Origin of the sequence: Sphingomonas carotinifaciens (genome assembly GCF_009789535.1) — a bacterium.
Taxonomy (GTDB): Bacteria; Pseudomonadota; Alphaproteobacteria; order Sphingomonadales; family Sphingomonadaceae; genus Sphingomonas; species Sphingomonas carotinifaciens.
Genome location: NZ_WSUT01000005.1, coordinates 1,655,436 through 1,768,289, shown reverse-complemented (window position 1 = coordinate 1,768,289; position 112,854 = coordinate 1,655,436). Strand labels below are relative to the sequence as shown.

The following is a 112,854-nucleotide window of genomic DNA, read 5'->3' as shown; positions in this document are numbered from 1 at the left end:
GATCGCCTGCGCCCGCTCGGTGGTCAGCGCCGCCAGATGATCCGCCACGTCCTGCCCGTCGCGCGCGACCAGCACTTCGCTGTCGGGGGTCAGGAACTGTTCGATCCCTTCCCACGCATCGGTGATCAGGCAGGCCGCCGCGCCCGCCGCCTCGAACACGCGGGTGGCGGGCGAGAAGCCGATATGCGCCATCGAGTCACGTGCGACGTTCAGCACCGCGCGCGGCGTGCAGTTGAAGGCGTTGTGCTCGGCGGTGTAGACATGGCCGCGGTGGCGGACATTGCCGGGCATCTGCTTCGTTTCCCAGCCATTGCCGCCGATCAGGAACCGGCGATCGGCGAGGCGGGCGGCGGGCTTCAGGAAGAATTCCTCCACCCGCGCCTCGCGGTCGGGCAGGCGATTGCCCAGAAAGGCGAGATCGCAGGCAAAGCGCGGATCGGGCGCGACCGGATGATGCGTCTCCGGGTCCAGCGCATTGTAGACGGGGATGCACCGTTTCGCGCCGAAGCCGGTATAGGCGTCCACCACCGGCGGCCCGCCGCCATAGGTCAGCACCATGTCCAGATCGGGGAGCGCGGCGAGCACGGGGTGCGACGCGTCGCCGCGCATCTCGTCCAGCGTCGCGGCGGCATCGACATCCCAGAAGATCTTGAGCGCGTGGGGCCCGGCATTGGCGATGATGCCTTCCAGCAGTTCGCGGTCGAACACGCCGACGCCGTTCGCCTTCACCACGATGTCGGCGCCCCGCGCCTCCGCCAGCACGTCGCGCAGCGCCTCCGGGGTGGCGGGATAGACGACCGATCGGGCGTAGGAGGGCGGATCGATATCGCGATGCTTCTGCCGGTCGAACGCGTCGGGCTCGTAAAAGGTGATGTCCCAGCCGTGGCGGGCGAGCGCGCTCAATATGCCGCGATAATAGGTGGCGGCACCGTTCCAGTAGGAGGAAACGAGGCTGGAGCCGTAAAAGGCGATCTTCATGCGGCGGTCCTCTGGGGCGCGGGCGCGTGCAACTGGCGCGCGATGGCAAGCAGTTCGTCGACGCGGTGCGCGCAGGTGTGGCGGGCGTGGATCGTCTCCAGCCCCGCGGCGACCAGCGCGGCGCGCAGATCGGCGTCTTCGGCCAGTGCCCGCAGCTGCCGGGTCATCGCGGCGCCATCGGCCGCGACCAGATAGTCGGTGCCGGGCCGGAACAGGCTTTCGGCATCCTCCCACGGTGCGGAGACGAGCGGGATGCCGCAGGCCAGCGCCTCGAACACGCGGATGGTGGGAATGCCGGGCAGGATCGTCGCATAATAACGGCGCGGCACGTGCACCGTGGCGAGCGCGCGGGCGAAGATGTCGGGCGCGCCGGCATTGGGCACCCAGCCATGATAGCGGGCACCATGCGCGGCCAGCATTGCCCTGGCTTCGTCAGGGTAGCGGACACCGTAGATATCGAGCGGCAGCCCGGCTTCGGCGGCGGGCCGGAACAGGAAGCTTTCCAGTTCGCGCGTCCGCTCGCCATCGCCCCAATTGCCGATCCAGACGAGTCCGGACCGTGCGCCTTCCTCGGCCGGCGGGTGGAAGCGGCGGGTGTCGGCCGCCTCATGCCAGGTCCATACCCGGCCCTCCCAGCCCCAGCCGCGATAAACCTCGGACAGCGTTTCGCCGAACGCCAGCACGCCGTCATAGCCCGACAGGTCGAAGGCGGTCATCTCGTCCGGGGCACTGACCGCGCGGTGATGGGTGTCGTGGAACAGCAGGCGGAACGAACCGCCCCGCCTGCGCACATCGCCGATCGCGGCGACCAGTGCCGGCTCGTTCCATTCATGGACGATGACCAGATCCGCCCCGTCGACCAGCGGCTCCAGCGCGATTTCGGGCGCGATGCTCTGGGAGGACAGTTCCGGATAATGGCGGCGATAGGGCTCCAGCCCCGCCTCGCCCGCATCGGCCAGCAGGTTGGTCAGGCTCCAGGGGTTGATCGGCTCATAGACGCGCACGTCATGCCCGCGCGCGATCAGGTCGCTCAGCACGCCGCGCAGGAAATGGGCGTTGCCGTGGTTCCAGCAGGATTGCAGGCTGTGGGTGAAATAGACGATCTTCATGCGGCGACCTTGGTGGAGGGCTTGGCCGCGCCGAGCAGGCCGGCATAGATGGAGGCCATGGCACCGGCCATCGCATCGGGGGTGTAGCGGGCGGCCCGGATGCGGGCGGCCTCCCCCATATGCTGGCGCAGCGCCTGGTCGGCGATGACGCGGCCGATCGCGGCGGCAAAGCCATCGGCGTCGTCCGGGTCGACGAACAGCGCAGCGCCCGTCCACAACTCGCGAAACGTGTCGATCCCCGACAGCACCAGCGCGCAGCCCGCCGCCGCCGCCTCCAGCACCGACAGGCCGAACGGTTCGAAGCTGGCCGACGAGACGAAGATCGGCCGGCGTGCCAGTTGCGCGGCCAGATCGGGGGTGGAAAGCGTACCGAGCGACCGGGCGTGCCGGAGCTCGATCGTCTCGCCATGCGGGGCGACCAGCGGGCCGGCGGCGAGCATCGGCCAGGCGATGCGCCCCGCCGCCTCGTCGAGCAGGCGGACACGCTTCACCTGATCCCATAGCCGCCCGGCGGTCAGCACATGATCGGCCTGGGCGAGCCCCGCAGGCACGGGCAGCGCGGCGCGGCCGTTATGCACGGTCAGCGGCGGCGTCGGCAGCCGGTGGCAGCGGGCGACGATCGCGGCATAGCTGGCGCTGGGCGCGACCACCGCATCGGCGCGCATCAGTCCGGCGCGCACCAGCCGCGCCTGCCAGGCAAAGGCGCGGTCGGGCTGGGTGCCGTGCGCGGCATCCCACCAGGTCGCGACGCAGCCATGGATGACCGCGACGACCGGCACGGGATAGCTGGTCTCGGCCGCAAGGCAGGGCTGGTTGAGGTGGACCAGGCCCACCCCCTCGCGCTCGGCCAGCGCGCGGATCGCCTCGCCCGCCGCCTGCACCGGGCCGGGTTCGTCGCACAGCCAGTCGAGCGGCAGGCCGGTTTCGACCAGCGTCAGTCCCGGCACGGCCGCCGCCTCGCCCCGCTGCGCCGCCGTCGCCGGCGGGCCCAGCGTCGCCAGCACCGTCTCGATCCCGTGCGGCACCAGCGAGGCGGCCAGATCGGTCGCATATTGCCAGACGCCACCGACCGCGTCGGCGGTCATCAGGATGCGCATGGTCACGACGCCAGCGCCGTCATGTCGCCGACCGGCAGGTTCAACCGGCGCTCGCTCGCCAGCCAGCGCGCCAGATTCGCCACGCCCTCGCGCCACGGCACCTTCGCGCCCAGCCCCAGGGCCGCTTCCGCCTTGCGCGTGTCGGCGACGAAATAACGCTGGTCGCCCGCGCGCCAGTCCGCATAGTCGATCGCCACGTCCTGCCCGATCAGCGTGCCGATATAGGCGAGCAGGGTACGCAGGCTGACCGCATTGTCCGCGCCGCCGCCAAGGTTAAACACCTGCCCCGACACCCGGTCGATATTGGCCCAGGCCCGCACATAGGCATCGACCGCATTCGACACGTCGAGGATGTCGCGCACCTGCTGCCCGTCGCCATAAAGCGTGATCGGCCGCCCTTCGAGCGCGCGGATCAGGAAATGGGCGACCCATCCCTGATCCTCTGTCCCCATCTGACGGTGGCCGTAGATGCAGCTCATCCGCAGCACCGCGGTCGGCACGCCGTAGCTGCGCGCGTAATCCAGCACATATTGGTCGGCCGCGCCCTTGGAGCAGCCATAGGGCGTGTGGAAGTCGAGCGGCCGGTCCTCGCCGATTCCATGGTCGCGGATCGCGGCGTCGACCGGCGCATAGCCATTGTCGCTCGCGGCGAAATCCAGGTCGGCCAGATCGCCGTAAACCTTGTTGGTCGACGCAAAGATCAGCGGCGTCGCATCGCCCCGCTTGCGCAGCATCTCCAGCAACGACAGCGTGGCCGCGATGTTGATCGTGAAGTCGTCCACCGGGTCGACCAGGCTGGTGGTCACCGCCACCTGCGCGGCCAGATGGAACACCGCCTTGGCGTCGGCAGCGGCATCGGCGAGCGCGTCCTGCTCGCGAATATCGGCGATCCGCGCCTCGATCCGGTCGCCGTGCCGGCTCTGCAACCAGTGCAGATTCTGCTCGACCCCGGCGCGGGCGAGCGCGTCATAGACGCGGATGCGGTGCCCCTCGCCCGCCAGCCGGTCCGCGAGGTTCGAACCGATAAAGCCAGCGCCGCCCGTGATCAGGATGGGCCGGTCGTCGCTCACGCCACCAGCCCCCGCTTCTCCAGTTCGGCGCGCATCGTCGCCACCTTGTCCTCGGCGGTCTGCTCGGCGACCCATTCGGCCAGCTCGGCCAGTCCTCGCGTGAAATCCTGCGTCGCGCGGAAATCCAGCTTCTCGGCGGCCAGACCGGTGTCGCAGAAACAGTGGCGGATGTCGCCGATCCGCGCCTTGCCCACGACCTCGGGGGTCAGGTCGTTCTTGCCCATCGCGCGGGCCAGTTCGGTCGCCACTTCGGTGACGGAGCGGTCATGCCCCGATCCGATGTTGAACGTGCCGCCGACCGCCTGGGGCAGCGTCAGCGAGTCGGCAAAGGCGCGCGCCACGTCCGACACATGGACGAAGTCGCGGCGCTGCTCGCCATCCTCGAAGATCATCGGCTGCTGGCCGTTGAGCAGGCGCGAGGCGAAGATCGCCAGCACGCCGGTATAGGGGTTCGACAGCGCTTGCCCTGGACCATAGACGTTGAACAGGCGCAGGCACACGCCCTCGATGCCATAGGGCGCGGCCATGATGTGGGTGGTGCGCTCCTGCACATATTTGTTGAGCGCGTAGATCGAGGCAAGGTTCGGACGCTTCCATTCGGGCGTCGCCACCGGCGATAGCGGCCGCCCCTGCCCATCGACCGGCTCCCAGTTGGACAAACCGTCGCGCAGGCCCCGGCGCTCGGCATCCTCAACCAGATTGCCGTCCGCATCGCGGTACAGCCCCTCGCCATAGATCGACATGGACGAGGCGGTGACGACGCGGCGCACCGGCTTGTCGATCAGCTTCTCGAACAGCACCGCGGTGCCAACATCGTTGGTCGAGGTATAGCGTTCCACCTCGTACATCGACTGGCCGACGCCCACTTCGGCGGCGAGGTGGACGACGCTGTCCACCCCGTCCAGCGCGCGCGACACCGCATCGCCGTCGCGCACGTCGCCGCGGATCAACTCGACCTCGTCGTTCAGCAGCGGGGGGCGATCCACCTGCCCGTGCACCTGCTCGATCAGGCTGTCGAGAACGCGGACCCGGTTGCCGCGGGCGAGCAGTTCATCGGCAACGAAACGGCCGATAAAGCCGGCGCCGCCGGTGATGAGAACCGTCTCGCTCATGCCGGAAACTTGATCTGTGTTGTTGACGAAAAGCGGATTGTCGCGGCCACTCGGGTCATTCGGTTCAACACCCCCTCATCACAATGCTTTCGGTAGTGGAACGAAGCTTCTTCTTCTTTGTTCCTAACCTATTGAGAAGCTATCTTCTTAACAATTGTTAAGTCGCTGCCATTCCTGGTGCGGCGATACAGGGGGCGGGGAAGCGTACATTTGACCGCAACGATCCTTTTCATCCGCCATGCGGCGCATGCTCATCTGGATGTACGTCTTTCGGGGCGCCTGCCGGGCGTACCCTTGAGCGAGGCCGGCTTGGCGCAGGCGGCCGCCTTGGGGGCGGCGCTGGTCGGTCAGGGGATCACCCGCATCGAATGCAGCCCCCTGACCCGCACCTGCCAGACGGCGCAGGCGATTGCGGACGCGTGCGGTCTTCCGGCGCCGACCATGGTCGATGCGCTGGTCGAGATCGACATGGGCGATTGGACGGGGGCTGCATTCGGCACGTTGCACGGCCCCGCCTGGGATGCATGGAACAACCGGCGCGGCACGGCGCGCATCCCCGGTGGCGAGACGATGGCGGAGGCGCAGGCCCGCATCGTCGGCCATATCGAACGGCTGGCGCGCGACGCCGATGGGCAGGTGATCGCGCTGGTCAGCCATAGCGACATGATCCGCGCCGGCGTCGCGCATGTGCTGGGCCTGTCGCTCGACAATCTCCTGCGCTTCGACATTGCCCCGGCCAGCGTCTCGCGCGCCGTGGTCGGCGACTGGGGTGCCAAATTGCTGAGCCTGAACGAGAGGATGTGCTGATGGCGACGATCGCCGACAAGGCTTTGCGTGAACAGGTGGCCGCGCTTGGGCCGTGGTTCCACAATATCGATCTGGGCGATGGGCTGTGGACCGCGCCCGATCATTTCCTGGGCAATTATCCGGGCTTCAAGTTCGACCGCTTCGCCCACGCCCTGCCTGCCGACCTGACCGGCAAGTCGGTGCTCGATATCGGCTGCAATGCCGGCTTTTATTCTGTCGAGATGAAGCGGCGCGGCGCCGACCGGGTGCTGGGGATCGACAGCGACGACCGCTATCTGGCGCAGGCGCGGCTGGCGAGCCGGGCGCTGGGGTTCGAGGGTGTCGAGTTCCGCAACCTGTCCGTCTACGATGTCGGTGCGCTTGGTGAACGGTTCGACCTCGTGATCTTCATGGGCGTGCTCTATCACCTGCGCCACCCGCTGCTCGCGCTGGACCTGATCCGGGAGCATGTCGCGGGCGACATGCTGCTGTTCCAGACGATGCAGCAGGGGTCGCGCGACGCCTATGACGCGCCGGCCGACCATCCCTTTCACAAGCCGGGCACGCACCAGCCGCCCGACTTTTTCGACGATGCCGCCTATCCGAAGATGCATTTCATCGAGCGTGCCTTCGCCAACGACTGGACCAACTGGTGGGCACCGAACCGCGCCTGTTCGGAGGCGATGCTGCGCGCCGCCGGGTTCCGGATCGAGGCGCATCCGGAGAACGAGGTCTATCTCTGCCGCGTCAGCGATATACCCTATGCCGAATACGGCCCTGCCGCCGTCTATCCGAACAAGGGGGAGGAAACACGATGATCGAAGCCGCGATGATCTGGAACGAGCCGAACAACAAGTCGCATTGGGACCCGGAACTCGATCCCGACTGGGCGATCTTCGCCGATACGGTCGCGCGTGCCGGCAACGCGATCCACGCGGTCAATCCGGCGATCACCCGCGTGCTGGGCGGCATGTCGCCCATCGATCCGGCCTGGGTGCGCCGCATGGAAGGGCACGGCGTGCTGGATGCGGTCGATGTCGTCGCGGTGCACGGCTTCCCGCTCGACTGGAACCTGTGGTCGATCCACGAATGGCCGGCCAAGGTCGCCGAGATCGAGGCGGTGACGCACAAGCCCGTCTGGGTGACCGAAGTCGGCGTCGGCTCCTTCGGGGCGGAGGAGGTGCAGGTGTTCGGCCTGCGTCGCACCGCCGAGCTGCTGCTCGGCCGCGTGCCGCGCGTCTTCTGGTATTCGCTGTTCGACCTGCCGATGGAATGGGGCGCCACCACCCGCCACCGCGAGGCGGAAGGGTCCAGCTATTACCGCCATTTCTACATGGGGCTCATCCGCCCGGACGGTACGCCGAAGCCCGCCTTGGAGGATTATGCCAAGGTGGCGGGCGAGATGGGGCTGATGCAGTGGTTCCATTTCGAGGACCCCCGGCTGGACGATGCCGTCGCCTGGATGAAGCGGCTGGGCACGAAGAAGCTGCGCACCGGGCTGAGCTGGGCGGACAGCTTCCGGCCCAATGCGACCGACTGGTTCGACCGCCAGATGGAGGCGCTGGCCGATCTCGACGTCACCGTCACCTTCTGCTTCACGCCCGAGCATCTGGGCGTCGCGCCGCATCATACCAGCCCGGCGCGCGAGCCGCAGGCCTTTGCCGATTTCTGCGCATGGATGATCGACCGCTACGCACCGGCATCGACCAGCGTCCCTGCGGTGGCGGCGGAATGAAGATCGGGCACGCGCCCGGTATCAAGCAATTGTGATCCGATGTTATTTTGCTTCGCATGGCACGGTGTCATCGCGCTGCTGCAACCGGTGCCGGCACCCGCCGGACCCGGTCATGCAGGAGCGACGATGACCCATGAAGCGAGGCGTGCCTGATGGCGCGCAATCCCCTGCGCGTGCTTGGCACCGGCATCATCACCGGGGCGGCGGACGACGATCCTTCCGCGATCGGCACCTATGCCACCGCCGGCGCACGGTTCGGCCTGGGCTTTCTGTGGATCGCCCCCGTGCTGCTGCCGATGATGTATGTCGTCGTCTATGTCTCGGCCAAGCTGGGGCGCGTTTATGGCAAGGGACTGTTCGCCGCGGTGCGCGACCGGTTTCCGCGCTGGGTGCTGTATCCGCTCGTCGCCTGCGCCTTTACCGGCAATGTCATCGAGGCGGCGGCCAATCTGGGCGGGATCGGCGCGGCGCTGGCGCTGCTCGTCCCCGTGCCCGTTCCCGCCATCGTCGTGGGCGCGGCGGCGATCATCGTCGCCTTTCAGATCTTCGGCAGCTACGATCTGCTGCGCACCATCTTCCGCTGGCTGGCGCTTGCCCTGTTCGCCTATGTCGCGGCCGCGATCATGGCCCGGCCCGACTGGGGGGCGGTGCTGCGCGCGACGGTGATGCCACGGGTGACGATGGATGCCGAGTTCCTGGCGATGGTCGTCGCGTGCATCGGCACCTCCCTGTCCGCCTATATCTACACCTGGCAGTCCAATCAGGAGGTGGAGGAGCAGATCGCCGAGGGCAGAACGCGCTGGCGCCAGCGTTTCGGCGCCAGCCGCGGGGAGCTGGAGCGCACCCGCCGCGACGTCATCGTCGGCATGCTCTTCTCCAACGTCATCCTCTACTTCATCATCCTGTCGACCGGTGCGACGCTCCACCCCGCCGGCCAGACCGAGATCGAAAGCGCCGCACAGGCCGCCTCCGCGCTGGAGCCGCTGGCGGGTCCGGCTGCCAAATGGCTGTTCGCCGCCGGCGTGGTCGGCGTCGGTTTCCTCGCGGTGCCCGTCATGTCGACCGGCGCCGCCTATGATCTGGTACAGGGGGTCGGGCGCGAGGGGCATCTGAACGCAAAGGTCGGCGAGGCGAAGCTGTTCTACGCGGTGATCGTGCTGGTCACGATCGTCGCGGTGGCGCTCAACTTTCTCGGCTTCAATCCGATGCGGGCTTTGGTGTGGTCGGGGATCGTGCAGGGCTTTTCGGTGCCGCCGCTGCTGTGTGCGATGATGATCATGACCGGCGACCGGCGGATGATGGGCGCACGGCGCAACGGCTGGCTGACCACCATGCTCGGCTGGATCACGGTGCTGGTCACCTTTGCCGCGGCGATCGCCCTGATCGTCGCCTGGGCTTCATGATAACGAACGACAAGGAACAGATGGTGAGCGAGACGATGCAGGCCGCGATACTGGCCGCACCCGAACGGTTCGAGATGGTGGAGGTGGCCCGCCCCGAACCCGGACCCGGCGAGGTGCGCATCCGGCTGGAGGGCTGCGGCGTCTGCGCCTCGAACGTCGAGCCATGGGCCGGACAGCCCTGGTCCAGCTTCCCCGGCGAGGCGGGCGGCATGGGGCATGAGGGCTGGGGCATCGTCGACGCGGTCGGCCCGGGCGTGTCGGACGTGCACCCCGGCGACCGCGTCGCCACCTTGTCCTGCCACAGCTTCGCCGCCTACGACATCGCCGCCGCCGACGCGCTCGTCGTCCTGCCCCCCGCCCTCCACCGCCGCCCCTTCCCCGGCGAGCCCCTCGGCTGCGCGATGAACATCTTCCGCCGCTCCGACATCCGCCCCGGCCACACCGTCGCCATCGTCGGCATCGGCTTCCTCGGCGCGATACTCACCCGCCTCGCCACGGACGCCGGCGCCCGCGTCATCGCGATCTCGCGCCGCGACGAGTCGCTGGCGCTTGCCCGGCATTATGGCGCAGCGGAGACGATCCCGATGCACGACCACTGGGCGATCATCGAGGAGGTGAAGCGCCTGACCGGGGAGACGCTGTGCGACCGGGTGATCGAGGCGGTGGGCAAGCAGTGGCCGCTCGATCTCGCCAGCGCGATCACCGGCTTCGGCGGCAAGCTGATCGTCGCCGGCTATCATCAGGACGGGCCGCGCCAAGTGAACATGCAGGACTGGAACTGGAAAGGCATCGACGTCATCAACGCGCATGAACGCGATCCCGCGGTGCAGATGCGGGGCCTGCGCGAAGCGGTGGACGCGGTGGCGAGCGGCCGGATCGATCCCGCTCCGCTCTACACCCACCGCTATCCGCTCACGCAACTGGACGAGGCGATCGCCGCGACCCGCGACAAGCCGCAAGGGTTCGTCAAAGCATTGATAACGTTCGGAGACGCCGCATGAACCGCCCGCGTATCGGCTTTCTGGGGGTCGGGTGGATCGGGCGGCACCGGATGCAGGCGATGCTGGAGACGGGGCTGGTGGAGGCGGCGGCGATCGCCGATCCCTCGGCGGACATGATCGCCGAGGCGGCGAAGCTGGCGCCGGACGCCAGGCACGTGAACGGGCTGGAGGCGATGCTGGCGACCGGCGTCGACGGCGTCGTCATCGCCACGCCCAGCGCGCTTCATGCCGAACAGTCGATCGCTGCGCTGAATGCCGGCGCGGCGGTGTTCTGCCAGAAGCCGCTCGGCCGCGATGCCGCCGAGGCGGCCCGCGTGGTGGAGGCCGCGCGCGCCGCCGACCGGCTGTTGTCGGTGGACTTTTCCTACCGCTTCACCGCCGGCATGCAGGCGATCCGCGCCCTGCTGGCGGAGGGCGCGCTCGGCCATGTCCAGGCAGTCGATCTCGTCTTTCACAACGCCTATGGCCCGGACAAGCCGTGGTTCTACGACCGTGCGCAATCGGGTGGCGGTTGCGTGATGGATCTGGGAGTGCATCTGGTCGATCTGGCGCTCTGGGCGCTGGGCTTTCCCGAGGGCGATCCCGCGGTCACCGCGCAACTGTTCGCTGACGGGCGCCTGCTTCCCCCCGCAGCGGAGGCCGTCGAAGACTTCGCCACCGCCAGCATCGTGCTGCCCACCGGCACCGTCGTGCGCCTCACCTGCTCCTGGCGGCTCCATGCCGGTCGCGATGCGGAGATCAGCGCCGCCTTCTACGGCACGCATGGCGGCGCGGCGCTGCGCAACGTCGATGGTTCCTTCTACGACTTCGTGGCGGAGCGCTATCGCGGCACCCAGCGCGAAACGCTCCGCCAGCCGCCGGAGGAATGGGGTGGCCGCGCCGGCGCCGACTGGGCACGGCGCCTCGCCGGCGGTGCACGCTTCGATCCCGCCGCCGCGCAACTGGTCACCGTGTCGCGCATGCTGGACCGGATGTACGGCCGGTAATCGCAATAAGGCCCTTCCTGCGGCGCGGGAGGGGCCATTCGGTCGATGCTGTCTGGTGAATGGCGCGCCCGGAACGATTCGAACGTCCGACCCTCAGATTCGTAGTCTGATGCTCTATCCAGCTGAGCTACGGGCGCGCATGGGTCGCTTGGGACCTGTTTTTCCACTGGCGCGCCCGGAACGATTCGAACGTCCGACCCTCAGATTCGTAGTCTGATGCTCTATCCAGCTGAGCTACGGGCGCGCTGTGGAGGTGGGCTCTTAGAAGCGGGCGGAAACGAACGCAAGAGTGTTGCTCGACTTTCTTCACTTTTCTACGGACAAGGGATGATGCCGTCGCTCCGCCCCCTCGCCCTGGCTTTATCGCTCAGCCTGTCGCTCGCCGCCTGCGCAAAGGACGACACCGTCTATCCCTCGCTGGGCGTGCGCCCGGTCGAGAAACTGGGTTTCGCCGAGCCCGAGGTGAAGCCGGTGGAAATCCGCCCCGATCCGGCGCTCGACGCGCGCATCGCCGAATGGAGCCGCCAGTTGGATACCCTGGCCCGCGACTTCGACAGCGAAGCACGGCAGGTCGAGACTCAGGCGCGTGCGGCGCGTGGCCAGGCGGTCGGCAGCGAGCCCTGGCTGAACGCGCAGGCGGGATTGGCCCAACTGGACGATCGCCGCGCGCAACTCTCCGCGCTGGTCACCACGATCGACGAGGCCGCGATCGACCGTGCCGCGCAACTGGCGCCCGACTATCCCGCGCTGACCGCGCTCAAGACCCGCGCCGCCGCCGAGGGCACGCGGCAGAGCGCGACGATCGACCGCCTGCAAGCCGGGCTGCCCGCCGCCTGATCCTAGAACCCCCGGATCAGCGGCAGGATGGTCGAATAATCATCGGTCCACACCGGCACATGCCCGGTGTTCGCGATCGGCGCCCAGCCCGGATTGCGGTCGGCCAGCGTGTCGATCACCGCCCGGTCCCGCGACAGGGCGATCCACAAGGACGCCGATGCATCGGTATCCAGCGTGGAAGGATTGTAGTTCAACTGCATGGCATGCCATCCCCCGCTCTGGGCGGCGGCAGCGACCACGGGTTCGAGGTCGAGAAAGCGGTTGGAGATGTGGACGAGCAGCATGCCGCGGTCGGACAGGACGCGCGCATAGGTTTCGAACGCCTCGCGCGTCATCAGATGCATCGGAATGGCGTCGGACGAGAAGGCGTCTAGCGCGAGCAGGTCCAGGCTGTCGGGTGCGGCCTGCGCCAGGCTGATCCGCGCATCGCCCAGCAGGATCGTCGGCCGCGGCAGGCAGCGTGACAGATAGCTGAACTGCCCGGTATCGCGCGCGATACGGATGACGGCGGGATCGATCTCGTAGAAGCGCCAGCTCTGCCCCGTCCGGGCGTAACAGGCGAGCGTTCCCGTCCCCAGCCCGACCACGCCTATACGCGCGCCGGCGCCGTACAGGGTCGGCGCCAGCAGCATCGCCTGCCCCACGCCGGAGCCGGGCGCGTAATAGGTCGTCGGCTGCCGCTCGCGCGCCGGCGATCCGCGAAGCTGCACCCCGTGCACGGTGGTGCCGTGATCCAGCTCGCGCCGGTCGGGGCGGATATTGACCGTGTAGACGCCGAAATAGCTGCGCGTCCGCGCGCCGGCATCCAGGCTGAGCGCGATGGCGCGGTAACCGCCGAACACGACCAGCGCACTGGCGAGCAGCAGGACATAGCCCGCACGCGCGCCGATCGTCAGCAGCCCGAGCGTTGCCAGCATCAGAAAGGCGATACCGTTCGCCGCCCCGGTCAACCCGTCGGCACGCAGCACCGCCACGTTGATGCCGACACCCAGGATCAAAGCCAGCCCGATCAGCATGGCACGGCCATGGCGTGCCCATAGCCGGTGGATCGGCACCGCCAGGAACTGTTGCGGCACCAGCATCCCCGCCGCCAGGATCAGCAGCGGATATTCATAGGTCCAGTCGAACAGCACGGGCGCCAGCAGCCCGGCGAACACCCCGCCCAGCGCCCCGCCCGCCGACATCGCCAGATAGAATCCGGTCAGCCGGTCCGGCGCCGGTCGCGCGCGGAACAATGCGGTGTGCAGCGCCACCGACACCATGAACAGCAACAGCAGTGCGATGCCCGCGTTGAAATAAGGTCGCTGGTGATAGCCCGCCATGATGACGCCGCCGAACAGCAGCAGCGTCACCGGCGCGATCCGCGTGACCATGTCGGCCGCGCCGCGCCGCGCGGCGAAGGCGATGGTGAAGCTGAGCAGGTAGAGCCCCAATGGCAGCACCCACAACAGCGGCATCGCGACGATGTCGGTGGTGATATAGGTGGAGGTCGCGAGCATCAGGCCCGAGGGGACCAGCGACAGCGCGATCCAGTAGGCGATACGGCGCGGCGTGGCCGGCGGCGTGACCGCATGTTGCGCCTCCGCCACCGCGCGCGGCGGCAGGCGCAGCGCACAGGCGGCGACAAGCAGCACCAGCGCGCCGTAGCCGATCGTCCAGACCAGACTCTGCCCCTTCAGCGCCAGCGAAGGTTCCACCAGCAGCGGATAGGCGATCAGCCCGCCGAAACTGCCGAGATTGGACGCGGCATAAAGCGCATAAGGGTCCCGCCCGCCGCTCGCCGCGGCGAACCAGCGCTGGATCAGCGGCGCCTGCGCCGACACGGCGAAGAACAGCGGCCCGATCGACAGGCCGAGCAGCCACGGCACCCACACGGCGGGATCGGCATCGGCCGGCGGATCGCCCGCGACCAGCCCGATCGGCAGCCACAAGGCCGCGATCGCCAGCAGTCCCAGATGGATGCTCGCCTGCACCCGCGGCCGGAACCGCGCCAGCCCGTGCGCATAGGCATAGCCGCCCAGCAACAGCGCCTGATAGACCAGCATCGCCGAGTTCCATACGGCGGGTGCCCCGCCCAGCCGGGGCAGCGCCATGCGCGCCACCATCGGCTGGACCAGGAACAGCAGGAACGATCCCGCCAGGATCGTCGCCACGAACAGCGCGTGCACCGGCCGCGACATGGCGGTGGTCATGGGGGCGGGATCTGCGGCGGCGTCCGCCACCGACACGCCCGCCACAGGCGTCTCGCTCACGCGCCGAGCAGCCGCGCGGCATGCGCCGCATGATAGGTCAGCACCCCCGAACACCCGGCACGCTTGAATGCCATCAGCGTCTCCAGCACCAGCGCGTCGCGGTCCATCGCGCCGACGGCGGCCGCCGCCTCGATCATCGCATATTCGCCAGACACCTGATAGGCGAAGACCGGCACCTGGAACTCGGACTTCACCCGCAGGATGATGTCCAGATAGGGCAGGCCCGGCTTCACCATCACGCTGTCCGCGCCCTCGCCCAGGTCCAGCGCCACCTCGCGCAGCGCCTCCTCGGCATTGGCGGGGTCCATCTGGTAGGTCTTCTTGTCGCCCTTCAACAGCCCGCGGCTGCCCACCGCATCGCGGAACGGACCATAGAAGACGCTGGCATATTTGGCGGCGTAGGACATGATCTGGACATTGTGGAAGCCCTCGGCCTCCAGCGCGCCGCGGATCAGGCCGATGCGGCCGTCCATCATGTCGGACGGCGCAATGATGTCGGACCCGGCGCGCGCCTGGGTCAGCGCCTGCTGCACCAGCGCGTCGGCCGTCCTGTCGTTCTCCACATAGCCCGCGGCATCGACCAGCCCGTCATGACCATGCGTGGTATAGGGATCGAGCGCGACATCGGTCAGCAGGCCGATCTCGGGCACCGCATCCTTGATCGCGCGGATGGCGCGGCACATCAGATTGTCGGGGTTCAGCGCCTCCTCGCCCGCATCCGAACGCAGCTCCGGCGGCGTGTTGGGAAACAGCGCCAGGCACGGAATGCCCAGGTCCCGCGCCTCACGCGCCCGCGCCACGATGCCGTCCAGCGACCAGCGGGACACGCCCGGCAGGCTGGCGACGGGCTCCTCCACCCCCTGCCCTTGCGTGATGAACAACGGCCAGATCAGATCGGCCGGGGTCAGGACGGTTTCGGCATGGAGCCGGCGGCTCCACCCCGAGGCGCGCGTACGGCGCAGGCGAAGCGCAGGATAGGCGGCGGTCATCGTCATGCTTTGCGGGATCGCGGAGCACTTGCCAAGCGTTGCGCGCCCGAAAGGAATTGGTCTTGAGGGAAATCCGGTCGGCCGCGATGGTCGTCAATGCCAAGTCCCGCAAGGGGCAGAAGCTGTTCAAGCGCGCCTGCGAGGCGATGTCCGGCCTGCCTTATCAGGTAGATGCCCGCGCGGTGGACGACCCCAAGAACCTGGAACGGGTGGTCAGGGACGTATTGTCGGCCAAGCCCGACCTGCTGATCCTGGGCGGCGGCGACGGGACGATCAGCGGGCTCGTCGACCTGATGGTCGGGCATGACGTGATCCTGGGCGTGCTGCCGCTCGGCACCGCGAACAGCTTTGCCCGTTCGCTGAACATCCCGCTGACGGTCGACGGCGCGATCGACGTGATCCGGAACGGCGCGCCCAGGCGGATCGATCTGGGCATGATCGACAAGGATTACTACGCCAATTGCGCGGCGATGGGCATCAGCCCCAAGATCGCCGAGACGGTGCCGCACAATCTGAAAAAGGTGTTCGGCCGCGTCGGCTATCTCGGCTGGGCGGCGTACCAGTTCATGCGGTTCCGGCCGTTCACCCTGATCGTCGGCGAAGGCGCGAGTGCGGAACGGCTGCGCGTGGTGGAGGTGCGCATCTCCAACGGGCCCTATCATGGCGGCACCGAACTGGTGGAATCGGCCTCGGTCGATTCGGGCGAGATCGTCGTGCAGGCGGTGTGCGGCCATGTAAAACGCCGCCTGATCGCCAACTGGACGGCCAGCATCTTCCGCAGCGAGGCGCGCAAGGAAGAGGTGCGCGAGTTCCGGGCCAAGTCCCTGCGCATCGATACCGAACCGCGCCTGCCGATCTCCATCGACGGCGAGGTGCTCGCTCGTACCCCCGTCACCGCCAAGGTCGCCCCCGGCATCATCGAGGTGATGGCACCGCGCGACTGACGGCGCGCGCAGGTCAGCCGACCGGCATCTTCTTGGCGGTCGGTTCCTCGCAGGCCATGGCCTGCTCCTCGGCCTCGGGCGGCGCGAGCGGCCTGCCCTTTTTCCAGTTGCCGTGCCGGTAATAGCCGATGGTCATCACCATCGACGCCAGCGAGCCCGCCGGAAAGCTCCACCAGATCGCATCCGCCCCCCAGGCGGGGGTCAGCGCATAGGCCAGGCCGAGGCGCACCGGGAACAACGCCACCGCCAGGATGACGAGCGGCGCCACCACTGCGCCGTTCGCACGCATCGTGGCGGACAAGACGATCGATACGCCGAACAGGATGAAGCTGGCCGATCCGATCAGGTTGATCCGCGTCGCCGCCCCCACCGCATCGCCGTCGCTGCCCAGGAACAGCCACAGCACGTGCCGGTCGGCGGCCGCGACCGCCGCGACCAGGCCGCCGGTCAGGATCAGGTTCAGGATCACGCCGGACCGGTTGACCCGCTCCACCCGGTCCCAGCGGCCGGCGCCGATATTCTGCGCCACCATCGCGCTGACCGCGCCGCCCACCGCCATCGCGGGCATCTGGATATAGGTCCATAGCTGGCTGGCCGCGCCGTAAGCGGCGGTGATCGTCGTTCCCTGGCGATTGACCAGCCCGATCATCGCCAGCGCCGATCCGGTCGCGACCAGCATCTGCAACCCCATGGGTATCCCCTTGGTGACGAGCGGCTTCAACAGCGCAGGGTCCGGCCGCAGGTAGCGCCATTCAGCCCCCCGCAGGCGCACGACCAGATCGCGGCGATAGACGAAGACCAGCATCGCCACGAAGGACAGCGTGTTGGCGATCACCGTGGCAAGCGCCGAGCCGGTGATGCCCAGTTCCGGGAACGGCCCGACCCCGACGATCAGCAACGGGTTCAACCCGGCATCCAGCACCGCGCCGAGCGCGAGGAACTTCAACGGGGTGATCGCATCGCCGGTGCCGCGCAGCGCCATGCTGACCAGCACCGACAGGAACCCGGTCGGCATCGAGACGAAGATGACCCGCAGATAGGCCAGCGCCAGCGGATAGGCCTCCGCCGGCGTGCCGAGCGTCGTCAGGATCGCAGGCGCCGCCAGCCACCCGGCGACCGCCACCAGCGTCGACAGCACCGCGAACAGCCCCAGCGTGGTGCCGAACACGCGGCGCACCCCCTCGATATCGCCGCGCCCGGCGGCCTGCCCGATCATGATCGTCGCCGCCATGCCGAAGCCGAACACCGCCGACACCAGCAGGAACAGCACCAGATTGGCGTTCGTCGTCGCCGCCAGCGCGCGTTCGCCCAGAAACTGGCCGATCCACACCGCATTGATCGATCCGTTGATCGACTGCAGGATGCTGGAGCCAAGCGTCGGCAGCGCGAAGAGCAGCAGCGAGCGGCCGATCGGCCCGCTCGTCAGGTCGCGCTGCCCCGGGCGGGCGCCGGGTCGGCCGGTTGCATTCAAGGGCCTGCGTCCTCCTTGATCATTTCCTCGCCGATCGCGCGCGCCATGCCCCCGATCTGGAATCCGGGGAGCTGATTGGGCGCCCCGCTATAGACGCCGCGCAGATAGCCGCGGTCGAAGGCGGTCATCTCGACCGGCGCCACCACGCCTTCGTCGAACAGCGACAGGATCGTTGCGGCATCCCCTTTGCGCCGCGGCTTCGTCTCGGCAAAGGCGCGCATCGCGGCATAGTCGGCGATCTGCGTCACCAGCTTGCCCGCCACCGCCTTGCGCTCGATGATGACGACGGAGGACAGCATGTCCTGCCGGATCGGCAGAGCGGTGCGCGTCGCGGTCGACACCTTCAGTTGCGGCACGTCGCCCGGAAAATCGACCGCCATCCGGTCCCCGTCGCGCGAGCGGGTTTCCACCGCGCTCCACGCATAGACCGGCCCCGGCTCCTTCAACAGCGCCTTGACCTCGTAATAGGACAGGCTGCGCATCAGGCCGGAGGTGCGCTTGGCGATCCGCTCCACCCCGGCATGGCTGTCGTCGATGAACAGCACCAGCACGTTGGGAGAGCACGTCGCCTTGCCGTTCATCGGCACGCGGGCCGCTTCGGCCACCTGCACCATCCGGTCCAGGATCGCGGCACCGGTATCGGCGCCAAGGCCCATCGTGCCCAGGCAGACGGGCTCGATGAACCGCGCCAGCGGCTTGTCGAAGCCGGGATGGCCGGCCACGCCATCGACCTGCCGGCGCAGTTCGGCCTTGTCCGGCGCACGCCGGCCGGTGACGACCAGTTCGTCGCTCTTCGGCGGTGCCGGCGCATTCGGGGGCGCGGCCGGGGGCGCGGTTTGCGCCACCGCTCCCGCCGCCCACAGGCCGATCAATCCCAACGTCCAGTGCCGCATCCCACCTTCTTCCCGAAAGGCGTCCGCGGACCTGCGGACGTCAGACCATCCTCACCCCGCCAGCGCCTCCCGCACGGCATCCAGCGCCTCGGTGGCCTTGGCGCCGTCCGGCCCGCCGCCCTGCGCCATGTCGGGCCGGCCACCGCCGCCCTGCCCGCCCAGCGCCGCCACGGCCCGGCGCAGCAGATCCACCGCGTTGAGGCGACCGACGACATCGTCGGTCACACCGACCGCCACCGAAGCGCGGCCATCGTTCACCGCGACCATCACCGCCACGCCGGAGCCTAGCCGCTGCTTGGCCTCGTCCACCGCGCCGCGCAGCCCCTTGGCCTCGAACCCGTCGAGCACCTGTCCGATGAACGCCACGTCGCCGATCTGCTCCGGGCCGACCGGGCCAGCGGCACCGCCGCCCATCGCCAGCACCTTCTTCGCCTCGGCCAGTTCGCGCTCCAGCCGGCGCCGCTCCTCGATCAGCGCGGCGACGCGCGCGGGCACATCGTCTGGCGCCGTCTTCAGCGCGGTCGCCGCCTCGCGCAGCTTCTCGTCGCGCGCCGAGAGATAGCTGCGCGCCGCCTCGCCGGTCAGCGCTTCGACACGGCGCACGCCGCTCGACACCGCGCCCTCCGACACGATCTTGAACAGCCCGATCTCGCCCAGCGCGCCGACATGCGTGCCGCCGCACAGTTCGATGGAATAGGTGCCGTCGGCATCCTCGCCCATCGACACGACGCGAACCTCGTCGCCATATTTCTCGCCGAACAGCGCCATCGCACCCATTGCGATCGCATCGTCCGGGGTCATCAGCCGGGTGGTCACCGATCCGTTGCCACGCACCTGCGCATTGACCGCCGCCTCGACGACCGCGATGTCCTCGGCGCCCACCGCGACCGGCTGCGAAAAGTCGAAGCGCAGCCGCTCGGGCGCGACCAGCGAGCCCTTTTGCGCGACATGGCTGCCCAGCCGCTCGCGCAGGGCTTCGTGCAACAGGTGCGTCGCGGAATGGTTGGCGCGGATCTGCGCGCGGCGTGCGACATCGATCGCCAGCTTGACGGGATCGCCGACCTTGATCTCGCCCGCCTCGACCTGGGCGTGATGCACGAACACCCGGCCAAGCTGCTTGGACGTATCGGTAACGGCGGCGCGCAGGCCGGCATCGTTGGAGATGGTGCCGGCATCGCCGACCTGACCGCCGCTCTCGCCGTAGAAGGGCGTCTGGTTGACGACGATCGCCACCGTATCGCCGGTGGTCGCACGATCGACGCGCGCACCGTCCTTGATCAGCGCCAGCACCTCGCCCTCGCCGGTGTCGGAGGCATAGCCCAGAAACTCGGTCGACCCGGTTTCCTCGGCGATGTCGAACCACAGGTCGTCCGACGCCTTGGCGCCCGATCCCTTCCATGCGGCGCGCGCGGCACGCTTCTGCTCGGCCATCGCCGCATCGAAGCCGGCGCGGTCGACCGACAGGCCTTGCGCGCGCAACGCATCCTCGGTCAGGTCATAGGGGAAGCCATAGGTGTCGTAGAGCTTGAACGCGGTCTCGCCGGCCAGCGTCGCGCCCTCGTCCATGCCCGCGGTCGCCTCGTCGAGCAGCTTCAGCCCCTTGTCCAGCGTCTGGCGGAACCGGGTCTCCTCCTGCCGCAGCGTCGCCTCGATCAGCGGCTGCGCACGGAACAGCTCCGGGTATGCCGCGCCCATTTCGGTGATGAGCGCGGGCACCAGCCGGTGCATGAGCGGCTCCTTGGCGCCCAGCAGGTGCGCATGGCGCATCGCGCGGCGCATGATCCGGCGCAGCACATAGCCGCGCCCCTCATTGGCGGGCAGCACGCCGTCCGCGACCAGGAAGCCCGCCGAGCGCAGATGGTCGGCGATGACGCGGTGACTCGCCATCTGCGCGCCTTCCGCCCTGGTGTGGGTCAGATCGCACGACGCCGCGATCAGCGCCTTGAACGTGTCCGTGTCGTAATTGTCGTGCACGCCCTGCAACACGGCCGCGACGCGCTCCAGCCCCATGCCCGTGTCGATCGACTTCTTGGGCAGTTCGCCGATGATCTCGTTGGCTTCCTGCTCATATTGCATGAAGACGAGGTTCCAGATCTCGACAAAGCGGTCGCCATCCTCCTCCGGGCTGCCGGGAGGGCCGCCATAGATATGCTCACCGTGATCGTAGAAGATTTCCGAGCACGGCCCGCACGGCCCGTTTTCCCCCATCACCCAGAAATTGTCCTTGGTGGGGATGCGGATGATCTTGTGGTCGGGAAGTCCCGCGATCTTCTTCCACAGGTCGAACGCCTCGTCGTCGGTGTGGTAGACGGTGGCGGTCAGCTTCTCGGCGGGAATGGCCCATACCTTGGTCAGCAGCGTCCAGGCATGGGTGATCGCCTGTTCCTTGAAATAATCACCGAACGAGAAATTGCCCAGCATCTCAAAGAAGGTGTGGTGCCGGGCGGTGTAGCCGACATTGTCCAGATCGTTATGCTTGCCACCGGCGCGGACGCATTTCTGCGAGCTGGTGGCGGTCGAATAAGGCCGCGATTCCAGGCCGGTGAACACGTTCTTGAACGGCACCATGCCCGCATTGACGAACATCAGCGTCGGGTCGTTCTGCGGCACGAGCGGCGCGGACGGCACGATCTGGTGCCCCTGTTCACCGAAATAGTCGAGAAAGCCGCGGCGGATGTCGTTGGTCGAGGTCATGGGACAGCGGCTTAGAGGCTGTTTGAAAACGTGCCAAGGCACGTTTTGCGGTGCCCGTCGGGACGCGCCCGTGCCCTTGGCGGCGGGCCCCTTCCCGCTCCCACCGGGAAAGGAAAGGAGCGGCAAATCCGCGCAAGGGTGAGGGCGATCAGCGCGGCGCGTTCGCCGGCGGCAAACGATGCCCGCCCAGCGGCTGGTCCAGGTCGTGTGGCGGCTGGCTGAACCAGCGCGGCCCCGCCTCGGTCATGTAGAAGCAATCCTCCAGCCGGACCCCGAACTTGCCCGGCAGGTACAGCCCCGGCTCGTCCGAAAAGCACATGCCGGGCGCCAGCGGCGTCGCCTCTCCGCGCACCAGATTGACCGGTTCGTGCCCGTCCATGCCAATGCCGTGCCCGGTCCGGTGCGACAGGCCCGGCAGCTTGTAATCCGGGCCATATCCCAGCTTTGCGTAAAAGCGCCGCACCGCATCGTCCACCTGCCCGGCGGCCAGGCCCACTTTGGCGGTCGCAAAGGCCAGTTGCTGCGCCTGTGCCACCTGTTCCCACACGGTGCGCTGCGCCTTGCTGGCGGTGCCGTGCACCCAGGTGCGCGACACGTCCGACTGATAACCCTGCACGGTGCAGCCGCAATCCATCAGCACCACCTGCCCCTCACCCACCCGGTGGACCTGTTTCGATCCGTGGGGATAGGCCGATGCCTCGCCGACCAGCACCAGGCTGAACTCCGGACTGCCGCCCAGCGCGCGCGTCGCGGCGTTCATCAGCGCGGCGATATCCGGCCCGGTCATTCCCGCCTCCACCCGCGGAAAGACGAAGCGATACGCCGCCATCGTCACGTCCGTCGCCATCTGCATCAGCGCGATCTCGGCCGGCGTCTTCACCATCCGGCACCCGCGCACCACCGGATTGGCGGACACCAGCTTCGCCTCCGGCAGCGCCCGCGCCAGCCCGTCGAACGCGAAGAAGCGCGCCGTTTCCTCGATCCCGATCGTGCCCGCCGCCAGCTTGCGGTCGCGCAAGTAACCGGCGACCATCGCCAGCGGGTCCTGATCCTCCTGCCACACCCGCACCTCCGCCGGCACGCCCAGCGTTTCGCGGACCGACGGCTCTTCGAAGAACGGCGTGACGATGCACGGCGGCCCCTCCACCGGCAGCACCGCCGCGGTCAGCCGCTCGCTCCGCCCCCAGCGGACGCCGGTGAAATAGACCAGCGACGATCCCGGCTCGATCAACACCGCGCCGATCCCGTTCGCGCGCATCAATCCTTGCGCCCGCGCCAGCCGACCGGCGCGCTCCGCCGCATCGATCGGCCTGGCCCTGCCCGTCATGTCGCGCAGCGTCGACAGGTCGGTGTCGGCCGCGCGCACCAGCCCCGGTCGGGCGAGCAGCGGCAGGGTGGCGGCACCGGCGATCAGCGTCCGGCGGGAAAGAACAGCGGGCATGGCCCAAGCGATACGGTTCTTGACCGCAGCCCCGCAATCCCCTTGGTAGCGGGCCTGTATTTCCGGGGAGCGTGTATCTTGGCGAAGCGGTTGACGCGGTTCATCCTTCTGGGGCTGGTTCTCGGCCTCGTCGTCGGCTGGGCGATCAATGCGGGACTGTCGGACGGGACACCGGCCTCGGCCGCGCGGCTGAAGGCGATCGCCGGCTGGTTCTCGGTGCTGACCACGATCTTCCTGCACCTTATCAAGATGATCATCGCGCCGCTCGTCTTCGGCACGCTGGTGGTCGGCATCGCGCATATGGGCGACACCGGCGCGCTCGGCCGCGTCGGGCTGAAGTCGCTCTTGTGGTTCGTCAGCGCCAGCCTGTTGTCGCTGACCCTGGGGCTCATCCTCGTCAACCTGCTGCAACCCGGCGTCGGGCTCAACCTGCCGCTTCCCCCCGCCGGCCAGGGCAGCGGTCTCGACAAGACCGCGTTCGATGCCGCCAAGGTCATCACCCACATCTTCCCGACCTCGATCATCGACGCGATGGCGACCAACGACATCCTCCAGATCGTCGTCTTCTCCGTCTTCGCCGGCGTCGCCATCACCGCGGTGGGCGAGCGTGCCGCGCCGCTGGTGAAGGCGGCCGAGGCGCTGGTCGCGGTCATGCTCCAGATCACCGACTATGTTATGCGCTTTGCCCCCGTTGCGGTGTTCGCGGCGGTGGCGGCGACCCTGGTGGAACAGGGGCCCGGCGTGATCGGCCGCCTCGCCTATTTCATGGGTTCGGTCTATGTCGGCCTTGCGGTGCTGTGGGCGGTGCTGATCGGCATCGCCTTCCTTCTCGTCGGCCCGCGCATCCGCCTGCTGCTGCGCTATGTCCGCGACCCGGCGCTTCTCGCCTTCTCCACCGCCTCCTCCGAGGCCGCCTTCCCCCGCACCCTGGAGGCGCTCGACCGGTTCGGTGTACCGCCGCGCATCGCCAGTTTCGTGCTGCCGCTCGGCTATTCGTTCAATCTCGACGGTTCGATGATGTACATGACCTTCGCGTCGCTGTTTATCGCGCAGGCCTACGGCATCGACCTGACGCTCGGCACGCAGATCGCGATGCTGCTGACATTGATGATCACGTCCAAGGGGATAGCGGGCGTGCCGCGTGCCAGCCTGGTGGTGATCGCCGCCACGCTGGCACAGTTCGACCTCCCCGAGGCCGGACTCCTCCTCGTCCTCGCCATCGACCACTTCCTCGACATGGGCCGCTCCGCCACCAACGTCCTCGGCAACGCCATTGCCGCCACCGTGGTGTCGAAATGGGAGGGCGGGCTCGATCCGCTGGAGCCCGCCGAGATCGAACCGCTGCACGCGCCATCCGGCCACGGCCCCGCCAAGGACGTCGACAGCTTCCGCGATATCGGTCGCTAGAGGCGGTCAGGCGAAGGTGTAGGGGCCGCCCTTCGCCAACGCCGCCTGATAGGCGGGCCGGGCATGGATCTTGTCCAGCCACGCCATCGTCGCCGGGCGGCTTTCGTTCAGGCCGCCACGCTTGCGCGCCGCTTCCAGCGGGAAGCTCATCATGATGTCCGCCGCCGTCATCTGGTCGCCGGCAAACCACGGGCGCCGCGCCAGCTCCGCCTCCACATAGTCCAGATGCCGGTCCAGCATCGGCTGCACCCGCTTGATCGCGGCCTTGCCCATCAGCGGGATGCGCCCGAGCACCAGCAGCAGGAGCAGCGGCGGCATCAGCGAGCCTTCCGCATAGTGCAGCCAGAAGCGATAGCGCAGCGCCGCCTCGCGGTGCGACGGCGCGCCCAGCCGCCCGTCCGCCTTTTCCACCAGATATTCGGCGATCGCCCCGGTTTCCGCCACGACCGCGCCATCATCCTGGATCACCGGCGACTTGCCCAGCGGATGCACCGCGCGCAATTCACGCGGCGCCAGCATCGTCTTGGGGTCCCGTTCGTACCGTTTCACCTCATAGGGCAGCCCCAGTTCCTCCAGCATCCACAGGATGCGTTGCGAGCGGCTGTTTTCCAGATGATGGACGACGATCATGCGGCCTCCCCTGCTGTCGCGGTCCAGATCCAGATGGCCGCAGTGAAATCGATCGCCCCGTCCACGACGCGCGGATGGAGCAGGGAGCGCAAACGCGCTTCCAGCGCATAACGCTCCGCCGGGGCCGCATTGGCAAGCGGCGTCGCCGCCGGCCCGATCCGCGCGAAGAAGCCGAGTGCGTCCTCCACCGCATCGTCTCCGCCGCCGACGCGGTAGGCGACGTCATGCGCCGCCGCGCGGATGTCGGCCCAACCGGCCTGGCCAAGCATGTCCTGCGTAAACGCGCGATCGGCCAACCCGAACGGGCCGGGCGCATAGCCAGTGGCCACAGCCGGCCCGCCGCCCACCGCCGCGTCGAGCGCCACCGCCCAGTCATTCTCCGCCCGCGCCCGGAAGCAGGAAAAGACCAGCGGCTTGCCTGGCCGCATCGCCGCGCGCATGCGGGTAAAGGCCGTAGCCGGATCGTCGAAGAACATCACGCCGTGACGCGACACGATCAGGTCGAGCGGCGCCAGCGTCGGCAGGACCGCCAGCGCGTCGCCCTCGGCAAAGGCGACATTGCCATGTCCTTCACCACGTTCCCGAGCCGTGCCGAGCAGATCGGGCGAAAGGTCGATCCCGGTGACCCGCAGATGCGGTCGTGCCGCGGCAAGCGCCAGCGTCGTGCTGCCCGCGCCGCAGCCGATATCGACGGCATGGCCGCTTTGTGGCGCAACCGCCGCGATCGCCGCATCCAGCCGCTCGGCCACGCTCGCCAGCGCGCGATCGGTCCGGCGCCATTCCTGTGCCCATACCCGACCCACACGGGACTGCCATTCGGATCGTCCGGTCATGCGCTGCATTCTCCTGTCAGGCGATAAAGGCCGCGGCCCCTCGTCTCCGAAACGACAAAGGGCCCGCCGGATCGGCAGGCCCTTCTCGTGTCGGCATCGGCATGATGCAAGATGACCTGCCGCGCCCCTTGTCGGAGGGCGCGGGCCGCCCTCAGGCGTCGTCCTCGGCATCCGGGCCGGTCATCATCTCCTCGGCGACCTTGTCGGTGCGCTGACGGATGGCGCGTTCCAGCCGGTCGGCCATTTCCGGGTTTTCCCGCAAGTACGTCTTGGCGTTCTCGCGCCCCTGCCCGATCCGCACCGAGTCGTAGGAGAACCAGCTACCCGACTTCTCGACCAGCCCGGCCTTCACACCCAGATCGAGGATCTCGCCGATCTTGGAGATACCCTCGCCATACATGATGTCGAACTCGACCTGCTTGAACGGTGGCGCGACCTTGTTCTTCACCACCTTCACGCGGGTCGCGTTGCCGGTCACTTCCTCGCGGTCCTTGATCGCGCCGGTGCGGCGGATGTCGAGACGAACGGACGCATAGAATTTCAGCGCGTTGCCGCCCGTCGTCGTTTCCGGGTTGCCGTACATCACGCCGATCTTCATGCGCAGCTGGTTGATGAAGATCACCATGCAGCGCGAACGGCTGATCGAACCGGTCAGCTTGCGCAGGGACTGCGACATCAGGCGCGCCTGCAGGCCGACATGGCTGTCGCCCATCTCGCCCTCGATTTCCGCGCGCGGCACCAGTGCCGCGACCGAGTCGACCACCAGCACGTCGATCGCGTTGGAGCGGACCAGCGTGTCGGTGATCTCCAGCGCCTGCTCGCCCGTGTCGGGCTGCGACACGATCAGCTCGTCGATGTTGACGCCCAGCTTCTTGGCATAGACCGGGTCGAGCGCATGTTCGGCGTCGACGAAGGCAGCGGTGCCGCCATTCTTCTGCGCCTCGGCGATGACGTGGAGGGCCAGCGTCGTCTTGCCCGACGATTCAGGGCCATAGACCTCGATCACGCGACCGCGCGGCAGGCCGCCGACGCCGAGTGCGATGTCGAGACCGAGCGAGCCGGTCGAGATCGCCTCGACCTGCATCGCCTCCTTCTGCCCCAGCTTCATCGCGGAGCCCTTGCCGAAGGCGCGGTCGATCTGTGCCAGCGCGGCGTCTAGCGCCTTTTGCCGGTCTGCATTGAGGGTTGCCATGCCGGTATCGATCACTTTCAGATTGGCGGCCATCAGAAGCTCCCTTCGCTAGAGCATGCTGTTTCTACGTTCAATTGCTGACCGCTATGTACGCTCTTTGTTCCTCCGGAACAAGGATGGAACATGACAATTTTTGTCGCTGTACGCCGCTTTCGCATGCCTGCTTCCCTGACGGCGCCGATGGGGCTAACGCGCCCCAGCATGACCCGCGACGACCTTCTCGACATCCTGCTCTCAACGCTCGTGAAACAGGTGGGCGGCACCCGCCGCCGCTGGCGGATCGTGCTGGGCGATGTACGCGTCTACAGTGCCGAGACGCATCCCCATTGCAACTGGTCGCTCGCCCCCGCCGGCACCGCGGGCGAGAATGCCGCGGTGGAACGCACGCTCGACGATCTGCGCGGTCGCCATCCGATCGTCACCTGACGATCCGCGATCAGCCTTCCCGCCGCTCGCCGTCCTGAAAGCGGTAGACCGTCAGCCCGGACCGGCCGGTGGCGATCTCGCCCGCATCCAGTTGCGCGATGACATGGTGCATGTCGCGCGCGCCGCGTGTCCACCGCTCGCCGATCGAGCGCGCGGAGAAGTCCAGCGCCTTGCCCGACACTTCCCGCTCCTCGCCGCCATAAGCCATGTGGATCAACGTCACCGTGCGCGGCGTCTCGCCGGGTATCCGCGCGCGCAGGTCATAGTCGCGCTGCCACCCGGTGATCGCCCGCCGCGCCTGACAGGCAAAGGCCAGGTCCTGCATCCGCTGCAACGAATCGCCCAATGTCCGCGCCGCACCGCCCTCCAGCGGCAACAGGTCGACCGCGATGCACAGCAACGCGCCCTCGCCCGGCTCCGCCAGCACCAGATCGACCGGCAGGTTCGACGCGGTACCCCCGTCGACCAGGTCGCGGCCATCGACGGTGACCGGCGGGAACAGCGGCAACAGCGCACCGCTTGCCCGCACATGATCGACGCCGACGCGGCCTCGCTGCGTGTCGAACACGCGCTCCGCCCCCGTCTCCAGGTCGACCGCCACCGTGGCGTAGCGCATCCCGCCGTCATTCAGCCGATCGATATCGACCAGCCGCGCGATACCCCGCCCCAGCGGTGACGAATCGTACAGCGCCTGCGTACCCATCGGCCACGTACCGGGGCCGCGTGGCGCGAACACGTCGCCGCGCCCCCATAACATGGCCTCCGCGACACTGGCGGTCCGCCGCGCCGTCTCTCCGGGCCCGGTCGGCGATATGGCGCCTTCCGCCGGCCGCCAGAAGTCGCGCAACCGGTCCAGCCGTGCCTCGGGTGCATTGCCGCAGATCAGCGCGCCGTTGACCGCCCCGATCGAGGTGCCCGCGATCCATTCCGGCACGATCCCTGCCGATTGCAGGGCCTCGAACACGCCGGCCTGATACGCACCCAGCGCATTGCCCCCACCCAGCACCAGCGCGACGCGGGGCCGCGCACCATGATCGTCGGTCCAACTGCCCATCGATGCTCCAGCCTTCCCTGCCATGCCGTCCACAACGCGCGACGCGCCGTTCGCCGCATCGCATGAACCAACGGCTCGCTGTCGAGTTGTGCCAGATAGTGACGTATTTTCAGTCGCTTAGGACAACATGCGTTAAGGGATTTGGTTCCGGAGGATGGGATTTATGTCATCGACGGTATTGGACATCGTCAAGCCCCCTGAGGACATTCCTGGCGTCAGCGCCTATGTGCTGGGCCTGCGCGAGGAGCTGATGGGCGGCGCGATGAAGCGGCTCGACCGGTTCGGCCTCGGCGACCTGTCGGTCGACATCTGCCAAGGCGCGGACTCGGTCTGGCTCATCATCCGCCGCCCGGACAAGGGCGGGCTGGCCCTGCGCGCCGCCTACACCCCCGATGGCGGGTTCAAGGTCCGCAAGCTCGCCCCCGAACAGCATGAGGTACTGCGGCTGGAGGCCGAAAGCGTCGTCGGGCGCCACGTCATCGCGCTGCGCACGTCGGAGGCCGATCTCCACCGCCTGCAGATGCAGGTGCGGCTGACCCCGCGCGCGCCGCTGCTGATCCCGTTCCACCCGCGCGACTGCTACGTGCTGGGCGCCGACGACGATCCGCTGGGCGCGCACGGCACGGTCGAGGCGGCCCAGCGCGGCGTGAACAGCGCGCTCATCTATTTCCGCTTCGAGGAACCCGCGTTCGGCAGCACGCTCTACTTCCAGAACCTGACCGCGCTGAACGACTATTTCCGTGCCACCGATACCGTGCCCGACGCCGCGATGGGCGGCGAGTGGCCCGAACTCGGCTATCTCCTGCCCACCCCGCCGCAAAGCGGCACGCCCCCCACCCACCCGCTGCCCGCCGGGCAGGAGGTGATGATCTCCGACGCCATCCTCGTCTTCCGCGACCATGCGGGCGACAACGAGCTGGAGATGGCGCGCCAGTTCCTCCAGATGCTCGGCATCGCGTACAAGGCGCTGCCGCTGCCGCGCACCGACTATCGCGACTGGGTGGGCCTGTCCGAGCGCACGCTGCGCGATCTGGCGGAGGCGCCGCAGGCGAGCAGGCGCCAATATGGCCACCGCTACATCATGCCCTATCCGGACGGCGAATATCCCGACGTCATGGTGCAGATGTCGGTGCTGGCCGCGGTGCATGATTATGGCCGCTGGCTGGGCGCGCCCTTGCCGCTGGAAGACGAACTGCGCGCCGGGCTGGCGCGCTTCTACGATCCCGATCTCCAGACGCTGCGCCGCTATCTGCCCAATGTCGGCAAGGACAAGGACGCCGACGCCGTCGACAGCTGGTATCTCTACCACCCGATGCTCAACATGGCGCGGCTGGCGCTGCAAGGCGACGAGGTGTGCCGCGAACTCCTGCTGAAGTCGGTCGGCTTCGGCATCCGCGCGGCGCATCATTTCGATTATGTCTGGCCGGTCATGTACGACATCCGCGACTTCACCGTGAAGACGAAGGCGCGCAACGACGACCGCTTCGGCCAGACCGATGTCGGCGGCATCTACGCCTATCTGATGCTGCAATGCCACGAACTGACCGACGACCCGACCTATCTGGCGGAGGCGCGCGCGGCGATCGATGCGGCGGTCGGCATGCGCTTCGACCTGGAATATCAGGCGAACCTGACCGCCTGGGGTGCCGCCGCCTGCATGCGGCTGTGGCGGATCACCAACGACGACCGTTATCTGTCGCAAAGCTACGTCTATCTCGCCAGCTTCTTCCACAATTGCGAGATCTGGGAATCCGAGATCGGCCACGCGGTGCATTACCGCACCTTCTTGGGCGCCACCTGCCTGCACGACTCGCCCTACATGGCGATCTACGAATGCTTCGACAGCTTCACCGCGTTCGAGGCCTATCTGGCGGACAGCGGCCCCGATCTGGAACCCGCGGTGCGCATGCTGATCGGCGAATATTGCAGATACGCCCTCGACCGCGCCTGGTTTTATTATCCCGAAGCGCTGCCCAAGGAGATACTGGCCGATCCTCCGCACCAAAGCGGCGTCATCAACCCGGATCTCGCCTTCCCGCTGGAGGATCTCTACGGCGACGGCCAGTCGCCCGGCCAGGTCGGGCAGGAAATCTATGGCAGCGGCGCCGCGCTGGTCTTCGCCGCCCGCTCCCACCACCGCATCGACGAGGCGCCGTTCCGCCTGTTCTGCAACCTGTTCATCCGCAGCATCGAGCGGACCGGCGACCGCGCGCTGACCCTGTCGCTGGACGGCGGCGAGACCTGTCAGGCCGATCTGTCGCTGGTCCGCCTGAAACGCCGCAAGCTGCCGCAGGCGACGCTGACCACGGCGGGGGGCGACATCGTCCGCGCCCACACCACCTCCGACGACCGCCTCGATTTTCACGTGCCGGCCAATGGCCGCCTGATCCTCACCTGGAGTGCATGACCGTGCAAGGGGAGCGCCTGACCGTGCAGGGAAAGAACGTCATCGTCACTGGCGGCACCACCGGCATCGGCCGCGCCATCGTCTGCAGCCTCGCCGACAAGGGCGCCCGCGTGCTGACGCTGGGCCGCAACGAGGCGGCACTGGCGGAGGCGCTGGAATCCTTCGCCGATGCGCGCGGCGAGGTCCATGGCATCAGCGCCGATCTGGGCACGCGCGAGGGCGTCGCGCGTCTTTTCCAGGAAGCGGATGAGCGGCTGGGGCATATCGACGCCTTCGTCTCCAACGCCGCACTCGGCGCCGATCCCATCGACGAGATGGAGGACGATGCCTGGCGCTATGTCGTCGATGTCAATCTGGTCGGCGCGCTCGCCTGTACCCGCGCCGCGCTGGAGCGGCTGGACGATGGCGGACAGATCGTCATCATCGGGTCGATCAGCGCCGCCATCCATGCGCCGGGCGAAAGCGTCTATTCCGCTACCAAGGCCGGCCTGGCCGCCTTTGCCGAGACGCTGCGCAAGGAGGTAAAGGATCGCGGCATCCGCGTCGGCCTGGTCGAGCCCGGCACGGTGGGCAGCGACATGCAGGAACCTTCTGCCGACGAACAGCGCGAGATGATCGCCCGGCACGAGATGCTCTATGCCGAGGACATCGCCGAGGCGGTCGATTTCATCCTCACCCGCCCGCCCCGCGTCGATGTCGTCACCCTGCGCGTCGAACCGCGGATGCAGGAACTGCCATGACCGCCACGTTCGTCGGCACCTATGCGGGCAAGGGCGGCACCGGACTGGTGCCGCTCGTCCATGACGGCCAGGGCGGCTGGACGGCGAGGCCGCCGATCCCGTCGATCCGCAACGCATCCTTCGCCGTCGCCTCCGCCCGCCACGGCCACCGCTATCTGGTGGACGAGGCGGCGGGCACGGTGGACGTCTATGCCGCCGACTGGCGCCCACTGGCGCAGGTCCGCTCGGGCGGCGAGGCGCCCTGCCACCTCGCGCTGTCCCGCGACGAACGCCACCTCGCCGTCGCCAACTATGCCAGCGGCAGCGTGACGCTGTTTCCCCTTGGCGACACTGGCCTGCCCGGCGCCGGCATCACGCTGGCCGATCGCGGTCACGGCCCCGACCCGGATCGCCAGCGCGGGCCGCACGCGCACTGGGTCGGCTTCACCCCGGCGGGTGCGCTGCTCACCGTCGATCTCGGCACCGACCGCATCCTGTCGCGCCCCCTGGACGATCTGCATGCGCCGCAGACGCTCTACACCGCCCCGCCCGGATCGGGTCCGCGCCATCTCGCCCCCCATCCGACGCTGCCGGTCGCCTATCTGGTCAGCGAACTCGCCGCCACGCTCACCGTCCTGCGCCCCGAGGGTGCGACATTGCACGCCGAATCGATCCGCGCGATCACGGTCGAACAGACGCTGGGCGGCGCCATCGCGCTCGATGCACCGCACGCCCGCCTTTACGTCACCACCCGCGGCGGCGACTGCATCGTCACCTACGCGCTCGACACCCATGGCACGCCCACCCGCATCGGCCACATCTCCAGCATCGGCCGCTCCCCCCGCCACCTGCTACTCCACCAAAACCACCTCCTCGCCGCCAACGAGGAAAGCGGCCAGGTCACGATTTTCCGCATCGGTGCAAATGGTTGCCCCATGCCGGAGGCCAAGGTCATCTCCATCCCCGGCGCCGCCTTCCTGATGACCGCCTGATCCGTACGTCTCGAAATTGGATGACACCTGCTTGTCCCACCCCCGCGCCCCAGTCGCCGAGTAGCGGCAAAGCCACGTATCGAGAGGCACGTCGACGCGAACGGATCAAGGCGATGTCATTCCGCTTCAGCGCGCGGCAGCGATCGTCGCCTGCCGCGCGATGAGTTGCCAGGTGCCGGCACGGTTCGTCCATATGTCGGTAAACGGACGCATGACCTGCTTGCCCGCACCCGGCCCCTTGGTCGGCACCATGGTGTCGTAGCCCATGACCACGGTCACTTCAGGCTTTTCGCCGACAAAGCTGATGTGCTTGCGAAAGTCCCTATAGTCGAGGAAATCGCGTTCCATCGCCGCGATCACCTCGTCGCGGTGCAGCACCATATTGTTGGGCGCATTCACCACGAAGTCCTCTGCCCAGACCGCACGAACGCCATTGGCATCATGCGCCATCATCGCTTTTCCCAATCGTGCATATGCAGCGCCGATCTCCGGTGGCACACGAACGGCGGGGGACGATTGGGCGACGGCCGGCACGGCAGTGATGAAAGCCGCCAGCATACCGATCTTCCTGAGCATCCTGCCCTCCCGGTCATTCGCTTCCAAGATAACTACAGCACGCCGTGCTTCATGGCGTTGTCTTCAGGGGCATTACCTATTCAGAGCGAACACATCGGAACCGAACCGCTCACCGGAACGACGTCGAAACAAAACGGCAGAGGCCCGCCCTGCAATACCCGTCGGCCAGCATCACGGCACCAACGATTCATGGGCCAGCACCACCCGCCACCCCTCGGGGAGCTTCTTCCAAACGGAGGTGATAACCAGCCGCGCCGGCTCCTGATCGCCCGCACGCGATACCCGCATCCATTGCAGGGACGTCACCACGCCGTCACCCTGCGACACGATTTCGGCCGGCCGCTGTTCATTAAAGCGGATGCCGGCGCTTTTGTCGGCCCACCACTTGCGCTGTTCGCGCGCAATGATGTCCCATCCGCGCATCGTCTCGCCGTCGAACGTGATCGTGAGTCGGGGTGACCGCCAGTAGCTGCGCATGAACGCGTCCGCATCCAGCCGCTGCGCCGCGCGGTTCATGTCCATGATGGCCCGGCGTACCTGATCCTCGCCGCTTTGCGCCTGTCCACTGTCGCACAAGCCGCCGCGACAAGCGCGGTCGCTGCCCATGAACACCGCATCACGGCCTCCCGGATCGAATATGGGGTAACGCGCCCGTTCCGCCGCATTCCCTCGCTTGCAGCATCTGCCTGAACTTGCAGAACTGCAACCAGGCGTATCCGCAATTTGGGATAAACGCCGCTCACCCCAACGGCGTTTCCAGCACCTCGCGCACCTTGGCGGCCAGTTCCTCGATGGTGAACGGCTTGCCGATCAATTCGACGCCGGGGTCCAGCACCCCGTTATGCACCACCGCGTTGCGGGTATACCCGGTGGTGAACAGCACCCGCAGATCGGGACGCCGCCGCCGTACTTCCTCGGCCAGCCTGGCGCCGTTCACCTCGGGCATCACCACATCGGTAAACAACAGCGCGATGTCGGGATTGGCATCCAGCAGGCGCAGCGCCGCCGCCGCCGAGTCCGCCTCGATCACGCGGTAGCCGAGCTCGGTCAGGGCCTCGACGCTGAACTGCCGGACGCTCGGCTCGTCCTCGACCACCAGGATCACCTCTTCCTGCTCGCCCAGCGGCAGGTCGCGGTCGTCGGCCAGCGAGGCGGGCTCGGCCTCTGCACCAATCAGCCGTGGCAGATAGACCTTGACGGTCGTCCCCTCGCCCGGCTCCGAATAGATCTTCACGTGCCCGCCGGATTGTTTGACGAAGCCATAGACCTGGCTCAGCCCAAGCCCCGTCCCCTTGCCCACGCCCTTGGTCGTGAAGAACGGGTCGAATGCCTTGGCGATCACCTCGGGCGGCATGCCGGTGCCGGTGTCCGATACCGCGATCAGCACGTAATGCCCCGCCGCCACGCCCATTTGCGATGCGACATAGCGGCTGTCCAGATGGGCATTCTGCGTCTCGATCGTCACGCGCCCGCCCTCCGGCATCGCGTCGCGTGCGTTGATCGCCAGGTTCAGGATCACGTTTTCCAACTGGTTCGGGTCGACATGGGTCGGCCAGATGCCACCCGCCAGCACCGTCTCCAGCCGCACGTCGCCGCCCAGCGAATGGCGCAACAGATCGGACATGCCGGAGACCAGCCGGTTGGGGTCCACCGCCTCGGGCCGCAGCGGCTGTTGCCGTGAAAAGGCGAGCAACCGCTGGGTCAGCGTTGCCGCGCGCCGCGCACCGTCGGTCGCTGCATCGATATAGCGTTTGGCACGCGCATCCGATGCGCCGATCCGCCGGTTCAGCAGATCGAGCGAGCCGATCGTCACCGCCAGCATATTGTTGAAATCATGCGCGATGCCGCCGGTCAACTGACCCACCGCTTCCATCTTCTGCGCCTGGCGCAACTGCTCCTCGGCCGCCGCCAGCCGCGCCTGATCGCGCAGCCGGTCGGTCACGTCCACGGCATATTGGAACGCGCCGACGAAATGACCTTCGCGGTCATGCAGCGCGTTGAAGCGCAACTCGTAATAAGGACGATCCAGGTCGCTCTCGCCGAACGGCTCGGTCACCGTGAACGCCTCGCCCGACAATGCGCGACGCCAGATCGCCAACGCTTCGTCACGATGCGCCGCGACCGGTGCCATCAATTCGCCCAAGCTGTCGCCCACCTTGGGGTGGATGCCGTAGATGCGCGCGAATTCCGCGGCATAGGCGGCATTGAGTGCGAGGAAACGATAGTCGGGCGAGACCACCGCGATCATCGCATTGGCGTTCTCGATCACGTCGGCCCACAGCTTGCGCTCGGCCAGCGCGTCCTCCACCCGGTGCTCCAGCGTCTCGTTCAGTGCACGCAGCGCCACGTCCGTGCGGCGGCGCTCGGTGATGTCGTTGAACAGGATCGCGACGCGACGCGCCTCCGCCGGCCCCAGTCGAAGCGCATGTACCTCGAACCAGCGGCCCATCGCCTCCGATCCGTTCTCGAACCGCACCGGCTCGCCGGACAGTGCCACACGGCCATAGCTTTCGAACCAGTGTGCCTCCAGTCCGGGCACCAGTTCGCGGGCGCTGCGTCCTTCCACATCCTTCAGGCCGGTCTGCCGCTCGAACGCCGGATTGGCCTCGACGAAGCGATAGTCGACCGGGTGGCCCTCGTCGTCGAACACCATGTCGATGATGCAGAATCCGGCCTCGATCGCCTCGAACAGCGTGCGATAGCGCTGCTCGCTGGCGCGCAGCGCATTTTCCGTTTCACGCCGTTCGTCGATGTCGATGACCGATCCGATATAGCCGAGGAACGCCCCGTCCGTGCCGAAACGCGGCGATGCGGCATCGATCGCCCAGCGATAGGTGCCGTCGTGGCGGCGCAGGCGATATTCCAGCCGGAACGGTGCCTGACGCGCATTGGCGTCCAGGAACACCTCGCCAGACCAGCCGCTGTCCTCGGGATGCACCGCGTTCAGCCAGCCCAGCCCTTCGGCCGTCTCCGCGGTCTGTCCGGTGAACTCGTACCATGCCTTGTTCAGATAGGTGCAGCGCCCGTCCGGGTCGGTCACCCACATCATCACCGGCGCATGATCGGCCATGTTGCGGAACCGTGCCTCGGACTCCACCAGCGCCTGTTCCCGCGCCTTCTGCTCCGACACGTCCCGCACCTCGATCACCGTACCCACCGGGCTGCCATGATCGTCCAGCACCGGGCTCGCGGTAAATGCGACGGGGTAGAAGGAGCCATCGGGGGCGACGAACAATTCCTCCCCATCCATCTGGGCACGCTCGGGAAATGCCCGGTCGATCGGACACTCCTCCAACGGGTAGTGCCGCCCGTCGGGATACGTATGGTGCACCACGTCGTGCAACGGCCGCCCCGCCATCTCCCCCAGACGATACCCCGTCAAAGCCTCCGCCGCCGCATTAACATAAACGCAATGCTGCCGCTCATCCATCAGGAACACAGCCATTCGCGTATTATCCAGCACGGCATTAAGCCGTCGATCGGTCTCGGCGAGTGCGCGGTCCACGCCACGTCGTCCCGCAATTTCCGCTTCCAGCTGGGCTGTCCGCCGGTCGCGCAGCGCGATTGCGCGACGCAGGTCCAGTTGCGTCATCACCTGTCGCGCAAGCAATTGCAGTGTCAATTGCTGACGCTCGGTAATGCCCTCCGGCCGCGCTTTGGTATCCAGCACGCACACCGTTCCGAGGGGGAGGCCGGTGGGGGTGGTTAGGGGGGTGGCGGCGTAGAAGCGGAGGTTGGGGGAGGAGGTGACCAGGGGGTTCTGGGCGAAGCGTGGATCCTGGGCGAGGTCGGGGACGATGAAGAGGCCGGGGTGGCGGATCGCGTGGGCGCAGATGGAGGCGTCGAGGGGGAGTTCGCAGGCGCCGATGCCGACCTCCGCCTTGAACCATTGCCGGTCGCCCGCCACGAGATTGACCACCGCCATCGGCGCTTCAAACACATCGGCGGCCAGCCGGGCGATATCGTCAAACTCCGCCTCCCGCGAAGTATCGAGAATCGCGTAGGATTCCAGTTCAGCGAGGCGATCGGCCTCGGTCCAGGCAGGGTTTGAGGCAGCGGTCACTTGGGGCGATTACCTGAGGGACGAGGGAAGCATCAACAAACATCGCCGCACGCTGGTTGCGCCCGCACCGAAAAGCTTCGCCGCGAACGGGGCCGCGAACAAGTTCGGCAGCCATTCGTTCGAACCCCGTGCAGACCGCCCCCTCCCCCACCCGCGCCGGCATCGGCACCTGGAAGCCGCGCCGCGTGGTCGTGACGCGTTCCGCACGCGATTTCGCGCATGGACGCGCCATTCTGGTGCGGGCCGAGCGTATGGGGATCGAGGTGGTGGAATTGTCGGGGGACCGGCTGACGCTAGGGTTCGAGGACGATCCGCGCCGCGCCTATGCCGAGGCCAAGGCGACGCTGGCGGTGGTGGTGGCGCCACCGTCGAAACGCCGGTTGCAGCCGATCGCGCCAAGCGCGGACTGGCGGGTCGACCTGGCGGAAGGATGTCCGGCACATTGCAGCTACTGCTATCTTGCAGGATCGCTGAAGGGGCCGCCGATCACCCGCGTCTATGCCAATCTGGACGAGATACTGGACGGCCTGCCCGCCTATCTGGGGCAAGGCACGATCACCTCGCGCAGCAGCGCGCGGGCGCATGAAGGGACGACGTTCGAGGCGTCGTGCTACACCGACCCCCTCGCGCTGGAGCCGCTGACGGGATCGCTGTCCGCGGCCATCGCATGGTTCGGGCGGTGGGACGTGGCCGCGCAACTACGCTTCACCAGCAAGTTCGCCGATGTGGCCCCGCTGCTGACGCTCGACCATGGCGGGCGCACGCGGATGCGCGCATCGATCAACCCGCGCGCCTTTGCCCGGTTCGAGGGGGGCACCGCGCCCGTCGCGCAGCGGTTGCACGCGCTGGGGCAGATGGCGGCGGCGGGCTATCCGGTCGGACTGACGATCGCGCCGATCATCGCGGCGGAGGGCTGGCAGACGGCCTACGGCGCGCTGATCGACGATGCCGCCGCCGCACTGGCGGGGGTGGCGGACCTGGACCTGACCGTCGAGTTGATAACCCACCGCTTCACCGCCGGATCGAAGGCGGTGCTGGACAGCTGGTATCCGGGATCGTCGCTGGACATGACGCCGCGCGACCGGGTGACGAAGCGCACCAAGTTCGGCACCGAGAAGCATGTCTATGACGCGGCCACGATGCGCGACCTGCGCCAGTTCTTCGAACGCCGCATCGCCGAGGCCTTGCCGATGGCGCGGGTGCTGTACTGGACATGACGGTCTTCTTCACCGCGGACACGCATTTCGGCGATCACCGCACGATCAACATCTCGCGCCGGCCCTTCGCCTCGACCGCGGAGATGAACGAAACGCTGATCGCCCGCTGGAACGCGGTCGTCGCACCTGGCGATACGGTGTGGCATCTGGGCGACGTCGCGCGGCGCCCCGCCGATGTCGCCGCCCTGCTGGCGCGGCTGAACGGCACCAAGCATCTGCTGCGCGGGAACAACGATCCGGAGGACACGCTGGCCGCACCCGGCTGGGCCAGTACCGGCGATTATGCCGAGCTGACGCTGGACGATCACCGGCTGGTGCTGTGCCATTATCCTTTCCGCAGTTGGAACGGACAGCATCGCCGCGCGATCAACCTACACGGCCACAGCCATGGCCGGTTGAAACCGATGCCGCGGCAATTCGATGTCGGCACCGACGTGCACGACTTCGCCCCCGTGACGCTATCCGACCTGTTGAGGACCTGACACATGACCGAGGAATCGAAGGGTCGGGCCGTGCCCGGCGGACGGATCGGGCGACTGGGCGGCATGGGCCGCATCGTCGGCGGCATCGCCGGGGGAATCGTGACCGAGGGCGCCCGGCGACTGGCGGCGGGCGAACGGCCGAAAATGAACGACCTGATCCTGACGCCCAAAAACGCGGCACGGGTGGCGGATCAGCTCGCCAATCTGCGCGGCGCGGCGATGAAGCTGGGCCAGATGATCTCGATGGATGCCGGCGACATCCTGCCGCCCGAGCTGACGCAGATCCTGGCCCGCCTGCGCGACAATGCGCATCACATGCCGCCCAAGCAACTGGACGGCGTACTCACGGCGGAATGGGGGCGCGACTGGCGCCGCAAGTTCCGGCATTTCCAGGCGCATCCGATCGCCGCCGCCTCGATCGGGCAGGTCCACCGCGCCGAGATGCCCGATGGCCGCACGCTGGCGATCAAGGTGCAATATCCGGGGATCGCGAACAGCATCGACGCCGATGTCGACAATGTCGCGACGTTGCTGCGCGTCTCGGGCCTGTTGCCGCGCGAGCTGGATATCGCGCCGCTGCTGGGCGAGGCCAAGCGGCAGTTGCACGAGGAAGCCGATTACGAGCGCGAGCGCGCGATGCTGGAGCGGTATCGCACGCTGGTCGGCGACGATCCCGCCTATGTGGTGCCGGGGTCCGACCCGGCGCTGAGTACCGGCCGGGTGCTGGCGATGGAATTCGTGGCCGGCGAGCGGGTGGAGGTGCTGGAGGCGGCCGATCAGGCGACGCGCGACAAGGCGGCCGAGGCGCTGGTGCGGCTGATGCTGCGCGAGCTGTTCGCCTGGGGGGTGATGCAGACCGATCCCAACTTCGCCAATTATCGTTGGCAGGCGGATACGGGCCGGCTGGTGCTGCTGGATTTCGGGGCGGCGCGGGTGATCCGGCCGGAGACGCAGGCCGCCTATCACCGGCTGATCCTGGCGGGACTGAGCGGCGACCGCGATGCGGTGCGCGTGGCGGCGGTGGAAACCGGCTTTCTGGGCGCGGCGGCGACCGAACGGCACCGGGCGACGGTGGACCGGATGATCGGGGTGATCCTGGCCAAGCTGGACCAGCCGGGCGCGTTCGACTTCGGCGACCGTGCCTTCGTCCCGGTGCTGCGGCAGGAGGCGGCGACGATGGCGGAGGACCGGGACACCTGGCACCTGCCGCCGGTGGATACGCTGTTCGTGCAGCGCAAGGTGAGCGGGACGGCCCTGCTGTGCGCGCGGTTGAAGGCGCGGGTGGATGTGCGGGGGATGGTCGAGGGGTACAGGCACGCTTCATTCGGTGCGACGGGAGGGTGAGGGGTAGCCAAGCAGTGCGGCGCTTGTGGCGGCCCCTCACCCTTCCCACTGCCTTGCGGCAGCGGGCCCCTTCCAGCATCAGGTCGTCCATGCCCCCGGCATGGACGACCTGATGCTCCCCGTAGGGGCGAGGGAGTCAGGGTGCGACCTGCGCCTCCACGATTCCCAGTCCCGTGACGAAGCGGTTCCATATCTCCACCGGCAGCGCGCCGCCGGTGGCCTGGGCGTGGCCGTTGCCGTAGCGGCCATCGGCGCCGTCGGGGCGGTGTTCGGCGAGAAAGGCGAGGAGATCGCGGCCGGTGGCCGAGCGGGTGGCGAAGTGGACCCAGCCGGGGCGGTAGCCGCTGTTCGCCGCGATCACGATCTTGTCGCGCAGCCGTCCGCGCCATTGCTGAGCGATCAGCGGATGGATCTGGCAGGGTGAGGAAAAGAGGAGCAACGCGACGTCGCCGGCGATCCGGGGAGGAACGCGGCGGGCGGCCTCCACCGCGTCACGCACCTCCGCCTTTGCCGCCGCGAGCGCCTGGACGTCCGGCCCCTCCCCCCTGGTGATCGCCTTGGGCCCATCGCCGGCGAGCAGCAGGCGGAGCGCGGGTCCCGCATCGGCGGCGGCGGTGCGGCGCGGTGCGTTGACCAGCGACACGGCATCGCGCAGCGCGGTCTTGCCCCAGCGGCTCTGCGCCTCGGCCAGTTCGGGAAAGCCCGCCGCCTCCGCCATGTCGCCGATCAGGCCGAGTGCGGCGAGCCAGAGCAGGTCGCTCTGGTCGCCGAGCGCCGTCGTCGCCCACCAGGCGATCAGGGCGCTGGTCGGTTCGGGATCGAGCGCGTGGCCGCTCAGCGTGACGGCGTCGGGGGGTGTGCCGGTCGGGCGGTGATGGTCGACGATCAGTGTCGGCGTGCCGGCAAGCACCGGTTCGGCGCGGGTGCCGAGATCGGCGAGGATCAGCCCGCCGGGGTTCAGGCCGCGCAACCGGCCTGCGAAATCCTCGTCCCACGGCGTCTGCGCCTTGCCGACGATCACCGGTTCGGCGGTGCGGCCGGCGGTGCGCAGCGCGCGCGTGAGGATGGCGGCGGCGGCAAGGCCGTCCGCGTCGAAATGCGCGGCGACCGCGATCGTCTCGTCGGGCGCGATGCGGCCAAGGAAGCGTGCCATGCCGCTGGCGGCGGCGGTTCGGGGATCGGCCGGGTTCAGGGTCATGCGGGCACAACGCGGGATGGGCGATGTGGATACCGGTGCGCGACGGGCGATGGCGGGATAGTGCGACGATCCGTTCGGCCTTGCGCGAAGTCGAAGGCCGAACGGAAAAGGAATCGGCGTGCTGCCTGTTACGCGATCGGCCGGGTCTTGTCGGTGGTGACGCGGTGGGTGGCGGTCACCCGGCGGGTAAAGGGTTTGGCGAGGATGGTGGACACCGCGATATGTTCGGCGGTGGCCGCATCGGGGGTGAGCGTCAGCAGCGTATAGCCCTTCGAATCCTGGTCGCAGAACACGACCTCGCGATTCTGGTCTGCCAGCACCTTGCCGAGGCCGGGGAGCAGCGAGCCATAGGACGGGCTGGTGATCGCGGTGGCCCCGAATTCGGCCGCGACCAGGTGGCCGGCATCGTCGTACAGGTCGTTCGACCATGCCGCATGGCTGTCCCCCGACAGGACGACCGGACGCGCGCCGGCACGCCGGAAGCTCTGGTAGAGCCGTTCGCGGGCCGCCGGATAGCCGTCCCACGAATCGAGGCTGAAGGGGATGCCGACGCGGTAGCTGGCGAGCGACCGGGCCAGCCGGTCGCGATATGCCGCCGGAATGCGGGCAAGCGTCGCGGCGTATTTCTCCGCGCCCAATGCCTTTTCCAGATCGGGGCCGGCGACGCGCGCCATTACCACCTGATTGCCGAGCAGCTGCCACGGCTTGTTCGCGCGGACCGAGCGGGCCAGCACGTCCTCCAGCCAGCGCTGCTGCTGCGCGCCGAGCATCTCGCGGTCGGGGCGGGCGGCTTCGGCCAGGGCGGCGGCATAATCGCCGGACGCGGGCGCCTGCCCCTTGGGCGCGACCTGTTCGCTGCGCGCGAGCAGCCGGGTTTCCACCATCGCCAGCGTTGCCAGATCGCCGAACTCGAAGCTGCGGAAGATGGCCTCGCGACCCAGCCCGCGACGCGATTCGCGGATCGGCATCCATTCGAAATAGGCCTGCATCGCCGCCGCCTTGCGCGCGGTCCAGTCGCCCTCGGTCGCGGGGTCGTGGTTCTCGGCGCCGCCGACCCAGCCGTCATTGGCGACCTCGTGATCGTCCCACACGCAGATAAAGGCGGCGCGGGCGTGGGCGGCCTGCATGTCCGCATCGCGCTTCACCTGTGCATGGCGGCGGCGATAGTCGGACAGCGAGACGATCTCGTGCGCCGGATCGGGCAGGCGGTTCAGCTTGCGGCCGATGTCCGCGCCGTACCCCCCGGCGCCATATTCATAGATATAGTCGCCGAGATGGAGAACCGCGTCGAGCCGGGGCAGCGCCGCCATGTCGGCATAGGCGTTGAACAGGCCGCCGGGATATAGCTGGCACGAGGCGACGGCGAGGACGAGGCGGTCGACCGCGCCCCTGGGCAGGGTGCGGAAGCGGCCGGTGGGCGAGCGGGTGCCGGCGGCGTCGGTGAACCAGAACCAGTAGTCGCGGCCGGGCGCGAGGCCGGTCACCTCCAGCTTGGCGGTATGGTCGGCGGCGGCGCGGGCGACGACCCGGCCGGTGTGGCGGGGCGCGGCGTCGGGGCCGTCGGCGACGTGCCATTCCAGCGCGACGTCGGCACTGGCGTCGGCGGGGGTGGCGCGGGTCCACAGCACGGCGCCGTCCGCGGCCGGGTCGCCGCTGGCGATGCCGTGCTCGAAGCGGGCGCTGGCCGGGCCACGTGCCACAGCCGGAATGGAAAGGCTGGCGCCGCTGCCGATCAGGGCGAGGGCGCCGCGCCGTCCGATGATGGTCATGGGTTGGTCTTTCGAAAAGGAGGGCATCAGAAGCGCGCGGTCGCCTGCGCGCCGTAGAAGCGCGGCTCGCCGGGGATGTAGGTGGGGATGCCGAAGCCGCCGCCGGTGTTGCCGGCGTCGAGGAGATAGTCGCGGTCGAAGGCGTTGCGGATGAAGCCGGTCAGCTCATAGGCGCCGTCCGCGAAGCTGATCCCGGCGCGCGCGTTGACCAGCGTGACGGGGCCTTGCGACGTGGCGGAGCTGTTGGGCAGTTCGAAGAAGATGCTGCTGCGATGCGTGATGCTGGGCGTGGCGAACAGGCGCATGCCACCGCCCAGCGGCGCATCGACGGTGAACCCGCCCGCCGCCTGCCATTTGGGCTGAAGCCGGAAGCGGGCGCCGGAGAAGGCGGGGGCGAAGCTGTTGTTCCGGTCGATGCCACCATCGATATAGCCGACATTGCCGAACACGTTCAGCCAGCGGACCGGGCGGATGCTGAGTTCGGCCTCGACCCCCAGATTGCCGGCGGATCCGGCGCTTTGCGTGATGGCGGTCCCGTTCGCCTGCTGCACGCTGACCTGGAAGCCGTCATATTTCTGGTAATAGACGCCGAGCGAGCCGGAGATGCCGCCATGGCTGGCCTTGATGCCGCCCTCGTAATTCCAGACGACCTCCTCGGGCACGCGTTGCACGTTGGGGATCGCGCCGGCGGCGGAGGCGCGGGCGTTGAGCTGCACCACCGGCGAGCGGCGGCCCTTGGAGATGGTGGCGTAGACGTTCACCGCCGGGCTCAGGCGATACAGCGCGTTGAAGCGCGGCAGGATCGCGGCATAGCTTTGCTGCGCGGTGAAGGTGCGGCCGCCGGTATCGACCTGGTTGGGCACCAGCGACGCGCCGACGCCGCGCGCCGCCAGCTGCGCGCGCAGCGCCACCGGCAGCAGCGCCGGCAGGATCGGACGCGGAACGCTGGCGATATAGCCGGACTTGCGCTGTTCGATCAGCACGCGCGCACCCGCGGTCAGCTCCAGCGCGGGCACCGGGATCCAGGTGGTGTCGGCAAAGACCGAGTAGCTGTCGTTCTGCCCCTGATTCTCGGTCACCGAGCTGTAGGGGATCTGCGTCAGCCGGCCGCCGGTGACCTGTGCGGTGGTGCCGGCGGCGACCACGGTGCCCGCGGCATTGACGCAGCCACCGGTCAGCGCACCCGCGAGGCAGCCGATGAACGTCCCCTCCTCGCCCGAAAAGGGCACGCGCTGGAAATTGTCCTCCACGAAGACGTTCCAGCCGAACGAAGCGCGCCAATGATCGTCGGCATAGTTGAAGCGGCCTTCATGGCTGGCCTGCCAGCCCTTGGCGATTTCGGCGAATTCCAGATACCAGGCGGCCGAACCGTCGGCATCGAACACCTCGGCACTGTCGAAGCGGCGATAGCCGTTGACGGTGGTGAAGTTCCAGCCATCGGCAAAGTCGTAGCTGGCGGTCAGATTGACGTCATAGACCTTGCGGTCGAGGCCGAGCTGGTCGTTGCCGAGCACTTGCGCCGACAAGGGCGAGCCGCCCAGGTTCGCACGACCGAACGGGTTGCCGGGGCCATCCTCGGTCGGCAGGGCGCGCGAGATAAAGGGGGTGCCGCCATTGTCCTGCCGGTCGAAGGTGCCGATCAGGTCCACGGTCAGCGTGTCGGTCGGGGTGTAGCGCAGCGAGGCGCGGATGCCGAGCTGGTCCTGCGCATAGAGGTCGCGCTTCTGGCGCGGCGACAGGTTCTCGACATAGCCGTCGCGCGTCTTCCATTCAAAGGCGACGCGCCCGGCGATGACGTCGTTGCCGGCATTGAGGAAGCCGGACAGCAATGTCTGGCCGAAATTGCCGTAGCCGCCGGTCAACGTGCCCGAGAAACCCTCGCGCGGGCGGGCCGAGGTCAGGCTGATCGCGCCGACCGCGGAGGCGGTGCCGAACAGGGTCGCCTGCGGCCCCTTGATCACCTCGACCCGTTCCAGATCGTAGATCGCCTGGTAGGAGCCGCGCGACCGGGAGATATCGACGCCGTTATAATAAAGGGTGACGCGTGGCCCCTGCTGCGACGATCCCGAGTCCGAGGTAATGCCGCGGATGACGATGCCGGGATTGTTGGCGCTCTGCTCCTGGATGTTGAGGCCGGGAATATAGCTGGACAGCTCGTCCAGATCGCCGACGCCGAGTTCGGCAATGCGCTGGCCGCTGAGCGCCGAGATGGTGATGGGCACGTCCTGCGCCCGTTGCTCGATCTTTTGCGCGGTGACGATGATGTCGTTGCCGCTCCGCTCGCCTGCGTCTTCGGGCTGTGCGGAGGCTTGGGCGAAAGCGGGCGTGGTGCAGAAGGATACGGACGCGAGCAGCGCCGCGGCAAAAGAAGGACGCGAGATCATGGTTACCCCTTTGGAAGTGGGCAAGCCATTGGCGGTACTAGATGAAATCGCCGCGACGGTCTCGTTACGCGGGTGTGACAAACCAGATAAGTCACACAAGCGGACGCGCGCCCGGGCAAGGCGCGTTCAGGCATCGGCGATGTGGGAGGTCCGCTGTGACAGCGGAAAAACCGTGGTGACCCCTACGAGAATCGAACTCGTGTTTTCGCCGTGAGAGGGCGACGTCCTAACCGCTAGACGAAGGGGCCGTTCGGTGGAGGCGCGCTGTTATCCGTAGAGGCCGTGGCCGTCAAGCGGATTTGCGCGCTTTGCTGTGGATAAGTGGGGAGCGCCCTCCCCACTTATCGATCGGTTCAGGCCGCGTCGCGGCGGCGTTCGGCCATTTCGGCGTTCAGCATTTCGGCGAGCAGGAAGGCCAGCTCGATGCTCTGGCTGGCGTTCAGGCGCGGGTCGCAATGCGTGTGGTAGCGGTCGGCCAGCGTCTGTTCGGTCACGTCGATCGCGCCGCCGGTGCATTCGGTGACGTTCTGCCCGGTCATTTCGGCGTGGATGCCGCCGGCATGCGTCCCCTCCGCCCGGTGCACCGCAAAGAAGCCGCGGACTTCGGCCAGGATACGGTCGAAGGGGCGCGTCTTGTAGCCGGTGGCGGCCTTTACGGTGTTGCCGTGCATCGGATCGCACGACCAGACGACCGGATGGCCTTCGCGCTTCACCGCGCGGACCAGTTTGGGGAGCGCCGCCTCGATCTTGTCATAGCCGTAGCGGGTGATGAGCGTCATGCGGCCGGGCACGCGGCCCGGATTGAGCGTGTCGAGCATGCGCAGAAGCGCGTCCGGCTCCAGCGAGGGGCCGCACTTCACGCCGATCGGGTTGCCGATGCCGCGCAGGAACTCGACATGCGCCGACCCCTCGAACCGGGTGCGATCGCCGATCCACAGGAAGTGGGCGGAGGTGTCGTACCAGTCGCCGGTCAGCGAATCCTGCCGGGTCAGCGCCTGCTCGAAGGGCAGCAGCAGCGCCTCGTGGCTGGTATAGAAATGCGTCTGCGACAGTTGCGGAACTGTCTCCGGATCGATCCCGCACGCCGCCATGAAATCGAGCGCCTCGCCGATCCGGTTCGCGGTTTCGGTATATTTCTGCGCCCAGGGGCTGCGGCCCATGAAGTCGTGCGTCCAGCGGTGCACCTGGTGGAGATTGGCATAGCCCCCTTGCGCAAAGGCGCGCAGCAGGTTCAGCGTCGCCGCCGACTGCGCATAGGCGCGCAGCATCCGCTGCGGATCGGGAATGCGCGACGCCGCGGTGAAGGCGATGTCGTTGACATTGTCGCCGCGGTAGCTGGGCAGTTCGACGCCGTCGATCGTCTCGGTGGGGGTGGAGCGCGGCTTGGCGAACTGCCCCGCCATACGGCCGAGCTTCACCACCGGCAGCTTCGACGCGAAGGTGAGCACCACCGCCATCTGGAGGATGACGCGGAAGGTGTCGCGAATGTTGTTCGCGCTATGCTCCGCAAAGCTTTCCGCGCAGTCGCCGCCCTGGAGCAGGAAGCCGCGCCCCTCCGCCACTTCGCCGAGCGACGCCGTGAGGTTGCGCGCCTCGCCGGCGAAAACGAGCGGCGGATAGCTGGCGAGCGCGTCGGTCGCCTGTGCCAGCGCGGCGGCATCGGGATAGTCGGGAAGCTGACGGGCTTCGGCGGTGGTCCAGCTATTGGGGGCCCAGTTCGCGGCCATGGCGATCACTTTCTTCACATTCGATTGTCGGCTCCCATGCGCCGATTTTCCGCTTCGCGCAACGAAGATGGCCTTTCACCCCCCTGCCCCGCGCGCAATGTTGCGCGAACGCGACGAGGCTTCCGGTCGCGGCGGCGGCGGGCTAGGCAGCGGGGCATGAGATCGATGCTTGCCGCCGCCGCACTGCTCGTGGCGCTGCCCGCACCCGCGCCCGCCCCCGCGCAGGAAACGCCCGAGCAATTCGCCGCGCTGCGCGAGGTGGACATGCGGCTGGCGGGGATCGCATGGCGGCTGGCGACCGCCAACCGTGCGCTGTGCCGCGATCTGGCACCGGTGCCGGGCATCGCGATTCATGCGATCGACCAATATGATCCGAAACTCCGCGCCGGCCTGCCCGCCATCTTCGGGTTCGAGGCGCCCGTGGCGGTGGAAGGCGTGGTGCCGAACAGCGCCGCGGCGCGCGCGGGCGTGCGGCCGAACGAGGGGATCAGCGCGGTGGGCGGTCAGGCGCTGGCGATCAGCCCCGCCGGGCGCGCGCAGGCGAGCAGCGCGACGCGCGATGCCGCCGCCGCCGTGATCGCCCGGCAACCGGCGGATGCGCCGCTGGCGCTGACGCTGGTACAGGGCGGGCGGACCCGCACGGTGACGGTGCCGCCCTCCCCCGGCTGTCGGTCGCGGTTCGAGGTGCTGGTCGGGCCGGGCCTGTCGGCATCGGCGGACGGGGATATCGTGCAGATCGGCGTGCGCTTCTTTGAACGGTTCGACGACGACATGATCGCGGTGGTCGTCGCACACGAATTTGCGCACAACATCCTGAAGCATCGCGAGCGGCTGGATGCGGCGGGGGTCAAGCGCGGGCTGCTGTCCGAGTTCGGGCGCAACGGGCGGCTGTTCCGTCAGACCGAGAACCAGGCGGACCTGCTGGGCATGCACCTGCTGCGCAATGCCGGGTGGGACCCGGCACTGGCGGTGCGTTTCTGGCGCGAGCATGGCGGCGAGGTGGACGGTGGCCTCTTCCGCAGCCGTACCCACCCCTCGTCCAAGGCGCGCGGCGATGCGGTCGCCGCGGAGATCGCGGCGATACCGGCGGGAAGTGCGCTCCCCTACCTGCCGCCGGTGCTGGCGGAGCGGGACAGGCCGCTCAACTAGCGCCCGATCGCGGTGTAGCGGAAGCCGGCCGCTTCGACCGCGTCGCGGCGATAGACGTTGCGCAGGTCGACCATAGTGCGCGTCGCCATGATCTGGCCGAGCCGCTTGATGTCGAGCGCGCGGAATGCGTCCCATTCGGTGACGATCACGACGGCGTCGGCGCCCTCCGCCGCCTCGTACGCGTCGCGGCAATAGACGAGGTCGGGCATCATCGCCCTGGCCGCCTCCATCCCCTCCGGATCATAGGCGCGGATGGTGATGCCTTCGTCCGCCAGGCACTGGGCGATGGCGATGGCGGGCGCGTCGCGCATGTCGTCGGTGTTGGGCTTGAAGGTCAGGCCGAGCAGCGCGATCGTCTTGCCGCGGTGATCGGGGCCCAGGGCGTGGATGATCTTGCGCCCCATCGCGCGCTTGCGCGTGTCGTTCACCTGCACCACCGCCTCGACGATGCGCATCGGGCTGGCGGCGTCCTCCGCGGTCTTGAGCAGGGCCAGCGTGTCCTTGGGGAAGCAGGAACCGCCATAGCCGGGGCCGGCGTGGAGGAACTTGCGGCCGATGCGGTTGTCCAGCCCGATGCCGCGGCTGACATCCTGCACGTCGGCGCCCACCGCCTCGCACAGGTCGGCGATCTCGTTGATAAAGGTGATCTTGGTCGCGAGGAACGCGTTGGCGGCGTATTTGGTCAGCTCCGAGGTGCGGCGGCCGACGAACAGGATGGGCGACTCGTTCAGGTAGAGCGGGCGATAGATTTCGTGCATCACGGCGCGGGCGCGTTCGTCGTCGGTGCCGATGACGATGCGGTCGGGCCGCTTGAAGTCGCCGATCGCGGCGCCCTCGCGCAGGAATTCGGGGTTGGAGACGACCTGCACGTCGTGACCTGGCGCCAGACGGCGCATGATCTCCTCCACCCGGTCGCCGGTGCCGACGGGAACGGTGGACTTGGTGACGACCACGGTCGCCCCCGTGACGGCGGCGGCGATCTCCTCGGCCGCGGCATAGACATAGGTCAGGTCGGCATGGCCATCACCATGGCGGCTGGGGGTGCCGACCGCGATGAACACGGCGTCCGCACCCGCGACGGCACCGGCCAGGTCGGTGGTGAAGGACAGGCGGCCGGCGTCCACATTGGTGGCGACGAGCTGGTCGAGACCGGGCTCGTAGATCGGCATGCGACCGGCCCTCAGCGCGTCGATCTTGCCCGCATCCTTGTCGACGCAGGTCACGTCATGGCCGAAATCCGACAGGCAGGCGCCCGAGACGAGGCCGACATAGCCCGAGCCGATCATCGTGATACGCATTGGCGAAACGTCCCTGTGGCGGGGGCCGAGGTGCCCCGGAAAAGCGGGTGTCTAACCGATCGGCCCGTCTTTTCCAGCAGGCTTGGTACGGTCGGCCGATTGTGCGGCGCGGCAGGATCGGCGATGGAGAGGCGATGAACATTCCTGCGCTCTACGCCGACCTGATCCAGTGGATCGCGGGCGGCACCGGCATGTCCGACAGCATCCTGCACGTCCATGCCGGGATGATCGTGCTGTTCCTCGCGCGGATCGTCACCCGCCGCTCGCTGTCGACGCCGATCCCGCTGGCCTTTGTCGCGCTGGCGGAGGCGGGGAACGAGATACTGGACCGGCTGCATTACGGGTCGTGGCGTTGGGAGGATACGTCGTCGGACATCGTCAACACGCTGTTCTGGCCGACGGTCCTGTTCATCGGCCTGCGGCTGCGCCGGCCGCGGGATCCGGCCGCGGTTCCGGCGCCGGAGACTGCCGAGTAAGCTGCGGCGATATCCGGGTTTTTCCCGGATAGAGGCGCATCCGCCTTTCGCACAAGGACGCCTTCGTGGCGGCTGGTGAGGGAGCGCTGGCCGTCACATGCTTCATGCGGCATGGGGGTGTCGCCGGTATCGGCCATGACGCCGGCCACACTTCCATGCTTGCAGGGCCCATGCTTCCGGGCCCCATGCCTCCGGGCCCCTCCTCAGGCGAGCGGACCGTTGGCCACCGGCGGGTTGAAGATCGGCACGCCCTTTCCATCGTAACGGATACGCTGCACGCGGGTGTGGCGGTTGGGATCGAACAGCGGATCGCCCTTGATCGCCTCGTAATCGCGCGCGTGGAAGACCAGCATGTCGCGACCGCGCTCGTCCACGGTGAAGCTGTTGTGGCCGGGGCCGAAGATCTTGTGTTCGGGCGAGGAGGTCATCACCGGGACCGGGCTCTTGGCCCAGGCGGCGGCATCCATGATGTTCGCGTCGTCGCGCGCGGTCAGCATGCCCATGCAGTAGCGCGCGTCGGTGGCGCTGGCCGAATAGGTCATGAACAGGCGGCCGTTGCGCGCCAGGACCGCCGGCGCCTCCGCCACCTTGAAGCCGCGGATTTCCCAGTCCAGCGTCGGCACGGTCAGGCGGACCGGCGAGGCGGCAAAGGTCAGCGGGGTGGCGAGCGGCGCCAGATACAGGTTCGAGTTGGTCTCGATCCCCGGCTCGCGCTGGGCCCAGGCCATGTAGCGGGTGCCGCGGTGCATGAAGACGGTGGAGTCGAGGTTGAAGCTGTCCCACGGCGTCTGGAGCTGGCCGAGCACGCTCCACTTGCCGGTCATCGGATCGGGGCCGTCGCAGACCACCGCATAGGTGCGGATGCGGAACACGTCCTCGCCGCCGCCGCTGGGGCCGGCAGCGAAATACATGATCCAGCGATTGTCGATCATGTGGAGCTCGGGCGCCCAGAGGAAGCCGGACATCGGCCCGGTCTTCTCATGCCGCCACAGCACCGCCTCCTTTGCGGTCGACAGGCCGGCGATGGTGCGCGAGCGGCGCAGCACCAGCCGGTCATATTCGGGCACCGATCCGGTCAGGTAATACCAGCCATCGGTGTGGCGGAAGACCTGCGCATCGGCGCGGTTGCGCACCAGCGGGTTGACGATCGTGGGGGTCTTCTTCTGCGCAAAGGCGGGCATGGCGGCCGTGGCGGCGGCGCCGGCCAGGAACAGGCGGCGGGTGGGGTCGGACATGTCGCTCTCCATCGATATCGTTCAGTTCAGCGCGGTCGGCCAGCCATCGGCACCCCAGCGCAGCGGCGCGATCCGCAGCGTCGGCGCACCCTTCGCCTCGCGGTCATAGGCATGATAGACGACATAATCGGTGCCGTCGGTATCGCGGAAATGGCCGGGATGGCCGGGGCCGCGAAAGCGCCCCTTTTCCTGCAGATCGGCGCGCAGCAGGATGGTACCGCCGCCCTTCAGCATGGCGCTGCCATCCTTGCCCAGATAGGGGCCGGTGATCGCCTTCGACCGCGCGACGACGGTGTAATAGGTGCTGGCATTGCCCTTGCAGCAATAATCATAGCTGGCGAGCAGCCAGTACCAGCCGCCATGTTCGAAGATATAGGGCGCCTCCACGGGGGCCGGCGCACCGGCGGGCGCGGGGCGGCTGGCGATCGCGATCGGCTTTGCCTTGGGGTCGGCGGGCTTGCCCGTCTTCCGGTCGAGCGCGAACAGCTTCAGCCCGCTCCAGAAGCTGCCGAGCGACAGCCAGTCGCGACCCTGTCTGTCGCGGATAAAGGCGGCGTCGATCGCGTTGAAATCGTCGGCTGGGGTCGACATCACCACCAGCCCCTCGTCCCGCCAGCCATAGCCGGGCTTGGCCGGATCGAGCGTCGGCGTGGTCAGCAGGCCGATCGCCGAGCGGTTCGATCCGAAGGTGGAGACGGCATAGTAAAGCCGGTAGCGCCCGTCGACGAACGAGATGTCGGGCGCCCAGGCATTGCCCGATCCGGGGATCGCGGTCTTTGCCCAGGCGGGCAGCGCGGCAAGCGGTGCGGGTGCGCGTTCCCAGTGGATCATGTCGCGCGAGACACGGTGGGCGATGATGCCGTCCGGCCCCTCGCCCAACCCGGTCGAGAAGACGTGCACCACCCCGCCCTCGCGGATGATGACGGGATCGTGGACGGGCGCGATATCACCGGTGATCCGGTCGTTCAGCGGGATCGCCTGCGGTGCGGCGGCCCCCAGCATCAGCGCCGCCGCCGCCAGTTTCAGCCCCATTTTCAACCGGCGCATGGCCTGTCCTCTCATAAATGGCCCCTCCCCGCGCTTCGGGGAGGGGCATCGCCCGCTTAACGCAGGTCGAGCATGACGACCGACTTGGCCGGCAGGGTCACGGTCAGCGTGTTGCCGCTCAGCTGCGCGCCGTTGAAGGCCGCGGGTACCAGATTGTTCGGCTGGTCAAAGGTGTTGAGCGCGTTGATCGTCGGCGCGGTCAGCACCTGACCGCTGACGCCCGATGCGTTCAGGCCGGCCAGCGTCGTGGTCACCGTGATCGCCTTGTTCGGATCGGCATTGGCGAGGCCGACATGCACCACCCCGGCCTTGTCGCGAACCGCCGACGCGCTGACCGCGGGCATCGTCCACTGCTCGTTATTGTACCAGGGCGACTTCAACTCGATCGGCAGCACCGTGGCATCGATGTACGGCTTGTACATCTTGAACACGTGATAGGTGGGGGTCAGCACCATCTTCGGCCCGTCGGTCAGGATCATCGCCTGAAGGACGTTCACCATCTGCGCGATCGCGCTCATCTTCACGCGGTCGGCATGCTTGGCAAAGACGTTGAGATGGATGGCGGCGACCAGTGCGTCGCGAAGCGAGTTCTGCTGGCGCAGGAAGCCCGGATGCGTGCCCGGGTCCTGCCCGTACCACGTGCCCCATTCGTCCACCGCCAGATAGACGCGCTTCTGCGGATCATATTTGTCCATGATCGCGCTGTGCTTGCTGATCAGCTCGTCGATCTTCCACGCGCCCGCCAGCGTCTCGGCCCATGCGGTCTCGTCGAAATCGATCGCCGACGCCTTGGGCGGCCAGCCACCGGGCGTGGTGTAGTAATGCAGCGACAGGGCATCGACCTTGTCGCCCGCCTCGCGCATCATCACCTCGGTCCAGTGATAATCGTCGACATTCGCGCCGGATGCGATCTTCTGGATGCGGGTGCCCGCCGGCGCCTTGATGAAGGTGGCGTAGCGGCGCGTGACGTCGGCGGCATATTCTGCCTTCATGTTGCCGCCACAGCCCCACAGCTCGTTGCCGATGCCGAAATAGGGCAGCTTCCACGGCGTCTTGCGACCATTCTTAGCACGCTCGTCGGCCAGCGTGCCGGCGGGCGAGGTCATGTATTCGACCCACTCCGCCATTTCCTGCGGCGTGCCGTTGCCGACATTGCCCGAGATATACACCTCGGCGCCGACCTGCTCGGTCACGTCCATGAACTCGTGCGTGCCGACGGTGTTCGGCTCGGTCACGCCGCCCCAGTGCGTGTTGATCTTCACCGGGCGCTTGTTCTTGGGGCCGATGCCTTCGCGCCAGTGATATTCGTCGGCGAAACAGCCGCCGGGCCAGCGGATCACCGGCACGCCCAAATCCTTCAGCGCACCGACCACGTCGTTGCGAAAGCCGCGCGTGTTGGGAATGCGCTTGTCGTTGCCGACCCACAGGCCGCCATAGATGCCATTGCCCAGATGCTCGGCGAACTGGGTGAAGATGCGCTTGTCATAGGTGGCGCCGGGCTGGTCTGCCCGGACCGTTGCGGTAGCGGTATCACGTGCGGGCGCAGCGGTTTGCGCCTGCACCAGCGCCGCGCTGCCCAGCAGCAGTGCGGCCGTCAGGCTCTTCCACGGTTTCATCATGTCCCTCTCCCTTGTCATGGCGACCGGCCGGTTCGGCCCGCCGGTTCGCCCGTTCAATCCTCGAATGCGTCGACCACCATCCGGTGGCCGCGCAGGAACGCATCGGCGACGAGGCGCATCGGTGCCACGTCAACATCGCTCTGCCCCGTCTGCACCAGTTCGGCGAAACGGGCGTAGAGGCCCGCATATTCGCGGTCCTCGCGCGCCTCGACGCCGTCCGGCAGGGTCAGCACCGCCCCGCCCTTCGACAAGGTGCAGGTGCCCGCATCGGTTTCGACCACGATGTCCCAGGTCTGCGGCCCCGTCTGGCGCCAGTCCAGATCCATCGTGATCGGGGTGCCGGCGCTGTCGCGGAACGACAGGTCGGCGGCGATCGGCGCGGCACGGTTGGCGGGCAGCGACAGCGTCCCTTCGGTCAGGAAGAAGGGGCGCGGCAATATGTGCGTGGCGATCGACAGCGCGTTGATGCCGGGATCGAACACGCCCAGGCCACCCGGCTCCCAGATCCAGGCCTGACCCGGATGCCAGACGCGCACATCCTCGCGCCAGGTGATCCGGGCGGAGCGGATCATCTTGTCCGCCAGCCACGCCCTGGCCGGCGCGACGCCGGCGGCATAGCGCGAATGCCAGCTTGCGAAGAGCGAGACACCGGCCGAGGCCGCCTCGCCTTCCAGTGCCACGACCTCGGCCAGCGTGGCGCCGGGCGGCTTTTCCAGAAAGACGTGCAGACCGCGGCCCAGCGCCTGCGCCGCGAGGTCGTAGCGGACCTGTGGCGGGGTGCAGAGCGCCACCGCATCGATCGCAGGCCCGTCCGCCAGCAGCGCGTCCAGGCTGCGGAAGTTCGGCACCTCCGCCAGCCCCTCGCCGCGCGGCGAAACGGTGGCCGCGAGCGTGAAGGCGTCGTTGCCGGCTATCGAGGGCAGATGCTGGTCGCGGGCGATCTTGCCGAGACCGACAATGGCGATGCGGATGGCGCCCATGCCGTTCAGAGCGCCTTGACCGTGGTCACCGCGTCCGCGGCCCCCTCGGCACGCGCCAGCGGGTTGCGCAGCGGCAGCGTGAAGGGCGCCGCCTCGATCTCGAACACGTCGCCTTCCTGCGTGCGCACGCCGTCGGTGAAGGACAGGGTCGCGGTACCAAAGAAGTGGACATGGATGTCGCCCGGCCGGCGGAACAAGGCATATTTGAAATGGTGATGCTCAAGGTTCGCCAGCGTGTGCGACATGTTCGCCTCACCCGACAGGAACGGCTTCTCCCACAGCGTCTTGCCGTCCCGCACGATGCGGCTGGCGCCCTCGACATGGTCGGGGATGTCCCCGACGTACAGTTCCGGGCCGAGCGAGGCCTGACGCAGCTTGGAATGGGCGAGCCACAGATAATTGTGCCGCTCGGTCACATGGTCGGAAAACTCGTTGGCGAGGCACAGTCCCAGGCGGAAGGGCGTGCCGTCCGGGCCGATCAGGTAGATGCCGGCCAGCTCGGGCTCCTCGCCGCCATCCTGCGTAAAGGCGGGCATGGTGAGCGCATCGCCGGGCGCGACCAGTTGCGAGCCGTCGCCCTTGTAGAACCATTCGGGCTGCTGGCCGACCTGGCCCTCGGCGGGCTTGCCGCCCTCGACGCCTTCCAGGAACATGCGCATCGAATCGGTCTGCTTCTCGACCGCCGCCGCCTCGCGGTGCATCTTGTCGCGGCCTTCCGCCGAGCCGAGATGGGTCAGGCCGGTGCCTGCCATCACCAGATGCGCCGGATCGGCATGATCGATCGGCGACAGGATATGGCCGGCCGCCAGTTCGGCGGCGAGGTCGACGCTATCCCCGGCGCCGCAGGCGCGCACCGCGTCCGCCAGGCTCTGCCCGGCTTCGATCGCGCGGGTGGCGAGCGCATGGACGCTTTCGACACCGGGCACGATGGTGGCGCGGTCGCCTTCTGCGACGATTACCGAGCGGGCGCCGTCGGGCGCACGGTGCTGCAACAGGCGGATGGCCATGGTCTTCCCCTCACTGGAATCGCGCGCCGCCGTTGCGGTCGCGATGAATGGTCATGAATGCATCGGCGGATCGCCCCCGCATGGGAGGCGATCCACCTTTGAAGCGTTACGCCGGCTGGCCGTCGATCAGACGCGGCGTCCCTTGCGCATCGTCGCGCAGTTCGGCGGGCAACAGCGCCGCGCTCAGATTCTGGTACGACACCGGGCGCAGGAAGCGATCGATCGCCATGCTGCCGACCGAGGTCGTGCGGCCGTCCGACGTTGCCGGGAACGGGCCGCCATGCACCATCGCATGCGCGACCTCGACGCCGGTCGGCCAGCCATTGGCGAGGATACGACCCGCCTTGCGCTCCAGGATCGGGATCAGGCGCGCGGCCAGATCGGTGTCGCCCTCGTCCATCTGGATCGTCGCGGTCAACTGGCCCTCGGCGGCGCTCAGCACCTGCGCCAGTTCCTCTGCACTCTGGCAGCGGACGAGCAGCGAGGATGCGCCGAACACTTCGTGGCCCAGCGTGTCGTCGGCCAGGAACTCGGCGGCGGTGGTGGCGAAGAATGCCGCCTGGCCCTGCGCCACGCCCTCGCCGACCTGGCCGCGGGCGATCGTCTCGACATGGTTGTGTCCGGCCAGTGCCTCGACGCCCTGGTCATAGGCCTGGTGGATGCCCTTGGTCAGCATGGTCTGCGCCGCGGCACCCGGCAAAGCCTCCCGCGCGGCGTTCACGAACGCGTCCAGCCCCTCGCCCTCGATCGCCAGCAACAGGCCGGGATTGGTGCAGAACTGGCCGGCGCCCATGGTCAGCGAGGCGACGAACGCCGTGCCGAGCGCCGCACCGCGCGCCTTCAGCGCCTCGGGCATCAGCACGACCGGGTTGATGCTCGACATCTCGGCATAGACCGGGATCGGCACCTTGCGGCCTTGTGCGATCTGCACCAGCGCGAGGCCACCGCCGCGCGATCCGGTGAAGCCGACGGCCTGGATGCGGGGATCGCGGACCAGGGCCGCGCCCAGTTCGTTGCTCGGGCCGGTCAGGTGGCCGAACACGCCCTCGGGCAGGCCACTGGCGGCAACCGCACGGCGGATCGCGCCGGCGACCAGCTCACCGGTCTGCGGATGGGCGGGGTGGCCCTTCACCACCACCGGGCAACCGGCGGCGAGCGCGGAGGCGGTGTCGCCGCCCGCGGTCGAGAAGGCGAGCGGGAAGTTGGACGCGCCGAACACCGCTACGGGTCCGAGCGGGATCATGCGCAGGCGCAGGTCGGGGCGCGGCAGCGGCTGGCGATCGGGCATGGCAGGGTCGATCCGCAGGCCGAGATAGGCGCCGCGACGGACGACGCCGGCGAACAGCTTCAACTGGCCGACGGTGCGGCCGCGCTCACCCTCCAGACGCGCGCGCGGCAGGCCGCTTTCGCGCATCGCCGCCTCGATCAGCGGCTCGCCGATCGCCATGATCTCCTCGCCGATCTTCTCCAGGAAAGCGGCGCGCGCCTCGCGGTCGATCGCGCGATAGGTGTCGAACGCAGCCTCGGCCGCGGCGCAGGCGGCATCGACATCGGCGGGGCCATGAACGGCGAAAGGCTCGCCCACCGGCTGTCCGGTGGCGGAGTCGATCGAGCGGAAAGCGGTCGCCTCGGAACGATCGAGCGTGGCGGCGGCGGTGTCTGTCATGTCCTGCTCCTTGATTACTCTGACATAAAAGATCGACAGCGGTCTGGCAATCTTTATCGTTCCCCCCTTAGCCTGCAATTGATAGGCAAAGCCACGACGGGAGGATAAACAGCATGGGTGACGCGGAACGCAGTGCGGCGGACAGCGGGGTGCCGGACGCGACCAGACGAGTGCCGCGCGGGACGGGACGTCGCCTGCACGGCGCCATCGCGCACAAGCTGGGCGTGGCGATCTTGTCCGGGGAATATGTGCCCGGCGACACGCTGTCGGGCGAGGTCGCCTTTTCGGAAGCGCTGGACGTATCGCGCAGTGCCTATCGCGAGGCGGTACAGGTACTTAGCGCCAAGGGACTGGTGGAAAGCCGGCCTAAGACGGGCACCCGCGTGCTGCCGCGCAATCGCTGGAACCTGCTCGACCCCGACGTCCTCGCCTGGGCGTTTTCGGGCGAGCCCGACATCCAGTTCGTCCGCTCACTGTTCGAATTGCGCGCGATCGTCGAGCCGGCCGCGGCACGGCTGGCGGCGGAGCGGCGTGACAAGGCGGAGCTGAAGGCGATGAAGGAAGCGCTGGCCGCGATGCGCCGCCACACGCTGGCGACCGAGGCCGGCCGCGCCGCCGACCGCGACTTTCACGACACCATCCTGCGCGCGACGCGCAATGATGCGCTGGTGGTACTGTCCGCGAGCATCGGGGCGGCGGTGAACTGGACGACGCAGTTCAAGCAGCGGGCGCGCGCGTTGCCGCGCAATCCGGTGCCGGACCATGTGCGCGTGTACGAGGCAATCGCGGCGGGCGATGCGGTGGCGGCGAGCGAGGCGATGCGCGTGCTGGTCGACCTGGCGCTGGAGGATACGCGCAGCGCGATGGAGGAGTGAGCGGCAAACCCCTTCCCTTCCCCCTCTCCCGCGCATGAAGAAAGGGCCGCCCAGTTTTCCCGGACGGCCCTTTTTTCATGTACCCTGTCAGGCGGTTCAGCCGACCGGCTTCTGGTCCGGCAGCGCGTTGGTCGCCTTGGACCCCCACACCGCGTAGAACAGGATGTAGAGTTCGCACACCGCGGTCAGCAGGAACGAGGTCTGCAGGCCATAGGTATCGGCCAGCCAGCCCTGCACCACCACCAGCGCGCCGCCGGCGATCGCCATGATGAGCAGGCCCGACCCTTCCTCGGTCAGCGCGCCCAGCCCCTTGATGCCGAGCGTGAAGATCGTCGGGAACATGATCGAGTGGAACAGGCCGACCAGGATCAGCGACCACATCGCAACCGGACCGCTGGCGAACACGGTGATCATCATCACGATGAAGGCGAGCACCGAGAAGACCGCGAGCACGCGCTCCGCCGACACCTTCTGCATCACGAACGAACCGGCGAAGCGGCCGATCATCATGCCGCCCCACAGGAAGGTCAGGTAGCGACCCGCCTGCTCGTGCGTCAGGCCCGCGACCGTGGGCGAGCTGACGAAGTTCACGAACAGGTTGGCGACGCCGATCTCCGCGATCAGGTAGATGAAGATGGCAGGGATGCCGAACACCAGGTTGCGGTGCTTCCACAGCGAATGCTGCTTGCGCTCCGCCTTGGCGACGCGGCTGGTGGACGAACCCATCGCCGGCAGCGGAAAGCGGGCGATCACGATCGCCAGCACGACCAGCACCGCCGCGACCAGCACATAGGGCAGGATCACCGACTGCGCATCGGCCAGCCGCTCCGCCTCGGTCAGGACCGCGCCCGCCTGCGCCGTGCCGCCCTTGGACCGGCCCAGGATCAGATAGGCCCCGAACAGCGGCGCCAGCATCGTGCCCAGCGAGTTAAACGCCTGCACCAGGTTGAGGCGCGACGACGCGGTCTCCGCCTTGCCGACCACCGCGACGTAAGGGTTCGCCGCCACCTGGAGCAGCGTGATGCCGCTGGCGATGACGAACAGCATGAACAGCGTCACCCCGTAGGACGGGATGCTGGCGGCCAGCGTCATGCCGAGCGCACCCGCCGCCATGATCAGCAGCCCGGTGACGAGCGATTTCTGGTAGCCGATCCGCTCGATCAGCTTGGCCGAGGGGATCGAGGCGAAGAAATAGGCGATGAACCACACGCTCTCGATCAGCGTCGTTTGCGTGTAATTGAGGTCGAACACGCTTTTCAGATGCGGCAGCAGCGTGTTGTTGATGACCGTGATGAAGCCCCACATGAAAAAGAGGCTGGCAAGCAGGGTCAGCGCCGACCGGTAATTGGTATCATCCCCGGCGCCGGGGGCCGCGGCTGCGGCGTTAACGTTGATTGGCGAAGCCATCCCACCCTTCTCCTGATCGGCACCCCGAATTGCCGCCCATCCGCGACGCAACGGCTTGCCCTTCTCTGTATTGTCCGACTATATTGCTCACCAAGACGCGTCAATGGCGTCAAGCAGGCGAAGGGATGAGGAATGCGGACGGCATCAGTCAAGGGTATGACGTTGGTAGCGGTATCGATTTTGGGTCTTTCAGGGACGGCAGCCTACGGCGCGGAGGCAAAGCGCACGCCGGCGGGCACGTTGCAGGACGGCAGCACCGTCGAGGCGATCACGCTGACCAACGCACAGGGGCTGTCCGCACGCATCCTGACGTACGGTGCGACACTGCAATCGGTGATGCAACCCGACCGCGCGGGCAAGACGGCCGACGTGCTGCTGGGCTATGACGATGTCGCGGCCTACGAACAGCATCCCAATTTCTTCGGCGTCACCGTCGGCCGCTATGCCAACCGCATCGCCGGCGGCAAGTTCACGCTGGACGGCAAGGCATACCAATTGCCGCTGAACGACAAGACCAATTCGCTGCACGGCGGCGGCAAGGGCTTCGACAAGCAGAACTGGCGCATCGTCTCGACCAAGAACGGCCCCACTGCCAGCGTCGTGCTGGCGCACACCAGCCCGGACGGCGAATCGGGCTATCCGGGCAAGCTGGACACCACCGTCACCTATTCGCTGGACGAGCAGGGCGCGCTCACCATCGCGTTCGAGGCGAAGACCGACAAGCCGACGATCGTCAACATGACGAACCACGCGATCTTCAACCTGAACGGCGAGGGTTCGCCGATGGGCGCGACCTTCCACAAGCTGACCATCCCCGCCGCCGCCTATACGCCGGTCGACGCCAGGCTGATCCCGACCGGCGAGCGCAAGCCGGTGGAGGGCAGCGTGTTCGACTTCCGCCGCCCGCGCGTGGTGGCCGACGGCATTCGCGACGGCCGCGACCAGCAGATCCGCTACGGCCAGGGCTACGACCATAATTTCGCGCTCGACAAGGGGCTGACCGCCACGCCGCAGCTTGCCGCACGGCTGGAGGACCCCGCCTCGGGCCGCGTGCTGGAGGTCTTGACGACCGAGCCCGGCGTGCAATTCTATACCGGCAACTTCCTTGACGGCACCTATGTCGGCAAGTCGGGCCACCTGTACCGCATGGGCGACGGCATCGCACTGGAACCGCAGAAATTTCCGGATGCACCGAACAAGCCCGACTTCGTTTCACCGCGTGTTGATCCGGGCAAGCCCTATCGCCACACGATGATCTATCGCTTCTCCACCGCTCGCTGATCCGGAACCATCATGACCGAACCGTCCACCACACCCAAGCTGCGCAGCCGCGCCTGGTTCGACAATCCCGCCAATATCGACATGACCGCGCTCTATCTGGAGCGGTACCTGAACTTCGGGTTGAGCCTGGAGGAGTTGCAGTCGGGCAAGCCGATCATCGGCATCGCCCAGACCGGCTCCGACCTCAGCCCCTGCAACCGCCACCATCTGGTGCTGGCCGAGCGCGTGCGCGAGGGCATTCGCGAAGCGGGCGGCATCGTGCTGGAATTCCCGGTCCATCCGATCCAGGAAACCGGCAAGCGCCCGACCGCCGGGCTCGACCGCAACCTGGCCTATCTGGGCCTGGTCGAGGTGCTGTACGGCTATCCGCTGGACGGCGTGGTGCTGACCATCGGTTGCGACAAGACGACGCCGGCCGCGCTGATGGCCGCCGCCACCGTCAACATTCCGGCGATCGCGCTGTCGGTCGGCCCGATGCTGAACGGCTGGCACAAGGGCGAGCGTACCGGTTCGGGCACCATCGTGTGGAAGGCGCGCCAGATGCTCGCCGCCGGTGAGATCGACGACAAGGAGTTCATCCGCCTCGTCGCCTCGTCCGCGCCGTCGACCGGCTATTGCAACACGATGGGCACCGCGACCACGATGAACTCGCTGGCGGAAGCGCTGGGCATGTCGCTGCCCGGTTCGGCCGCGATCCCCGCGCCCTATCGCGACCGTCAGGAAGTGTCGTACATCACCGGCAAGCGCATCGTGGAGATGGTGGCCGAGGACCTGAAGCCGTCCGACATCCTGACCCGCCAAGCTTTCCACAACGCGATCCGGGTCAATTCCGCGATCGGCGGATCGACCAACGCGCCGATCCACCTGGCGGCACTCGCCCGTCACATCGGCGTCGACCTGCCGCTCAAGGACTGGGAGACGGAGGGGCACAAGGTGCCGCTGCTCGTCAACCTTCAGCCGGCCGGCGAATATCTGGGCGAGGATTATTACCGCGCCGGCGGCGTGCCCGCGGTGGTCAACCAGCTGATGGGCCAGGGGCTGATCCATGAGGATGCGCTGACCGTCAACGGCCGCACCATGGGCGACAATTGCCGCGGCGTGGAAATCGAGGACGAAAAGGTCATCCGTCCCTATGACCAGCCACTGAAGGAAGAAGCCGGCTTCATCGTGCTGTCGGGCAACCTGTTCGATGCCGCGATCATGAAGACCAGCGTGATCGGCACCGAGTTCCGCGAACGGTACCTGTCCAACCCGAACGACCCGGATGCGTTCGAGGGGCCGGCGGTCGTGTTCGACGGGCCGGAGGATTATCACCACCGCATAGACGACCCCTCGCTCGGCATCACGCCCGAGACGCTGATGTTCATGCGCGGCGCCGGCCCGATCGGCTATCCGGGCGCCGCGGAAGTCGTCAACATGCGCCCGCCCGCCTATCTGATCACCGAGGGCGTGCACGCCCTGCCCTGCATCGGCGACGGTCGTCAGTCGGGCACGTCGGGATCGCCCTCGATCCTGAACGCCAGCCCGGAGGCCGCGGCCATGGGTGGGCTGGCGCTGCTGCGCACCGGCGACCGCGTGCGCATCGACCTGAACAAGGGCACCGCCGACGTGCTGCTCTCCGACGAGGAACTGACCCAGCGCCGCGACGCGCTGGTCGCTGCCGGCGGGTACCAATATCCCGCCTCGCAGACCCCGTGGCAGGAGATGCAGCGTGCGGTGGTCGGCCAGATGAATACCGGTGCGATCCTGGAGGGCGCGGAAAAGTACCAGCGCATCGCACAGACGCAGGGACTGCCGCGCGACAACCACTAAGGTCGCGCTGACGAAGGGCGGTTGCCGGCAGTACTGCGATCCTGTCGACCGCCGCCCTTTTGATTGATGAAACCCGGTTGCCCACGGTTATTTCGGCAAGACAAGAAACCATATCTTTGCAAGTTGCACCGATATCGGTTGCATGTCTCGCGTCGCCCCACCCCCTTCGTGCTGAGCGCCCTGCGCCCGCGCGAGCCACGCACGAAGGTGTTCGTGCCCTGCCGCCTGAACCTGAGCGGGACCTGGGGGGATGCCTGCATCCATAACGTATCGTCGCGCGGCCTGCTGATCGCGGCGGACCATGCGCCCGACACGGGCGATTATATCGAGGTGCGCCGCGGCACGCTGGTCATCATCGGGCGTGTCATGTGGCGCAAGGACCGCTTTTTCGGCGTGCGTACGCAGAACCGGGTCAGTGCCGAGGCCCTGACGCGTGAGGCGCGCCTCGCCACCCGGCCAGGAAGCCGTACGCAAAGCGACCAGGAACGCCGCACCCGCGCGCGGCTGGTGGCGGAAGGCCACGTCGCCCGGCGGGTGGAAACCTCGCGGCACCGGTCGTCGGCCTTTCAATATGCCGTGTTCGCCATTGCCGGCACCGCCACCGCGGTCGTCATCGCGCTGGAGGTGCACAATGCGCTGGCCAGTCCGTTTGCGGCGATCAATACCGCTCTCGGTGGCAGCGTTCAGTAACCCCCGGCCCCTTTCCTGATCGAAGGGGCCGGGGTTCGGCTCATCCGCGGCTGCGCGGCACCACCATCTCGGCACCGCTATAGGTCACCTCGGCATCGAAGCCGTTGTCGTCGGTGACCGGGCGGCCGGGCGAGACCCACTTCACCCGGATCGTGCGGGTGGCGGGCATGCCCTTCCACCCCTTGCCCTCGCGCGCGCCCAGCGTGACGCTGCCGGTCGCCTCGTCATAGCGGATCGGCATGCGCGCCCAGGCGCCGGTGCGATATTGTTCGCTGGTGCCGTCGTCCTCATAGAGCGAGAAGCGGCCGTCCGCGCCGGTATAGACGGTGATGGTCAGCGGTGCGCCCGGCTGCTGGTCGATATATTGCGTCACCGGCCCCATCGGCACGATCGCGCCGGCCCGCACGAACAGCGGCATCCGCTCATAGGGGGCGGCCACGCTCACCCGGCCGCCGCCGCGATAGGCCTGTGCCGTGGCGAAATCGTACCACAGCCCATTCCCCGGCAGATAGACGGAGCGGGTCCGCGCCTTGTGCTCGGTGACGGGTGCGACCAGGAACGCGTCGCCGAACAGATACTGGTCGTCCACCTGGCGTGCGGTGCGATCCTCCGGCCAGTCCATCACCAGCCCGCGCATGATGCTGCCGTCCTTGTTGAAGGTGTCGGCGGCGACGGTGTAGATATAGGGCATCAGGCGGTAGCGAAGCTGGTCGTACCAGACCATCGACGCGCGCATCGGCGAACCCTCGGGCGCGATCTCGTAGATCTCGCGGTACGGCGCCTCGCCATGGCTGCGGAACAGCGGGGTGAACGCACCGAACTGGAACCAGCGCAGGTTCAGCTCGCGCCATTCGTCCAGATCGGCGGCGGTCGGCGTCTTGGTGGAGAAGCGATCCTCCAGCGCGAAACCGCCGATATCGTGCGTCCAGTTGGGGATGCCCGACAGCGAGACGTTGACGCCGGCCGAGATCTGCGCGCGCAGATCGTACCAGCGGCTGGCCACGTCGCCCGACCACACCGCCGAGCCCGTCCGCTGCAATCCGCCGAAACCGGAGCGGGTCAGGATGAAGGGGCGCACGTCCGGCTTGAACTTGCGCCAGCCGTCATAGACGCCCGTCGCGTGGACCAGCGGGAAGCTGTTGAAATATTCCGCCGCCGGCCCGCGTGCCGTCGGCCCCATCACCGCCAGCCGCTCCTCGATCGACAGGTTGGAATGGATGTCAGGCTCGCTGGCATCCAGCCACCAGGCGTCGGTGCCGATCGTCCCCAGCTTGTCGCGCACCTGCCGCCAGAAGATCTGGCGGGCTTGCGCCGAATAGGGATCGTAATCGGTGTTGGCATAGCCCTTGCCCACCCAGTCGCGATTGCCCATCTTCAGGTTGCCCTGATAGGTCAGCCCCTTGGCGGCCAGTTCCTTGTAGTTCTCGGTGGTCGGGTAAAATTTTGGCCAGACCGAGATCATGAAGCGGGCATGCAGGTCGTGCAGCCGGTCCACCATCCCCTTGGGATCGGGGAAGCGCGATTTCTCGAAATCATGGCTGCCCCAGGCGTCCTCGGGCCAGTAGAACCAGTCCTGCACGACATTGTCGATCGGGATGTTCAGCGCCCGGTAGCGCTCGACCACGCCGACCACTTCGTCTTGCGTGTTGTAGCGCTGGCGCGACTGCCAGAAGCCATAGGCCCATTTCGGCATCATCCCGGCCTTGCCGGTCAATTGCCGATAGCCGGCGATCACGTCGTCCATGTCGCGGCCGGGCACGTACCAGTAGTTCACCGCGCGCGCGACCTCGCTGGTCATCCACAGCGAATGGCGATCCGCCTCGGGCAGCGGGTCGTTGTGGAGGAGCGCGATATAGCCGGCATTGGGCTCCCACTCGACGCGCAGGTCGACCGCCTTGCCCTTGGTCATCGGCAGGTCGAAATTGTGATACCAGGGATTCCAGTTCTGCCGCCAGCGGTTGAGCACCTCGCGCCCGTCGGCGAAGACCCTGAAATAGCTGGAGCCGTACAGCTGGAACTTGTGGACGCCGTCCTTGTCGGGCGTCACCCGGCCGGTCCACACCACCTTTTGCGTCTGCACCGCATTGCCCGCGGTGTTCTGCCCGCCGGTCGCCGCGGTCGTCTGCGCCTTGGCCGCGGCGGGCCATTTCGCCTGGTCGCGGATATACTGGTAGTTGATCGTCGCTTCCTGCTGCGTCACCGCCAGCTTGCCGCCCAGATAATAGCGCGCGGTGAAGCCCGGCTTGCCGCCGCTGGTGACGCGCAGGGTGCCGCCCCCGCCCTGTCCGACCAGCGTGTAGGGCGCCGGATTGCCGAAGCGGGTGATGCCGTCATTGTCCCACAACAGACCGTAATTCTTCGTCGACACGACGAAGGGCACCGCGATGTCCATGTTGTGCTGGGCGAGTTCGACGTCCTCCCCATTATAATCCATCTGTGCGTTCTGGTGCTGCCCCAGGCCGTAAAAGCCCTCGTCGGTGCCGCGATTGAACTGCTGCGACGCGGTGACATATTGCCGCCCGTCGACCAGATTGGTGGCAAAGGACGCCGCGTCCGCCTCGGCCAGCGTTTCGCGCCCTTGCGCGTCGGTGAAGCGGACGCGGCCGGTCGCCAGATCGACATCCGCGGTGGTGCGTGCCGCCGCGAGGATGACATGCCCGCCCGCCTCGCGGACGGTGAACGCACCCGCCGCCGGCGCCTGCGGCACCATCAGGCTTTCGGCCTGCACTCCGCCCAGCGAGGTGCGCGGCGCGGCGATCACATGGATGATGCCGTCGCCGTGCACGGTCAGCGTCACCCGTGCGGACGGGCCGCCGGCCGGCGTCACCGCGATCCCGCCATCGACCTTCTCGTACCGCCCCGCCCCGGTCTGCGCATGCGCAGACGTGATAGCGCTACCGGCAAGCAGCGCCGCAATCATCATGCCCTTCATCGTTCTACTCCCCTGTTGTCCCGGTGCCTTAGCGATACCGCCCCATGGTCACCTTCAGCACCTGCGGCCGATCGACCAGATTGATGCCGTAATCGGTCTGGTCGCCGTTCCAGATGCGGTGCATCACCCATTTGCCGTCCTGGAACGTGCCTTCCTCGACGCGCAGGGTCATGCCGTTCGGCGGCGCACCGGGCGCGGAGCCGAAGCTGATCCGGGCATGGTCGCCCACGACCAGGAATTCGTTGTCGGACAGTTGCGCGACCGCGACCCCGCCGACCGGCTCCTTGCCCCAGGGGGTCGGATCGGCCTTCAGCCAGGTCCAGTCCGCCTGGCCGAACTGCCAAAGCCCCCAGTTCACCGTGATCGCCCACTGGCCCATCACCGTCTTCTGCGCGGCGCCGTCATCCGGCTTGGCGGTGCCCCAGGTCGGGCGGCTGGCCGCGATCCGGGCCCAGTCGCGCGCGATCGAGCCGAGCATTTCATAGGGCAGCGCGAACGCGTCCAGCGTCACATCGTCCAGTTGCTTGGCACCCAGCGGATAGTTGGACGCGCCCGTGTCATCGATGCCGAAGGGCGCAAAACCGATCCCGCCGCGACCGATCGTCGCGTAGAAATACCGCCCGAAATCGCGCGAGTTGCCGATTTCCGGCACCATCAGCGCATTGTCGGGCCGGGCATATTTATCCAGATACTGGATCACGTTGGTGCTGGAGCGGTCGTAGATGTCGGGCGCGGCGAAATCGATCGCGGGTGCCGCCGCCTTCCAGATGTCCAGCACGTCCTGCTGCGGCCCGCCGCTTGCCACCCCCATCGGGTCGGGCACGTTGGACGGGCCCGCCAGCGAGGCGTTGACGTACATGGGCAGCGGCTTCACCGCCTTGCCGGCGGCCGCGATCGCGTTGACGAAGGACGCGGTGTACCAGGTGTTGAACGCGCGGTCCGCCTGATCCCCGAACGCCTGCGTCCAGGTGCCGCGCTTGCCCGTCTTCCTGGCCAGCGCCGCGGGGATATCTTGCGCGAACAGACGATTGGCCTCCGCGCCGTAATCGCGCGGGTTGCGGTAACTGCCCACCTCGTTCTGCGGCTGCACCATGATGACGGTGTTCTGCGGATCGTGATCGCGCAGATATTCGATCACCTTGACGAAGGCGCGCTTGTCCGCCTCCAGCGTCGCGCGCCCGTGCGGCGAATGGACGTAATGATCCTCGCCGGTCTTCGTCTTGGCGCGCGGGAAGCGACGATTGTCCAGCTTCACCCAGTCGGGGGCATAGCTGGGCGAGGTGTTCTTCCACGTCCCGAACCACAACAGCACGACGCGCTTGTCATGCGTGCGCGCCTGATCGAGCAGCGTCTGGAGATAGGAAAAGTCGAACCGGCCCTCCTGCGCCTCCACCTGTTGCCACGCGATCGGTATCTCCAGCGTATTGGCGTGGATGCGGTCCAGCATCGGCCAGATCTTGGGCAGCGACGCGGCATAGTTGCTGGAATTATGCGCCTGTGCGCCCAGCATCAGGAACGGCGCGCCGTCGACCAGCAGCGCGTGGCGGCCATTCTTGCTCACCAGCTTCGGGATCGGCGTTGCCGCACCCGGGGCCGCACCCGGTGCCGGCACGGTCTGCGCTGCCACACCGGTCGTCGCCAGCAAAGCGGCCGCGATCGCCGTCATCCATCGTCCGTTTGCCGGCATCCCCTTGTCCCTCCTATAGATTTTCCGCCCACTTGACGGCTCTTCGGATGCGACCGATACCGCTAACAGAGACGGAGGGGAACAGGTGTTGCACCAAATTGACGCGTTGATCGCATCGCTGCCGGCCGACTGGCGCGAAGGGCGCTTTCTCGGCCGTATCGACCGTGGCGAGGGTCCCTGCCCCGTGTTGGTCGAGCGCGGCGAACTGATCGACATGAGCCGCGTGGCCCCCACGGTCGCCACGCTGATCGACGCCGGCGCGATCGACCCGGCGCAGGGCGAATCGCTGGGCGACCTGGCCGAACAGGACGCGCTGACCCTGCTCAGCCCGATCGACCTGCAATGCGTAAAGGCCGCTGGCGTCACCTTCGCGGTGTCCGCGCTGGAGCGCGTGATCGAGGAACAGGCCCGCGGCGACTATGCCGCGGCGGCGGCAGTGCGCGAGCGGCTGGAAGCGGCGCTGGGCGGCAGCATCCGCTCGGTCGTCCCCGGCTCGCCCGAGGCGGCCAGCCTGAAGCAGGCGCTGATCGAAGGCGGCATGTGGTCGCAATATCTGGAGGTCGCGATCGGCCCGGATGCGGAGATCTTCACCAAGAGCCCGGTTCTCTCCACCGTCGGCGACGGCGCGGAGATCGGCGTGCGCTCCGATTCGACCTGGAACAATCCGGAGCCGGAGGTGGTGCTGGTCGCCGATGCGCGCGCACACGCGGTCGGCGCCACGCTCGGCAACGACGTCAACCTGCGCGATTTCGAGGGGCGCTCGGCGCTGCTGCTGGGCAAGGCGAAGGACAACAACGCGTCCTGCTCGCTCGGCCCCCTGATCCGCCTGTTCGACGACGGCTTCACCATGGACGATGTCCGGTCGAGCCAGGTGTCGCTCAGGATCGAGGGCACCGACGGCTATGTGCTGAACGGCGCCAGCTCGATGTCGGAGATCAGCCGCGATCCGCAGGAGCTGCTGGCGCAGGCGGTGAGCGAGCATCATTATCCCGACGGCTTCGTCCTGTTCCTCGGCACGCTGTTCGCACCGACCCAGGACCGTGACGAACCCGGCCGCGGCTTCACCCACAAGACGGGCGACGTGGTGACGATCAGCAATCCGCGCCTCGGCACGCTCACCAACACCGTCACCACCTCCAAGGCCGCACCCGCCTGGTCCTTCGGGATCGGCGACCTGATGCGCAATCTCAGCACGCGCGGCCTGCTTTCGGCATGAACGACATGAACAATCGCGCCGTCTATCCCAGCCTTGCGGGCAAGCGGGTCATCGTCACCGGCGGTGGCTCCGGCATCGGCGAAGGGCTGGTCGAGGCGTTCGTCGCGCAAGGGGCGCGCGTCGGCTTCGTCGACATCGCCGAGGAGGCGAGCGCGGCGCTGGTCACGCGGCTGGGCGCGGGGGCGGCGCATGCCCCGGTGTTCCGCCACTGCGACCTGACCGATCTGGACGATCTGGCCCGCGTCTTTGCCGAGCTGGAATCGGCGCTGGGCGGGGTCGACATCCTCGTCAACAATGCCGGCAACGACGACCGCCACGCCATCGACGACGTGACGCCCGCCTATTGGGACGAGCGGCTGAACGTGAACCTGCGTCACCAGTTCTTCGCGGCCAAGGCGGTGCTCCCTGCGATGAAGCGCGCCGGGGGCGGATCGATCCTGAACTTCGGATCGATCAGCTGGCACCTCGCGCTGAACGACCTCGTCCTCTACCAGACGTGCAAGGCCGCGATCGAGGGGCTGACCCGCAGCTTGGCCCGCGACCTGGGTCGCCAGAACATCCGCGTCAACACGATCGTCCCCGGCAACGTCCAGACGCCGCGACAGGAAAAATGGTACACGCCCGAGGGCGAGGCGGAAATCGTCGCCGCCCAGTGCCTGGATGGCCGCATCCAGCCGTCGGACGTGGCGGCACTGGTGCTGTTCCTTGCATCGGACGACGCAAAAATGTGTACTGGCCACGACTATTTTATCGATGCGGGGTGGCGATGAACTCGGAACATCTTCTGACCGTCGGGGCGACGCTGGCGGAGGGCCCGATCTGGGTCGATAACGCCTTGTGGTTCGTCGATATCAAGCAGCAGCGTATCTATCGCTACGATCCGGCCACCGACACGCGCGACGACTGGGCCGCACCGGAAATGGTCGGCTGGGTCGTGCCGGCGGAGCGCGGCGGCTTCGTCGCGGGGCTGCAATCGGGTCCGCATCATTTCGACCCGGAAACCGGCACGTTCGAGCGGCTTGCCGAGATCGAGCCGCATCTGCCCGCCAACCGGCTGAACGACGCGGCGGTGGACGGCCAGGGCCGCATCTGGTTCGGCACGATGGACAATGACGAAAGCGCCGACAGCGGCCAGCTCTACCGGTTCGAGAACGGTGCGGTTTCGGAGGCCGAGGCGGACAAGGTGTGCATCACCAACGGCCCCGCCATCGCGCCGGACGATACCGTGCTCTACCATGTCGATACGCTGGGCAAGACGATCCTCGCCCACGCCATCAAGGCGGACGGGACGCTGGCGCCTGCCCGCCCCTTTCTCACCTTCGGCGACGATCATGGCCATCCCGACGGTGCGATCTGCGATGCGGAGGGCGGCGTCTGGGTCGGCTTCTTCGGCGGATCGGCCGCGCGCCGCTTCTCGCCCGACGGCACCATGACGCACGAGGTGCGCTTTCCCGTGTCGAACATCACCAAGGTGGCGCTGGGCGGCCCGGACGGACGCACCGCCTATGCCACCACCGCGCGGCAGGGCCTGTCGCCCGAGCAGCTGGCGGAACAACCGCAGGCCGGCGACATCTTCACCTTCCGCGTCGACACGCCCGGCAAGCCGGTACTGCGCGCAAAGGTCTGACGATCGGGCCGCCCCCGCCCTTCCCACCCGGCTTTACCGCGCAAGGGTGAGGGCGGCCCGGACTTATTATGACACGCCTGCCCATCCGCCCGACAGACGGCGACACGGCAGGATCAAGGGAAGGATCGACACGTGGAAGGCAGGCACAATACGGGCCTGATCTCGCTCATCGTCGCCGTGGCGACGATCGGCGGGTTCATGTTCGGCTATGATTCGGGTGTCATCAACGGCACCCAAAAGGGCATCGAGGCGGCCTTCGATCTCGGCCGGCTCGGCATCGGCATCAATGTCGGCGCGATCCTTGTCGGATCGTCGATCGGCGCCTTCACCGCCGGGCGGCTCGCCGACCTGATCGGGCGGCGCAACACCATGATGCTGGCCGCGGTCCTGTTCCTGGTGTCCGCGGTGATGGCGGGTGCGGCGGGTTCGTCGGCGATCTTCATCATCGCGCGGATCATCGGTGGTCTCGGCGTCGGTGCGGCATCGGTCACCTCGCCCGTCTACATCTCCGAAGTGACCCCCGCGAGCATCCGTGGCCGCCTGTCGAGCGTGCAGCAGGTGATGATCATCTCCGGCCTGACCGGCGCGTTCGTCGCTAATTTCGCGCTGGCACGCTGGGCTGGTGGCTCCACCGCCGAATTCTGGCTGGGCTTCCCCGCCTGGCGCTGGATGTTCTGGCTTCAGGTGGTACCGGCCGCCATCTATCTGGTCGCGCTGCTCTTCATTCCGGAAAGCCCGCGCTATCTGGTGGTCCGTGGCCGCGATGCGCAGGCGGAAACCGTGCTGGCCCGCCTGTTCGGCGCCGAAACCGCGCGCCGCAAGGTCGCCGACATCCGTGCCAGCCTCGCCGGCGATCAGCACAAGCCGCGCCTGTCCGACCTGCGTGACCGCACCACCGGCCGCATCCGCCCGATCCTGTGGGTCGGCATCGGCCTTGCCGTGTTCCAGCAGCTGGTCGGCATCAACGTCGTCTTCTATTACGGCGCGACCTTGTGGGAAGCGGTCGGCTTTACCGAGGACAATGCGCTTCAGATCAACATCCTGTCGGGTGCGCTATCGATCGGCGCCTGCCTGCTCACCATCGCGCTGATCGACAAGATCGGGCGCAAGCCGCTGCTCCTCGTCGGCTCGGCGGGGATGACCGTCACGCTGGCGACGGTCGCCTGGGCCTTCTCCACCGCCGTTACCGACGCGTCGGGTGCGGTCAGCCTGCCGGGCAATTCCGGCATCATCGCGCTGGTCGCCGCCAACCTCTACGTCGTGTTCTTCAACGTCAGCTGGGGCCCGGTGATGTGGGTGATGCTGGGCGAAATGTTCCCGAACCAGATCCGCGGCTCCGCGCTTGCGGTGTCGGGCTTCGCGCAGTGGATCGCCAACGCGGCGATCTCGGTCAGCTTCCCGTCGCTGGTCGTCTCGCCGGGTCTGGCGATCACCTATATGGGCTACACCGCCGCGGCGTTCGTCTCGTTCTTCTTCGTCCGCGCCATGGTTCACGAAACCCGCGGCCGCGAACTGGAAGACATGGTCGGCTGATACAAAAAACCCCTCCCCTTGGCCGGGGAGGGGTCGGGACTGCGGCGCTTCCCGCAAACGCGGTGTTTGCGGGAAAGCGCTTCGCCGATCAGATCGGCGACCACTCCACGGTATCTTCCTCGCCATCGTCATTCACCGGTGCGTCCGCCGGCGGCCCCATCGCCTCCAGCAGCTTGTCCAGCACCCAGTCCACACCGATGCCGCTCGCGCCCGACAGCGGGATTACGTCCGCACCGCTCGCCTCGGCAAGCTCGGCGGACAGCGCCTCGATCAGTTCGTCGTCTAGCGTATCGATCTTGTTCAACGCCACGATCTGCGGCTTGTCGATCAGCCCGGCGCCGTAAGCCTCCAGCTCGTCGCGCACGATGCGATAGCTTTCCGCCACATCCTCGTCATTGGCATCGACCAGATGCAGCAGCACGCGGCACCGCTCGATATGGCCCAGGAAACGGTCGCCGATCCCGGCACCGTCGGCCGCCCCTTCGATCAGGCCGGGAATGTCCGCCACCACGAACTCGCGTTCCTTGTGCCGCACCACGCCCAGCTGCGGCCGGGTGGTGGTAAAGGCATAGGCGCCGACCTTGGCCTGCGCATTGGTGACGGCATTGATGAAGGTCGACTTGCCGGCGTTGGGCAGGCCGACGAGCCCCGCATCGGCCAACAGCTTCAGGCGCAGCCACACCCACGCCTCCTCGTTCGGCCAGCCGGTGCCGTGCTGGCGCGGCGCGCGGTTGGTGGAGGTCTTGTAGCTGGCATTGCCGCGCCCGCCGTCGCCGCCGCGCAGGAATATCTCGCGCTGCCCGACCTTTGTGAAGTCGATCAGCACCTCTTCCTTGTCCTCGGACAGCACCTGCGTGCCGACCGGCACCTTGATCACCAGATCCTCGCCACCGGCGCCCGTGCGGTTCGACCCGGAACCGCCCTGCCCGCGCGGTGCGCGAAAATGCTGCGTGTAGCGGAAGTCGATCAGCGTGTTCAGCCCGGCCACCGCCTCGAACACGATGTCGCCGCCCTTGCCGCCATGTCCTCCGTCAGGGCCACCATATTCGATGAACTTCTCACGACGGAAACTGACGGCACCGGGGCCACCGGCGCCGGAGCGGACGTAAATCTTGGCTTGATCGAGAAAATGCATGGCCCGCCCCTTAGCCGAAGCGGCCCCTCTTGGGGAGCGTCAATCCTGTGACGGGCGCGGCGCGCCGTGCGCGTCGTGCGCCGCCAGCAGATGGCGCAGCGCCAGCCCGCGTGCCGCCTCGCCGTCCAGCCCCAGGGCTGCGGCCAGTTGCTGGCCGATCAACGCCTGGCCCAGCGCGGTCAGCACCAGCGACAGCGTCGTCTCCGCCAGGAACACCCGGTCCGCCGGGTCCGCGGGGTTGGACGACAATTGCTCCACCAGTTCGCGGATCGCGGTCAGCATCGGGTCGAACACCCCCCGCTCGCCCGTCAGGATCACCCAACTGGCCAGCGCCCCGCCACCCTCCCGCCCGAACGCATCGAACGTCAGCGCGACGATCGCCGCCGGGTCCCCCGCCCCCGACCGCGCCGCCTGCACCGCGACGCCGATCTGGCGCGTGATGTCGGTCGCCATCCGCTCGGCCAGCGCGCGCTGCAGGTCGGCGGCGCTGCCGAAATGATGCAGCAGATTGGCATGGGTACGCCCCATCCGCGCCGCCACCGCCTTCAGCGTGATCGCCTGCGGCCCCGATTCGATCAGCAGCGCGCGTGCCGCGTCCAGCGCCTGGGCGCGCGACTCCTCCGGGGGCAAACGACGTCGGGTTGACGCTTCCACGCACGCTCCTTACCTACACTGATGTAAGCTATCTAACTTACACCACAGTCGGAGATTTTTGTGGCCAAAGCAATCACGCCCGCCGATTTGACGATCACGCCGCGCGATGTCCGGTTCGGCCGCGACGCGCGGTTGCGGCGATACTGGTTGAACGACGATCCCGTCGCGACCGCCTTCTACAATGCGCTGTCCGTCACCTTTCCGCGCGGCGAGGCCTTTTTCTGCGACAGCGTCAAGGCATTCCGCGACGGCACGCCGCCCAAGCTGCAAGGCGAGATCCGCGCCTTCGTGAAGCAGGAGGTGATCCACAGCCGCGAGCATGTCGCCTTCAACCGCCACGTCACCGAGCAGGGATACGATACCAGCCGGCTGGAGCGCGACGTGGTGGCGCAACTGGCGCTGACCGACGGCAGGCCGGCGATCGCGCGCCTGGCTGCGACCACCGCGCTGGAGCATTTCACCGCGATCCTGGCGCATGCGCTGATCGCCGACCCCCGTCATCTGGCAGGCGGCGACCGGGAAGCGGCGCGGCTATGGCTGTGGCACGCCGCCGAGGAGATCGAGCACAAGGGCGTCGCCTATGACACATGGCTGCACGCCACGCGCGACTGGCCGCGTTTCAAGCGCTGGCGGATCAAGGCGTTGGTGATGCTCATCACCACCGGCCGGTTCGTGAACGGTCGCCGCCGCGGCATGCTGGACCTGCTCCGCCAGGACGGGCTGACCGGCCCGCGCATCTGGTGGCGGCTGTTCCATTATGCGCTGGTCCGGCCCGGCATGGCGCGCAAGGTCGCCGGCGCATGGCTCAGCTACTTCCTGCCGGGCTTCCACCCCTGGAAGCATGACGACCGCGCGCTGATCGGCCTTGCCGAAAGCGATTATGCCGATGCGGTCATGCCGGAAGCGCGCGCCGCCTAGGCCGCGAGCGCCACCGGCACCGCTCGCTCCTCGTCCAGGTCGCGCTCATAGGCGATCGCCAACCCCGGTTCGCGCCGCCCCCGCGAGGCGAGCGGCGCGATTTCACCCGTGGCGCAGAAGCCGAGCTTGGCCAGCACCCGGCCGGATGCGGGATTGTCGACGAAGTGGCGCGCGTGCAGCCGCCGGACACCCAGCGCGTGGCGGGCGATGTCGATCATCGCGCGCCCCGCCTCGGTCGCATAGCCGCGCCCCCAGGCGGCCGGGGTCAGCCAATAGGCCAGTTCCTCGCCGTCGATCAGTTCGATCCCGCCGACCAGCCGCGGGCCGGCCGCAATGTCATCGAAGATCAGGAAGCGGGGTTCATGGCCCCCTCGCGGTTGCGCCAGGAACGCCTGCGCATCGCCCAGCGCATAGGGCCACGGCGCCCGTGCCAGCCGCGTGACCACGTCCTCATGGCCGATCGCCCGCACCAGCTCTGGTGCGTCCTCCGGCCAGCCGGGCCGCAGCATCAATCTCTCCGTCCGCGCGAACATTCTCGTACACTCCTCGTCGCGTCGCGCGTGCCCTGCCATATCCACATGACGGAACAACGACATACGCTAGAACGGGAGCACGAAAAAAAGGGAGCCGGGGTGACCCGTCTCCCTTTTTGGCAGGTTCCGTCGCGGAACCTGGGTCACCCTGGTGGGCGACCCGTATGATCGCCCTTATTCGGCCGCAGCCGCAATCATTTCGACCGAGCAATATTTGCGGCCGAGCTTGCCTTCGGCAAACGCGACACGGCCGTCGGTCAGCGCGAACAGCGTGTGGTCCTTGCCGATGCCGACATTGCGGCCCGGATAGAACTTGGTCCCGCGCTGACGCACGAGGATGTTGCCGGCGACGCACTCCTGGCCACCGAACTTCTTCACGCCAAGGCGGCGGCCGGCCGAATCGCGACCGTTGCGCGAAGAACCGCCTGCTTTCTTATGTGCCATTGCGATCTACTCCTGGATTCTCGAAACGTCTGCTCAGCCGACCGAAACGATCTTGAGGATCGTGTGGTTCTGGCGATGGCCGTTGCGGCGACGATAATTGTGGCGGCGACGCTTCTTGAAAACGATCACCTTCTCGCCCTTGGCCTGGGCGATGATCTCTGCGGCGACCGTCAGGCCGCTGGTCGACTTCAGCTCCGAGCCCTCGCCCATGAGCAGCACATCGTCCAGCGTCACCGACGCGCCGGCCTCGCCCTCGATCTTCTCGACGACGATCTTGTCTCCGGCGGCGACGCGGTACTGCTTGCCGCCCGTGCGCACGACTGCGAACATGGCTGTTGTCACTTCCCAAATGCATGTGCCCCGCAAAGGCCACGCCCAGCGGGAAAGAAGCGTCAGCTAGGCAAATGAGGCGAGATTGTCAACCGCGCGAGCAGGCTTTCGGGCATTTAGCGGTGCCGGCCCGCTCCCCCACCCGGCCGCCCATCAAGGATACTCTGTGGGCGGCCGGGTGGGGGAGCGGGCCGGTGCCGCCGAAACTCGCTCTTTCGCGAGTTTTCAGACTCTAATGCCGATGTTCCTGTCGCAGGCGATACCGCCCATCCTCGAACCCGGTGAACAACCCGGCGATCGCCGGATGGTCGATCGGCTCGTCGCTGTCGTCGGTCACCAGATTCTGCTGGCTGACATAGGCGACGTAGCTCGACTCCATGTTCTCGGCGAGCAGATGGTAGAAGGGCTGGTCCTTGGACGGCCGAATCGATTCGGGGATCGCCTCGTACCATTCCTCGGTATTGGCAAAGACCGGGTCCACGTCGAACACCACGCCCCGGAAGTCGAACAGGCGATGCCGCACCACCTCCCCGATCGCGAAGCGGGCGTGCGCGATGGCGGGGGCCTCCACCTCCAGGCGGTCGGGCATATGGACGGGATCATGACGTGGCATGGAAACAATCTAGGCTTTTTGCGCCGCCACACAAGTTCGACGCTTGCATCGCCCGAATCCTTCGATTAGAGGCCCGCCCTCGACCGATCGGACGGACGCCCAGGCGCCCGGTACGAACCTCAGCGGAGAGGTGACAGAGTGGTCGAATGTACCGCACTCGAAATGCGGCGTGCCCTCACGGGTACCGTGGGTTCGAATCCCACCCTCTCCGCCACTTGACATCAAATAGCGCGATCACCGGCACCCGCCGGCCTTTTGCACGTTCCACCCGGTCAGGCATGGGGAAACGTAGATGCATCAGGTTGCAACGGCCGGTCTTTGGGGGTTGGTCGGCGGATCGGCGCTGATCCTCGGCGCGGCCATTCCCTATCTCGTCACCCTGCCACAGCGCATGATCGCCGCGATCATGGCCATCGGCTCGGGCGTGCTGATCTCGGCCGTCGCCTTCGACCTGATGGACGAGGCCTATGCACAGGGCGGGTTCGATTCCACCGCTGCGGGTTTCGTAGGCGGCGCCGCGGTCTACACCCTCGCCAACATCATCGTATCGCGACAAGGCGCGCGTCATCGCAAGCGTTCGGGCAGCAACCCTCAGGAGAAGCAGCCCGATGCCGGCGCCAATTCCGGCCTCGCCATCGCGATCGGCGCGCTGCTCGACGGGATCCCCGAATCGGTGGTCATCGGTACCAGCCTGCTCAGCGGCGGCGGGGTCAGCGCGGTGATGGTCGCCGCGGTGTTCCTGTCCAACGTTCCCGAGGGGCTGGCGAGTGCGGCGGGGATGAAGCGGTCGGGCCGGTCACCGACCTATGTCTTTGGCGTATGGATCGGCATCGCGCTCGCCTCGGGCCTCGCCGCGATGATCGGCAATGCCGCGCTGGCCGGGGCTGCGCCGGACATCCTCGCGGCCGTCACCGCCGTCGCCGCGGGCGCGATCCTGGCGATGCTGGTCGATACCATGATCCCCGAAGCGACCGAATCGACGCACGACTATTCGGGCATGATCGCCGTGATCGGCTTTCTGGCCGCCTTCATCCTCACCAAGCTCGGGGGCTGAGCGCCGGCGCCGGGCCAAAAAAAAGGCCGGTCCGCAGACCAGCCGTGAAAGTTTTTAGGAGAGGATGCCTGAAAGGCCCGCTCCTTGTGCAGCGCAGCATGCTATCTCGCAAGTGCATTGATTTCATGCGCGATTGCACGCCCTGCAATCGTCAGGCATTGGACGCATAGGCGTACATCAGTCCGAATGCGATCAGCATCGCGAAGATCATATAGGCCGCCATCGACGGCGCGATGATGCGCGATGCCTTCTTGCCCTTGGAATTGTCGCCCGCGCCCTCGGGAACATGCGCCATCATCGTCTCCTGCATGAATGAACCGTGCCAACCGAACGCGCGAACGCGGCGAAGGATACCGCCCCTTCGTCCGGGGCATGCATTGGCACCCCCCGCCAACCGCGCTAACGCCGTCCGCCATGGCGCTGTTTCCTCCCTCCTCCTGCACGCGGCTGGTCGTGAAGATCGGCTCGGCGCTGCTTGTCGCCCCCGATGGTGCGGTGCGGCGTGAATGGCTCGCCAGCCTTGTTGCCGACCTTGCCGAACGTCACCGCGCCGGCCAGCAGGTCGCGATCGTGTCCTCGGGCGCCATCGCGCTCGGTGCGCGCCGCCTGGGGCTGCCCAAGGGCGGCCGCGCCAGCCTGGAGGATGCGCAGGCCGCCGCCGCGACCGGCCAGATCGCGCTCAGCCAGACCTGGGCCGAACTGCTCGGCGATCAGGGCATCACGGCGGCGCAGATGCTGGTCACGCTCGACGATCTGGAACATCGCCGCCGCTACCTGAACGCCGCCGCCACGCTGGGCCGGCTGCTCGGCCTCGGCATCGTGCCCGTCATCAACGAGAATGACAGCGTCGCCACCGAGGAAATCCGCTTCGGCGACAATGACCGGCTTGCCGCGCGTATCGCGCAGGCGGCGGGTGCCGGCGGCGTCGTGCTGCTGTCCGATGTCGACGGCCTGTACGATGCCAATCCGCACACCAACCCCGCCGCGCGCCATATCGCACGGGTCGATGCGATCGATGCGGTCGCCGGCATGGCGGATGCCGGCTCGGCCTCCGGCATGGGGTCGGGCGGCATGGTGTCCAAGATCGCGGCGGCGCGCATCGCCACCAGCGCGGGCGCCCATCTCGCCATCGCCAGCGGCCGCATCGATCACCCGCTCGCCACCGAGGCGCGCCATACCCTGTTCGTCGCCGCCCATGCCGCGCCCGCCCGCAAGGCATGGCTGGCCGGCGGGCTCACCGCGCGCGGTGCGATCCATGTCGATGCCGGCGCCGCCCGCGCGCTGGCGGGGGGCGGCAGCCTGCTGGCCGCGGGCGCGGTGCGGGTGGAGGGGCGCTTCGACCGCGGCGACCTCGTCACGATCGAGGGGCCGGGGGGCACGATCGCGCGCGGCCTGTCCGAATATGACGCCGCCGACGCCGCCCGCCTGCTCGGCCGGCGTTCGGACGAGCAGGCCACGATCCTCGGCTATGCGCCGCGCGCCGCGCTGGTCCACCGCAACCATCTGGCGCTGCTGTGATCCTCGGCGTTACCGGCGCCACCGGCTTTGTCGGCCGCGTCGTGGTGGAACAGGCGCTTGGCCGCGGCCACCGGGTCCGCGCCCTCACCCGCCGTCCGCAACCGCCGCAGGACGGCGTGACCTGGGTGGAGGGCGCGCTCGACCGCCCCGACACGCTGGCGACGCTGGCTGGCGGCGCGGATGCCGTTCTCCACATCGCCGGCGTCGTCAACGCGCCCGATCGCGCGGGCTTCGCGGCCGGCAATATCGACGGCACCGCCGCGATGCTCGCCGCCGCGCGCGCCGCCGGCGTCGCCCGCTTCGTCCATGTCTCCTCGCTCTCCGCACGCGAGCCGCAACTGTCCAACTATGGCTGGTCCAAGCGCGAGGCGGAGACGCTCGTGGAGGAAAGCGACCGGGACTGGACGATCGTCCGCCCCACCGGCGTCTATGGCCCCGGCGATACCGAGATGCGCGACATGTTCCGCCTGGCGCGGCGCGGCCTCGCCCTGCTGCCGCCACCCGGTCGCCTGTCGCTGGTCGCGGTGGAGGATCTCGCTCGCCTGATCGTGGCACTCGGGCTCACCCCCGGCCCGCCTGCGGTGCTGGAGGTGGATGACGGCGCCGTGCTGACCCATGCCGATCTCGCCCGGCTGATCGGCCGCGCGGTCGGCACCCGCGTGCTGCCGATGCACCTGCCGGCCGCGCTGCTGCGCCTCGGCGCGCGGCTCGACCGCCGTTTCCGCGGTGCGGGCGCTAAGCTGACCCCCGACCGGGTCGGCTATCTCTGCCATCCCGACTGGACCGCCGACCCCGCCCGGCGCCCCGATCCGTCGCTCTGGACGCCCGCCATCGCCACCGCCGACGGGCTCGCGGCCACCGCCCGGTGGTATCGCGACGCCGGTTTGCTATAGGCCGCCGGAAAGACGCCGCATTTGGATGCCATGCGGCTTCCGCGAAAGGATCATCATGAGCGACCGCCAGACCATCTTCGACACCGTCGCCGCCCAGATCGCCCCCTTCAACAAGAAGGGCGTGGCGCTGAGCGAGACGACCACCTTCCAGGGCGAACTCGAATGGGACAGCCTGACCGTGATGGATTTCGTCGCCGCGATCGAGGACGAATTCGACATCATCATCACCATGAACATGCAGGCGGAGATCGAAACCGTCGGCCAGCTCGTCGATGCCGTCGTCAAGCTGAAGCAGGACTGATCGCCCCGCGCCCGCCCGGTTCCGGCGGGCGCGAACGTCCCCGATTGCGGAAACCCCGATTGCGGAAACCTTGTGACATGACCGAAGCCGCCGCCCAGCCCCACGCCCTCCCCGCCGATCCCGCCCCGGTCGCTCCCGACCGCGACCTGATGTCGAAATTCGACGGCCTGATCGCCGAGCGCCGGGCGCTGCTCGATTCCGGGGTCACCGATCCGTTCGCGATCGTCATGGAACAGGTGAAGTCGCCGACCGAGGCGGTGATCGAGGGCCGCGACACCATCCTGCTCGGCACCTACAATTATATGGGCATGACCTTCGACCCGGACGTCATCGCCGCCGGCCATGCCGCGCTCGACCGGTTCGGCTCGGGCACCAACGGCAGCCGGATGCTGAACGGCACCTTCCAGGACCATATGGAGGTCGAACAGGCGCTGCGCGACTTTTACGGCACGACCGGCGCGATCGTCTTCTCGACCGGCTATATGGCCAATCTCGGCATGATCTCGACGCTCGCCGGCAAGGGCGACTACGTCATCCTCGACGCGGACAGCCATGCGTCGATCTATGACGGCTGCAAGCAGGGCGTCGCCGAAATCGTCCGCTTCCGCCACAATTCGGTCGAGGACCTCGACAAGCGGCTCGGTCGCCTGCCCAAGGACGCGGGCAAGCTGGTCGTGCTGGAGGGCGTCTATTCGATGCTCGGCGACATCGCTCCGCTGAAGGAGATGGTCGCGGTCGCCAGGAAGCACGGCGCGATGGTGCTGTCCGACGAGGCGCATTCGATGGGCTTCTACGGCCCCAACGGGCGCGGTGTGTACGAGGCGCAAGGGTGCGAGGGCGATGTCGACTTCATCGTCGGCACCTTCTCCAAATCGGTCGGCACGGTGGGCGGTTTCTGCGTGTCGAACCACCCGAAATTCGAAGCGATCCGATTGGCTTGCCGCCCGTATATCTTTACCGCCTCGCTCCCTCCCTCGGTCGTCGCCACCGCCGCCGCCTCGATCCGCAAGCTGGCCACCGCCACCGCCAAACGCGCGCAACTCTGGACCAACGCCCGCACGCTCCACGCCGGCCTCCGCCAGCTCGGCTTCCGCCTCGGCACCGAACAGGCCGACAGCGCCATCATCGCGGTCATCCTGGAGGACCAGCAGCAGGCCGCCATGATGTGGCAAGCGCTCCTCCACGCCGGCCTCTACGTCAATCTTGCCCGCCCCCCCGCCACCCCCGCCGGCACCTTCCTGCTCCGCTGCTCGCTCTGCGCCGAACACACCCCCGCCCAGATCGAACGCGTGCTGGGCATGTTCGCCGATGCGGGCCGGGCCGTGGGCGTCATCGCCTAAGCCTTTCGCCCGCTTCCCTCGCACCACCGACTGCGATAGCTTCCCTTCCGTGGAGCGGACCGAAGCCGAATCCGTCGGCCGCGAGGGCGGCACGACCTGGCGCACCATCGCGCTCGTCGTCATGGGGCTGGCCGGCGCGGTGACGCTGGTGATGCTGATCGTCACGCTCGGCCACGCCAATCGCCAGCGCGACCGCGCGCTGGACCTGCAACAGCATTCCTATGACGTGATGATCCTGGCGCGCACGCTGGCGGGCACGATCGCCCGGTCGGAGGCGTCGCTGGGTCGCTACGTGATTTCCGGCGACCGCCAGCTTGGCCAGCTTTATTTCGACGAATGGACGCTGGCCCGGTCGCAGATCGACCGCCTCGAACACATCACTTACGACAATCCGCAGCAGCGCCCGCTGATCGACCGCCTGCGCGACGCCTATGACACGCGCGGCGAGGAACTGTCCGCCATCGCGCTCGCCACCACCTACAACAAGAACAGCCTGGCCTATGCCCGCTATTATCAGGCGCGGCAGGCTAGCTCGCTGGCACAGATCACCGGCACGCTCGACGGCATCATCCGCTCCGAACGCGCGCTGCTTGCCGAGCGGGCGGCGGACGCCAGCGGGTCGGTGGCGCGGTCGAGTCGGATCGCGGGGGGTTTGGCAGGGTTCGGCATCCTGATCGTTGCGGGGGCCATCGTGCTGGGTTGGATGACGGTGCAGGCGGTGGGCGAGCGGGCGGCGGCGCGGGCGGATGCGGAGGCGGCGCGGGCACGGGCCGAGGAATTGGCCATGGCAGTGGACGAGGCGACGGCCGAGCTGAAGGTGCAGGAGGCCAAGCTGCGCCAGGCGCAGAAGATGGATGCGGTGGGCCAGTTGACCGGCGGCATCGCACATGATTTCAACAACATGCTCGCCGTCGTTCTGGGAGGGCTCGAACTCGCCCGCCGCGCCGCGCCGGGCGACCATGCCGCCCTTCAGCGCCATATCGACAGCGCGACGGAGGGCGCGAACCGCGCCGCCGCGCTCACCCGCCAGCTGCTCGCCTTCAGCCGCGAGGAGTCGCTGAAGCCGCAGGCGATCCTGCCTGCCGCGCTGGTCGCCGGCATGACCGATCTGCTCGACCGGACGCTTGGCGACGCGATCGAGCTGATCGTCGACGATCGCACCACCGGCTGGCGCGTCCATGCCGATCGCGTGCAACTGGAAAACGCCATTCTGAACCTGGCGGTCAACGCCCGCGACGCGATGGAGGGCCGCGGCATCCTGACCATCACCAGTGGCGAGATCACGCTCGCCGAGGGGGCGGTGGGCCAGTGCGTCGCCGGCGACTATGCCGTGCTGTCGGTGACCGACACCGGCAGCGGCATGCCCCCCGAAGTGGCCGAGCGCGTGTTCGAACCCTTCTTCACCACCAAACCCGTCGGCAAGGGCACCGGCCTTGGCCTCAGCCAGATCTTCGGCCTTGTCGGCCAGCTGGGCGGCGATGTCGCGCTGCGCACCGCGCCCGGCGCGGGCACCACCGTCACCCTGTACCTGCCGCGCGACCGCAGCGCGGCGCCCGCCGCCGTGCCGGTCGAGCCGGCCGCCCCCGCCCCCATGCCCCCCGCCGCGCTGTCGGTGCTGGTGGTCGAGGATGATCCCCGCGTGCTGGCCGCCACGATGGGCGCGCTGGAGGAACTGGGCCACCACGCCCTGCCCTGCGACGATCCGCTGGCAGCGCCGGCGATGCTGGCCGCCAACCCGGACATCCAGCTCGTCATCTCCGACGTGCTGATGCCGCGCCAGACTGGCCCGGAAATGATCGCCGGTCTGGCCGGCCGCTTCCCCGACCTTGCCGTCCTGTTCGTCACGGGGTTCGCGGGCGAGGCGAATGCGGCGGTGTTCGGCGACCATGAGCTGCTCCGCAAGCCCTTCACCCTGGCCGGGCTGGAGCGCGGCATCGCCGCCGCCATGGCGCGCGCGGCGCACCGCCTGCCCTCCTCCATCGCGGCGGAGTGACGGGCGCGCAGAATTGGGGCTGACGCGCGAGCCTCGCGTTCGTATAGCCGAACTCCCCGCCCGCCCGAGCACCCTTAGCCACCGCATGAAATCCATCGACCGCTATATGGCCCGGCTGATCGCGTTGCCGCTGTTCGCGACGCTGGTCATCGCCGCGATGCTGCTGGTGCTGGACCGCATCCGCCGCCTGTTCGACTTCGTCGCGACGCAGGGCGGACCGATCAGCGTGGTGTGGCGCATGCTGGCCAATCTGCTGCCCGAATATCTGGGACTGGGCATTCCGATCGGGCTGATGCTGGGCATCCTGCTCGCCTTTCGCCGGCTCGCCACCTCGTCGGAGCTGGACGTGATGCGCGGCGTCGGTATGAGCTACACCCGGCTGCTGCGCGTACCCTATCTGTATGCGATCGTGCTGGCCGCGCTCAACCTGGCGATCGTCGGCTATGTGCAGCCGATCGCCCGTTATTATTACGAAGGGCTGCGCTACGAACTGCGCACCGGCGCGCTCGGCGCCTCGATCAAGGTGGGCGAGTTCACCCATCTGGGCGACCGCATGACGCTCCGCATCGAGGAAAGCCGCGACAAGGGTCGCGACCTGTCCGGCATCTTCGTTCATGCGCAGACCGGCAAGGGCGACTGGATCGGCGTCACCGCGGAGCGTGGCCGCTTTCTTGCCACCGACGATCCCAACGTCATCATCTTCCGCCTGACCAACGGCACGCTGATCCACGACCGGCAAAGCTTTCGCGCGCCGCGCGTGCTGACCTTCTCCAGCCACGACCTGCCGATCGACCTGCCCAAGTTCGAGAATTTCCGCCAGCGCGGCGGCCGCGACCTGGAGTTTACCCTGCCCGAACTCGCCCGTCACGGGCAGGAGGCACAGTCGGAGGAAGCGCGCGACGGCAGCCGTGCCGAATTCCACTTCCGGCTGGTCGAGGTGGTGACGATGTTCCTGCTGCCGCTGCTTGCGGTGGCGCTGGGTATTCCGCCGAAGCGATCCACCTCCGCACTCGGCGTCTTCCTGTCGATCGTGATGCTCGTCACCTATCACAAGGTGAACCAGTATGCCGCGGACATCGGCGCGCTGGGCCGTGTCGATCCCCTGATCGCGCTATGGGGCCCGTTCGCGATCTTCGCAGGCATCGTCGTCTGGATGTACTACGTCACCGCCTATGTCCCCGGCGGCCAGCCGATCGGCATCCTGGAGCGCAGCTTCGCCAAGCTGGCCAAACTGTTCACCCGCTGGCTGCCGGGGCCGCGCCGCCGCGCCCGCGAGATGCGCGCGCGTGAAGCGGAGACCAAGGCATGAGGCTGTCCGCCATCTTCCCGTCGCGCACCATCGCCATCTACATGGGCAAGCTGTTCCTGGTCCGCACCTTTGCGATCATGGCGGCACTCGTGCTGGTCCTCCAGGCGCTCGACCTGTTGTCCGAATCGGGCAACATCCTGGCGGTGCCGGGCAATGGCGACGGCGAGGTGTGGCGCTACGTCTCGCTGCGCGCGCCGCAGATCATCTCCTTCGTGCTGCCCTTTTCGGTGCTGCTCGGCACCATCCTGACGCTGATCACGATGAACCAGAATTCGGAGGTCATCGCGCTGAAGGCGGGCGGCCTGTCCGCGCATCAGGTGCTGGCGCCGCTGCTGCTCGCCAGTGCCGGGGTCGCGGTGATCAGCTTCGCGTTCAACGACCGCATCACCCCGCGCGCGACCGCCACGCTCAACGCCTGGCAAAAGGTCGATTACGGCCCGTTGCCGATCGACAGCGGCGACCGCTCCAACGTCTGGGTGCGCGACGGCGACGACCTGTTGCAGGTCGACCTGATCCGCGGCCGCGGCGCCGCGACGCAGCTTGGCGGCGTCACCCTGTACGACCGCACCGGCGGCTCGCTGCGCAGCATCGTGCGTGCACCGCGCGGCCAGCGCGAGAACAATGCCTGGCGGATCGGCCCCGGCACCCGCTTCGACGTGGCGAGCGGTCAGGTCACCCGCTTCGCATCCATGGTCGTCGGCAACGGCGTCACCCCCGAACAACTGACACTGGCCGGCGTCGACGCCGACAGCCTGTCGTTCCGTGGCCTGTCGGAGGCGATCGACGACCTTCAGAAAGCCGGCCGCCCCACCAAGGCGCTGGAGGGGTCGTTGTGGCACAAGCTGTCCGGTCCGCTCTCCGCCGTGCTGATGCCGCTGCTCGGCGCCGTCGCCGCGTTCGGCGTCGCGCGCTCGGGCAAGCTGTTCGTCCGCGCGATCATCGGCATGGCGCTGGGCTTTGCTTATTTCGTCGCCGACAATTTTGCGCTGGCGATGGGTAATCTCGGCGCCTACCCGCCCTTTCTCGCTGCCTGGGCGCCGTTTCTGCTGTTCTTGCTGATCGGCGAAGCGGTGTTGATCCGCACCGAGGAATAGCGGCTAGCCGTGTGAGCCTGTCTGCAGGTCGTTGGCGCACGGCAACATGTCTCTCGATACGCCGTCTCGATACGCAGCTTCGCTGCTACTCGACGGCTACTCGAGACGAACGGAGATAAGCTGACCGGCGTAATTGATCCAAACTATCCGTTCGTCTCGAGTAGGCATCGAGTAGTGGCGCCAAGCCACGTATCGAGATGCCGTATCGAGAGACAGGCCGCCGCCGGAACCAGCATAAAAAAGGGGAGCGGCACCGCCACTCCCCCCGATCAATCCTGCACCGCGACCGCGTTCAGCGGCGAACCGTCATCGTACTGCGCACGATCTTGTCCACCAGTCCCGGCAGTCCCTTGTAGCTCGCCTTGTGATAGGGCGATCCCGGCTCCAGCGCGGCGGTCACCCGGCGGTGCGCCTCGCCCAGATTATGATAGGGCACACCCGGCAACAGGTGATGCAGCGCGTGATAGCGCAGGCCGACCGGCGCCCAGAGCGCGGGCAGCAGCGCCGGCGGCGGCACGTTGACCGAGTCGAGATACTGCGCGGTCACCGTCATCGCCTCGCCGTCATTCTCCCACAGATGCGCGACCAGCGTGCGGACCTGGTTCACCACCGCCACGCCCGATCCGATCGCCATAGCGATCAGGAAGCCGCGCAGCGGGATCGTGCCGGTGGCCACCATGGTGACGATCGCGATCGCCCAGATGCTGGCCGCGGTCTCGACGCGGTTCCACATCCGCGCCGCCTCACCCTCAGGCATGCGGCGGCGAAACTGCGGGTTGATCGCCAAGGCCGAGTAGCGCTCGACCACGACGCGGCGGAAGCCGGGGATCACCAGCGACAGGGGCGACAGGATCGCGAAACGGATCAGCAGGCCGAGCGGCGCGAGCGCGGACACCAGGATGAACACCGGCAGCGTCCACGGCTTCATCAGTGCCAGCGGCAGATATTCCGGATCCTCGACCGTGCCATAGCGCGTCTTGGCATGGTGCAGGTTGTGGACCCCCTCATACATGAAAGAGGGGGTCAGCATCGGCACGCCGACCAGCGCGTTCCAGCCACCGCGAAAGCGCGGCAGCGCGGCGTGCTTCATGTGGCTGATCTCGTGGATGAAGCTGAGCGCGCGGTAGAGCGCCAGCATCGACACCACGCCCGCCGCGATCGCCAGCGCGGTCGAGCCGGCCGTCACCGCCACCGCCAGCGCGCCATAGCCGATCACCACCGAGGCGATCAGGTCGGCCCAATAGACGCCGGCGCGCGGCGCGATCAGGTCGCGCGTCAACTCCGCCGCGGTCCGCAGCATCGTCTTGTCGTCCGCGATACGGTGCAGCGGCACCTTGGTCGCAGCGGCACCGCCTGCGGTGCTCCGGGCAAGGGAAATCGTGGTGTCCATGACCTTTTCCATTGCCACGAGATAGTGGCGGGACCGTGGCATTTACAGCGCCGCGCCGCGGGCGGGCCGGCGGAATCCTCACTCGCTATGATCGACGGATGCGTTTAGGAGGCGCGACACTTATCGATTGCGGGAACGACCATGGCCGACACGTTGACGATCCGACCGGTGCTGACGCAGCGCGACCGCAAGGCGTTCGTCGACCTGCCCTTCCGCCTGTATGCCGACGATCCCAACTGGGTACCGCCGCTAAAAGGCGAGGCGCTGGGCCTGATCACCCCTGAGAAGAACGGCTGGTACAGCCATGCCAAGGCACAGCTTTTCCTGGCCGAGGAGCGGGGGCGCGTGGTGGGGCGCATTTCCGCGCATATCGATACGCTGGCGCTGACCATGCCCGCCGAACAGGGCTTCGGTCCCGGAATCGGCCAATGGGGCCTGATGGATGCCGAGCGGCAGGATGTTTTCCAGGCGCTGCTGGCGGCGGCGGAAGGCTGGCTGCGCGAGCAGGGCATGACCCGGGCGATGGGGCCGGTGTCGCAATCGATCTGGGAAGAACCCGGCCTGCTGGTCGATGGCTATGACCATGCGCCCACGATCATGATGGGCCATGCCAAGCCCGAATATCGCGGCTGGATCGAGGGCGCGGGCTACACCACGATCAAGCAGCTCTTCACCTACGAACTGGACATCACCCAGGAATTTCCGCCCATCGTGAAGCGGATCATCCAGTCGGGCGAGAAGAACCCGCGCATCCGCGTGCGCGAGGTGAACAAGGCCCGGTTCGAGGAAGAGGCCGCGATCATCCTCGACATCCTGAACGATGCCTGGGCGGACAATTGGGGCTTCGTCCCCCTCACCCCGCCCGAGATCAAGGATGTCGGCGTCAAGCTGAAGCCGATCGTGTTCAACGACCTGATCCGCATCGCCGAGCTGGACGGCAAGCCCGTCGCCTTCATGATCACGCTGCCCGACCTGAACGAGGCGATCAAGCCGCTGAACGGCAGCCTGCTGCCCTTCGGCTGGGCCAAGCTGCTGCTGTGGCTGCGCAGACCGCAGGTGCGCACGATGCGCGTGCCCCTGATGGGCGTGCGCAAGGATCTGCAGTCCTCGCGCATGGCCAGCCAGCTGGCCTTCATGATGATCGAATATATCCGCCGCGCCTCGGTCACCAAATACGGCGCCAGCCGGGGCGAGATCGGCTGGATCCTTGATGACAATCAGGGGATGCGCTCGATCGCCGAGACGATCCAGAGCCGCGTCAACAAGACCTACAACGTCTACGCGCGCGACCTGTAAACGGGCGTGCCGGTCAGCGCGTGACCGGCATCAACCCTTGCAGGGTCCATTGCCGCATCGTGCGGCACACCGGCCGTTCGCCCCGCGCTTGGCGATAGCAATAGCGTTGCTGGCCGCGGGCGGGCTCCTCGGGCGCGGCCAGGGCGGCGGCCATCACCCGGGCGTCGATCCGCTCCGGCCTGGCCGCGGTAGCCGCGGTGCCGGCCGTTACGGCCAGCACCACCGCCACCATGCGCCATGCCCCGCGGGTCACTTCGCTTCCAGCGGATCGAAGCCGCGGGCCAGCCAGTCCGAACGGGTGCGGCATTCCTTGCGCGAGATCCGCGACCCGGTGACCGTGTCCTTGATGCAATAGCGCAGCGTGTCGGCGCGCTCGGTGCGAGCCGTACCGCGCTCGGGGCTGGCAGCGGCGGTGGCGGCAGCGGCGGCGGGTGCCTTCACCACCGGCGCGTCCTTGGCGGCAACGGCCACCGGCGCGGTCAGGGCGATGGCAACGGCGATCAGCTTGGCTTGGAACATGATGGTCACTCCCTTGAACACCGGGGCGGCGCCCCGATGTCCCAGGCAGTGCAGCAACCGTGCCAGTTCGCTAACACAGCGGAAATCCGCCGTTTCTGCAAAAAAGGCCGAATTCGCGCTCGCCAAGTGATGGTTCGGCCCGCCAATTCGTGGCAAAATCGGCCGATCAGAAGTGGCGCGCGACCCCGCAATAGAAGCGCGCCGCCGGTGCGCCGCCGGTCAGGCCAAACACCGATCCGACGTCGAACTGCACCTCGTCGCTCGGCTGCCATGCCACCGCAAGGCCTGCCACCGCCTGCCGCGAGGGCTCGACCGGGTCGTCGTCCCGCCGCCACTGCACCTCGCCGACCAGTTCCCAGGCGTCCGACACGTCATATTCCAGACCGATGACGCTGCCATAGGCCAGATGGCGGCCGGCACCGTCCTCGTCCGCAGCCGCATCGATCTCCGGCATCAACTCGAACTGGAGCGCATCGGACAGGTCGTAGGTCATCGGCACCATCAACCCCGCCGACCATGTGCCGGCGCCCACCGGCGCCCGCCCGACGGGCAGGGTCACGATCGGCTCCACCGCGATGGCAAAGCCATGCCCGTCCGGATTGCGCAGGTTGCGCTTATATTCCAGCGTGACGTCGCCGACCCGGTCGGCACGCCCGCCCCCGGCCCCGCGCTCGCGCACATGGCCGAATGGGGTCCAGCCGACCGCGACCTCGCTCGACGCGTCCAGCCCCAGCCGCACCAGCGTATCGCCGAACAGCCAGGTGTCCGCATCGCTCCCCCGCTCCCAATCGGCCAGCGCGACCTCCACCATCACCGATCCCGGATCGACGGTGCAGGCCGGCGAACTGAGCCCCGGCCGATCGGGGCACAGATCGCGCTGCGCCTGGGCCACGCCCGGCAGGGCGACCAGCAGCGCCGCCATCAGCAACGGGCGCATCAGCGCAGCGTCACCCAAGTGGGGGCATGGTCGCTGGCCTTTTCACGCCCCCGATACGCCTTGTCGACGCCGGCATCGACCAGCCGGTCGGCGGCCTGCGGGCTGAGCAGCAGATGATCGATCCGGAACCCGGCGTCGCGCGCCCATGCCCCCGCCTGATAATCCCAGAAGGTCCACACCCCGCCCTTGGGCGCACGGGTGCGCAACGCATCGGTCCAGCCCTGCGCCAGCAACCGGCGATAGGCCGCCCGGCTCTCCGGCTGCATCAACGCATCCTCGGCCATGGCGCGCACGGAGAAGGTGTCGTCGTCGTTCGGGATGACATTGTAATCCCCCGCCAGCACAGCAGGGACTTCCTCGGCCAGCAACACCTTCGCGCGCGCCGCCAACCGCTCCATCCAGCGCAGCTTGTAATCGAATTTGGGCCCCGGCCGCGGATTGCCGTTGGGCAGGTACAGGGCAGCGACCACCAACCCGTCCACATCGCATTCCAGATAGCGGCTCTGCTCGTCCTCGTCCTCGCCCGCCAGCCCGCGCTGCCGCTCGACCGGCGTGGCACCCTTTGCCAGCACCGCGACGCCGTTCCAGCTTTTCTGCCCATGCCACACCGCGCCGTATCCGGCCGCTTCGATGTCGCTCAGCGGGAAGGTCTCGTCGCTCGCCTTCAATTCCTGAAGGCAGACGATATCGGGCTGTTCCTCGGTCAGATACTCGATCAGCCGCGGCAACCGCGCCTTGATGCCGTTGACGTTATAGGTGACGATTTTCACGGACAACCGATCAGACGGAGAAGCTGGTGCCGCAACCGCAGCCCGAGGCCGCGTTGGGATTGGTCACCCGGAACGCCGCGCCGCCCAGCGACTCGACATAATCGACCTGCGCCCCGCGCACGAGGTCCAGGCTGATGCTGTCCACCACCAGGCGCACGCCATCGGTCTCGGTCACCGTATCGTCGCTGTCCGCCATGTCGGCGAACCCGAACTTGTACTGGAACCCCGAACAGCCCCCGCCCTCGACGGACAGGCGCAGGATGGCGGGCTTGTTCTGCTTGGCCGCGATGGCCGCGACGCGCGCGGCGGCGGCCTGGGTCAGCCCGATGGCGGATACTGCACTGGTCATGGCCGGGAGATAGGCGCCTCGCGCCCCCCCGGCAATGGCGTCACCGCTAGGCGGTCATTTGAAAAACTCGCGGAAAAGCGAGTTTTTGGGACGGTGCCGGCCCACTCCCCCACCCGGCCATCCACGAAGTATCCTTGATGGGTGGCCGGGTGGGGGAGCGGGCCGGCACCGCGAAACGCGCATCAGCGCGTTTTCAAAAGGCGCTTCAATCCTGCGCGGCAGGGCCGTCGGTGGAAACCGGGATCTGGTGAACACTGTGATCCTGCGAGGCGAGCAGGTAATCGGCGGTGGTCAGGAACGGCACCGGGTTCACCGCATGACCGTCCATGCGCACTTCATAATGGAGGTGCGGGCCGGTGGAACGCCCGGTCGAACCCATCAGCGCGATCAGCTGGCCGCGGTGAACGCGCGCGCCGTCGGTGACCAGGATCTTGGACAGGTGGCCATAGCGCGTCGCGATGCCCTTGCCGTGATTGATCTCGACCAGATTGCCGTAGCCGCCGCGACGGTCGGCATGGGAGACGATGCCGTCGGCGGTGGCATAGATCGGGGTGCCGACGGGACCGGGAATGTCGACGCCGGCATGCATCGCCGCGGTGCCACGGAACGGGTCGGAACGGATGCCGAAGTTGCTGGTGAACTGCAGATTGGCGACCGGCTGGACCGAGGGGATCGCGATCGTCCCCTGCTGCAGGCCGTCCATCTTCTTCCAGCTCTGGAACAGCGTCCGGAACTGCTGGTCGGCATGCAGGTCGGCGGCGGCCTCGGCACTGTTCGCCGGGATATATTCGCCGCCCATCGCCGCGCCTTTGGCCGGCACGCTGCGCTTGGCGACACGCTCGGGCTTCAGGCCCAGCTTGCGGATGGCCGCGCTGGTGTCGGCATAGCGGCGATCGAGCATCGCCTGCGCCGGCACGGCAAGCGCCGCCTGCCGCGTCTCGACCTTGGTCAGCGGCGCCAGCACATGCGCCTCGACGCCGTCCTTGGCCGCCGGCACCGGCAGCGTCGCGGCGGCGAGCTCCTTGTTGTAACCCTCGCCGGTCATCACCGCGGTCAACAGCGCCTGGCGCTGCTCGACACGCTGGGCGTGGACCTGGGCGGTTTCGCGGATCGCGGCGACCCGCGCCTGCATGCGCGCGATCTGCGACTCCATCTGCGCAATCTGCGCGGTGTTGTCATGATGGGCGACCGCGCCGGTCGCCGCCATCGCGCCGTAACCCGACAGGCTCAGCACCATCGCGCCGGCGGTGGCGACGCCGAACTGCGCACGACCGTGCAGGCGGAAACGGCGAACCGAGCGACCATCGTGGAACAGGATGTTGCGGGTGACGAACAGACCGCGGAGGCGGGTTGCAAGCCGAGCGGCCGATACCGGAAAGCTAATCATCGAACCCCGACAAGCTGCGTCATCCCGCGGCAAGGTCCCACGGAACGACTTCGTGCATCCAACGCTGTTTCGCAGCCCCACCGCGCCCCAGACGCGCAAAGGTTTGCCGTGGAACGTCAGTTCTGGGCAAGAGGCGCGTAGAAGTCTCGCGTCAGACCGGCTGACTCGCGCGCCGAGTCGTTGAACGGAGGCTTCAGCGAACCCCGGAAATAGCGGCGCACCAGCGCCTGCCAGTGCGGTGCCGGGTCGATATCCTGTTCAGCGCTCACATAACCGAACCATTTCGCACCGAATCCGACGTGGCGGATCTCGTCGGTATAGATGCGGTTCAGAATGCGCGCGGAGGCGGTGTCGCCCGCCGCCTCGAACCGCGCCACCGTTTCCGGGGTCACGTCCAGGCCGCGCGCTTCCAGTACCATCGGCACCACCGCCAGCCGCGCCATGGCATCATGGGCAGTCGCCTCGGCCGCTTCCCACAAACCGGCATGGGCGGGCAATGCCCCGTACGGCGTACCCAGCCGGCGCAGACGTCGATCCAATATGGCGAAATGCATCGCCTCGTCCGCGCCGACCGATATCCAGTCATCGGCGAAGCGGCGTGGAAACTGCGCGCCGAAGCGCGCGGCCATGTCGAACGCCAGGTCGATGGCGGAAAACTCGATATGCGCGAGCGCGTGGAGCAGCGCGGTTCGGCCGCGCTCCGATCCGCCCCGCCCGCGTTTGGGCATGCGGTTGGGGGGCAGCAATTCGGGCCGCTCGGGCCGCGCCGGCACATCGGGCAGGCCCACGTCGAACCGGTGTTCCAGCGCCCCGCGCCGCCAGCGCCGCGCGGTTTCCCGCGCCATCCGCACCTTGGCCATGGGGTCCGCAGTGTTCAGCACCGCCGCACAGGCCGCGCCCAGGCTCGTCGCGTTCACAGGCCTTGCACCGCCTCCAGCACCGCCTCGGCATGGCCCGGCACCTTGCGCCACGCGCGCACCAGCCGGCCGTCGCGCCCGAACAGGAAGGTGGCACGCTCGATCCCCATATAGGTTTTGCCGTACAGCATCTTCTCGCCCCACGTCCCGAACGCGTCGCACACGGCGCCGCTCTCGTCGCTGAGCAGCCGAACCGACAGGTCGTGTTTCGCCGCGAACTTCGCATGTCTGGCCGCGCTGTCCTTCGACACGCCGACCACGCTTGCCCCCGCCGCCGCGAACTGCGCGCTCAAGGCACTGAAATCCAGGGCCTCGCGCGTACATCCCGGCGTGTCGTCCTTGGGATAGAAATACACCACCGCGGGCAGCGGCAGGCTGACCAGCGACACGGCCGTGCCGTCCGCCGCGACGGCGCTCACCGCCGGCATCGCCTCGCCCTCGACCATTGTCATGCCTTGCTCTCTCCACCCTGCCAGACGCGGGCGACCTCCTGCCGGGTCGTCTCCAGCATGGCAACCACCGCCGCCCAGTCCGCCACCCCCAGCGCACGCGCGATCAGCGTCTGCGTCGCCGGGGCCGGCGGCTGCCCGTCGGGCGCCAGCAGCCGCAGCGCGACCAGCGCACGCGTCAACCGGTCATGCGCCTCGCGCATCCCCGCCGGCAGCACCCCCGCCTCCACCAGCGCCGCGATCGCTTGCCCCAGATGCGGGTCGAACCCGACCCGGTGGATCAACTGCGCCCGGTGCACCGCGAATTCCAGATCGACCAGACCGCCGGGCGACAGCTTCACGTCCAGCAGCCCCGATGGCGGCTTGTGGCGCATCATCTCGGCGCGCATCTCCTCCGCCTCGCCGGCGATGTCGCGCGCCGGCCGCTCGCCGGCCAGCACCCGGTCGACGATCGCCTGCGTCGCCGCACGCGCCGCCGCCGACCCGTAGATGGGCCGGGCGCGGGTCAGCGCCATATGCTCCCAGGTCCATGCGTCCTCGCGCTGGTAGCGCGCGAAACTCTCCAGCGAGACGACCAGCGGCCCCTGCGTGCCCGATGGTCGCAGCCGGGTGTCGATCGGATAGAGCGGCCCCGCCGCGGTCGGTACCGACAGCGCCGCCGTCACCCGCTGCGCCAGCCGATTATAATAGAGCGTGGCGCCCAGCGGCTTTTCGCCATCGGACTCGCCGGCAAAGTCGCCGGTGAAGAGGTACACCAGGTCGAGGTCGGACGCATGGGTCAGCGCCGCGCCCCCCATGCGCCCCAGCGCCAGGATTACCAGCTCGCTGCCCGGCACGACGCCGTGCCGTACCGCAAACGCATCGACGGTCGCGCGCGCCAGTACCTCGACCGCGGCCTCGGCCACCCGCGCATAGCCTCCCGCCACCGCCAGCGGATCGGCCGCCCCCGCCACCACCTGCGCCCCCAGCGCAAACCGCATCTCCCCCACCAACTGCCGCACATGATCCAGCCGCCGTTGATAATCGTCCGCATCGCCGCCGCTCATCGCCGCGACCAGGCTTGGCACCGGACCCATCGGCTCGAACGCGGTGGCGTCGATCAGTCCGTCGAGCAGGGCCGGCCGCCGGGTCAGGTCGGTCGCCAGCGGCTGCGCATGGCTCAGAATCGCGATCAACAGCGTCGCCAGTCCCGGCCGCGCCTCCAGCAGGCGGAAGATGTTGATCGCGCTCGGCATATGCTCGAACAGCGCATCCAGCCGGATCATCGCGTCCGCCGGATCGGGTGCGGCGCCCAGCGTCTCGACCAGCGTCGGCAGCACCGCCTCCAGCGCGTCGCGCGCCGCCGGACTGCGCAGCGCGGCATAACTGCCCCCGCGCCACGCCGCGATCCGCCGCGCCGCACCGTCCGCATCGGCAAAGCCCATCGTCGCCAGCCGCTCGGCCAGCCCCGCCCCCTCGCCCGGCAGGCCGACACCCTCGCGGCCATCGTCCAGCGCATCATAGGTCCGCCCGACCCGCGTCACATGCGGTGCCAGCAGATCGATCAGCGCCGCCCCGTTCTCCAGGCCATGCAAATGTGCGACCTGCTCCAGCCCGTCGCCGGTCGGCAGTTTATGCGTCTGCCGGTCGTCGATCATCTGCACCCGGTGCTCGATCGTGCGCAACAGGGTGTACGCTTCCCCGAACGCTGCCGCATCCCCTTCGTCGATCCGTCCCGCCGCCGCCAGCCGCGCCAGCGCCTCGCGCGTCGCCGGCGCCCGCAGATGCGCATCCCTCCCGCCATGGATCAACTGATGGATTTGCGCGAAAAATTCGATCTCGCGGATGCCGCCGCGCCCGCGTTTCAGATCGTATCCCGGTCCGAACGCCTGTCCCTGCGCATGGTGATCGCGGATGCGCCGCGTCAGATCGCGCACCTCGCGCACCGCACCGAAATCGAGCGTGCGGCGCCATACGAACGGCTTCACCGCCTCCAGGAACCGGCGGCCGAGCGCGATGTCGCCCGCCGCAGCGCGGGCGCGGATGAACGCGGCCCGCTCCCACGCCAGCGCCTGGCTTTCATAATAAGCGATCGCGCCGTTCACCGGCAGCGCGATGGGCGTCGCCTCGGGCGACGGGCGCAGTCGCAGGTCGACCCTCAGGACATAGCCGTCTCCGTCGCGGGCCTGCAAAATCTCCACCACGCGCTTGCCTATACGGACCGCCGCCTCTTCCGGCTCTTCCCGCGCCCGTCGCGGCAGCGTTTCCGGATCGAACAGGAAAATCGGATCGATGTCGGAGGAATAATTGAGTTCGCCGCTGCCCTGCTTGCCCAGCGCGATCGCGACGAAGCCTTGCGGTTCGGCATCCGGCACCCGCTCGGTGATTGCAGTGCGGATCGCGGCATCCAGGGCATGGTCGGCAAAACCGGTCAGGGCGCCGGTGACCTGACCGAGATCCAGGACCCCGGCCAGATCGCCCAGCGCGACCGTCAGGGCCAAGGCGCGCCGCTCCAGCCGGAGCCGCCGCCCGACCGGTTCGTCCGCACCGCGCCTGATGTCGAAGTCCAGCCGTCCGTCAAAGGCCTCGGCCGTGCGCTCCGGCTCGCGCTCCATCAGCATGGCGAGAAAGGGCGAATGCGCGCGCGCGCGCGCGGCAGCTTCGGCAATGGCGGCATGCTCGATGCGGTTCGTCATTCCTCGTCCCATGCAATTGTGCCTCTTGACATCCGGCAGGAAACTTGCGCCGCATCCGACCGTTCAGTCGGTATGGCACCGCAAGCATCCGGAATGAAGCAGGGTAACGGCATCATCGTCGCACGGCCGCGGGTGACCGATGCGATCGGTGCGGCGCTGCGCGATGCCTATACCGCGCTGCCGGCCCGGAACGATGACTTCATGGCGCTTCTGCGACAGCTCGACACCGCCACGACCCGCCCGAACTGAAAAAGGCCACCGCACGAATGTGCAGCGGCCCTTCCCGTCAACGATCTCGATCGATCAGCGTCCGCGGCTCAACTCGTCCACATCGCCCATGATCGAGTCCAGCGCGGTCTTGCTGCTGTCCGTTTCATGCTCGCGCCGCGACGGCAATGTTCCATCGCTAAGGATGGATTCCAGCGCGACGCGACCGCGCGCCACCCGGCTCTTGATCGTGCCCACCGCGACGTTGCAGATTTCGGCGGCTTCCTCATAGGCGAAGCCACCCGCGCCGACCAGGATCAGTGCCTCGCGCTGGGGTTGCGGCAGGTGCATCAACGCGCGTTGCATGTCGCCCAGTTCGACGTGGCGATCCTGACTGGCCGGTGCCGCCAAGATACGGTCCGCCACCAGATCGTCCCACTCGCCCTTGAAGCGTGCGCGGCGCATCTGCGACAGATACAGGTTGCGCAGGATGATGAAGGTCCAGGCGCGCATGTTCGTGCCTGCCTGGAAACGCTTGCGCGCCGCCCAGGCCTTCAGCAGCGTTTCCTGCACCAGATCGTCGGCCAAATCGCGGCTGCCGGACAAGGATCGCCCGAACGCACGCAGATGCGGGATGACTCGCGCAAGTTCCGCCTTGAACTCGGAATCAGGTAGAGCAACGTGCTCGACCGGCGCGTCGCCTGGGAAATCGTCCCGCGGCTGGGGCTGGGTCATGGAAATCCGATCATCCGAAGGCGCTCGCGGTCGAACGCCCTCGCTACATAAGGAACCGGCTGGCCGAATGCCAGCGTCGTGCGTGCAGGCGACGGAGGTCAGCGCATCACCAGAAAGGCGAAGATGACAATTACCAGCACGAGCGAGACGGGCAGGATATACCGCGTCATATGCGGTGTGCTTCCTGCCCGAGCGCGCTCGCCATCGACATGCATGGGTTCGTTCGGATCAGCCATGCACCGTCAACGCACCAACATCGTTTTGGGTCCGTAATCGTTTAAATTGCCGGAACCGTGCTTTCGTCGAAGAACAGCGCCTGGCTGATCGCCGCCTTCACCGTGGACCGCTGGAACGGCTTGGTGATGAGGAAGGTCGGCTCCGGACGCTCGCCGGTCAGCAAACGTTCCGGGAAAGCGGTGATGAAGATCACCGGCACCTCGAACTCGGCCAGGATATCCTTGACCGCATCGATGCCCGAGCTGTCATCGGCAAGCTGGATGTCGGCCAGCACCAGACCGGGGCGATCCTCCATCGCCAGCGCGACGGCCTCGTCGCGGGTCACCGCAACGCCGGTCACCTCATGGCCCAGGTCACGCACGATCGTCTCGATATCCATCGCGATGATCGGCTCGTCCTCGATGATCAGGACGCGCGCACGCGTCTGCTTCTCGATCTCGGCCAGCGCCTCGGCGACCAGCTTCTCGACTTCACTGGGATCGACGTCGATCAGATAGGCCGCGTCTTCGGGGGTGAAGCCTTCCATCGCCGTCAGCAGCAGCGCTTGACGCGACAGGGGCGTCATGCGCGCCAGGCGGGCACGGGCCACGGCCTCTCCGCCATCGGCGCTGCCGGTGTCGATGTCGAGTTCGTCATAGTTCGCCGACGACCAGATCCCCTGGAACATCCGATACAGGCCGAGACGGGGATCGACGTCCCGCGGAAACTGGTCAGGCGCGGCGACGATCGCTTCCAGCGTGGCGCGGACATATTTGTCGCCATGGCTCTGGCTGCCGGTCAGGGCCCGGCCATAGCGCCGCAGGAAAGGAAGATGGGGCGCGAGTTGCTGTCCAAGCGACATGGGTATTCGGTACTCCCTGACGTGATCGCGGGCCTCTCATGTGTCCGGGGGCCCGCCGGTTTTCAATCCCGTTCGTCGAAATCGCCGTCGGACGCCGGATGAACCCTACGCCTCGCGGAATTTTCGCGTTGCGGCTGGAACCATCGACATCCAATTTGGTTTCCTCGCGTTATCAACTATGGCTCGCACACGTCGCGGAAGCACGGCGAGAACCGTTATCGCAGCGTCTGTTGCCCAAGTCCTTGGGTCGTGCAGGGGGAATTTTTGAGTTTGGGCACCGAGACGAAGAAGACCACGCCGTCCAGCAAACCGGGCCAGCCTGGCGATTCAGGCCAGCAGGGTGCGGACAAGGACCGGGACATGGGTGGCGCGTTGCGCTCGGTGTACCAGAAGGCGGTCGATGAAAAAATTCCGGACGAGATGCTTGATCTCTTGAGCAAGCTCGACTGAACAGGGGCCGTATGGCCATCGACACCGTTAACGCATCGGATACCGATGCCTCGCCTTCCCGTCCGCCGGCATTGTCCCGGCTGACGACCGGGTCGAAACTCGTCCTGATCCTCAGCGTGGCACTGTTGCTGCTCGCGCTGATCGCCATCTTCGCGACCTTGCAGACCACGCGTCTGGCCGATGCCGAGGCGCGTGGTCGTCTGCGCGTTGCGGCGAACGAGGATGCCCGCGCGCTGGCGACCGAATTGTCGGGGGACATGACCGCATTGCGCGTCGCGGTCGGTGCGCTCGGCAACGATCCGCTGGACCTGCCAAGTTGTGCGCGCGCCCAGGGCGTCTTTGCGCAGCAATCCATGTCTGGCGCGCGCTTCCAGATCGTCGATCGTCGCGGCCGTGCCCTGTGCGGGGATGCGTTGCCCGCCGCCATGCCGGTACGCGATCAGGCATCACCGGTCGGCGCCGACATCCTTCCCGATCAGGGCCTGGTCCTGTCGATCGAAGCCGGCGACCGCCGCGCGGCGGCACGCGCATTCTTTCCCCTGTCGTTCCTGCGCACCCTGGTGACGCGCAACACCCGTACCGACCCGGCGGAGAACGTCCTTCAGCGGGGCGAAGAGGCGCTGGTCCTCGATCGGATCGATGCCCGTGGCCCGCTCGATCGGATGGAAACGCTGACCACCGATCTGGGGATCGCCGGATTGTCGCTGCGCACCAGCATGCGCAGTGCACCGATCACTTCGTCCCTCGTCGTGGCGCTTGCCCTGCCGATCCTGATGTGGATCGCGGCAGTCGGTATCGGCTGGCTGGTCGTCGACCGGCTGCTGATCCGCCCGCTGCGCCAGTTGCGCCGCATCGTCGCCGCCTATGAGCCCGGCGAGGCGCTGGACATCAGTGCCGTGCGCGAGGCGCCGGCGCAGGAAATCCGCGACCTTGCCGAAACCTTCCAGGCGATCACCCAGACGGTGGCCATGCACGAGGAAGGCCTGGCCGAGGGTCTGGTGCGCCAGACGAAGCTGACCCGCGAGGTCCATCACCGCGTCAAGAACAACCTGCAGGTGATCTCCAGCCTCATCAACTTCCACGCCCGCGGCGCGAAGACTCCGGAGGCGACGGCCGCCTATTCCTCGATCCAGCGCCGCGTCGATGCACTGGCCGTGGTACACCGCAACCATTTTGCCGAGCTGGAAGAAAATCGCGGCCTGAACCTGCGGACGATGATCGGCGAACTGGCCGCGAACATCCGCGCGACCGCGCCGGAACAGTCCCATGGCCTGGGGATCACGCTTGATGTCGATCCCGTGCTGGTCAACCAGGACGTCGCGGTCGCCGTCGCCTTCCTCATCACCGAGACGATCGAACTGGCGATGGGCTGCGACCCCACCGCGCAGATCCGTCTGGTGGTCAAGCCGATCGCCGAGGAACCGGGTCGGGCCCGGCTGCGGGTGGTATCGCGCGCATTGGTCGAGGACGACATGCTGCGCGACCTGGCCACCAACCGCTACGGCCGCGTCATGGAAGGTCTTGCGCGCCAGCTCCGCGCCAAGCTCCACCACGATCCGCTGACCGGTGCCTATGAGATCACCATCGCGATCGTCGGGCGCGACTGACCATCGGCATAGAGGCATCGGAAAAGGGCCGAAAAAATTTTCGGTAAAATTTCGAAACGCGTGGAACCCCAGAACCCGTTGCCTGTTCTACTCCCCGGATAGCGATCTTATGCCCCCCCGCTCTCGCTGTCCACGACATGGGCCTGGAAGCGTCAACCCTCCCCCCCCGGTGGCGCTTCCAGGCCTACATTCGTTTTAAGAGCCGTGCATTCGTGCCGGGGCAGTGTCTGGCGATCTCCGGCAGATCATTTTACCTTCTCGTAACATCGGCGGAACGAACGCTTCGGCTCAGGCATTTGGATCGCGGTATTTACGCTGTTCAGGAGGTTCTTATGCGTAAGTTGGTTGGGCTGGCGCTTGTCGCTGGCGCGCTCATGGTCAGCGCTTGCAACACGGTGGAAGGCGTCGGCCGCGATGTCGGCTCGGCCGGCGATACGGTAGCCAAGACGGCGAACGACGCCAAGTAAGCCTGACAGGCTGCAAGCAAAACGGCCCCGCCACATACTGTGTGGCGGGGCCGTTTTTATGTCCGGGTCTCGACCGGCAGGCCGCCGGTCGGGGCCGAAGGCTCAGACGGTTTCGACATCCTGACCGGCTTCCCTGGCGCGCTTGCGCTCGGTGAACCAGATGCCGATGAGCGCCAGTTCGTAGAGCAGGCACAGGGGCACGGCGAGCAGGATCTGGCTCATCAGGTCGGGCGGGGTCAGCACGGCGGCGATCGCCGTCGCACCCACGATCGCATAACGCCGCGCGCCCACCAGCTGCTTGCGAGTGACGATCCCGGCACGCTCCAGCAGCATCAGCAACACCGGCAGCAGGAACGCCAGGCCGAACGCGAACAGGAACTGCATGACGAACGACAGGTAGTTGCCGATGGCCGGCAGGGCTTCGCGCCGCACGCCGCCGACCATCCCGTCGAACCCCATCGAAAAATGCAGGGCCATCGGGATCGCGACGTAATAGGCCATCGCCGCGCCCATCAGGAACAGCATCGGCGTCGCGATTAGAAAGGGCAGCAGGGCGCGCTTTTCCTTGCGATACAATCCCGGCGCGACGAACTGCCAAAGCTGGTTTGCGATCACCGGAAACGCGATCATCATGGCCGCGAAGAAGGCGACTTTGACCTGTACGAAAAAGGCCTCGAATATCTCGGTATAAATTACCCGGCCTTGCCCGACGGCCAGCAATGGCCGGGCGAGAAAGCCAAAGATCGCCTCCGAGAAATAATAGGACACGGCAAAGGCCAGCCCGATGGCGAGCATGCAATAAAGCAGCCGCCGGCGCAGTTCGATCAGGTGGTCCAGCAAGGGGGCACGGCTGGCATCCAGTTCGTCGGTCTCGGTCAAGACGGGGCTCCGTCCGGCGTATGCGCGGGGGTGCCTGGCGCCGCCGGCACGATATGGGGCTTCTCGACGGTCACCGGGCGATCACTGGTGTCGTCATGAACGGGGTGGGTGGCACCGTGATGATCGCTGGGCTTGTCCAGCGACACCGGGGCTGCGGGCGCCTCATCGTCCAGCGCAGCCGGCGGCGCCGGCGGATGCTCGCGCATGATCCGCTCGTTCTCCGCGGCCCAGCGCTTCTCCATTTCCTCCAGTTCCGCCTCGCGGACCATGGTGTCGAAACCCTGGCGGAACTGGCGCGCGACCCCGCGCGCCTTGCCGACCCAATAGCCGACGACCCGCATCGCCTTGGGCAGATCCTTCGGACCGATCACAACCAGCGCCACGAAGGCGACCAGCATGAACTCGGTCGGCGCGATATCGAACATGGGGGCGCCGGGCTATGCGGTCAGATCAACGATCGTCGCGAACACGTTCGCCGTCACGATCGAACGCGGGCTCCGCGGCCTTCTTCGCCTCGATCCGCGCCGATGGCTTGGTTGAGGATTCCTCTTCCTCCGCCATGCCCTTCTTGAAGTTCTTCACGCCCTTGGCGACATCGCCCATCAGGTTCGAAAAACGGCCGCCACCCAGCAGCAGGATCGCCACCACGGCGAGAACGAGAAGATGGATCGGGCTAAAGCTGCCCATGGCACGTCTCCTGAAAACGAAGTTTCATGTAAGCGTTGCGCACGCGGCGGGCAATGGCCGATGGCGTGCGCTTGGCGGATGAAGGCGCTTTCGCCGCGGCATCTTACACCGGCGTGACAGTGGATCAGCCATCCTCGTCCGTCGGCGCCTCGGCGCGCATCTCCATCCGTTCGGCGCCCAGATCGACCGGATCGAGCAACCCGGCCGCGCGCAGATCGGCAAGACCGGGCAGATCGCGCAGGCTTTCCAGCCCGAAGCTCGCCAGGAAATCGGGCGTGGTGACATAGGTTAGCGGCCGCCCCGGCACTTCGCGCCGTCGGCCGGGACGCACCCAGCCGGCCTCCATCAGCACGTCCAGCGTTCCGCGCGACAATGCGACGCCGCGGATCGCCTCCACCTCGGCGCGCGTTACCGGTTCGTGATAGGCGATGATCGCCAGCGTCTCGGTTGCCGCGCGGGTCAGCCGACGCGGCTCGTCGCGCTGCCGGCGCAGCAGATGCGCCAGATCGGGTGCGGTCTGGAACAGCCAGCGGTCGCCGCGCCGGGCAAGCTGGAAGCCACGTTCGGCATGATGCTCCGCCAGGGTATCGAGGGCATCGCGCACCTCGGCGGCGCTCGCCTCCCCGCCGACATGCCGGCGGATCGCCTCGACCGTCATCGGCTCGGCCGCGGCGAACAGCACCGCCTCCACCGCGCGGACAAGGGCGTTCATGCCGGCGCCTTCAGGTAGAGCGGCGCGAACGGCGCATCCTGCCGCATCGCCACCCGCCCCTGCCGCGCCAGCTCCAGCGCCGCCACGAAGCTCGACGCCAGCGCCGACCGCCGCAGCCGCTCGGTCCCCTCGGGCAGGAACCGTTCGATCGCGGTCCATTCGATCCGCTCGCCCACCATCTGCGACACCCGCGCCAGCGCGGTCTCCAGCGTCATTACCTGCCGATCCGCCACCACATGCATCACCGGCCGATTGCGCGCGGTGACATGTCCGTAAGCGGTCAGAAGATCGTAGATATCCGCGCGCCAGCTCCCCTGCCGCTCGACGCGCAGCCCCTCGGGCGTCCCGCGCGCAAACACATCGCGTCCCAGCCGGTCCCGCGCCATCAATCGCGCGCCCGCCTCGCGCATCGCCGCCAGCCGCTCCAGCCGCAACTGCAACCGCATCGCCAGGTCTTCCGGGTCGGGCTCCGCCTCGGGCGGGCGCGGCAGCAGCAGCGAAGATTTCAGAAACGCCAGCCACGCCGCCATCACCAGATAATCCGCCGCGACTTCCAGTTGCAGCGCGCGCATCCGGTTCACATAGCCCAGATACTGCTCGACCAATGCGAGGATCGAGATCTGGCGAAGGTCCACCTTCTGCGCACGCGCCAGCGACAGGAGCAGGTCGAGCGGCCCTTCCCAGCCCTCCAGGTCCAGCGTGAGCTGCTCGCCGGCCACGTCACTCCACCAGCGACAGGAACGCGTCGCGCGTCGCGATCAGCGCGTCGAAATCACCCTCGCCCGCGCCGACGCTCGCCATCGCCCGGTCCAGTCGCGCCCGCGATGCCTCGCCGATCGGCCCCAGCCGCCCGGCAATCTCCACCATCTCGTCCATCCGCGCCCAGCAATCGAGCACCAGGTCGCATCCCGCCGCGATCGCCCCCGCCGCCTTTTCGCCGGCACTGCCCGACAGCGCCTTCATGTCGATATCGTCGGTCATCAACAGCCCGTCGAAACCGATCGCGCCGCGGATGATCCGCTCGATCACCACCGGGGACAGCGTTGCCGGCCGCGCCGCGTCCCATGCCTCGAACACGATATGCGACGTCATTCCCATCGGCGCGCCTGCCAGTGCACGAAACGGCGCCAGATCATCCTCCAGCGCGGCGGCATCGGCGGTGACGGTCGGCAACAGATGATGCGAATCGACCAGCGCGCGGCCATGTCCCGGCATGTGCTTGACCACGCCGACGACGCCGCCCGCCGCCAGCCCTTCCAGCATCGCCCGCCCGAGCGCCGCCACCCGCATCGGCTCGCGGCCATAGGCACGGCAGGCGATCGCCTCGGTCGTGTCTGGCTGCACCACGTCGAGCAGCGGCGCACAGTCCACGGTGATCCCCACCTCGCGCAGCATCAGCCCCAGCGCCTGACCATTGGCCCGCGCCGCCTGGATCGCCGACATCGGCGCCATCTCGTACAACGCATCGAAGGCGGGACCGGCGGGGAAGGTCGGCCATTCCGGCGGCCCCATGCGGGCGACGCGTCCGCCCTCCTGATCGATCAGGATCGCCAGATCGTCACGCCCGGCCAGTTCGCGCAATGAGTCCGTCAGCGCGCGTAGCTGCGGCCGGTCGACGATGTTGCGCTTGAACAGGATATAGCCGGCCGGCTCGACGCTCGCGAAAAACGCGCGTTCGTCGGCGGTAAGTACGGGGCCGGACAGGCCAAAGATGACGGGCTTCATATCACGGGTCTAGCGTGACGACGAAGCCCGCGCCACCGACCTTCAGCTTGCGACGAAGCAGCTTTCCCCCGCCACCCGCAGCCGTCCGCAGATATCCGCCGCCTGGTTCGCGCTGCCCGCATTCACCCGCAGCCGGTACAGCGTCCGCCCGTTGATCGACACGGTTTCCACCGATTTGCCCAGCGCCGCGATATAGGAGAAGCGTTTGGAGAAGCGGCCCCAGGCGTCGTTCGCCACCGCTTCGCTCGGATAGGCGCCAAGCTGCACCAGCGATCCGCCGGTGCCGCCCCCTTGCGTCGGCGCGCGCTTCACCGTGACGGGCGCCGCCGCGACCAGCCGCCCTCCCGATTCCGGCACCTGCGCCACCGCGTTGCGGCCACCGCCCGCCTCGCTCGGCTTCTGGACGACACGCGTGCCGTCGACCGGCTTTTCGGGCACCGCCGCCAGGTCGATCGCGCCGTTGCCGGTGCCGCCCTTGCCGGCGCTGGTGGCGATGGCGCTGTTGCCCTCGCCCTTCACCTTCAACCCGCCGGGATCGTTCGGGCGCACCTTGTAATCGCCCTCCTGCGCGGCGATCACCGCGCCGTCGCCGGCCTCGCCGCTTCGCGTCTGCAAATGGTAGATGCCGAAGACGATCGCGGCCAGCACGCCCAGTCCCAGCACGACCAGGGCGACGACCTTGCCGATGCCGACGCCTTCCGGCTCATCGGGCTCCACCGTCTCCAGCCAGGGCAGGCGATCTTCCTCGCGCAGGTCCATCTCGTCCGCCATTCACTTCATCTCCGAGACGGCCTCGACGCCCATGATGGCGAGGCCGTTGCGCACAATCTGCCCGATCGCGGACGCCAAGAAAAGCCGTGCCCGCGTCGCCTCGGCATCCTCCACCACCAGGAAGCGGCGGTCCGGCCGGTCGTTGCCGACATTCCACAGCGCATGGAAGGCAGCGGCCAGATCGTAGAGATAAAAGGCGATCCGGTGCGGCTCGCGCGCCGCCGCCGCCGTTTCCACGATCCGCGGGAACTGCGCGGCCAGCTTCACCAGCGCCAGTTCCTCCGTATCAAGGCGGGACAGGTCGGCCTCCCCTTCCGCGATCCCCGCCTCGGTCGCGCGGCGATGGAGGGAGGCGATCCGGGCATGCGCATATTGCACGTAGAAGACCGGATTGTCCTTCGACGCCTCCACCACCTTGGCGAAGTCGAAATCCATCTGCGCGTCGGCACGGCGGGTCAGCATGGTGAAGCGCACCACGTCGCGGCCCACCTCGCGCACCACATCGGCCAGCGTCACGAAATTGCCCGCGCGCTTGGACATCTTCACCGGCTCGCCACCGCGCAGCAGCCGCACCATCTGCACCAGCTTCACGTCGAAGCGCGTCTGCCCCCCGGTCAGCGCCGCCACCGCCGCCACGATCCGCTTGACCGTGCCGGCATGATCCGCGCCCCAGATGTCGATCAACTGGTCGGCACCCTGCGCCTTCTGGAAGTGGTAGGCGAGATCGGCGCCGAAATAGGTCCACTGCCCGTTCGACTTCCGGATCGGGCGATCCTGATCGTCGCCATAGGCGGTGGAGCGGAACAGCGGCAGCTCCACCGGCTCCCAGTCATCCGGCGTCTCGCCCTTGGGCGCTTCCAGCACACCGTCATAGACCAGCCCGCGGGCGCGCAGTTCGGCCTCCGCCGCCTCGGGCTTGCCCGCCGCCTGCAACTCCGCCTCGGACGAGAAGACGTCGTGATGGATGCCGAGCAGCGCCAGATCCTCGCGGATCATCGCCATCATCGCCGCCACCGCGCGCGTGCGGAACGTCGCCAGCCATTCGCTCTCGGGCGCGCCGACGAAGCGATCGCCGAACTCGGCCGCCAGGTCTTTCGCGACCGGCACCAGATAGTCGCCGGGATACAGCCCCTCGGGGATCGTCACCGTCTCGCCCAGCGCCTCGCGGTAGCGCAGGTGGACCGAGCGGGCGAGCACGTCGACCTGCCCCCCGGCATCGTTAACATAATATTCACGGATCACCGTGTGGCCGGCAAATTCCAGCAGGCTGGCCAGCGCATCGCCCACCACCGCGCCGCGGCAATGGCCCATATGCATCGGCCCGGTCGGATTGGCCGAGACATATTCGATGTTGACCGTCACGCCCTTGCTGGAGGGGGCGCGGCCGTAATCCGACCCCGCCGCCGGGATCGCCGACAATTCGCCGCGCCACGCATCGTCGGTCAGCTTCAGGTTGATGAAGCCCGGACCCGCCACCGCGACGCTGTCCACATCGTCCAGCCGACCGAGTTCGGCGGCCAGGGCCTCGGCCAACACGCGGGGATTGGTACCGGCCGGCTTGGCCAGCACCATCGCGGCATTGGTCGCCAGATCGCCGTGGCTGGCATCGCGCGGCGGCTCCACCGTCACGTTGCGACGATCCAGCCCGCCCGGCAGCGTGCCGGCGGCAACCAGCGTGTCCAGCGCCGCATCGATATGCGCGGCAAAGCGGGTGTAAAGCGTCATCACCAGGTCCGATCGAACAGAAAGCGGTGCGCTCTAGCCGAAAGCCCGCCGCGCTTCAAATCCCGGCCGGCGGTACGCCCAAGGCGTGCAAAAGCTGCAACCGTGCACAGCGCCTTTGCATTTGCCGCCGATGCTGCACCGCAATATCCCGTCGGCAACCCTGCGGAGGCCCGTGCGGCCGCCCGCCCAACCAGGAGCATCCACGATGCGCAAGACCATCCTCCTGGCCGCTGCGACGGCCGCCTCCTTCGCCACCGCCGCCGTTGCCGCGGACGAGCAGCGCTTCACCCATGACGGCCAGACCTATGTCTATACCGCGACGCCCGCCAAGTCGGGTCAGGTGATCGAGGGTCGTCGCTATCCGGGTGGCGAGCCCTTCCGCCTGGTGGTCCGCGACGGCCGCGTTTCGGGCTTTTCGGGCAAGACGCCCGTGTCCTTCCGCGCCGCCGACGCCAAGGGCGCGGTCAACCGCGGCGTGGAAACCAGCGCACGCTGATCGCCATCCGGCTATCGACAGCGAAAGGGCCGCTCCGGCAACGGGGCGGCTTTTTTGCGGGTGGCGGCATGGCTCAGGGTCGACATCGGATCAATCCACACACCCCCGCTCGTCTCGAACAGTCGTCGCGTAGCGGCAGAGCCGCGTACCGAGAGACACATCGCCGCGTGCGGCGCTGTCCCGATGTCATCCAACCCTAGAACCCCTCAGGCAGATCGATCGGCCCCACCAGGTCGCGGTACCGCGCCACCGCATAGCGGTCGGTCATCCCCGCGATAAGATCCGCGATATGCCGGCTGCGATCCGGCTCCGCCACCGGCAACCGTTCGCGCCATTCATCGGGCATCGCGGCAGGGTCCGCCGAATAGGCCGCATATAGCCCGGATACCACCGCATGCGCCGCCGCCGCCGCCTCCAACTGCCGGGGATGGTGGTAGAGATTGGCGTACATGAAGCGCTTCAGGTCGCGCTCCTCCTCACGCATCTGGTCCGAAAACGCGGCCAGCGCACGTCCGGCCCCGCGGACGTCCTCGACACTGCGCACGCCACTTTCCCCGATGCGGCGCTGCGTCTCGGCGACCAGGTCGTTGACCATCGCGCCGATCTGCGCGCGGATCAGTTCGCTTGCCAGTCGCTTGGGCGGCACGTCGGGAAAGCGGGCGCAGGCCGCCGACCATCCCCGCGCGACCAGCGGGATGGCGAGCAACTGATCGAGCGTCAGCAATCCGGCGCGAAGCCCGTCGTCGATGTCGTGATTGTCGTACGCGATGTCGTCGGCGATCGCCGCAACCTGCGCCTCCAGCGAGGCATGGCTTTCCAGTTCCAGTGGAAAGTCCGCGTCGGCCGCGCGCAGCGCCCAGCCGGGATGGCGCACCGGCCCGTTATGCTTGGCCAATCCTTCCAGGGTTTCCCAGCTCAGGTTCAACCCGTCCCAGCGCGGATAGGGCCGCTCGATCGTCGTCAGCGTGCGCAGCGTATGGCCGTTGTGATCGAACCCCCCCGCGCCCCCCAGCGCCGCCTTCAGCGCGTCCTCGCCCGCATGCCCGAACGGCGGATGCCCGATATCGTGCGCCAGGCACAGCGCCTCGGTCAGATCCTCGTTCAGCCCCAGCGTGCGCGCCACCGTCCGCCCGATCTGCGCGACCTCCAGACTGTGGGTCAGGCGGACGCGGAAATGGTCGCCGTCCGGCGCCATGAATACCTGCGTCTTGTGGCGCAGCCGGCGGAAGCTGATCGAATGGATGATCCGGTCGCGGTCGCGCTGAAACGCGTCGCGCGGACCCCGCTCCAGTCCGCTCGCTTCACCATGCAGGCGCCCGCGCGTGGCGGCGGGGTCCGACGCCCATGGTGCGCGCCCCGTCATTTCGCGGGCAGCTTGGTGACGACCTGTCCGGCATCGCTGGTGAAGGTGAACGCGCTGACCCCCTGCTTGGACAGGGTATTGACGAAGGCACGCGCCTCCGCCTCGGTCTTGAACGGGCCGGTCAGCACGCGATTGGTGGCGCGCAGCGGCGTGGAATAGCCCTGCTTGCCGGCAAAGGCATCGGCCGCCTTGCCCTTGGTCGCGCTCCACGCCTTGGGCAGATCATTGGCGTTCGCGCCGCCTGCCACCTGCACCCAGATACGCGCCGGATTGGCGCGAGCCAGCTTCTTCTCTTCGGCGGCTTCCTTGGCCGCTAGGGCCTTCTTCTCCGCGGCCGCCTTCTTTTCGGCCGCCGCCTTCTTCTCGGCCGCCACCTTGGCCGCCGCCGCCTTCTTTTCCGCCGCCGTCAGCGGCTTGGGCTCCGTCACCTCCGGCTTGACAGGCTTCTTTGCCGTCACCGCAGCGACCTTTACCGGTGCCGGTTTCTCATCCTCGGCATCGGGCAGCAGGGCCACCGCCTTGGCCCGCGTCGCGACATCCTGCGCCGTCCGCGCCTTCGCCTCGGCCAGCACCTGCTCCGTCGCCTCGCTCACCGGCGCCACCGCCCGAACCGGTCCCTCGACCCCCAGCTCCGCCGCCGGAATGGACAGCCCCGCAACGATCCGCGCGAGCACCGAATCGTCCCGTACGGCGGTCGCCGCACTGGTCTGCACCGGCACCCCTGCCGAAGCCCGCGGCGGATCCGCCGGCGGCACCGCCTGAACCATGGCGGTTTGCACCGGTGCAGTCCGCACGGGCGTGACCGGGGCCGGCTCCACGCGTGTCGCGGCGCTTTGCGCCACGGTCGTAATCGCGGGAGCGGCGGGGGTAGTCTGCGGTGCCGCTGCGGGTGACGCGGTCGTGGTAGCGGGCACGGTCTGCGGCAGCGGCTGGACCGTTGCGAGTTGCGTGGGTGTCGGGGCGGTTCGGACGGGTGCCGAAGACGCCGCGTTGCCTTGCATAGCCGTCTGCGGCAGCGGCTGGACCGTCGCGAGCTGCGCCGGCACAGGCGCGGTGCGCACCGGCGTCGACGGTACCGCGCTGCTCCGGGCGGCAACCTGCGGCAGGGGTTGAACCATCGTCATCGGCGCCGCGGCACGGGTGACCGGCGCCGCGGCCGGGCGCGCAGTCTGCGCGGCCAGCTCAACCCGGCGGGCGCGCTGTTCCTCGCGTTCGCGCCGGCGGCGGTCGCTGCGGCTTTCGGGACGGGCGGCGGGTTGCTGCACCGCTGCGAGCGCGACCGGCGCAGGCGTCGCGACCGCCGCCGGCAGCGGGGTCAGCCTGGGTGCCAGGCGCGCATCCGCAATCCGCTCCGGCGTCGGCAGCAACTCGCCGAAATGGACCGCAAAAGCGCGATCGACGGCATTCAGGGTCGGCAGGCGCTGAAAAAACGGCTGGATCCCTTGCGCCAGTTGCGGCGGCATCATCGTCGTCGCGATCTTGACCGCGCCGGCCTGATCCCCGGTCATCGCCAGAATGAAGGCGCGTGCCCGCCATGCCGCGCGGTCGCTGCTGCGCAGCAACGGATCGAGCACCGCCAGCGCTTCGTCACGCTTGCCCGAAATGCCCAGCGACAGAGCGTAGCGCCGCCGAGTCTCGTCCTCCGGGTTGGTCTGAAGCGCGGTGCGATAATCCTGCTGCGCCCGCGCCTGATCGCCGATCAGGTCATAGGCAAAGCCGCGATCGGCCGCCATGCGGGCGACGGGCAGGCCCATCGATTCGGCCTGCGCGAAGTAGCGCAACGCCTCCCCCGGACGCTCCGAGCGCACCAGGATCGACGCCATCCCCGCCTTCACCCGCGGATCGCTCGGCGACACCTTCTGCGCCCGCGCGAACAACGATGCCGCACCACTCATGTCGTCCAGGTGCAGCGACATTTCCCCCGCCTGCACCAGCGCATCCACGTCGGTCGGGCGGGCCGCCACACGGCGCATCACCTCCCCCAACCGATCCGCCTCGGTCGTACCGGGCAGTGGCTGAACCACTTCCTGGGCCAGCAGGGAAGACGGCGCCGCCAGCGCCAGCGCGAGCGCCAGAGCGGCGCGAGAGAGCATCGATGACGTCATGGGACCGAAGCCGCTAAAGCATGATGCGCCCCGCTTGACCAGCCCGTCAGCGTACCGTGGAAGCCCATCGGCCCGGCCCGCACGCCGAACGGCAGGGATCGGGCCGCTACCGCAAAGGGGTTGGAGCCGCTCTGTCACGAAAAAGCCGGATCGTGCATCCCGCGCGATCCGGCTTTTTGCCGTATCGGGCGCGGCAACGCGCCGCGCCCGTCGATCTTACTGGTTGTTCTGACGGTGCAGGAAGCGCGGAATATCCAGGGGCTCGGCGCTGCCA

The 112,854-nt window shown here is 67.9% G+C and carries 103 protein-coding genes, 4 tRNA genes and 1 pseudogene (2 of these 108 running past the window's edge); 42 read left to right on the top strand and 66 right to left on the bottom strand.

Annotated features, from left to right (window positions below):
- The 5 genes in view from GQR91_RS10440 to GQR91_RS10420 are tightly spaced (at most 2 nt apart) and all read right to left on the bottom strand, a layout consistent with a single transcriptional unit that may run on beyond the window.
- A protein-coding gene (locus GQR91_RS10440; protein ID WP_149681806.1) for a CgeB family protein crosses the window boundary here: on the bottom strand, positions 1–978 show its 5' portion. The gene continues 111 nt to the left of window position 1, outside the view; 978 of the gene's 1,089 nt are visible here — the first part of the coding sequence; the start codon lies at positions 976–978; the stop codon falls past the left edge of the window.
- Positions 975–2,087 (bottom strand): CgeB family protein, encoded by a 1,113-nt coding sequence (locus GQR91_RS10435; RefSeq protein WP_149681807.1) that lies wholly within the window; start codon positions 2,085–2,087, stop codon positions 975–977. The genes GQR91_RS10440 and GQR91_RS10435 overlap by 4 nt, the downstream gene beginning before the upstream one ends.
- On the bottom strand, positions 2,084–3,184 hold the full coding sequence (locus GQR91_RS10430; RefSeq protein ID WP_149682006.1) for a glycosyltransferase family 4 protein: 1,101 nt from the start codon (positions 3,182–3,184) through the stop codon (positions 2,084–2,086). The genes GQR91_RS10435 and GQR91_RS10430 overlap by 4 nt, the downstream gene beginning before the upstream one ends.
- A gap of 2 nt (positions 3,185–3,186) precedes the next feature.
- Positions 3,187–4,254, bottom strand: coding sequence for an NAD-dependent epimerase/dehydratase family protein (locus GQR91_RS10425; RefSeq protein ID WP_235903927.1), 1,068 nt, complete (start codon positions 4,252–4,254; stop codon positions 3,187–3,189).
- On the bottom strand, positions 4,251–5,366 hold the full coding sequence (locus GQR91_RS10420) for an SDR family NAD(P)-dependent oxidoreductase (RefSeq protein WP_149681809.1): 1,116 nt from the start codon (positions 5,364–5,366) through the stop codon (positions 4,251–4,253). The genes GQR91_RS10425 and GQR91_RS10420 overlap by 4 nt, the downstream gene beginning before the upstream one ends.
- A 210-nt stretch (positions 5,367–5,576) precedes the next feature.
- On the opposite strand from GQR91_RS10420, the gene GQR91_RS10415 reads away from it, so the two are divergent.
- From GQR91_RS10415 to GQR91_RS10390, 6 genes are all read left to right on the top strand, one after another.
- Positions 5,577–6,173, top strand: coding sequence for a histidine phosphatase family protein (locus tag GQR91_RS10415; RefSeq protein WP_149681810.1), 597 nt, complete (start codon positions 5,577–5,579; stop codon positions 6,171–6,173).
- Positions 6,173–6,970, top strand: coding sequence for a TIGR04290 family methyltransferase (locus GQR91_RS10410; RefSeq protein ID WP_112383980.1), 798 nt, complete (start codon positions 6,173–6,175; stop codon positions 6,968–6,970). Before GQR91_RS10415 ends, GQR91_RS10410 begins: the two co-directional genes overlap by 1 nt.
- On the top strand, positions 6,967–7,887 hold the full coding sequence (locus GQR91_RS10405) for a glycosyl hydrolase (protein WP_149681811.1): 921 nt from the start codon (positions 6,967–6,969) through the stop codon (positions 7,885–7,887). Before GQR91_RS10410 ends, GQR91_RS10405 begins: the two co-directional genes overlap by 4 nt.
- 152 nt (positions 7,888–8,039) lie before the next feature.
- The gene (locus GQR91_RS10400; RefSeq protein WP_149681812.1) at positions 8,040–9,290 is read left to right on the top strand and encodes an Nramp family divalent metal transporter; all 1,251 of its coding nucleotides are present in this window, start codon (positions 8,040–8,042) and stop codon (positions 9,288–9,290) included.
- A 23-nt stretch (positions 9,291–9,313) separates the two neighbouring features.
- A complete protein-coding gene (locus GQR91_RS10395) occupies positions 9,314–10,291 on the top strand; it encodes an MDR/zinc-dependent alcohol dehydrogenase-like family protein (RefSeq protein WP_311732253.1) in 978 nt (325 codons plus the stop codon).
- Entirely contained in the window at positions 10,288–11,277 is a 990-nt protein-coding gene (locus tag GQR91_RS10390; RefSeq protein ID WP_149681813.1) for a Gfo/Idh/MocA family protein, read from the top strand. Before GQR91_RS10395 ends, GQR91_RS10390 begins: the two co-directional genes overlap by 4 nt.
- Before the next feature lie 60 nt (positions 11,278–11,337).
- On the opposite strand, the gene GQR91_RS10385 is transcribed toward GQR91_RS10390, so the two are convergent.
- Both GQR91_RS10385 and GQR91_RS10380 read right to left on the bottom strand, forming a co-directional pair.
- A tRNA-Arg gene (locus GQR91_RS10385) sits at positions 11,338–11,414 on the bottom strand.
- Between the two features lie 30 nt (positions 11,415–11,444).
- Positions 11,445–11,521, bottom strand: a tRNA-Arg gene (locus GQR91_RS10380).
- An 83-nt stretch (positions 11,522–11,604) separates the two neighbouring features.
- Between GQR91_RS10380 and GQR91_RS10375 the strand changes: the two genes are divergently transcribed.
- Positions 11,605–12,114: a hypothetical protein gene (locus GQR91_RS10375; protein WP_149681814.1), complete on the top strand. Its 510-nt coding sequence runs from the start codon at positions 11,605–11,607 to the stop codon at positions 12,112–12,114.
- 2 nt (positions 12,115–12,116) lie between these two features.
- Here the strand turns inward: GQR91_RS10375 and GQR91_RS10370 are convergent, their stop codons facing one another.
- Both GQR91_RS10370 and hemB read right to left on the bottom strand, forming a co-directional pair.
- Positions 12,117–14,306, bottom strand: a complete 2,190-nt coding sequence (locus GQR91_RS10370) for a fused MFS/spermidine synthase (RefSeq protein ID WP_375781566.1) — start codon at positions 14,304–14,306, stop codon at positions 12,117–12,119.
- Between the two features lie 56 nt (positions 14,307–14,362).
- A complete protein-coding gene (gene hemB / locus GQR91_RS10365; protein ID WP_112383556.1) occupies positions 14,363–15,355 on the bottom strand; it encodes a porphobilinogen synthase in 993 nt (330 codons plus the stop codon).
- Positions 15,356–15,441: 86 nt separating this feature from the next.
- Between hemB and GQR91_RS10360 the strand changes: the two genes are divergently transcribed.
- Positions 15,442–16,299, top strand: coding sequence for a diacylglycerol/lipid kinase family protein (locus tag GQR91_RS10360; RefSeq protein ID WP_174236615.1), 858 nt, complete (start codon positions 15,442–15,444; stop codon positions 16,297–16,299).
- A gap of 13 nt (positions 16,300–16,312) precedes the next feature.
- On the opposite strand, the gene GQR91_RS10355 is transcribed toward GQR91_RS10360, so the two are convergent.
- The 4 genes from GQR91_RS10355 to GQR91_RS10340 all read right to left on the bottom strand — a co-directional run bounded on the left by GQR91_RS10355 (position 16,313) and on the right by GQR91_RS10340 (position 22,798).
- The gene (locus GQR91_RS10355; protein ID WP_235903928.1) at positions 16,313–17,770 is read right to left on the bottom strand and encodes an MATE family efflux transporter; all 1,458 of its coding nucleotides are present in this window, start codon (positions 17,768–17,770) and stop codon (positions 16,313–16,315) included.
- On the bottom strand, positions 17,767–18,663 hold the full coding sequence (locus GQR91_RS10350; RefSeq protein ID WP_149681816.1) for a hypothetical protein: 897 nt from the start codon (positions 18,661–18,663) through the stop codon (positions 17,767–17,769). The genes GQR91_RS10355 and GQR91_RS10350 overlap by 4 nt, the downstream gene beginning before the upstream one ends.
- Positions 18,664–18,714: 51 nt before the next feature.
- On the bottom strand, positions 18,715–21,357 hold the full coding sequence (gene alaS, locus GQR91_RS10345; protein WP_149681817.1) for an alanine--tRNA ligase: 2,643 nt from the start codon (positions 21,355–21,357) through the stop codon (positions 18,715–18,717).
- Positions 21,358–21,505: 148 nt separating this feature from the next.
- Positions 21,506–22,798, bottom strand: coding sequence for a M24 family metallopeptidase (locus GQR91_RS10340; RefSeq protein WP_149681818.1), 1,293 nt, complete (start codon positions 22,796–22,798; stop codon positions 21,506–21,508).
- Between the two features lie 78 nt (positions 22,799–22,876).
- On the opposite strand from GQR91_RS10340, the gene GQR91_RS10335 reads away from it, so the two are divergent.
- Complete coding sequence (locus GQR91_RS10335; protein WP_149681819.1) at positions 22,877–24,205, top strand: dicarboxylate/amino acid:cation symporter; 1,329 nt, start codon at positions 22,877–22,879, stop codon at positions 24,203–24,205.
- Positions 24,206–24,211: 6 nt separating this feature from the next.
- On the opposite strand, the gene GQR91_RS10330 is transcribed toward GQR91_RS10335, so the two are convergent.
- The 3 genes from GQR91_RS10330 to recA form a co-directional block, all read right to left on the bottom strand.
- Positions 24,212–24,835, bottom strand: coding sequence for a glutathione S-transferase family protein (locus GQR91_RS10330; protein WP_112383520.1), 624 nt, complete (start codon positions 24,833–24,835; stop codon positions 24,212–24,214).
- The gene (locus GQR91_RS10325) at positions 24,832–25,668 is read right to left on the bottom strand and encodes a class I SAM-dependent methyltransferase (RefSeq protein WP_149681820.1); all 837 of its coding nucleotides are present in this window, start codon (positions 25,666–25,668) and stop codon (positions 24,832–24,834) included. Before GQR91_RS10325 ends, GQR91_RS10330 begins: the two co-directional genes overlap by 4 nt.
- Before the next feature lie 151 nt (positions 25,669–25,819).
- Entirely contained in the window at positions 25,820–26,893 is a 1,074-nt protein-coding gene (gene recA / locus GQR91_RS10320; protein ID WP_112383519.1) for a recombinase RecA, read from the bottom strand.
- Positions 26,894–27,061: 168 nt separating this feature from the next.
- Here recA and GQR91_RS10315 point away from each other — a divergent pair, with 168 nt between their 5' ends.
- Entirely contained in the window at positions 27,062–27,286 is a 225-nt protein-coding gene (locus tag GQR91_RS10315) for a hypothetical protein (protein ID WP_112383518.1), read from the top strand.
- Positions 27,287–27,296: 10 nt separating this feature from the next.
- On the opposite strand, the gene GQR91_RS10310 is transcribed toward GQR91_RS10315, so the two are convergent.
- Positions 27,297–28,340 carry a patatin-like phospholipase family protein gene (locus tag GQR91_RS10310; RefSeq protein ID WP_160146747.1) on the bottom strand — a complete coding sequence of 348 codons (1,044 nt, stop codon included), beginning with the start codon at positions 28,338–28,340 and terminating at the stop codon, positions 27,297–27,299.
- Positions 28,341–28,503: 163 nt separating this feature from the next.
- Between GQR91_RS10310 and GQR91_RS10305 the strand changes: the two genes are divergently transcribed.
- Genes GQR91_RS10305 through GQR91_RS10295 form a run of 3 tightly spaced genes read left to right on the top strand, consistent with a single transcriptional unit; the run spans position 28,504 to position 32,458 of the window.
- Positions 28,504–30,747 carry a hypothetical protein gene (locus GQR91_RS10305; RefSeq protein ID WP_162853753.1) on the top strand — a complete coding sequence of 748 codons (2,244 nt, stop codon included), beginning with the start codon at positions 28,504–28,506 and terminating at the stop codon, positions 30,745–30,747.
- The gene (locus GQR91_RS10300) at positions 30,744–31,487 is read left to right on the top strand and encodes an SDR family oxidoreductase (protein ID WP_149681822.1); all 744 of its coding nucleotides are present in this window, start codon (positions 30,744–30,746) and stop codon (positions 31,485–31,487) included. Before GQR91_RS10305 ends, GQR91_RS10300 begins: the two co-directional genes overlap by 4 nt.
- Complete coding sequence (locus GQR91_RS10295) at positions 31,484–32,458, top strand: lactonase family protein (RefSeq protein ID WP_149681823.1); 975 nt, start codon at positions 31,484–31,486, stop codon at positions 32,456–32,458. The genes GQR91_RS10300 and GQR91_RS10295 overlap by 4 nt, the downstream gene beginning before the upstream one ends.
- A 126-nt stretch (positions 32,459–32,584) precedes the next feature.
- On the opposite strand, the gene GQR91_RS10290 is transcribed toward GQR91_RS10295, so the two are convergent.
- From GQR91_RS10290 to GQR91_RS19890, 3 genes are all read right to left on the bottom strand, one after another.
- On the bottom strand, positions 32,585–33,016 hold the full coding sequence (locus GQR91_RS10290; RefSeq protein WP_260173127.1) for a nuclear transport factor 2 family protein: 432 nt from the start codon (positions 33,014–33,016) through the stop codon (positions 32,585–32,587).
- 189 nt (positions 33,017–33,205) lie between these two features.
- Positions 33,206–33,640, bottom strand: coding sequence for a nuclear transport factor 2 family protein (locus GQR91_RS10285; RefSeq protein WP_149681825.1), 435 nt, complete (start codon positions 33,638–33,640; stop codon positions 33,206–33,208).
- 133 nt (positions 33,641–33,773) lie between these two features.
- Complete coding sequence (locus tag GQR91_RS19890; protein WP_235903929.1) at positions 33,774–37,097, bottom strand: PAS domain S-box protein; 3,324 nt, start codon at positions 37,095–37,097, stop codon at positions 33,774–33,776.
- A 128-nt stretch (positions 37,098–37,225) separates the two neighbouring features.
- Between GQR91_RS19890 and GQR91_RS10265 the strand changes: the two genes are divergently transcribed.
- The 3 genes from GQR91_RS10265 to GQR91_RS10255 are packed head-to-tail and all read left to right on the top strand — an operon-like array spanning position 37,226 to position 40,140.
- Positions 37,226–38,314 (top strand): SPL family radical SAM protein, encoded by a 1,089-nt coding sequence (locus GQR91_RS10265; RefSeq protein ID WP_149681826.1) that lies wholly within the window; start codon positions 37,226–37,228, stop codon positions 38,312–38,314.
- Positions 38,311–38,796 (top strand): metallophosphoesterase family protein, encoded by a 486-nt coding sequence (locus GQR91_RS10260; RefSeq protein ID WP_149681827.1) that lies wholly within the window; start codon positions 38,311–38,313, stop codon positions 38,794–38,796. The genes GQR91_RS10265 and GQR91_RS10260 overlap by 4 nt, the downstream gene beginning before the upstream one ends.
- 3 nt (positions 38,797–38,799) lie before the next feature.
- Positions 38,800–40,140 (top strand): ABC1 kinase family protein, encoded by a 1,341-nt coding sequence (locus tag GQR91_RS10255; RefSeq protein WP_149681828.1) that lies wholly within the window; start codon positions 38,800–38,802, stop codon positions 40,138–40,140.
- 136 nt (positions 40,141–40,276) lie between these two features.
- On the opposite strand, the gene GQR91_RS10250 is transcribed toward GQR91_RS10255, so the two are convergent.
- From GQR91_RS10250 to GQR91_RS10230, 5 genes are all read right to left on the bottom strand, one after another.
- A complete protein-coding gene (locus tag GQR91_RS10250; RefSeq protein ID WP_149681829.1) occupies positions 40,277–41,338 on the bottom strand; it encodes a single-stranded-DNA-specific exonuclease RecJ in 1,062 nt (353 codons plus the stop codon).
- A gap of 128 nt (positions 41,339–41,466) precedes the next feature.
- Complete coding sequence (locus tag GQR91_RS10245; protein WP_149681830.1) at positions 41,467–43,107, bottom strand: alkaline phosphatase D family protein; 1,641 nt, start codon at positions 43,105–43,107, stop codon at positions 41,467–41,469.
- Positions 43,108–43,133: 26 nt separating this feature from the next.
- Positions 43,134–45,491: a TonB-dependent receptor gene (locus tag GQR91_RS10240; protein ID WP_149681831.1), complete on the bottom strand. Its 2,358-nt coding sequence runs from the start codon at positions 45,489–45,491 to the stop codon at positions 43,134–43,136.
- Between the two features lie 173 nt (positions 45,492–45,664).
- Positions 45,665–45,739, bottom strand: a tRNA-Glu gene (locus GQR91_RS10235).
- Positions 45,740–45,844: 105 nt separating this feature from the next.
- The gene (locus GQR91_RS10230) at positions 45,845–47,218 is read right to left on the bottom strand and encodes a class II 3-deoxy-7-phosphoheptulonate synthase (protein ID WP_112383505.1); all 1,374 of its coding nucleotides are present in this window, start codon (positions 47,216–47,218) and stop codon (positions 45,845–45,847) included.
- Positions 47,219–47,374: 156 nt separating this feature from the next.
- Between GQR91_RS10230 and GQR91_RS10225 the strand changes: the two genes are divergently transcribed.
- Positions 47,375–48,367 carry a M48 family metallopeptidase gene (locus tag GQR91_RS10225; protein ID WP_149681832.1) on the top strand — a complete coding sequence of 331 codons (993 nt, stop codon included), beginning with the start codon at positions 47,375–47,377 and terminating at the stop codon, positions 48,365–48,367.
- Here the strand turns inward: GQR91_RS10225 and GQR91_RS10220 are convergent.
- A complete protein-coding gene (locus GQR91_RS10220; protein ID WP_149681833.1) occupies positions 48,364–49,665 on the bottom strand; it encodes a UDP-glucose dehydrogenase family protein in 1,302 nt (433 codons plus the stop codon). The two genes, GQR91_RS10225 and GQR91_RS10220, sit on opposite strands and share 4 nt — an antisense overlap.
- 134 nt (positions 49,666–49,799) lie before the next feature.
- On the opposite strand from GQR91_RS10220, the gene GQR91_RS10215 reads away from it, so the two are divergent.
- Positions 49,800–50,141: a hypothetical protein gene (locus GQR91_RS10215; RefSeq protein WP_112383502.1), complete on the top strand. Its 342-nt coding sequence runs from the start codon at positions 49,800–49,802 to the stop codon at positions 50,139–50,141.
- 209 nt (positions 50,142–50,350) lie between these two features.
- On the opposite strand, the pseudogene GQR91_RS10210 reads toward GQR91_RS10215, so the two are convergent.
- The 6 genes and pseudogenes from GQR91_RS10210 to GQR91_RS10185 form a co-directional block, all read right to left on the bottom strand.
- Positions 50,351–51,376: pseudogene (locus GQR91_RS10210) on the bottom strand (glycoside hydrolase family 43 protein); the annotation flags it as partial.
- Positions 51,377–51,397: 21 nt separating this feature from the next.
- On the bottom strand, positions 51,398–52,423 hold the full coding sequence (locus tag GQR91_RS10205; RefSeq protein WP_149681835.1) for an arabinan endo-1,5-alpha-L-arabinosidase: 1,026 nt from the start codon (positions 52,421–52,423) through the stop codon (positions 51,398–51,400).
- Between the two features lie 56 nt (positions 52,424–52,479).
- Positions 52,480–54,042 carry an alpha-N-arabinofuranosidase gene (locus tag GQR91_RS10200; RefSeq protein ID WP_112383500.1) on the bottom strand — a complete coding sequence of 521 codons (1,563 nt, stop codon included), beginning with the start codon at positions 54,040–54,042 and terminating at the stop codon, positions 52,480–52,482.
- A gap of 53 nt (positions 54,043–54,095) precedes the next feature.
- Positions 54,096–55,022 carry a Gfo/Idh/MocA family protein gene (locus tag GQR91_RS10195; protein ID WP_149681836.1) on the bottom strand — a complete coding sequence of 309 codons (927 nt, stop codon included), beginning with the start codon at positions 55,020–55,022 and terminating at the stop codon, positions 54,096–54,098.
- Positions 55,023–55,027: 5 nt separating this feature from the next.
- Positions 55,028–56,029: an AraD1 family protein gene (araD1, locus tag GQR91_RS10190; protein ID WP_149681837.1), complete on the bottom strand. Its 1,002-nt coding sequence runs from the start codon at positions 56,027–56,029 to the stop codon at positions 55,028–55,030.
- Between the two features lie 106 nt (positions 56,030–56,135).
- The gene (locus GQR91_RS10185) at positions 56,136–57,695 is read right to left on the bottom strand and encodes an aldehyde dehydrogenase (NADP(+)) (protein WP_149681838.1); all 1,560 of its coding nucleotides are present in this window, start codon (positions 57,693–57,695) and stop codon (positions 56,136–56,138) included.
- A 113-nt stretch (positions 57,696–57,808) separates the two neighbouring features.
- Here GQR91_RS10185 and GQR91_RS10180 point away from each other — a divergent pair, with 113 nt between their 5' ends.
- On the top strand, positions 57,809–58,570 hold the full coding sequence (locus GQR91_RS10180) for a FadR/GntR family transcriptional regulator (protein ID WP_112383496.1): 762 nt from the start codon (positions 57,809–57,811) through the stop codon (positions 58,568–58,570).
- Between the two features lie 96 nt (positions 58,571–58,666).
- On the opposite strand, the gene GQR91_RS10175 is transcribed toward GQR91_RS10180, so the two are convergent.
- Positions 58,667–59,977, bottom strand: a complete 1,311-nt coding sequence (locus GQR91_RS10175) for a sugar MFS transporter (protein WP_112383495.1) — start codon at positions 59,975–59,977, stop codon at positions 58,667–58,669.
- Positions 59,978–60,133: 156 nt separating this feature from the next.
- On the opposite strand from GQR91_RS10175, the gene GQR91_RS10170 reads away from it, so the two are divergent.
- The 3 genes from GQR91_RS10170 to GQR91_RS10160 all read left to right on the top strand — a co-directional run bounded on the left by GQR91_RS10170 (position 60,134) and on the right by GQR91_RS10160 (position 63,760).
- Entirely contained in the window at positions 60,134–61,258 is a 1,125-nt protein-coding gene (locus GQR91_RS10170; protein ID WP_235903930.1) for an aldose epimerase family protein, read from the top strand.
- Positions 61,259–61,270: 12 nt separating this feature from the next.
- Complete coding sequence (locus tag GQR91_RS10165; RefSeq protein WP_149681840.1) at positions 61,271–63,070, top strand: IlvD/Edd family dehydratase; 1,800 nt, start codon at positions 61,271–61,273, stop codon at positions 63,068–63,070.
- A gap of 138 nt (positions 63,071–63,208) precedes the next feature.
- Positions 63,209–63,760, top strand: a complete 552-nt coding sequence (locus tag GQR91_RS10160; protein ID WP_164727748.1) for a PilZ domain-containing protein — start codon at positions 63,209–63,211, stop codon at positions 63,758–63,760.
- A 40-nt stretch (positions 63,761–63,800) separates the two neighbouring features.
- Here GQR91_RS10160 and GQR91_RS10155 read toward each other — a convergent pair whose 3' ends face one another.
- Together GQR91_RS10155 and GQR91_RS10150 are read right to left on the bottom strand one after the other, a co-directional pair.
- A complete protein-coding gene (locus tag GQR91_RS10155) occupies positions 63,801–66,692 on the bottom strand; it encodes a glycoside hydrolase family 31 protein (protein WP_149681842.1) in 2,892 nt (963 codons plus the stop codon).
- Between the two features lie 28 nt (positions 66,693–66,720).
- The gene (locus GQR91_RS10150) at positions 66,721–68,358 is read right to left on the bottom strand and encodes a DUF5597 domain-containing protein (protein WP_162853754.1); all 1,638 of its coding nucleotides are present in this window, start codon (positions 68,356–68,358) and stop codon (positions 66,721–66,723) included.
- 106 nt (positions 68,359–68,464) lie between these two features.
- Between GQR91_RS10150 and GQR91_RS10145 the strand changes: the two genes are divergently transcribed.
- From GQR91_RS10145 to GQR91_RS10130, 4 genes are all read left to right on the top strand, one after another.
- Positions 68,465–69,595 (top strand): fumarylacetoacetate hydrolase family protein, encoded by a 1,131-nt coding sequence (locus GQR91_RS10145; protein WP_149681844.1) that lies wholly within the window; start codon positions 68,465–68,467, stop codon positions 69,593–69,595.
- A 5-nt stretch (positions 69,596–69,600) separates the two neighbouring features.
- Complete coding sequence (gene xylB / locus GQR91_RS10140) at positions 69,601–70,365, top strand: D-xylose 1-dehydrogenase (protein WP_211368596.1); 765 nt, start codon at positions 69,601–69,603, stop codon at positions 70,363–70,365.
- A complete protein-coding gene (locus GQR91_RS10135) occupies positions 70,362–71,222 on the top strand; it encodes an SMP-30/gluconolactonase/LRE family protein (protein ID WP_149681846.1) in 861 nt (286 codons plus the stop codon). The genes xylB and GQR91_RS10135 overlap by 4 nt, the downstream gene beginning before the upstream one ends.
- Before the next feature lie 132 nt (positions 71,223–71,354).
- The gene (locus tag GQR91_RS10130; protein ID WP_112383487.1) at positions 71,355–72,755 is read left to right on the top strand and encodes a sugar porter family MFS transporter; all 1,401 of its coding nucleotides are present in this window, start codon (positions 71,355–71,357) and stop codon (positions 72,753–72,755) included.
- 88 nt (positions 72,756–72,843) lie between these two features.
- On the opposite strand, the gene obgE is transcribed toward GQR91_RS10130, so the two are convergent.
- Positions 72,844–73,890, bottom strand: a complete 1,047-nt coding sequence (obgE, locus tag GQR91_RS10125) for a GTPase ObgE (RefSeq protein ID WP_112383486.1) — start codon at positions 73,888–73,890, stop codon at positions 72,844–72,846.
- 39 nt (positions 73,891–73,929) lie between these two features.
- On the bottom strand, positions 73,930–74,544 hold the full coding sequence (locus GQR91_RS10120) for a TetR/AcrR family transcriptional regulator (protein ID WP_235903931.1): 615 nt from the start codon (positions 74,542–74,544) through the stop codon (positions 73,930–73,932).
- 60 nt (positions 74,545–74,604) lie between these two features.
- Between GQR91_RS10120 and GQR91_RS10115 the strand changes: the two genes are divergently transcribed.
- The gene (locus GQR91_RS10115) at positions 74,605–75,462 is read left to right on the top strand and encodes a metal-dependent hydrolase (RefSeq protein ID WP_149681847.1); all 858 of its coding nucleotides are present in this window, start codon (positions 74,605–74,607) and stop codon (positions 75,460–75,462) included.
- Here the strand turns inward: GQR91_RS10115 and GQR91_RS10110 are convergent.
- The 4 genes from GQR91_RS10110 to hspQ all read right to left on the bottom strand — a co-directional run bounded on the left by GQR91_RS10110 (position 75,459) and on the right by hspQ (position 77,382).
- A complete protein-coding gene (locus GQR91_RS10110) occupies positions 75,459–75,995 on the bottom strand; it encodes a GNAT family N-acetyltransferase (RefSeq protein ID WP_174236605.1) in 537 nt (178 codons plus the stop codon). The two genes, GQR91_RS10115 and GQR91_RS10110, sit on opposite strands and share 4 nt — an antisense overlap.
- 174 nt (positions 75,996–76,169) lie before the next feature.
- Positions 76,170–76,439: a 50S ribosomal protein L27 gene (gene rpmA, locus GQR91_RS10105; RefSeq protein ID WP_112383483.1), complete on the bottom strand. Its 270-nt coding sequence runs from the start codon at positions 76,437–76,439 to the stop codon at positions 76,170–76,172.
- Between the two features lie 33 nt (positions 76,440–76,472).
- On the bottom strand, positions 76,473–76,769 hold the full coding sequence (gene rplU / locus GQR91_RS10100) for a 50S ribosomal protein L21 (RefSeq protein WP_112383482.1): 297 nt from the start codon (positions 76,767–76,769) through the stop codon (positions 76,473–76,475).
- 232 nt (positions 76,770–77,001) lie between these two features.
- Positions 77,002–77,382, bottom strand: a complete 381-nt coding sequence (hspQ, locus tag GQR91_RS10095; RefSeq protein WP_112383481.1) for a heat shock protein HspQ — start codon at positions 77,380–77,382, stop codon at positions 77,002–77,004.
- Between the two features lie 124 nt (positions 77,383–77,506).
- Here hspQ and GQR91_RS10090 point away from each other — a divergent pair.
- Positions 77,507–77,596, top strand: a tRNA-Ser gene (locus GQR91_RS10090).
- Positions 77,597–77,674: 78 nt separating this feature from the next.
- Positions 77,675–78,436, top strand: a complete 762-nt coding sequence (locus GQR91_RS10085; RefSeq protein WP_149681848.1) for a ZIP family metal transporter — start codon at positions 77,675–77,677, stop codon at positions 78,434–78,436.
- Positions 78,437–78,587: 151 nt separating this feature from the next.
- Here GQR91_RS10085 and GQR91_RS10080 read toward each other — a convergent pair whose 3' ends face one another.
- Positions 78,588–78,746: a hypothetical protein gene (locus GQR91_RS10080; RefSeq protein WP_160146750.1), complete on the bottom strand. Its 159-nt coding sequence runs from the start codon at positions 78,744–78,746 to the stop codon at positions 78,588–78,590.
- A 104-nt stretch (positions 78,747–78,850) separates the two neighbouring features.
- Between GQR91_RS10080 and proB the strand changes: the two genes are divergently transcribed.
- From proB to lptG, 7 genes are all read left to right on the top strand, one after another.
- A complete protein-coding gene (gene proB, locus GQR91_RS10075) occupies positions 78,851–79,954 on the top strand; it encodes a glutamate 5-kinase (protein WP_149681849.1) in 1,104 nt (367 codons plus the stop codon).
- Positions 79,951–80,847 carry an NAD-dependent epimerase/dehydratase family protein gene (locus GQR91_RS10070; protein ID WP_149681850.1) on the top strand — a complete coding sequence of 299 codons (897 nt, stop codon included), beginning with the start codon at positions 79,951–79,953 and terminating at the stop codon, positions 80,845–80,847. Before proB ends, GQR91_RS10070 begins: the two co-directional genes overlap by 4 nt.
- Positions 80,848–80,902: 55 nt before the next feature.
- Positions 80,903–81,148, top strand: coding sequence for an acyl carrier protein (locus GQR91_RS10065; protein ID WP_149681851.1), 246 nt, complete (start codon positions 80,903–80,905; stop codon positions 81,146–81,148).
- Between the two features lie 77 nt (positions 81,149–81,225).
- The gene (spt, locus tag GQR91_RS10060) at positions 81,226–82,488 is read left to right on the top strand and encodes a serine palmitoyltransferase (protein ID WP_149681852.1); all 1,263 of its coding nucleotides are present in this window, start codon (positions 81,226–81,228) and stop codon (positions 82,486–82,488) included.
- 121 nt (positions 82,489–82,609) lie between these two features.
- Complete coding sequence (locus GQR91_RS10055; RefSeq protein WP_235903966.1) at positions 82,610–84,481, top strand: ATP-binding protein; 1,872 nt, start codon at positions 82,610–82,612, stop codon at positions 84,479–84,481.
- An 85-nt stretch (positions 84,482–84,566) separates the two neighbouring features.
- The gene (lptF, locus tag GQR91_RS10050) at positions 84,567–85,790 is read left to right on the top strand and encodes an LPS export ABC transporter permease LptF (RefSeq protein WP_174236606.1); all 1,224 of its coding nucleotides are present in this window, start codon (positions 84,567–84,569) and stop codon (positions 85,788–85,790) included.
- Entirely contained in the window at positions 85,787–86,884 is a 1,098-nt protein-coding gene (gene lptG / locus GQR91_RS10045; protein ID WP_149681854.1) for an LPS export ABC transporter permease LptG, read from the top strand. The genes lptF and lptG overlap by 4 nt, the downstream gene beginning before the upstream one ends.
- 292 nt (positions 86,885–87,176) lie before the next feature.
- On the opposite strand, the gene GQR91_RS10040 is transcribed toward lptG, so the two are convergent.
- Complete coding sequence (locus GQR91_RS10040) at positions 87,177–88,274, bottom strand: fatty acid desaturase family protein (protein WP_149681855.1); 1,098 nt, start codon at positions 88,272–88,274, stop codon at positions 87,177–87,179.
- Positions 88,275–88,415: 141 nt separating this feature from the next.
- On the opposite strand from GQR91_RS10040, the gene GQR91_RS10035 reads away from it, so the two are divergent.
- Entirely contained in the window at positions 88,416–89,570 is a 1,155-nt protein-coding gene (locus GQR91_RS10035; RefSeq protein WP_149681856.1) for an N-acetyltransferase, read from the top strand.
- 13 nt (positions 89,571–89,583) lie between these two features.
- On the opposite strand, the gene GQR91_RS10030 is transcribed toward GQR91_RS10035, so the two are convergent.
- The 9 genes from GQR91_RS10030 to GQR91_RS09990 all read right to left on the bottom strand — a co-directional run bounded on the left by GQR91_RS10030 (position 89,584) and on the right by GQR91_RS09990 (position 97,573).
- Positions 89,584–89,823, bottom strand: coding sequence for a hypothetical protein (locus tag GQR91_RS10030; RefSeq protein ID WP_149681857.1), 240 nt, complete (start codon positions 89,821–89,823; stop codon positions 89,584–89,586).
- Positions 89,820–90,089 (bottom strand): hypothetical protein, encoded by a 270-nt coding sequence (locus GQR91_RS10025; RefSeq protein ID WP_149681858.1) that lies wholly within the window; start codon positions 90,087–90,089, stop codon positions 89,820–89,822. The genes GQR91_RS10030 and GQR91_RS10025 overlap by 4 nt, the downstream gene beginning before the upstream one ends.
- Before the next feature lie 166 nt (positions 90,090–90,255).
- Positions 90,256–91,026, bottom strand: coding sequence for a transporter (locus GQR91_RS10020; protein WP_112383471.1), 771 nt, complete (start codon positions 91,024–91,026; stop codon positions 90,256–90,258).
- A complete protein-coding gene (gene xth, locus GQR91_RS10015; RefSeq protein ID WP_149681859.1) occupies positions 91,026–91,796 on the bottom strand; it encodes an exodeoxyribonuclease III in 771 nt (256 codons plus the stop codon). The genes GQR91_RS10020 and xth overlap by 1 nt, the downstream gene beginning before the upstream one ends.
- A 10-nt stretch (positions 91,797–91,806) precedes the next feature.
- Positions 91,807–92,145: an iron-sulfur cluster insertion protein ErpA gene (gene erpA / locus GQR91_RS10010; protein WP_149681860.1), complete on the bottom strand. Its 339-nt coding sequence runs from the start codon at positions 92,143–92,145 to the stop codon at positions 91,807–91,809.
- A 205-nt stretch (positions 92,146–92,350) separates the two neighbouring features.
- Positions 92,351–93,532 carry a M23 family metallopeptidase gene (locus tag GQR91_RS10005; protein WP_149681861.1) on the bottom strand — a complete coding sequence of 394 codons (1,182 nt, stop codon included), beginning with the start codon at positions 93,530–93,532 and terminating at the stop codon, positions 92,351–92,353.
- Between the two features lie 116 nt (positions 93,533–93,648).
- On the bottom strand, positions 93,649–94,449 hold the full coding sequence (locus GQR91_RS10000) for a ferritin-like domain-containing protein (protein ID WP_268878314.1): 801 nt from the start codon (positions 94,447–94,449) through the stop codon (positions 93,649–93,651).
- Positions 94,446–94,901 carry a peroxiredoxin gene (locus tag GQR91_RS09995; protein ID WP_375781559.1) on the bottom strand — a complete coding sequence of 152 codons (456 nt, stop codon included), beginning with the start codon at positions 94,899–94,901 and terminating at the stop codon, positions 94,446–94,448. The genes GQR91_RS10000 and GQR91_RS09995 overlap by 4 nt, the downstream gene beginning before the upstream one ends.
- Positions 94,898–97,573 (bottom strand): bifunctional [glutamine synthetase] adenylyltransferase/[glutamine synthetase]-adenylyl-L-tyrosine phosphorylase, encoded by a 2,676-nt coding sequence (locus tag GQR91_RS09990; RefSeq protein ID WP_149681862.1) that lies wholly within the window; start codon positions 97,571–97,573, stop codon positions 94,898–94,900. Before GQR91_RS09990 ends, GQR91_RS09995 begins: the two co-directional genes overlap by 4 nt.
- Before the next feature lie 93 nt (positions 97,574–97,666).
- On the opposite strand from GQR91_RS09990, the gene GQR91_RS09985 reads away from it, so the two are divergent.
- Positions 97,667–97,822 carry a hypothetical protein gene (locus GQR91_RS09985; RefSeq protein WP_160146751.1) on the top strand — a complete coding sequence of 52 codons (156 nt, stop codon included), beginning with the start codon at positions 97,667–97,669 and terminating at the stop codon, positions 97,820–97,822.
- A 54-nt stretch (positions 97,823–97,876) separates the two neighbouring features.
- Here the strand turns inward: GQR91_RS09985 and GQR91_RS09980 are convergent, their stop codons facing one another.
- The 3 genes from GQR91_RS09980 to GQR91_RS09975 form a co-directional block, all read right to left on the bottom strand.
- Entirely contained in the window at positions 97,877–98,515 is a 639-nt protein-coding gene (locus tag GQR91_RS09980) for a sigma-70 family RNA polymerase sigma factor (protein ID WP_112383465.1), read from the bottom strand.
- Positions 98,516–98,613: 98 nt separating this feature from the next.
- Positions 98,614–98,751 carry a hypothetical protein gene (locus GQR91_RS19125; protein ID WP_162844014.1) on the bottom strand — a complete coding sequence of 46 codons (138 nt, stop codon included), beginning with the start codon at positions 98,749–98,751 and terminating at the stop codon, positions 98,614–98,616.
- A gap of 41 nt (positions 98,752–98,792) precedes the next feature.
- Positions 98,793–99,593, bottom strand: coding sequence for a response regulator (locus GQR91_RS09975; protein WP_112383464.1), 801 nt, complete (start codon positions 99,591–99,593; stop codon positions 98,793–98,795).
- 270 nt (positions 99,594–99,863) lie between these two features.
- Here GQR91_RS09975 and GQR91_RS19535 point away from each other — a divergent pair, with 270 nt between their 5' ends.
- The 3 genes from GQR91_RS19535 to GQR91_RS09960 all read left to right on the top strand — a co-directional run bounded on the left by GQR91_RS19535 (position 99,864) and on the right by GQR91_RS09960 (position 102,117).
- Positions 99,864–100,043 carry a NepR family anti-sigma factor gene (locus GQR91_RS19535; protein ID WP_112383545.1) on the top strand — a complete coding sequence of 60 codons (180 nt, stop codon included), beginning with the start codon at positions 99,864–99,866 and terminating at the stop codon, positions 100,041–100,043.
- Positions 100,044–100,054: 11 nt separating this feature from the next.
- On the top strand, positions 100,055–101,650 hold the full coding sequence (locus GQR91_RS09965; protein ID WP_149681863.1) for a sensor histidine kinase: 1,596 nt from the start codon (positions 100,055–100,057) through the stop codon (positions 101,648–101,650).
- Between the two features lie 332 nt (positions 101,651–101,982).
- Positions 101,983–102,117: an entericidin A/B family lipoprotein gene (locus GQR91_RS09960; protein ID WP_149681864.1), complete on the top strand. Its 135-nt coding sequence runs from the start codon at positions 101,983–101,985 to the stop codon at positions 102,115–102,117.
- A gap of 102 nt (positions 102,118–102,219) precedes the next feature.
- Here the strand turns inward: GQR91_RS09960 and tatC are convergent, their stop codons facing one another.
- The 8 genes from tatC to argS all read right to left on the bottom strand — a co-directional run bounded on the left by tatC (position 102,220) and on the right by argS (position 108,616).
- Positions 102,220–102,996 carry a twin-arginine translocase subunit TatC gene (gene tatC, locus GQR91_RS09955; RefSeq protein ID WP_112383461.1) on the bottom strand — a complete coding sequence of 259 codons (777 nt, stop codon included), beginning with the start codon at positions 102,994–102,996 and terminating at the stop codon, positions 102,220–102,222.
- Positions 102,993–103,421, bottom strand: a complete 429-nt coding sequence (tatB, locus tag GQR91_RS09950; RefSeq protein ID WP_149681865.1) for a Sec-independent protein translocase protein TatB — start codon at positions 103,419–103,421, stop codon at positions 102,993–102,995. Before tatB ends, tatC begins: the two co-directional genes overlap by 4 nt.
- Before the next feature lie 25 nt (positions 103,422–103,446).
- Positions 103,447–103,683, bottom strand: coding sequence for a twin-arginine translocase TatA/TatE family subunit (locus GQR91_RS09945; protein ID WP_112383459.1), 237 nt, complete (start codon positions 103,681–103,683; stop codon positions 103,447–103,449).
- 124 nt (positions 103,684–103,807) lie between these two features.
- Complete coding sequence (scpB, locus tag GQR91_RS09940) at positions 103,808–104,395, bottom strand: SMC-Scp complex subunit ScpB (RefSeq protein WP_149681866.1); 588 nt, start codon at positions 104,393–104,395, stop codon at positions 103,808–103,810.
- Positions 104,392–105,114: a segregation and condensation protein A gene (locus GQR91_RS09935; RefSeq protein WP_149681867.1), complete on the bottom strand. Its 723-nt coding sequence runs from the start codon at positions 105,112–105,114 to the stop codon at positions 104,392–104,394. The genes scpB and GQR91_RS09935 overlap by 4 nt, the downstream gene beginning before the upstream one ends.
- A 1-nt stretch (position 105,115) precedes the next feature.
- On the bottom strand, positions 105,116–106,120 hold the full coding sequence (locus GQR91_RS09930; RefSeq protein ID WP_149681868.1) for a glycoside hydrolase family 3 N-terminal domain-containing protein: 1,005 nt from the start codon (positions 106,118–106,120) through the stop codon (positions 105,116–105,118).
- A 42-nt stretch (positions 106,121–106,162) separates the two neighbouring features.
- Positions 106,163–106,891: an SPOR domain-containing protein gene (locus tag GQR91_RS09925; protein WP_149681869.1), complete on the bottom strand. Its 729-nt coding sequence runs from the start codon at positions 106,889–106,891 to the stop codon at positions 106,163–106,165.
- Entirely contained in the window at positions 106,892–108,616 is a 1,725-nt protein-coding gene (argS, locus tag GQR91_RS09920; protein WP_149681870.1) for an arginine--tRNA ligase, read from the bottom strand.
- Between the two features lie 205 nt (positions 108,617–108,821).
- On the opposite strand from argS, the gene GQR91_RS09915 reads away from it, so the two are divergent.
- Complete coding sequence (locus tag GQR91_RS09915) at positions 108,822–109,112, top strand: hypothetical protein (RefSeq protein WP_149681871.1); 291 nt, start codon at positions 108,822–108,824, stop codon at positions 109,110–109,112.
- A 196-nt stretch (positions 109,113–109,308) separates the two neighbouring features.
- On the opposite strand, the gene GQR91_RS09910 is transcribed toward GQR91_RS09915, so the two are convergent.
- The 3 genes from GQR91_RS09910 to ftsZ all read right to left on the bottom strand — a co-directional run.
- Positions 109,309–110,475: a deoxyguanosinetriphosphate triphosphohydrolase gene (locus GQR91_RS09910; RefSeq protein ID WP_149681872.1), complete on the bottom strand. Its 1,167-nt coding sequence runs from the start codon at positions 110,473–110,475 to the stop codon at positions 109,309–109,311.
- Positions 110,472–112,580, bottom strand: a complete 2,109-nt coding sequence (locus GQR91_RS19770) for a tetratricopeptide repeat protein (RefSeq protein ID WP_149681873.1) — start codon at positions 112,578–112,580, stop codon at positions 110,472–110,474. Before GQR91_RS19770 ends, GQR91_RS09910 begins: the two co-directional genes overlap by 4 nt.
- Positions 112,581–112,796: 216 nt before the next feature.
- Positions 112,797–112,854 carry the 3' end of a cell division protein FtsZ gene (gene ftsZ, locus GQR91_RS09900; RefSeq protein ID WP_149681874.1) on the bottom strand. Its footprint extends 1,418 nt past the window's final position, so the window shows 58 of its 1,476 coding nt (coding positions 1,419–1,476); the start codon falls outside the window, past its right edge; it ends in the stop codon at positions 112,797–112,799.

Bases quoted from the DNA above. Each gene is read 5' to 3' on its own strand.
- GQR91_RS10435 (WP_149681807.1), bottom strand. From the start codon at position 2,087: ATGAAGATCGTCTATTTCACCCACAGCCTGCAATCCTGCTGGAACCAC.
- GQR91_RS10430 (WP_149682006.1), bottom strand. From the start codon at position 3,184: ATGCGCATCCTGATGACCGCCGACGCGGTCGGTGGCGTCTGGCAATAT.
- GQR91_RS10420 (WP_149681809.1), bottom strand. From the start codon at position 5,366: ATGAGCGAGACGGTTCTCATCACCGGCGGCGCCGGCTTTATCGGCCGT.
- GQR91_RS10410 (WP_112383980.1), top strand. From the start codon at position 6,173: ATGGCGACGATCGCCGACAAGGCTTTGCGTGAACAGGTGGCCGCGCTT.
- GQR91_RS10405 (WP_149681811.1), top strand. From the start codon at position 6,967: ATGATCGAAGCCGCGATGATCTGGAACGAGCCGAACAACAAGTCGCAT.
- GQR91_RS10400 (WP_149681812.1), top strand. From the start codon at position 8,040: ATGGCGCGCAATCCCCTGCGCGTGCTTGGCACCGGCATCATCACCGGG.
- GQR91_RS10390 (WP_149681813.1), top strand. From the start codon at position 10,288: ATGAACCGCCCGCGTATCGGCTTTCTGGGGGTCGGGTGGATCGGGCGG.
- GQR91_RS10375 (WP_149681814.1), top strand. From the start codon at position 11,605: ATGATGCCGTCGCTCCGCCCCCTCGCCCTGGCTTTATCGCTCAGCCTG.
- GQR91_RS10370 (WP_375781566.1), bottom strand. From the start codon at position 14,306: ATGACCACCGCCATGTCGCGGCCGGTGCACGCGCTGTTCGTGGCGACG.
- hemB (WP_112383556.1), bottom strand. From the start codon at position 15,355: ATGACCGCCGCCTATCCTGCGCTTCGCCTGCGCCGTACGCGCGCCTCG.
- GQR91_RS10360 (WP_174236615.1), top strand. From the start codon at position 15,442: ATGGTCGTCAATGCCAAGTCCCGCAAGGGGCAGAAGCTGTTCAAGCGC.
- GQR91_RS10350 (WP_149681816.1), bottom strand. From the start codon at position 18,663: ATGCGGCACTGGACGTTGGGATTGATCGGCCTGTGGGCGGCGGGAGCG.
- alaS (WP_149681817.1), bottom strand. From the start codon at position 21,357: ATGACCTCGACCAACGACATCCGCCGCGGCTTTCTCGACTATTTCGGT.
- GQR91_RS10340 (WP_149681818.1), bottom strand. From the start codon at position 22,798: ATGCCCGCTGTTCTTTCCCGCCGGACGCTGATCGCCGGTGCCGCCACC.
- GQR91_RS10330 (WP_112383520.1), bottom strand. From the start codon at position 24,835: ATGATCGTCGTCCATCATCTGGAAAACAGCCGCTCGCAACGCATCCTG.
- GQR91_RS10325 (WP_149681820.1), bottom strand. From the start codon at position 25,668: ATGACCGGACGATCCGAATGGCAGTCCCGTGTGGGTCGGGTATGGGCA.
- recA (WP_112383519.1), bottom strand. From the start codon at position 26,893: ATGGCCGCCAATCTGAAAGTGATCGATACCGGCATGGCAACCCTCAAT.
- GQR91_RS10315 (WP_112383518.1), top strand. From the start codon at position 27,062: ATGACCCGCGACGACCTTCTCGACATCCTGCTCTCAACGCTCGTGAAA.
- GQR91_RS10310 (WP_160146747.1), bottom strand. From the start codon at position 28,340: ATGGGCAGTTGGACCGACGATCATGGTGCGCGGCCCCGCGTCGCGCTG.
- GQR91_RS10305 (WP_162853753.1), top strand. From the start codon at position 28,504: ATGTCATCGACGGTATTGGACATCGTCAAGCCCCCTGAGGACATTCCT.
- GQR91_RS10300 (WP_149681822.1), top strand. From the start codon at position 30,744: ATGACCGTGCAAGGGGAGCGCCTGACCGTGCAGGGAAAGAACGTCATC.
- GQR91_RS10295 (WP_149681823.1), top strand. From the start codon at position 31,484: ATGACCGCCACGTTCGTCGGCACCTATGCGGGCAAGGGCGGCACCGGA.
- GQR91_RS10290 (WP_260173127.1), bottom strand. From the start codon at position 33,016: ATGCTGGCGGCTTTCATCACTGCCGTGCCGGCCGTCGCCCAATCGTCC.
- GQR91_RS10285 (WP_149681825.1), bottom strand. From the start codon at position 33,640: ATGGGCAGCGACCGCGCTTGTCGCGGCGGCTTGTGCGACAGTGGACAG.
- GQR91_RS10260 (WP_149681827.1), top strand. From the start codon at position 38,311: ATGACGGTCTTCTTCACCGCGGACACGCATTTCGGCGATCACCGCACG.
- GQR91_RS10255 (WP_149681828.1), top strand. From the start codon at position 38,800: ATGACCGAGGAATCGAAGGGTCGGGCCGTGCCCGGCGGACGGATCGGG.
- GQR91_RS10250 (WP_149681829.1), bottom strand. From the start codon at position 41,338: ATGACCCTGAACCCGGCCGATCCCCGAACCGCCGCCGCCAGCGGCATG.
- GQR91_RS10245 (WP_149681830.1), bottom strand. From the start codon at position 43,107: ATGACCATCATCGGACGGCGCGGCGCCCTCGCCCTGATCGGCAGCGGC.
- GQR91_RS10240 (WP_149681831.1), bottom strand. From the start codon at position 45,491: ATGATCTCGCGTCCTTCTTTTGCCGCGGCGCTGCTCGCGTCCGTATCC.
- GQR91_RS10230 (WP_112383505.1), bottom strand. From the start codon at position 47,218: ATGGCCGCGAACTGGGCCCCCAATAGCTGGACCACCGCCGAAGCCCGT.
- GQR91_RS10225 (WP_149681832.1), top strand. From the start codon at position 47,375: ATGAGATCGATGCTTGCCGCCGCCGCACTGCTCGTGGCGCTGCCCGCA.
- GQR91_RS10220 (WP_149681833.1), bottom strand. From the start codon at position 49,665: ATGCGTATCACGATGATCGGCTCGGGCTATGTCGGCCTCGTCTCGGGC.
- GQR91_RS10215 (WP_112383502.1), top strand. From the start codon at position 49,800: ATGAACATTCCTGCGCTCTACGCCGACCTGATCCAGTGGATCGCGGGC.
- GQR91_RS10205 (WP_149681835.1), bottom strand. From the start codon at position 52,423: ATGCGCCGGTTGAAAATGGGGCTGAAACTGGCGGCGGCGGCGCTGATG.
- GQR91_RS10200 (WP_112383500.1), bottom strand. From the start codon at position 54,042: ATGATGAAACCGTGGAAGAGCCTGACGGCCGCACTGCTGCTGGGCAGC.
- GQR91_RS10195 (WP_149681836.1), bottom strand. From the start codon at position 55,022: ATGGGCGCCATCCGCATCGCCATTGTCGGTCTCGGCAAGATCGCCCGC.
- araD1 (WP_149681837.1), bottom strand. From the start codon at position 56,029: ATGGCCATCCGCCTGTTGCAGCACCGTGCGCCCGACGGCGCCCGCTCG.
- GQR91_RS10185 (WP_149681838.1), bottom strand. From the start codon at position 57,695: ATGACAGACACCGCCGCCGCCACGCTCGATCGTTCCGAGGCGACCGCT.
- GQR91_RS10180 (WP_112383496.1), top strand. From the start codon at position 57,809: ATGGGTGACGCGGAACGCAGTGCGGCGGACAGCGGGGTGCCGGACGCG.
- GQR91_RS10175 (WP_112383495.1), bottom strand. From the start codon at position 59,977: ATGGCTTCGCCAATCAACGTTAACGCCGCAGCCGCGGCCCCCGGCGCC.
- GQR91_RS10170 (WP_235903930.1), top strand. From the start codon at position 60,134: ATGACGTTGGTAGCGGTATCGATTTTGGGTCTTTCAGGGACGGCAGCC.
- GQR91_RS10165 (WP_149681840.1), top strand. From the start codon at position 61,271: ATGACCGAACCGTCCACCACACCCAAGCTGCGCAGCCGCGCCTGGTTC.
- GQR91_RS10155 (WP_149681842.1), bottom strand. From the start codon at position 66,692: ATGAAGGGCATGATGATTGCGGCGCTGCTTGCCGGTAGCGCTATCACG.
- GQR91_RS10150 (WP_162853754.1), bottom strand. From the start codon at position 68,358: ATGACGGCGATCGCGGCCGCTTTGCTGGCGACGACCGGTGTGGCAGCG.
- xylB (WP_211368596.1), top strand. From the start codon at position 69,601: ATGAACAATCGCGCCGTCTATCCCAGCCTTGCGGGCAAGCGGGTCATC.
- GQR91_RS10135 (WP_149681846.1), top strand. From the start codon at position 70,362: ATGAACTCGGAACATCTTCTGACCGTCGGGGCGACGCTGGCGGAGGGC.
- obgE (WP_112383486.1), bottom strand. From the start codon at position 73,890: ATGCATTTTCTCGATCAAGCCAAGATTTACGTCCGCTCCGGCGCCGGT.
- GQR91_RS10110 (WP_174236605.1), bottom strand. From the start codon at position 75,995: ATGTTCGCGCGGACGGAGAGATTGATGCTGCGGCCCGGCTGGCCGGAG.
- rpmA (WP_112383483.1), bottom strand. From the start codon at position 76,439: ATGGCACATAAGAAAGCAGGCGGTTCTTCGCGCAACGGTCGCGATTCG.
- rplU (WP_112383482.1), bottom strand. From the start codon at position 76,769: ATGTTCGCAGTCGTGCGCACGGGCGGCAAGCAGTACCGCGTCGCCGCC.
- hspQ (WP_112383481.1), bottom strand. From the start codon at position 77,382: ATGCCACGTCATGATCCCGTCCATATGCCCGACCGCCTGGAGGTGGAG.
- GQR91_RS10085 (WP_149681848.1), top strand. From the start codon at position 77,675: ATGCATCAGGTTGCAACGGCCGGTCTTTGGGGGTTGGTCGGCGGATCG.
- GQR91_RS10080 (WP_160146750.1), bottom strand. From the start codon at position 78,746: ATGCAGGAGACGATGATGGCGCATGTTCCCGAGGGCGCGGGCGACAAT.
- proB (WP_149681849.1), top strand. From the start codon at position 78,851: ATGGCGCTGTTTCCTCCCTCCTCCTGCACGCGGCTGGTCGTGAAGATC.
- GQR91_RS10065 (WP_149681851.1), top strand. From the start codon at position 80,903: ATGAGCGACCGCCAGACCATCTTCGACACCGTCGCCGCCCAGATCGCC.
- spt (WP_149681852.1), top strand. From the start codon at position 81,226: ATGACCGAAGCCGCCGCCCAGCCCCACGCCCTCCCCGCCGATCCCGCC.
- GQR91_RS10055 (WP_235903966.1), top strand. From the start codon at position 82,610: ATGGGGCTGGCCGGCGCGGTGACGCTGGTGATGCTGATCGTCACGCTC.
- lptF (WP_174236606.1), top strand. From the start codon at position 84,567: ATGAAATCCATCGACCGCTATATGGCCCGGCTGATCGCGTTGCCGCTG.
- lptG (WP_149681854.1), top strand. From the start codon at position 85,787: ATGAGGCTGTCCGCCATCTTCCCGTCGCGCACCATCGCCATCTACATG.
- GQR91_RS10040 (WP_149681855.1), bottom strand. From the start codon at position 88,274: ATGGACACCACGATTTCCCTTGCCCGGAGCACCGCAGGCGGTGCCGCT.
- GQR91_RS10035 (WP_149681856.1), top strand. From the start codon at position 88,416: ATGGCCGACACGTTGACGATCCGACCGGTGCTGACGCAGCGCGACCGC.
- GQR91_RS10025 (WP_149681858.1), bottom strand. From the start codon at position 90,089: ATGTTCCAAGCCAAGCTGATCGCCGTTGCCATCGCCCTGACCGCGCCG.
- GQR91_RS10020 (WP_112383471.1), bottom strand. From the start codon at position 91,026: ATGCGCCCGTTGCTGATGGCGGCGCTGCTGGTCGCCCTGCCGGGCGTG.
- erpA (WP_149681860.1), bottom strand. From the start codon at position 92,145: ATGACCAGTGCAGTATCCGCCATCGGGCTGACCCAGGCCGCCGCCGCG.
- GQR91_RS10005 (WP_149681861.1), bottom strand. From the start codon at position 93,532: ATGATTAGCTTTCCGGTATCGGCCGCTCGGCTTGCAACCCGCCTCCGC.
- GQR91_RS09995 (WP_375781559.1), bottom strand. From the start codon at position 94,901: ATGACAATGGTCGAGGGCGAGGCGATGCCGGCGGTGAGCGCCGTCGCG.
- GQR91_RS09990 (WP_149681862.1), bottom strand. From the start codon at position 97,573: ATGACGAACCGCATCGAGCATGCCGCCATTGCCGAAGCTGCCGCGCGC.
- GQR91_RS09985 (WP_160146751.1), top strand. From the start codon at position 97,667: ATGAAGCAGGGTAACGGCATCATCGTCGCACGGCCGCGGGTGACCGAT.
- GQR91_RS09980 (WP_112383465.1), bottom strand. From the start codon at position 98,515: ATGACCCAGCCCCAGCCGCGGGACGATTTCCCAGGCGACGCGCCGGTC.
- GQR91_RS19125 (WP_162844014.1), bottom strand. From the start codon at position 98,751: ATGGCTGATCCGAACGAACCCATGCATGTCGATGGCGAGCGCGCTCGG.
- GQR91_RS09975 (WP_112383464.1), bottom strand. From the start codon at position 99,593: ATGTCGCTTGGACAGCAACTCGCGCCCCATCTTCCTTTCCTGCGGCGC.
- GQR91_RS09965 (WP_149681863.1), top strand. From the start codon at position 100,055: ATGGCCATCGACACCGTTAACGCATCGGATACCGATGCCTCGCCTTCC.
- GQR91_RS09960 (WP_149681864.1), top strand. From the start codon at position 101,983: ATGCGTAAGTTGGTTGGGCTGGCGCTTGTCGCTGGCGCGCTCATGGTC.
- tatB (WP_149681865.1), bottom strand. From the start codon at position 103,421: ATGTTCGATATCGCGCCGACCGAGTTCATGCTGGTCGCCTTCGTGGCG.
- GQR91_RS09945 (WP_112383459.1), bottom strand. From the start codon at position 103,683: ATGGGCAGCTTTAGCCCGATCCATCTTCTCGTTCTCGCCGTGGTGGCG.
- scpB (WP_149681866.1), bottom strand. From the start codon at position 104,395: ATGAACGCCCTTGTCCGCGCGGTGGAGGCGGTGCTGTTCGCCGCGGCC.
- GQR91_RS09930 (WP_149681868.1), bottom strand. From the start codon at position 106,120: ATGAAGCCCGTCATCTTTGGCCTGTCCGGCCCCGTACTTACCGCCGAC.
- GQR91_RS09925 (WP_149681869.1), bottom strand. From the start codon at position 106,891: ATGGCGGACGAGATGGACCTGCGCGAGGAAGATCGCCTGCCCTGGCTG.
- argS (WP_149681870.1), bottom strand. From the start codon at position 108,616: ATGACGCTTTACACCCGCTTTGCCGCGCATATCGATGCGGCGCTGGAC.
- GQR91_RS09915 (WP_149681871.1), top strand. From the start codon at position 108,822: ATGCGCAAGACCATCCTCCTGGCCGCTGCGACGGCCGCCTCCTTCGCC.
- GQR91_RS09910 (WP_149681872.1), bottom strand. From the start codon at position 110,475: ATGACGGGGCGCGCACCATGGGCGTCGGACCCCGCCGCCACGCGCGGG.
- GQR91_RS19770 (WP_149681873.1), bottom strand. From the start codon at position 112,580: ATGACGTCATCGATGCTCTCTCGCGCCGCTCTGGCGCTCGCGCTGGCG.